100 protein-coding genes, 4 tRNA genes and 1 other RNA gene are annotated in these 115,343 nt (G+C 50.0%); 74 read left to right on the top strand and 31 right to left on the bottom strand.

From position 1 onward, the window contains the following. The first annotated feature begins 135 nt into the window (after nt 1-135). The 7 genes from ilvD (at nt 136) to IZU26_RS08475 (ending at nt 11,754) form a co-directional block, all read left to right on the top strand. The gene (gene ilvD / locus IZU26_RS08505; RefSeq protein ID WP_433278601.1) at nt 136-1,815 is read left to right on the top strand and encodes a dihydroxy-acid dehydratase; all 1,680 of its coding nucleotides are present in this window, start codon (nt 136-138) and stop codon (nt 1,813-1,815) included. Between the two features lie 15 nt (nt 1,816-1,830). After that, on the top strand, nt 1,831-3,540 hold the full coding sequence (gene ilvB, locus IZU26_RS08500) for a biosynthetic-type acetolactate synthase large subunit (RefSeq protein ID WP_433278287.1): 1,710 nt from the start codon (nt 1,831-1,833) through the stop codon (nt 3,538-3,540). A 113-nt stretch (nt 3,541-3,653) separates the two neighbouring features. Then, complete coding sequence (locus IZU26_RS08495; protein ID WP_310823411.1) at nt 3,654-4,034, top strand: metal-dependent transcriptional regulator; 381 nt, start codon at nt 3,654-3,656, stop codon at nt 4,032-4,034. Nucleotides 4,035-4,460: 426 nt separating this feature from the next. After that, nucleotides 4,461-5,960 (top strand): carbon starvation CstA family protein, encoded by a 1,500-nt coding sequence (locus IZU26_RS08490; RefSeq protein ID WP_021330099.1) that lies wholly within the window; start codon nt 4,461-4,463, stop codon nt 5,958-5,960. Between the two features lie 261 nt (nt 5,961-6,221). Further along, entirely contained in the window at nt 6,222-8,336 is a 2,115-nt protein-coding gene (gene glgX, locus IZU26_RS08485; RefSeq protein ID WP_433278285.1) for a glycogen debranching protein GlgX, read from the top strand. A 62-nt stretch (nt 8,337-8,398) separates the two neighbouring features. Continuing rightward, nucleotides 8,399-10,855 (top strand): glycogen/starch/alpha-glucan phosphorylase, encoded by a 2,457-nt coding sequence (locus IZU26_RS08480; protein WP_433278283.1) that lies wholly within the window; start codon nt 8,399-8,401, stop codon nt 10,853-10,855. Further along, nucleotides 10,852-11,754: a DMT family transporter gene (locus tag IZU26_RS08475; protein ID WP_433278281.1), complete on the top strand. Its 903-nt coding sequence runs from the start codon at nt 10,852-10,854 to the stop codon at nt 11,752-11,754. Before IZU26_RS08480 ends, IZU26_RS08475 begins: the two co-directional genes overlap by 4 nt. Nucleotides 11,755-11,994: 240 nt before the next feature. On the opposite strand, the gene IZU26_RS08470 is transcribed toward IZU26_RS08475, so the two are convergent. Further along, nucleotides 11,995-12,861, bottom strand: a complete 867-nt coding sequence (locus tag IZU26_RS08470; protein ID WP_433278279.1) for an Rpn family recombination-promoting nuclease/putative transposase — start codon at nt 12,859-12,861, stop codon at nt 11,995-11,997. Nucleotides 12,862-13,326: 465 nt separating this feature from the next. Here IZU26_RS08470 and IZU26_RS08465 point away from each other — a divergent pair, with 465 nt between their 5' ends. The 6 genes from IZU26_RS08465 to IZU26_RS08440 all read left to right on the top strand — a co-directional run bounded on the left by IZU26_RS08465 (nt 13,327) and on the right by IZU26_RS08440 (nt 20,115). Beyond that, on the top strand, nt 13,327-14,193 hold the full coding sequence (locus tag IZU26_RS08465) for an Rpn family recombination-promoting nuclease/putative transposase (RefSeq protein ID WP_433278277.1): 867 nt from the start codon (nt 13,327-13,329) through the stop codon (nt 14,191-14,193). 312 nt (nt 14,194-14,505) lie between these two features. Next, nucleotides 14,506-16,806 carry an InlB B-repeat-containing protein gene (locus IZU26_RS08460; protein ID WP_433278275.1) on the top strand — a complete coding sequence of 767 codons (2,301 nt, stop codon included), beginning with the start codon at nt 14,506-14,508 and terminating at the stop codon, nt 16,804-16,806. 343 nt (nt 16,807-17,149) lie between these two features. Continuing rightward, nucleotides 17,150-17,596: a PTS sugar transporter subunit IIA gene (locus tag IZU26_RS08455; protein ID WP_021329093.1), complete on the top strand. Its 447-nt coding sequence runs from the start codon at nt 17,150-17,152 to the stop codon at nt 17,594-17,596. Nucleotides 17,597-17,676: 80 nt separating this feature from the next. Next, entirely contained in the window at nt 17,677-18,216 is a 540-nt protein-coding gene (locus IZU26_RS08450; protein WP_433278273.1) for a hypothetical protein, read from the top strand. 75 nt (nt 18,217-18,291) lie between these two features. Further along, nucleotides 18,292-19,056, top strand: a complete 765-nt coding sequence (locus IZU26_RS08445) for a transglycosylase SLT domain-containing protein (RefSeq protein WP_433278271.1) — start codon at nt 18,292-18,294, stop codon at nt 19,054-19,056. A gap of 393 nt (nt 19,057-19,449) precedes the next feature. Further along, the gene (locus IZU26_RS08440; RefSeq protein ID WP_433278269.1) at nt 19,450-20,115 is read left to right on the top strand and encodes a DUF2715 domain-containing protein; all 666 of its coding nucleotides are present in this window, start codon (nt 19,450-19,452) and stop codon (nt 20,113-20,115) included. 95 nt (nt 20,116-20,210) lie between these two features. Here IZU26_RS08440 and mnmE read toward each other — a convergent pair whose 3' ends face one another. Next, a complete protein-coding gene (gene mnmE / locus IZU26_RS08435; protein WP_433278267.1) occupies nt 20,211-21,596 on the bottom strand; it encodes a tRNA uridine-5-carboxymethylaminomethyl(34) synthesis GTPase MnmE in 1,386 nt (461 codons plus the stop codon). A 9-nt stretch (nt 21,597-21,605) separates the two neighbouring features. Further along, entirely contained in the window at nt 21,606-23,933 is a 2,328-nt protein-coding gene (locus tag IZU26_RS08430) for a putative glycoside hydrolase (protein ID WP_433278265.1), read from the bottom strand. A gap of 191 nt (nt 23,934-24,124) precedes the next feature. Here IZU26_RS08430 and IZU26_RS08425 point away from each other — a divergent pair, with 191 nt between their 5' ends. Together IZU26_RS08425 and IZU26_RS08420 are read left to right on the top strand one after the other, a co-directional pair. After that, a complete protein-coding gene (locus IZU26_RS08425) occupies nt 24,125-25,600 on the top strand; it encodes a M16 family metallopeptidase (RefSeq protein ID WP_433278263.1) in 1,476 nt (491 codons plus the stop codon). Next, nucleotides 25,597-27,144 (top strand): M16 family metallopeptidase, encoded by a 1,548-nt coding sequence (locus tag IZU26_RS08420; RefSeq protein WP_433278261.1) that lies wholly within the window; start codon nt 25,597-25,599, stop codon nt 27,142-27,144. The genes IZU26_RS08425 and IZU26_RS08420 overlap by 4 nt, the downstream gene beginning before the upstream one ends. Here IZU26_RS08420 and nudC read toward each other — a convergent pair. Beyond that, the gene (gene nudC, locus IZU26_RS08415) at nt 27,141-27,887 is read right to left on the bottom strand and encodes an NAD(+) diphosphatase (protein WP_433278259.1); all 747 of its coding nucleotides are present in this window, start codon (nt 27,885-27,887) and stop codon (nt 27,141-27,143) included. The genes IZU26_RS08420 and nudC overlap by 4 nt on opposite strands. A 99-nt stretch (nt 27,888-27,986) precedes the next feature. Then, nucleotides 27,987-29,513 carry a leucine-rich repeat domain-containing protein gene (locus IZU26_RS08410; RefSeq protein WP_433278257.1) on the bottom strand — a complete coding sequence of 509 codons (1,527 nt, stop codon included), beginning with the start codon at nt 29,511-29,513 and terminating at the stop codon, nt 27,987-27,989. A 432-nt stretch (nt 29,514-29,945) separates the two neighbouring features. Here IZU26_RS08410 and IZU26_RS08405 point away from each other — a divergent pair, with 432 nt between their 5' ends. Then, nucleotides 29,946-31,001, top strand: coding sequence for an NAD(P)H-dependent glycerol-3-phosphate dehydrogenase (locus IZU26_RS08405; RefSeq protein WP_433278255.1), 1,056 nt, complete (start codon nt 29,946-29,948; stop codon nt 30,999-31,001). Nucleotides 31,002-31,120: 119 nt separating this feature from the next. Further along, nucleotides 31,121-32,491: a signal recognition particle protein gene (gene ffh, locus IZU26_RS08400; protein ID WP_433278253.1), complete on the top strand. Its 1,371-nt coding sequence runs from the start codon at nt 31,121-31,123 to the stop codon at nt 32,489-32,491. 15 nt (nt 32,492-32,506) lie between these two features. Here the strand turns inward: ffh and IZU26_RS08395 are convergent, their stop codons facing one another. After that, on the bottom strand, nt 32,507-33,217 hold the full coding sequence (locus IZU26_RS08395) for an isoamylase (RefSeq protein WP_433278251.1): 711 nt from the start codon (nt 33,215-33,217) through the stop codon (nt 32,507-32,509). Between the two features lie 178 nt (nt 33,218-33,395). On the opposite strand from IZU26_RS08395, the gene flcA reads away from it, so the two are divergent. Further along, nucleotides 33,396-37,280 (top strand): periplasmic flagellar collar protein FlcA, encoded by a 3,885-nt coding sequence (flcA, locus tag IZU26_RS08390; protein WP_433278250.1) that lies wholly within the window; start codon nt 33,396-33,398, stop codon nt 37,278-37,280. After that, nucleotides 37,277-37,897: a diacylglycerol/polyprenol kinase family protein gene (locus IZU26_RS08385; RefSeq protein ID WP_021329153.1), complete on the top strand. Its 621-nt coding sequence runs from the start codon at nt 37,277-37,279 to the stop codon at nt 37,895-37,897. The genes flcA and IZU26_RS08385 overlap by 4 nt, the downstream gene beginning before the upstream one ends. A 2-nt stretch (nt 37,898-37,899) precedes the next feature. On the opposite strand, the gene IZU26_RS08380 is transcribed toward IZU26_RS08385, so the two are convergent. Then, the gene (locus tag IZU26_RS08380; RefSeq protein WP_310823432.1) at nt 37,900-38,715 is read right to left on the bottom strand and encodes a hypothetical protein; all 816 of its coding nucleotides are present in this window, start codon (nt 38,713-38,715) and stop codon (nt 37,900-37,902) included. Between the two features lie 83 nt (nt 38,716-38,798). Between IZU26_RS08380 and IZU26_RS08375 the strand changes: the two genes are divergently transcribed. Further along, nucleotides 38,799-39,506 carry a DUF2259 domain-containing protein gene (locus IZU26_RS08375; RefSeq protein WP_433278247.1) on the top strand — a complete coding sequence of 236 codons (708 nt, stop codon included), beginning with the start codon at nt 38,799-38,801 and terminating at the stop codon, nt 39,504-39,506. A gap of 107 nt (nt 39,507-39,613) precedes the next feature. Here IZU26_RS08375 and IZU26_RS08370 read toward each other — a convergent pair whose 3' ends face one another. Beyond that, nucleotides 39,614-41,125: an IMP dehydrogenase gene (locus IZU26_RS08370; RefSeq protein ID WP_433278245.1), complete on the bottom strand. Its 1,512-nt coding sequence runs from the start codon at nt 41,123-41,125 to the stop codon at nt 39,614-39,616. A 121-nt stretch (nt 41,126-41,246) separates the two neighbouring features. Here IZU26_RS08370 and IZU26_RS08365 point away from each other — a divergent pair, with 121 nt between their 5' ends. The 4 genes from IZU26_RS08365 to IZU26_RS08350 all read left to right on the top strand — a co-directional run bounded on the left by IZU26_RS08365 (nt 41,247) and on the right by IZU26_RS08350 (nt 43,072). Then, the gene (locus tag IZU26_RS08365) at nt 41,247-41,480 is read left to right on the top strand and encodes a hypothetical protein (protein WP_433278243.1); all 234 of its coding nucleotides are present in this window, start codon (nt 41,247-41,249) and stop codon (nt 41,478-41,480) included. 144 nt (nt 41,481-41,624) lie between these two features. After that, complete coding sequence (gene rplM / locus IZU26_RS08360; protein WP_021329162.1) at nt 41,625-42,053, top strand: 50S ribosomal protein L13; 429 nt, start codon at nt 41,625-41,627, stop codon at nt 42,051-42,053. A gap of 14 nt (nt 42,054-42,067) precedes the next feature. Continuing rightward, nucleotides 42,068-42,460, top strand: a complete 393-nt coding sequence (gene rpsI, locus IZU26_RS08355) for a 30S ribosomal protein S9 (RefSeq protein ID WP_021329099.1) — start codon at nt 42,068-42,070, stop codon at nt 42,458-42,460. A gap of 27 nt (nt 42,461-42,487) precedes the next feature. Next, nucleotides 42,488-43,072, top strand: a complete 585-nt coding sequence (locus tag IZU26_RS08350) for a regulatory protein RecX (protein ID WP_433278241.1) — start codon at nt 42,488-42,490, stop codon at nt 43,070-43,072. Nucleotides 43,073-43,105: 33 nt separating this feature from the next. On the opposite strand, the gene IZU26_RS08345 is transcribed toward IZU26_RS08350, so the two are convergent. Continuing rightward, nucleotides 43,106-43,570 carry a hypothetical protein gene (locus tag IZU26_RS08345; RefSeq protein ID WP_433278239.1) on the bottom strand — a complete coding sequence of 155 codons (465 nt, stop codon included), beginning with the start codon at nt 43,568-43,570 and terminating at the stop codon, nt 43,106-43,108. 80 nt (nt 43,571-43,650) lie between these two features. Continuing rightward, a complete protein-coding gene (locus IZU26_RS08340) occupies nt 43,651-44,106 on the bottom strand; it encodes a hypothetical protein (protein WP_433278237.1) in 456 nt (151 codons plus the stop codon). A gap of 197 nt (nt 44,107-44,303) precedes the next feature. Between IZU26_RS08340 and IZU26_RS08335 the strand changes: the two genes are divergently transcribed. Continuing rightward, nucleotides 44,304-46,553 carry an FAD-dependent oxidoreductase gene (locus IZU26_RS08335; protein WP_433278234.1) on the top strand — a complete coding sequence of 750 codons (2,250 nt, stop codon included), beginning with the start codon at nt 44,304-44,306 and terminating at the stop codon, nt 46,551-46,553. A gap of 201 nt (nt 46,554-46,754) precedes the next feature. Here the strand turns inward: IZU26_RS08335 and sdaAA are convergent, their stop codons facing one another. After that, nucleotides 46,755-47,639 carry an L-serine ammonia-lyase, iron-sulfur-dependent, subunit alpha gene (gene sdaAA / locus IZU26_RS08330; protein WP_433278233.1) on the bottom strand — a complete coding sequence of 295 codons (885 nt, stop codon included), beginning with the start codon at nt 47,637-47,639 and terminating at the stop codon, nt 46,755-46,757. Between the two features lie 3 nt (nt 47,640-47,642). Then, a complete protein-coding gene (gene sdaAB / locus IZU26_RS08325) occupies nt 47,643-48,311 on the bottom strand; it encodes an L-serine ammonia-lyase, iron-sulfur-dependent subunit beta (protein WP_433278231.1) in 669 nt (222 codons plus the stop codon). Between the two features lie 131 nt (nt 48,312-48,442). Between sdaAB and galE the strand changes: the two genes are divergently transcribed. From galE to IZU26_RS08280, 9 genes are all read left to right on the top strand, one after another. Next, nucleotides 48,443-49,420, top strand: a complete 978-nt coding sequence (galE, locus tag IZU26_RS08320) for a UDP-glucose 4-epimerase GalE (RefSeq protein ID WP_433278229.1) — start codon at nt 48,443-48,445, stop codon at nt 49,418-49,420. A 23-nt stretch (nt 49,421-49,443) separates the two neighbouring features. After that, nucleotides 49,444-50,673 (top strand): M20 family metallo-hydrolase, encoded by a 1,230-nt coding sequence (locus tag IZU26_RS08315; RefSeq protein ID WP_021329202.1) that lies wholly within the window; start codon nt 49,444-49,446, stop codon nt 50,671-50,673. A 28-nt stretch (nt 50,674-50,701) separates the two neighbouring features. Further along, the gene (locus IZU26_RS08310; protein WP_433278227.1) at nt 50,702-52,459 is read left to right on the top strand and encodes a glycoside hydrolase family 13 protein; all 1,758 of its coding nucleotides are present in this window, start codon (nt 50,702-50,704) and stop codon (nt 52,457-52,459) included. A gap of 132 nt (nt 52,460-52,591) precedes the next feature. Further along, on the top strand, nt 52,592-54,727 hold the full coding sequence (locus IZU26_RS08305) for a glycogen-binding domain-containing protein (RefSeq protein WP_433278225.1): 2,136 nt from the start codon (nt 52,592-52,594) through the stop codon (nt 54,725-54,727). A 15-nt stretch (nt 54,728-54,742) separates the two neighbouring features. Further along, a complete protein-coding gene (locus IZU26_RS08300) occupies nt 54,743-55,201 on the top strand; it encodes a hypothetical protein (protein ID WP_433278222.1) in 459 nt (152 codons plus the stop codon). 91 nt (nt 55,202-55,292) lie between these two features. After that, nucleotides 55,293-56,480 carry a sugar ABC transporter substrate-binding protein gene (locus IZU26_RS08295; RefSeq protein ID WP_310823443.1) on the top strand — a complete coding sequence of 396 codons (1,188 nt, stop codon included), beginning with the start codon at nt 55,293-55,295 and terminating at the stop codon, nt 56,478-56,480. A 242-nt stretch (nt 56,481-56,722) separates the two neighbouring features. After that, nucleotides 56,723-58,666: a carbohydrate ABC transporter permease gene (locus IZU26_RS08290; protein ID WP_433278220.1), complete on the top strand. Its 1,944-nt coding sequence runs from the start codon at nt 56,723-56,725 to the stop codon at nt 58,664-58,666. After that, complete coding sequence (locus IZU26_RS08285; protein ID WP_021329134.1) at nt 58,663-59,550, top strand: sugar ABC transporter permease; 888 nt, start codon at nt 58,663-58,665, stop codon at nt 59,548-59,550. The genes IZU26_RS08290 and IZU26_RS08285 overlap by 4 nt, the downstream gene beginning before the upstream one ends. Nucleotides 59,551-59,554: 4 nt before the next feature. Further along, nucleotides 59,555-61,180 (top strand): alpha-amylase family glycosyl hydrolase, encoded by a 1,626-nt coding sequence (locus IZU26_RS08280; protein ID WP_433278218.1) that lies wholly within the window; start codon nt 59,555-59,557, stop codon nt 61,178-61,180. A 224-nt stretch (nt 61,181-61,404) separates the two neighbouring features. On the opposite strand, the gene IZU26_RS08275 is transcribed toward IZU26_RS08280, so the two are convergent. The 3 genes from IZU26_RS08275 to era form a co-directional block, all read right to left on the bottom strand. After that, a complete protein-coding gene (locus IZU26_RS08275) occupies nt 61,405-62,616 on the bottom strand; it encodes an OmpP1/FadL family transporter (protein WP_433278216.1) in 1,212 nt (403 codons plus the stop codon). A gap of 167 nt (nt 62,617-62,783) precedes the next feature. Continuing rightward, the gene (locus tag IZU26_RS08270) at nt 62,784-65,648 is read right to left on the bottom strand and encodes an insulinase family protein (RefSeq protein ID WP_433278213.1); all 2,865 of its coding nucleotides are present in this window, start codon (nt 65,646-65,648) and stop codon (nt 62,784-62,786) included. A gap of 125 nt (nt 65,649-65,773) precedes the next feature. After that, a complete protein-coding gene (era, locus tag IZU26_RS08265; RefSeq protein ID WP_433278211.1) occupies nt 65,774-66,691 on the bottom strand; it encodes a GTPase Era in 918 nt (305 codons plus the stop codon). A gap of 99 nt (nt 66,692-66,790) precedes the next feature. On the opposite strand from era, the gene IZU26_RS08260 reads away from it, so the two are divergent. The 12 genes from IZU26_RS08260 (at nt 66,791) to rsfS (ending at nt 76,553) form a co-directional block, all read left to right on the top strand. After that, on the top strand, nt 66,791-68,719 hold the full coding sequence (locus tag IZU26_RS08260) for an AMP-dependent synthetase/ligase (protein ID WP_021329195.1): 1,929 nt from the start codon (nt 66,791-66,793) through the stop codon (nt 68,717-68,719). A 32-nt stretch (nt 68,720-68,751) separates the two neighbouring features. Then, a complete protein-coding gene (locus tag IZU26_RS08255) occupies nt 68,752-70,011 on the top strand; it encodes an aminopeptidase (protein WP_433278209.1) in 1,260 nt (419 codons plus the stop codon). Nucleotides 70,012-70,222: 211 nt separating this feature from the next. Continuing rightward, nucleotides 70,223-70,294: transfer RNA gene (locus tag IZU26_RS08250), tRNA-Glu, on the top strand. Between the two features lie 4 nt (nt 70,295-70,298). Beyond that, nucleotides 70,299-70,883, top strand: coding sequence for an HAD family hydrolase (locus tag IZU26_RS08245; protein WP_433278207.1), 585 nt, complete (start codon nt 70,299-70,301; stop codon nt 70,881-70,883). A 190-nt stretch (nt 70,884-71,073) separates the two neighbouring features. Next, entirely contained in the window at nt 71,074-71,388 is a 315-nt protein-coding gene (gene rplU / locus IZU26_RS08240) for a 50S ribosomal protein L21 (protein ID WP_021329159.1), read from the top strand. Further along, nucleotides 71,388-71,726, top strand: coding sequence for a ribosomal-processing cysteine protease Prp (locus IZU26_RS08235; protein ID WP_021329152.1), 339 nt, complete (start codon nt 71,388-71,390; stop codon nt 71,724-71,726). The genes rplU and IZU26_RS08235 overlap by 1 nt, the downstream gene beginning before the upstream one ends. 12 nt (nt 71,727-71,738) lie before the next feature. Beyond that, nucleotides 71,739-71,996, top strand: a complete 258-nt coding sequence (gene rpmA, locus IZU26_RS08230; protein WP_180485238.1) for a 50S ribosomal protein L27 — start codon at nt 71,739-71,741, stop codon at nt 71,994-71,996. Between the two features lie 361 nt (nt 71,997-72,357). Continuing rightward, on the top strand, nt 72,358-73,488 hold the full coding sequence (gene obgE, locus IZU26_RS08225) for a GTPase ObgE (RefSeq protein WP_021329168.1): 1,131 nt from the start codon (nt 72,358-72,360) through the stop codon (nt 73,486-73,488). Beyond that, complete coding sequence (gene nadD, locus IZU26_RS08220; protein WP_433278204.1) at nt 73,485-74,147, top strand: nicotinate (nicotinamide) nucleotide adenylyltransferase; 663 nt, start codon at nt 73,485-73,487, stop codon at nt 74,145-74,147. The genes obgE and nadD overlap by 4 nt, the downstream gene beginning before the upstream one ends. Beyond that, entirely contained in the window at nt 74,128-74,718 is a 591-nt protein-coding gene (gene yqeK, locus IZU26_RS08215; RefSeq protein WP_433278202.1) for a bis(5'-nucleosyl)-tetraphosphatase (symmetrical) YqeK, read from the top strand. The genes nadD and yqeK overlap by 20 nt, the downstream gene beginning before the upstream one ends. Nucleotides 74,719-74,959: 241 nt before the next feature. Next, complete coding sequence (locus IZU26_RS08210; RefSeq protein WP_433278200.1) at nt 74,960-76,186, top strand: LCP family protein; 1,227 nt, start codon at nt 74,960-74,962, stop codon at nt 76,184-76,186. A gap of 13 nt (nt 76,187-76,199) precedes the next feature. Beyond that, a complete protein-coding gene (gene rsfS, locus IZU26_RS08205) occupies nt 76,200-76,553 on the top strand; it encodes a ribosome silencing factor (protein ID WP_433278198.1) in 354 nt (117 codons plus the stop codon). A 260-nt stretch (nt 76,554-76,813) separates the two neighbouring features. Here rsfS and IZU26_RS08200 read toward each other — a convergent pair whose 3' ends face one another. Further along, a complete protein-coding gene (locus tag IZU26_RS08200) occupies nt 76,814-77,089 on the bottom strand; it encodes a hypothetical protein (RefSeq protein ID WP_433278196.1) in 276 nt (91 codons plus the stop codon). Nucleotides 77,090-77,212: 123 nt separating this feature from the next. On the opposite strand from IZU26_RS08200, the gene ispE reads away from it, so the two are divergent. The 10 genes from ispE (at nt 77,213) to IZU26_RS08150 (ending at nt 87,062) form a co-directional block, all read left to right on the top strand. Further along, complete coding sequence (gene ispE / locus IZU26_RS08195; RefSeq protein ID WP_433278193.1) at nt 77,213-78,088, top strand: 4-(cytidine 5'-diphospho)-2-C-methyl-D-erythritol kinase; 876 nt, start codon at nt 77,213-77,215, stop codon at nt 78,086-78,088. Between the two features lie 26 nt (nt 78,089-78,114). Beyond that, a complete protein-coding gene (gene spoVG / locus IZU26_RS08190) occupies nt 78,115-78,426 on the top strand; it encodes a septation regulator SpoVG (RefSeq protein WP_021329177.1) in 312 nt (103 codons plus the stop codon). A gap of 13 nt (nt 78,427-78,439) precedes the next feature. Next, nucleotides 78,440-78,512 (top strand) — tRNA-Gln (locus tag IZU26_RS08185). 77 nt (nt 78,513-78,589) lie between these two features. Then, nucleotides 78,590-79,144 carry a 50S ribosomal protein L25 gene (locus tag IZU26_RS08180; RefSeq protein WP_021329190.1) on the top strand — a complete coding sequence of 185 codons (555 nt, stop codon included), beginning with the start codon at nt 78,590-78,592 and terminating at the stop codon, nt 79,142-79,144. Nucleotides 79,145-79,213: 69 nt separating this feature from the next. After that, nucleotides 79,214-80,734: a tRNA lysidine(34) synthetase TilS gene (gene tilS, locus IZU26_RS08175; protein WP_433278190.1), complete on the top strand. Its 1,521-nt coding sequence runs from the start codon at nt 79,214-79,216 to the stop codon at nt 80,732-80,734. A 3-nt stretch (nt 80,735-80,737) separates the two neighbouring features. Next, nucleotides 80,738-82,930 carry a tetratricopeptide repeat protein gene (locus IZU26_RS08170; RefSeq protein WP_433278188.1) on the top strand — a complete coding sequence of 731 codons (2,193 nt, stop codon included), beginning with the start codon at nt 80,738-80,740 and terminating at the stop codon, nt 82,928-82,930. Nucleotides 82,931-82,937: 7 nt separating this feature from the next. Continuing rightward, complete coding sequence (locus tag IZU26_RS08165; protein WP_433278186.1) at nt 82,938-84,572, top strand: S1C family serine protease; 1,635 nt, start codon at nt 82,938-82,940, stop codon at nt 84,570-84,572. A gap of 17 nt (nt 84,573-84,589) precedes the next feature. Further along, nucleotides 84,590-86,392 carry a translation elongation factor 4 gene (gene lepA, locus IZU26_RS08160; protein ID WP_021329170.1) on the top strand — a complete coding sequence of 601 codons (1,803 nt, stop codon included), beginning with the start codon at nt 84,590-84,592 and terminating at the stop codon, nt 86,390-86,392. 110 nt (nt 86,393-86,502) lie between these two features. Next, nucleotides 86,503-86,688: a type II toxin-antitoxin system HicA family toxin gene (locus tag IZU26_RS08155; RefSeq protein ID WP_433278183.1), complete on the top strand. Its 186-nt coding sequence runs from the start codon at nt 86,503-86,505 to the stop codon at nt 86,686-86,688. After that, entirely contained in the window at nt 86,685-87,062 is a 378-nt protein-coding gene (locus tag IZU26_RS08150) for a type II toxin-antitoxin system HicB family antitoxin (protein ID WP_433278181.1), read from the top strand. The genes IZU26_RS08155 and IZU26_RS08150 overlap by 4 nt, the downstream gene beginning before the upstream one ends. A 90-nt stretch (nt 87,063-87,152) precedes the next feature. Here the strand turns inward: IZU26_RS08150 and IZU26_RS08145 are convergent, their stop codons facing one another. Further along, nucleotides 87,153-88,901 (bottom strand): 6-hydroxymethylpterin diphosphokinase MptE-like protein, encoded by a 1,749-nt coding sequence (locus IZU26_RS08145; RefSeq protein WP_433278179.1) that lies wholly within the window; start codon nt 88,899-88,901, stop codon nt 87,153-87,155. 113 nt (nt 88,902-89,014) lie between these two features. Here IZU26_RS08145 and IZU26_RS08140 point away from each other — a divergent pair, with 113 nt between their 5' ends. Next, nucleotides 89,015-89,782, top strand: coding sequence for a DUF1295 domain-containing protein (locus IZU26_RS08140; protein WP_433278177.1), 768 nt, complete (start codon nt 89,015-89,017; stop codon nt 89,780-89,782). A gap of 60 nt (nt 89,783-89,842) precedes the next feature. Here the strand turns inward: IZU26_RS08140 and IZU26_RS08135 are convergent, their stop codons facing one another. The 3 genes from IZU26_RS08135 to IZU26_RS08125 form a co-directional block, all read right to left on the bottom strand. Then, complete coding sequence (locus IZU26_RS08135; RefSeq protein WP_433278175.1) at nt 89,843-91,402, bottom strand: NAD-dependent epimerase/dehydratase family protein; 1,560 nt, start codon at nt 91,400-91,402, stop codon at nt 89,843-89,845. A gap of 31 nt (nt 91,403-91,433) precedes the next feature. Continuing rightward, nucleotides 91,434-92,909: a SurA N-terminal domain-containing protein gene (locus IZU26_RS08130; protein ID WP_433278173.1), complete on the bottom strand. Its 1,476-nt coding sequence runs from the start codon at nt 92,907-92,909 to the stop codon at nt 91,434-91,436. A gap of 131 nt (nt 92,910-93,040) precedes the next feature. Next, on the bottom strand, nt 93,041-94,240 hold the full coding sequence (locus tag IZU26_RS08125; protein ID WP_433278171.1) for a GGDEF domain-containing protein: 1,200 nt from the start codon (nt 94,238-94,240) through the stop codon (nt 93,041-93,043). 136 nt (nt 94,241-94,376) lie between these two features. Here IZU26_RS08125 and IZU26_RS08120 point away from each other — a divergent pair, with 136 nt between their 5' ends. Continuing rightward, nucleotides 94,377-94,754: a hypothetical protein gene (locus IZU26_RS08120; RefSeq protein ID WP_433278169.1), complete on the top strand. Its 378-nt coding sequence runs from the start codon at nt 94,377-94,379 to the stop codon at nt 94,752-94,754. 113 nt (nt 94,755-94,867) lie between these two features. Here the strand turns inward: IZU26_RS08120 and IZU26_RS08115 are convergent, their stop codons facing one another. The 4 genes from IZU26_RS08115 to IZU26_RS08100 all read right to left on the bottom strand — a co-directional run bounded on the left by IZU26_RS08115 (nt 94,868) and on the right by IZU26_RS08100 (nt 99,045). Continuing rightward, nucleotides 94,868-97,003, bottom strand: a complete 2,136-nt coding sequence (locus IZU26_RS08115) for a methyl-accepting chemotaxis protein (RefSeq protein WP_021329155.1) — start codon at nt 97,001-97,003, stop codon at nt 94,868-94,870. Nucleotides 97,004-97,164: 161 nt separating this feature from the next. Further along, nucleotides 97,165-98,484, bottom strand: a complete 1,320-nt coding sequence (locus IZU26_RS08110; protein ID WP_433278167.1) for an ABC transporter substrate-binding protein — start codon at nt 98,482-98,484, stop codon at nt 97,165-97,167. A 240-nt stretch (nt 98,485-98,724) separates the two neighbouring features. Further along, nucleotides 98,725-98,797 (bottom strand) — tRNA-Pro (locus IZU26_RS08105). A gap of 174 nt (nt 98,798-98,971) precedes the next feature. After that, nucleotides 98,972-99,045: transfer RNA gene (locus IZU26_RS08100), tRNA-Asp, on the bottom strand. Nucleotides 99,046-99,308: 263 nt separating this feature from the next. On the opposite strand from IZU26_RS08100, the gene IZU26_RS08095 reads away from it, so the two are divergent. The 11 genes from IZU26_RS08095 to IZU26_RS08045 all read left to right on the top strand — a co-directional run bounded on the left by IZU26_RS08095 (nt 99,309) and on the right by IZU26_RS08045 (nt 109,226). Then, nucleotides 99,309-99,773 carry a MarR family transcriptional regulator gene (locus IZU26_RS08095; protein ID WP_433278165.1) on the top strand — a complete coding sequence of 155 codons (465 nt, stop codon included), beginning with the start codon at nt 99,309-99,311 and terminating at the stop codon, nt 99,771-99,773. Further along, complete coding sequence (locus IZU26_RS08090) at nt 99,770-100,663, top strand: 4Fe-4S dicluster domain-containing protein (RefSeq protein WP_433278163.1); 894 nt, start codon at nt 99,770-99,772, stop codon at nt 100,661-100,663. Before IZU26_RS08095 ends, IZU26_RS08090 begins: the two co-directional genes overlap by 4 nt. Nucleotides 100,664-100,675: 12 nt before the next feature. After that, nucleotides 100,676-101,134 carry a flavodoxin family protein gene (locus IZU26_RS08085; protein WP_433278161.1) on the top strand — a complete coding sequence of 153 codons (459 nt, stop codon included), beginning with the start codon at nt 100,676-100,678 and terminating at the stop codon, nt 101,132-101,134. Nucleotides 101,135-101,536: 402 nt separating this feature from the next. Then, a complete protein-coding gene (locus tag IZU26_RS08080; protein WP_021329098.1) occupies nt 101,537-102,313 on the top strand; it encodes a metallophosphoesterase family protein in 777 nt (258 codons plus the stop codon). Continuing rightward, the gene (locus tag IZU26_RS08075) at nt 102,310-102,999 is read left to right on the top strand and encodes a tyrosine-protein phosphatase (protein ID WP_433278158.1); all 690 of its coding nucleotides are present in this window, start codon (nt 102,310-102,312) and stop codon (nt 102,997-102,999) included. The genes IZU26_RS08080 and IZU26_RS08075 overlap by 4 nt, the downstream gene beginning before the upstream one ends. 107 nt (nt 103,000-103,106) lie before the next feature. Continuing rightward, on the top strand, nt 103,107-104,384 hold the full coding sequence (locus tag IZU26_RS08070; RefSeq protein ID WP_021329173.1) for a sugar ABC transporter substrate-binding protein: 1,278 nt from the start codon (nt 103,107-103,109) through the stop codon (nt 104,382-104,384). A gap of 72 nt (nt 104,385-104,456) precedes the next feature. After that, nucleotides 104,457-105,359, top strand: coding sequence for a carbohydrate ABC transporter permease (locus tag IZU26_RS08065; RefSeq protein ID WP_021329103.1), 903 nt, complete (start codon nt 104,457-104,459; stop codon nt 105,357-105,359). Between the two features lie 2 nt (nt 105,360-105,361). After that, on the top strand, nt 105,362-106,207 hold the full coding sequence (locus IZU26_RS08060) for a carbohydrate ABC transporter permease (protein WP_021329161.1): 846 nt from the start codon (nt 105,362-105,364) through the stop codon (nt 106,205-106,207). 7 nt (nt 106,208-106,214) lie between these two features. Beyond that, entirely contained in the window at nt 106,215-107,060 is an 846-nt protein-coding gene (locus IZU26_RS08055) for an MBL fold metallo-hydrolase (RefSeq protein ID WP_310823473.1), read from the top strand. A gap of 15 nt (nt 107,061-107,075) precedes the next feature. Continuing rightward, nucleotides 107,076-108,053, top strand: a complete 978-nt coding sequence (locus IZU26_RS08050; RefSeq protein ID WP_021329213.1) for a LacI family DNA-binding transcriptional regulator — start codon at nt 107,076-107,078, stop codon at nt 108,051-108,053. 66 nt (nt 108,054-108,119) lie between these two features. Further along, nucleotides 108,120-109,226: a tyrosine-protein phosphatase gene (locus IZU26_RS08045; RefSeq protein ID WP_433278155.1), complete on the top strand. Its 1,107-nt coding sequence runs from the start codon at nt 108,120-108,122 to the stop codon at nt 109,224-109,226. 360 nt (nt 109,227-109,586) lie between these two features. Here IZU26_RS08045 and IZU26_RS08040 read toward each other — a convergent pair whose 3' ends face one another. Both IZU26_RS08040 and IZU26_RS08035 read right to left on the bottom strand, forming a co-directional pair. Next, the gene (locus IZU26_RS08040; protein ID WP_433278153.1) at nt 109,587-110,045 is read right to left on the bottom strand and encodes a hypothetical protein; all 459 of its coding nucleotides are present in this window, start codon (nt 110,043-110,045) and stop codon (nt 109,587-109,589) included. Between the two features lie 58 nt (nt 110,046-110,103). Continuing rightward, complete coding sequence (locus tag IZU26_RS08035) at nt 110,104-110,610, bottom strand: hypothetical protein (RefSeq protein WP_433278151.1); 507 nt, start codon at nt 110,608-110,610, stop codon at nt 110,104-110,106. 187 nt (nt 110,611-110,797) lie between these two features. On the opposite strand from IZU26_RS08035, the gene IZU26_RS08030 reads away from it, so the two are divergent. The 5 genes from IZU26_RS08030 to IZU26_RS08010 all read left to right on the top strand — a co-directional run bounded on the left by IZU26_RS08030 (nt 110,798) and on the right by IZU26_RS08010 (nt 113,262). After that, nucleotides 110,798-111,091 (top strand): type II toxin-antitoxin system RelE/ParE family toxin, encoded by a 294-nt coding sequence (locus IZU26_RS08030; RefSeq protein WP_180487325.1) that lies wholly within the window; start codon nt 110,798-110,800, stop codon nt 111,089-111,091. A 1-nt stretch (nt 111,092) separates the two neighbouring features. Further along, entirely contained in the window at nt 111,093-111,386 is a 294-nt protein-coding gene (locus IZU26_RS08025) for an addiction module antidote protein (RefSeq protein WP_433278149.1), read from the top strand. A gap of 127 nt (nt 111,387-111,513) precedes the next feature. Then, nucleotides 111,514-111,852, top strand: a complete 339-nt coding sequence (locus IZU26_RS08020; protein ID WP_433278147.1) for a helix-turn-helix domain-containing protein — start codon at nt 111,514-111,516, stop codon at nt 111,850-111,852. Nucleotide 111,853: 1 nt separating this feature from the next. Then, the gene (locus IZU26_RS08015) at nt 111,854-112,528 is read left to right on the top strand and encodes an ImmA/IrrE family metallo-endopeptidase (protein WP_433278145.1); all 675 of its coding nucleotides are present in this window, start codon (nt 111,854-111,856) and stop codon (nt 112,526-112,528) included. Between the two features lie 599 nt (nt 112,529-113,127). After that, nucleotides 113,128-113,262, top strand: coding sequence for a hypothetical protein (locus IZU26_RS08010; protein ID WP_433278143.1), 135 nt, complete (start codon nt 113,128-113,130; stop codon nt 113,260-113,262). Here IZU26_RS08010 and IZU26_RS08005 read toward each other — a convergent pair. The 5 genes from IZU26_RS08005 to IZU26_RS07985 form a co-directional block, all read right to left on the bottom strand. Beyond that, nucleotides 113,259-113,432 (bottom strand): hypothetical protein, encoded by a 174-nt coding sequence (locus IZU26_RS08005; RefSeq protein ID WP_433278141.1) that lies wholly within the window; start codon nt 113,430-113,432, stop codon nt 113,259-113,261. The two genes, IZU26_RS08010 and IZU26_RS08005, sit on opposite strands and share 4 nt — an antisense overlap. 173 nt (nt 113,433-113,605) lie before the next feature. Then, nucleotides 113,606-113,985: a transfer-messenger RNA gene (ssrA, locus tag IZU26_RS08000) on the bottom strand. Nucleotides 113,986-114,104: 119 nt separating this feature from the next. Further along, a complete protein-coding gene (locus tag IZU26_RS07995; protein WP_021329995.1) occupies nt 114,105-114,653 on the bottom strand; it encodes an ATP-binding protein in 549 nt (182 codons plus the stop codon). Between the two features lie 136 nt (nt 114,654-114,789). Next, nucleotides 114,790-115,128, bottom strand: coding sequence for an anti-sigma factor antagonist (locus tag IZU26_RS07990; RefSeq protein WP_021330003.1), 339 nt, complete (start codon nt 115,126-115,128; stop codon nt 114,790-114,792). A 17-nt stretch (nt 115,129-115,145) separates the two neighbouring features. Further along, nucleotides 115,146-115,343, bottom strand: a 198-nt coding sequence (locus IZU26_RS07985; protein WP_433278139.1) for a SpoIIE family protein phosphatase, incomplete at its 5' end; no start/stop codon positions are given.

The raw sequence follows: 115,343 nt of genomic DNA, 5'->3' as shown, positions 1-115,343 counted from the left end.
TATGCTCTTTTTATCGTAAATTAATTATACTGCATATCTGAAATATTTATTCAGAAATCTCTTGACGGCATCGCCTCGATGGATTAGGATAGATCGGTATTTTATTCCGTCCGACGGAGGTATACAATGGCACAGATGAAAAGCGATAATGCAAAAAAGGGTATGGAACGTGCGCCGCATCGTTCGTTGTTTTATGCGATGGGGTATACGGACGAAGAGCTGCGCCTCCCGCTTGTCGGCGTATGCTGTGCGAAAAACGAAATCATTCCGGGGCACTTCGAACTCGACCGCATTGCCGAAGCGGCAAAAGCGGGCGTCCGCATGGCAGGCGGTACTCCGATAGAATTTCCGGCGATCGGCGTATGCGACGGCATCGCGATGGGGCACGAGGGGATGAAATACTCTCTCGTAACGCGCGAGCTTATCGCCGATTCGATCGAATGTGTTGCGAAAGCGCACCAGTTCGACGCGCTCGTGCTTATCCCGAATTGCGATAAAATCGTTCCCGGCATGCTTATGGCGGCTGCCCGCCTCAACCTTCCGACGGTCGTCGTTTCAGGCGGCCCGATGATGCCCGGCCACGTAACCGATTCTTCGAATCCGTACGCGGCAAAGGGTTTGAGTTTAAGCGATATGTTTGAAGCCGTCGGCGCCGTCGCTGCGGGAAAAATCGACGAGGCGCAGCTCAAAGAGCTCGAAGAGCGCGCGTGTCCCGGCTGCGGTGCGTGCTCGGGTATGTTTACGGCGAACAGCATGAACTGTCTCACCGAAGTGCTCGGTCTCGGTCTTCCCGGAAACGGGACGATTCCCGCGGTGACCGGGCGGCGCATAGCCCTGGCAAAGCGGGCGGGTATGCAGGTTATGGAAATGTTTGACAAGGGGATCACCGCGCGTTCCATGATGACACCCGATTCGTTCCGAAACGCGCTTACGGCGGATATGGCGCTCGGCTGTTCGAGCAATACGGTGCTTCATGTTCCGGCGATCGCGCACGAAGCGGGCGTCGCAATCGATCTGCACATGATAAACGATATCAGCGAAGTAACTCCGAACCTCTGTCACCTCGCTCCGGCCGGTCACACGTTTATGAACGAACTCGACGACGCCGGCGGCGTTGAAGCGGTGCTCGCCGAGCTTGCAAAAAAACAATTGATAAAAACCGATTTGATCACGGTTACCGGAAAGACGATCGCCGAAAATATTAAAAACGCCGTCAACGGAAATCCTTCGGTTATTCGGCCGATCGAAAATCCTTTTTCGTCCAACGGCGGTATCGCCGTTTTATTCGGCAACCTTGCGCCCGACGGTACGGTCGTAAAGCGGAGCGCCTGCGCAAAGGAATTGATGAAGCATACGGGGCCTGCTCGTGTATTCGACGATGAAAAAGACGCGATGGCGGCGGTGCAGAGGCGCGACATTAAACCCGGCGACGTCGTCGTCATCCGTTACGAAGGGCCGAAAGGCGGGCCGGGCATGCGCGAAATGCTTGCCGTTACCGCAGCTCTTGCAGGGCAGGATCTCGACAAAGACGTCGCGCTCATCACCGACGGGCGATTCAGCGGCGCAACGCGCGGCGCGTCACTCGGACACTGTTCTCCCGAAGCGGCCGTCGGCGGGCCGATAGCGCTCGTGCACGAAGGCGATAAAATCACGCTCGACATAAACGCATATACGATTACGCTCGAAGTGAGCGACGAAGAGCTTCAAAAGCGAAAGGCCGAATGGAAAGCTCCGCCTCCGAAAGCGACGGAGGGCTACCTCGTCCGCTACGCAAAGCTCGTGTCGTCTGCGGACAAAGGCGCGATTTTACAGTAACGCGGAGGATGCTCGATGAAATATACCGGTGCGCAAATCGTTATAGAATGTCTTATCGAACAGGGAGTCGATACCGTTTTCGGCTACCCCGGAGGGGCGATCCTCAATATCTACGACGAACTGTATAAAAACGAAAAACGTCTCCGCCACATCCTCACCGCACATGAACAGGGCGCTTCTCACGCAGCCGACGGCTATGCACGCTCAAGCGGCAAAGTCGGCGTCGTTATGGCGACAAGCGGGCCGGGTGCGACGAACCTCGTTACGGGAATTGCGACGGCGTACATGGACTCCGTTCCCATCGTTGCGATCACGTGCAACGTCATAGCGCCCCTGCTCGGCAAAGACAGCTTTCAGGAAATCGATATCACGGGGGTGACGATGCCGATCACGAAGCATAATTTTATCGTGCGCGATGTCGGAAAGCTTGCCGACACGATACGCGAAGCGTTTTTTATCGCAAAGACGGGGCGCCCGGGTCCCGTACTCATCGATATTCCGAAAGACGTCACTGCATCTTCGTGCGATTACGTTCCCGCACCGGCGCCGCTTGACTCGCGTTTTGTCGAATGTAAAGCGAGCCTGCACCGCATTATGAAAGTACGCGACATCCCCGACGAAAAAATTAATAAACTCGCCTCTCTCATCAATGCGTCGGAGCGTCCCTTTATCTACGCGGGAGGGGGAGTGATCATATCGGACGCGTGCGAAGAGCTCAAAGCGCTCGCCGAAAAAGCGCAGATTCCCGTTTCGATGAGTCTTATGGGAAAGTCGGCTTTTCCGAACACGCACGCGCTTTCGACCGGCATGATCGGTATGCACGGGACGAAGGCGTCGAATACGGCTGTCGATACATGCGATCTCCTGCTTGCGATAGGTACGCGTTTCAGCGACCGCGTCATAGGCGATCCCAAGAGGTTTGCGGGAAAGGCGAAGATCGTGCAGATCGACGTAGATCCCGCCGAAGTGAACAAAAATATCGCAGTCCACGATTCTCTCGTCGGCAATATAAAGGATGCCCTTTCGCGTCTTTTGCCCCTCGTCGAAAAAAGAAAAGCGTCCGAGTGGAACGCGAAGATAGACGAATGGAAAGCCGAAGTTCCGCCGAGCCGGAAACAAAACGGAAAGATTTCTCCGAAAGCCGTCTTCGAATACGTCAACGGCAAGGTTCCGTCCGATACGATCGTCACGACGGAAGTGGGACAGCATCAAATGTGGACGGCGCTCTTTTATCATTTTGAAAAACCGCGTACCTTTCTTACGTCGGGAGGATTGGGGACGATGGGCTTCGGCACGGGAGCCGCGATCGGCGCGCAATTTGCGAACCCCGATACAAGGGTCGTGCACTTTGCAGGCGACGGTTCGTTTCGCATGAACTGCAACGAACTTGCGACGATAAGCCACTACGGTCTTCCGATCATCATTATTATTTTCAATAACGGCGCACTCGGAAACGTTCGTCAGTGGCAGACGCTCTTTTACGAAAAGCGTTACAGCGCGACGACGCTCGATTTTGCACCCGATTTCGTAAAGCTCGCCGATGCCTACGACATTTCAGGCGTCCGCGTTACGAGCGAAGCGGAATTCAAAAAAGCTTTCGATGCTGCGCTCGCGTCCGGAAAGCCTGCGGTGATCGACGTTGCGATCGACAAAGACGAAATGGTACTTCCGATGATTCCGCCGGGAAAATCCGTCGACCGCATTATGATGGATATCGATCTGTAAAACGCCGTACCGTTCGGACGATGCTTTTTAAAATACGGCATTTCAAAGATGGCAATTAATCGATATATGCGGTATACTAAGTATGTCGTATAGTGACGGAAACGGAGGTATATATGTACGAGTCCGGCGAAGATTATCTTGAAGCGATTCTCAGGGTAAAAAATGTGAAGGGTACGGTTCACTCCGTCGACGTCGCAAAAAAACTCGGCGTTTCCAAACCGAGTGTGAGCAGAGCGGTCGGCATATTGAAGCGGGACGGCTATCTCGCAGATAACGAAAGTACCGAGCTCGAATTTACAAAAAAAGGTCTCGAAAAAGCGACAAATATATATTCCCGTCATCGCCTGCTCACCGATTTTTTTGTGAAGATCACCGGCGTTTCCAAAGAGCAGGCCGAAGAAAACGCGTGCCGCGTCGAACACGATATCGATGCCGACATCGTTGCGGGCATCGAAAAGTGGATGAAAAAAAAACAGATCAGCAAAAGTCTCTAAAAATTGAAATTTTTAGACACGCTCAAAAAGTAACGATGCCGCGAAATTCGGACAAGCGGCGTTTTTCACCTACGTGACGTTATTTTCATGTTTTTTCATATTTTATTTTACAAATTGCGGAAGAGGGTGTATAATATTCGAAATAAGTTGTATTTATTACACTTGTGGTTTGTATGGCGGCTGTGCGGACGATAGAGATCGATGCCGGAAACGGGCGTCGGCTTTATCTCGATTTTGCGCAAAGCGCATAGTGCGATCTGTGCGTAAAATCGTATGAATTATTTATTATTTAAAGTGTGCGCTCGCTCGAAGTGTCGGGATAGAGCTCTTCGTTGTGAAGTACGCGCACGGCTAAAAATTTTTCGGGATTTGCGCTTTGCTTAAAGCTTGGATGCAGGTTCCTATGAAGGTTTTTAGGGAGGATGTATGGTTTCTTTCTTTTTATGTATCGGTCTGCTTATAGCAGGGTATTTTGTGTACGGGACGCTTGTCGAAAAAGTGTTTCAGCCCGATGCGAATCGGATAACGCCCGCCATGGCAAATCCTGACGGTATCGACTACGTTCCGATTTCGACGCCGCGCGCCTTTCTCGTTCAGCTTTTGAATATCGCCGGTCTCGGGCCGATTTTCGGTGCGATTTCGGGTGCGCTGTGGGGACCGAGCGTCTACCTGTGGATCGTCGGCGGTACGATTTTCGCCGGTGCGGTGCACGATTATCTTTCGGGGATGCTGTCCGTGCGGAACGACGGCGCGAGCATTTCGGAAATTACGGGAAAATATTTAGGCCCCGTCATGATGACTGTCATGCGCGTATTCAGCGTGGTTTTGCTCGTCATGGTCGGCGTCGTCTTTATGGTAGGACCGGCGGGCTTGCTCGCTCTTTTGACGCCGGAATGGCTCAACGTAAAAGTGTGGACGGTGATAATCCTCGTCTACTATTTCCTTGCGACGCTGCTTCCGGTCGATAAAGTCATTGCGCGTTTTTATCCGATTTTCGGCATCTTCCTCATCCTCATGGCGCTCGGCGTTTCGATTGCTACGATGATAAATAACGGTGTCCGTCCGATGATGGAGTTGACGCTTGAAAACCTCTATCCCGCGGCAACGCAAAAACCGATTTGGCCGCTCATGTTTATCACCGTTGCGTGCGGCGCCATATCCGGCTTTCACGCAACGCAGTCGCCTATCGTTTCGCGTACGCTACGGAATGAAAAAGAAGGTCGCAGAGTATTTTACGGTGCGATGGTCGCGGAAGGCATTATCGCGATGATTTGGGCGTCCGCAGCGATCGCGTTTTTCTGGAATAAAGGCGGAGAAGGTACCGGACTCAAAGCGATGCTTGAAATGGGCGGCGGAAACCCGAAATCGGTATACGCGATCTGCACGGGTCTTCTCGGAAAAGTCGGAGGGGCGATTGCGCTTATCGGCGTTATCGCTTGTCCGATCACGTCCGGCGATACGGCGTTCCGCAGCGCGCGTATGGTTATCTTCGACTGGTTTAAGCTCAACGAAAAAGATCTCAAGATTCGCCTTTCGATTGCGACTCCGCTCCTGTTAATCGGTTATGGCATTTCGTGGATCAAATACGGCGTCGTCTGGCGGTATTTTTCGTGGTCGAACCAAACGCTTGCAATGATCGTATTGTGGTCGGGAGCGGCTTACCTTGCGACGAATTATCCGAACAGAAACCGCTGCTGGCTCGCCGCGATTCCCGCAACCTTTATGTCCGCCGTATCCATTACGTATCTGTGCTATGCGCCCGAGTGTTTCAACCTCGTGCGGCTCGGACAGACGGGTATTACGATTTCGTATGCGGTCGGCATTGTCTTTGCGGCGATTTTCCTCTGCACTTTTATAGTAAGAATTTATTTGAATCCGAAGCACAGCCTCGAACTGCAAAACAAAACGATCATCGGCCGCAAATAAATTACTCGCCGCATAACGTATTGAAAACCGCTCGGAACGTCGGCGACGGCGTCGGGCGGTTTTTTTATCTTTTCCGAAGCGATCGACGAAAACGAAATCTTTATACCGCCGATTATGTTTTGTCATAAGACATCCTATTCGTGCGTAAAAGCGCACAAGGGAAAATGTTAAATACGCGACCGGCACCGCATATACGTACAAATCGCAATGGGTAATCTGTAATGTTGCTTTTTATTATTGTCTTATGATAAAATACCGCTCATGGATGCTTTTCGTGTGCTTGCAGGCAGACCGATGCAATGCGGCGCCGTCGTCACGGACGGAGGCGTGAACTTTTCGCTGTTCAGTAAAAATGCGACGCGCGTCGTGCTCTATTTTTTCGATTCGCCTGATGCAAAGACGTTTTGCGATACATTCGAGTTCGATCCGAAAATCAATAAAACCGGCGACGTGTGGCACGTCTTTATCAAAGATTTGAAAGCGGGGGCGCTTTATCTGTATCGTCTGGACGGTCCGTACAACCCTCCTGCAGGCGATCGGTTCAATTTTAATAAATACGTTTTCGATCCGTGCGCAAAAGCGTTTACGGCCGGTTCCGTATTTCGCTCATACCGAAAACAGCGCGAGCATGGGCGGGCGGGCATTGAAAACGGCCTTCTTTCCGACTTGTCCGGTTTTCCGAAATGCGTCGTTGTCGACGACACCGATTTTGACTGGCAGGGCGACAAGCCGCTCGCGAGGGCGCTTTCCGAAACGATCATCTACGAAGCGCACGTCAAGGGCTTTACCCGTTCCCCGACGTCCGGCGTGCAAAACCCCGGCACGTACCGCGGTTTTATCGAAAAGATTCCGTACCTTACGTACCTCGGCGTTACGGCCGTCGAGCTCATGCCGATGTTCGAATTCGACGAAGCGGAAAACGAACGCGTAAACCCGCGCACGGGGCAATTATTGACAAATTACTGGGGCTACAATACGATCGGTTTTTTTGCGCCGAAAACGTCCTATGCTGCGGACACGTCTCCGGGAGGGGCGGTGCGGGAGTTCAAAGAGCTCGTGCGTGAATTGCACCGCGCGGGGATCGAAGTGATTCTCGACGTCGTCTACAATCATACGGCGGAAGGGAACGAAAACGGGCCGACCTTTTCGTTTCGCGGAATCGAAAACGGCGTGTACTATATGCTGCCGCAGGATCAAAAGCAATACTATGCCGATTATTCGGGCTGCGGCAATACGGTGAACGCGAACCATCCGACGGTGAGCGAATTCATCCTTGCGAGTTTGAGGCACTGGGTCGTCGATATGCACGTCGACGGATTCCGTTTCGACCTCGCGACGATATTGAACCGTTCCGAGCTCGGCCATCTCATTTCTTCGGGACAGCTGCCCTATGCGATAGCACAAGACCCGCTGCTCGCAAAAACGAAGATCATCGCCGAGCCGTGGGATGCCGGCGGCGGCTACCAGCTCGGCTCTTTTGCCGGCGGCAGGTGGTGCGAGTGGAACGGAAAATTCCGGGACGATATACGGCGCTTTATCCGCGGTGATGACCGTGCGGCGACGGAAGCTGCGACGAGGATGACCGGCAGTTCGGATTTGTATAAAGCGAACGGACGTTCTCCCGTCAATTCCGTCAATTACATCACATCGCACGACGGTTTTACGATGTACGATTTGGTGAGCTATAACGTAAAGCACAACGAAGAAAACGGAGAGGGAAACCGTGACGGCAGCGACGATAATTTCAGCTACAATAACGGTTTCGAAGGCGATTCGACGAATCCGAAGATCGTGTCGGTACGCCGCAGGAAAATAAAAAATTTCCTTACCTGTCTGTTTCTTTCGCAGGGAACGCCGATGCTCCTCTCGGGCGATGAGATGATGAGAACGCAGCGGGGCAACAACAACGCGTATTGTCAGGACAATGAAACGTCGTGGATCGATTGGCACTGCTGTGATAAAAACAGGGACATATTGCTGTATACGAAAATGCTGATCGAACTCCGCAAAGCGTATTCGCTGTTTCGGCGCAATACGTTTTTTGCGGATGCGTCGGAGATCACGTGGTACGACGCGAACGGGAAAAATCCCGATTGGGCGAAGCTCGACCGCTTCCTCGCATTCAAAGTCGACGAATCGGCTGACGGTATCGGCATCAATGAAATCTACTTTGCGATAAATACCGACATCTACGATTTGACGGTTACGCTGCCTTCTCCCGCGGGAGGGAACGCGTGGTACCGTATCGCCGACACGTCGATCGACGGAGAAGACGCGGTTCGGAAGCGGGGAGATGAAGAATTGTTAAACGAACAGCACCGCTACGTTTTGCCGTCCGACAGCCTCGTGCTGTTGATAAGTAAACGGAGTCTCTGAAAATCGAAGCGATTTTCAGATGTGTCGTCAATTTTTTAAGTAAGTGTAAGGGGGTAGGGCGTATGCAATTCAGCGCTGAAGAATTCAAACGTAATCTTGAAAAAAGGCTTCACGATCGATACGGAAAAAACATTTCACGGGCGACAAAATACGATCTGTTCGATGCGGTCGCGGCCTCCGTGCTCGATCCGATCGTCAAAAATTGGATGGCGACGAGGGAAGCCTACGAAGCGCATCCGGTACGGCAGCTTTATTATTTTTCCGCAGAGTTTTTGATGGGGCGTGCCCTCGGCAACAACCTCATCAACGCGGGAATCGAAAAGCAGGTAAAGGAAGTGCTCAAAGACATGAGCATCGATTACGATATGATCGAAGACAAAGAGCCCGACGCGGGACTCGGAAACGGAGGACTCGGCCGGCTCGCCGCGTGTTTTCTCGACAGCCTCGCAACCCTCGATTATCCCGGTCACGGTTACGGCATCCGCTACGAATACGGTATGTTCGAACAGCGGATCGAAAACGGCTGGCAAGTCGAATATCCCGACCGCTGGCTCAAGCACCGCGATCCGTGGGAAGTAAAGCGAAGCGATTTGGCGGTAACCGTCCGTTTCGGCGGTACGATCGTGTACGACAGAACGCCCGACGGCCGCATGCACTTTTCTTTGCAAAACGCGGAAGAAGTGACGGCTACTCCCTACGACACCCCGATCGTCGGCTACGACACGAACACGGTGAACACGCTGAGATTATGGGAAGCGACTTCTCCGAACGGTTTCGACCTCCAGCTGTTCAACGATATGCAGTACAACCGCGCGGTCGAAAAACAAAACAGCGCCGAAAACATCAGCCGCGTGCTCTATCCGAACGACAGCGGTCCGAGCGGAAAAGCGCTCCGGCTCAAACAGCAATACTTTTTTTCGTCGGCGAGTCTGCAGGATCTGGTTCGCGCCTACGTTTCGCGCTTCGGAACCGATTTCGGCAAATTCGCCGAACTGCACGTCATTCAGCTGAACGACACGCATCCGGTCGTAGCGATTCCCGAACTGATGCGCATCCTCATGGACGAATACAACGTCGGCTGGGACGATGCATGGAACATCGTAACGCACACGTTTGCGTATACGAATCACACGATCCTCGCCGAAGCGCTCGAAAAGTGGCCGATCGAAATCTTTCAAGGCCTGCTTCCGCGCGTGTATCAAATCGTCGAAGAAATCAACCGGCGGCTGCTCATTTCGCTGCGCGAAAAATATCCGAACGATTTCGAACGTCATCAAAAGCTGTCGATCATCAACAACGGACACGTCTTTATGGCGTGGCTCGCGATCCATTCGTGTTTCAGCGTAAACGGCGTTGCCGAACTCCACACGGAATTATTAAAAACGCGGGAACTGAAAGAGTGGTACGAACTCTATCCCGAAAAATTCAACAATAAGACGAACGGCATCACGCAGCGGCGCTGGCTTTTAAATGCGAATCCCTCTCTTGCGAAATTTATCACGGCGCGCATCGGAGGAGGCTGGGAAAAAGATTTGACGAAGCTCAAAGCCCTCGAGCGTTTTTCAAGCGATGAAGCTTCTCTTGCGGAGCTTACGGCGATCAAAAGATCGAACAAACAGCGCTTGGCCGAATATCTCAAGCATACGCAAAACGAATTCCTCGACCCCGACAGCATTTTCGACGTACAGGTAAAACGCCTGCACGAATACAAGCGCCAGCTTTTAAATGTTTTGCACATCATGTATCTGTATAACCGCATCATCGACGACGCGGATTTCAATCCGCCGCCGCAGACTTTTATCTTCGGTGCGAAAGCCGCGTCGGGCTACCGCAGGGCGAAAACGATCATCAAACTGATCAATACCGTCGCCGACCGCGTCAACAACGACCGGCGCGTGCACGGAAAAATCCGCGTCGTGTTCGTCGAAAACTACCGCGTCAGCGTTGCGGAAAAAATCTTTCCGGCAGCCGACGTTTCCGAGCAGATATCGACTGCGGGTTTTGAAGCGTCCGGTACGAGCAATATGAAGTTTATGGTAAACGGCGCGCTTACGCTCGGTACGATGGACGGTGCGAATATCGAAATTGTCAATGAGGCCGGAAAAGAAAACGCGTTCGTGTTCGGACTTTCCGCCGAAGAAATTATTAAAATGGAAACCGAACACAGCTACAACCCGCAGGAATACTTGGGACGGAACCCCGAGCTTTCCCGCGTCGTACAGCAGCTCGTCGACGGTACCTACGATCCGACGCATCAGGAATTCAAAGAGCTCTACGATTCGCTCGTTTACGGCGTCGAAGGCCAGCGCCCCGACGTGTTTTACGTGCTCGCGGATTTCGACGCGTACTGCAAAGCTCACGAAGAAGTCGAAGCATCTTATCAAAATACGAAAGAGTGGGCACGGAAAGCGCTTATCAACATTGCGAACAGCGGAAAATTTTCTTCCGACCGTACGATTGAAGACTACGTGCGCGATATTTGGCACCTTAAAAAAGTGACGCCGCTTGCCGACGTATGAGAGAAAAGAGCGTATCGTTTTTTGCGGGAGCAGGGCTGCTCGCCGCCGCGTGCATTTGGGGATTTGCGTTCGTCGTCGTAAAAGACAGCCTCGACTATATCGGCGCGATCTATATGCTCGCTTTCCGTTTTTCTATTGCGGCGGCGGCTCTCGCCCTTATCTTTGTGCGCTCTCTCAAATTGCTCAATGCTTCGTATTGGAAGCGCGGGGCGATACTCGGCGCTCTGTTGTTTTTTGCCTACGCGCTGCAAACGGTCGGCTGCGATTATACGACCGCCGGAAAAAATGCATTTCTCACGACGGTGTACGTAATGCTCGTGCCGCTTTTCGGCTGGCCGCTTTATAAAAAATTTCCGGGCGGACACGTCTTTGCCGCCGCCGCGATTTCGCTTTTGGGCATCGGTTTGCTCGCGCTTTCAAAAAGCGAATCATCGCTCCTTTCGATCAATTTCGGCGACGCCCTTACGCTCGGCTGCGGCGTTTTTTACGCGCTGCACATCCTCTATACGGCCAAATGCAATATCCGTTACGATCCGATCGTGCTTACCGTTTTGCAGTTCTTTTTTGCCGCCGTCTTTTCGTGGATCGGAGCCTTCCTTTTTGACGGCGCCTTTCCTGTCGCGGCCGTAAAAAATACGCGTGTTATCGTTTCGATGCTCTACCTCGGTCTTTTCAGCACGATGATTTCCTTTGCGCTGCAGAACGTCGGCTTAAAATACGTGCACTCGTCTTTTGCAGCTCTCCTCCTTTCGTTCGAGTCGGTGTTCGGCGTGCTGTTCAGTACCGTCCTTTTGCACGAGCGTTTGACTTCGCGCATGATCGCAGGCTGCACTCTCATCTTTTTTGCCGTCATCCTCGCCGAAACGAAATTCGATTTTCGGCCGAAAGAAAGGCGATAAAACGAATTATATATGATTACGGACGGCACCTATGTGCGATCCCGCCCTCCGCGGCTCACTCGCGCTCGGCCTCCTCGCTCGCCTGCGCTCGCTCCGGTGGCTGCCTGCGGCACCGCTCCGGCCGGGCGTAGGCTTTTATACTTCATCTTTTCGAATGCAACAAAAGGTATACAAGCCGACTGCGATTCCTTATGAGGACATAAAGCACGGCGTTTATGCACGCTTTGTGATAGGAGACACTCACAAATTTTCGATTTCCGCTTCCGAAAGACCGGTCATAAGGCAAATCTCAGAGAGCGGGTACTTGCGTTCGGCCATCAGCTTTGCCGTTTCCCGCTTTGCTTGATACGATCCCGCGGCAATACCGTCGCGTCGGCCTTGTAAGAGTCCGTCTCTCCTGCCTTTGCGTATTCCCCGCTCAAAACCGATCTTTTCACCCAGCTGTAAACCCTCTCTACGTAAGTCATCTTCCCGTATATTCAACGACATATACCAGCTCCTGAACTTTTCGTTCCGTTTCGCTTTTTCGACAAGCGCATCGATGTGCTGTGTAAAACCGCTCGTCGTCCGCCTCTCGCAAAGATACTCCAACAATGCACTCAATTCAGGCTCATCTTCTTTACCGTAGGCACTCACATTATAAAATACCTTAACGCTTTTGTCATCAAGAAAAAGCGTACCGTCGGCGGTACAGATATTACGAAACTCGTAGACGGGTAAGCCCTCTCCGAAGGGATCCTGCGTACAGATAAAGATGACGTAGCTCTCTTTCAGTTCGGCGTAGCTTTGTCCTCTCAAGAGGTTATCGACATCCATAAGGCTTTGATAATAACGCGTACGTTTGGGAAGAGAAGGCGGAAGTGACGTTTGTATTTCGATATCGAAGACACGCTCCGAGTCGGAAACATAGACGTCGAGGCGTATACCTTTGCTTTCGTAAAAGGGTGCTATCGTTTTTTGCAGGGAGGGATATTCGATTTTACCGACTTTGATGTGCAATAAGCGCTCCAATACGCCTTTACAAATTCCTTTGTTTTTCATAATCGTGCCGAACATAAAGTCGTCGGTAAAGGTGAGTTCTTCTACGGGTTTATGGGTATATTGCATGGGGATATCCTCAGTTGTTGAGATAGTGCGGACGAAAAATCGTTTCACCTATATATCGCCGATAAAGTGATAAATTACGCGGTTTTTATGAAAATAACCGTAACTGCCCCAAACGGCGGTTCCGTAGCTCCTTCTCTAAAATTGCTTCAAAAAACTCCGAAATCGCAACATCTCCGCGATATATATTTAGTGAAGTATTATCAGGATAACCGCACCGAAAATTGTATTCCTAAAAAATAGTGTATAACATAAAAAATCGGCTGCACTCCCGGCAGCAGCCCTGCCGTTCGCCGCGGCAGACCGTAATCGGAATCGGACTGCGCAATCTCTTTTTACAAAGAGATTGCTTGCCATCGGTCTGAGCGGCTCGGCGACAGTTCCGCTGCCTCGCGCTCCGCCTTTTTTATGTAAGTATGCGCTTCTTTTCTAAGTACCCATTTCCGGTGCGGTTATCCCGGAGGTTTTATGGCAAAATATAATCATCGGTACAAAGATTCGGTGTTCGTCGACTTCTTCGGCGAAGACAAAAACGCAAAGGCGAACTTCCTCGCTCTCTACAACGCGCTCCACGGCACTCACCTCGACGTATCTGTCGAGCTCGAGCCGCTCCGTCTCGAACAGGTGATGTATATGGCGTTCCGCAATGATGTCGCCTGCCTCGTCGACGGAAAGATCATCATATTGGTCGAACACCAATCGACTGTCAACGCGAACATGCCGTTGCGATTTTTGCAATACGCAGCCCGTCTCTACGAACGTATCCAAAACCCGCGCGACCGTTATCTCCGCAGGTTGAAAAAGATTCCGACGCCGGAGTTCTACGTGTTCTACAACGGGGAAGATGATTACCCTGAAACAGCGACATTACGCCTCTCCGACGCCTTTATGACGATGCCTGAAAAACCTGCTCTCGAAGTCGTTGTCAGCGTGACGAATATCAATTATAATAAGGGAAGTGAAATCTTACATACGTGCAAACCGTTAAAAGAGTACACGCTGTTCGTAGATGCCGTGAGAAGACACACGAAGCTCGATAGCGAAAACGGCTTTCGGAACGCGATCAAAGAGTGCATACAAAACGACATCTTGCGGGAGTATTTACAAAGAAAAAGTCGGGAGGTGATGAACATGTTAATTGCCGAATACGATTACGATGTCGACATTGCCGTGCAGCGGGAAGAAGAAAGAGAAATTGCACTGCAGGAAGGTATTTCCGAAGGCTCACATCAAAAAGCGCTTGAAACGGCACGCATATTAAAACAGCTCGGCGATTCTGTGCAAAAGATCGCCCAAGCGACCGGCCTCACCGAAGCGGAAATCGAACAGTTGTAAACAAAGCCGTCTCCCGCGGCAACAATTCGTCACATCTCCGATTCGGCGTGCCCGCTCTGAAAACAATAATTAATAAAATGAAAATATCACGTGTCCTCGATAAATAATCAATAAAAGTTGTTAAAATCAGCGGAATATGTTATAATAATCATAAGATAACGGAAGTGTTCGACATCGGAAGACGTGCATCCTGCAAAAGTTTTCAGAGGAGGTTTATGATGAGTGTAAACAAGATGAACCCTGTACATTTGTATAGGGGGGGGGCTCGGTAAGACCCTTTTAAAAAAAGTACCGATTGCAGCGGCGGGCGTTTTGCTTTTTGCCGCAGCGCTCGTTTTTACAAGCTGTTCGAACGGCAGCGATTCCGGCGGCGGAACACCCAAACACGCCGTAACCTTCGGCGTAGACGGCGGCAACGGCACGATCAAAGCGGAAGTTGACGGCCGCGAAATCCACACGGGCGATACGGTGGAGCAGGGCAAAATCGTCGAGTTTACCGCAACAGCGGAAAACTCTGCGACGCACGACGTTGACTTTTGGACGGTAAGCACCGGTACCTTTGAAGCGGGAACCGGAGGAAGCGGCAGTACGATTGCAAAGATAAAGGTTGTGCAGCCGGTAACCGTAACGGTCAAGTTTAAGCTTAAAAGCGCGCCGCCGACAAAGTACGCGGTAACCTTCGGCGTAGAAGGCGGAAACGGCACGCTTAAAGCAAAGGCGGACGGCATACCGGAAACAGTGGTAAGTCCCGTAAACGTCGAAAAGAACAAAACCGTAACCTTTACGGCAGCACCCGCTGCAAATCACAAAGTAAAAGAATGGAAGGTAGACGGCGCTGTTATAAGCAACACGACGACTACCCATACCCTCATCGTAACAAAGGCGGCAGATGTCAAAGTGAGCTTCGAAGCGCTTCCGGCAGGCCAAGCTTCGTATACGGTAGAGCACTATCGGGAAAAAACGGACGGCACTTATCCTGCAGAGCCGACGGAAAGCGAAGACAAAAGCGGCACGGCGGGAAATCCCGTCGTATACACGCCGAAAGCCTACGAAGGCTTTACCTACAAATCGAACCTCACCGAAATAAACGGCACCGTACAGGAAAACGGCACGATAGCCGCCGACGGCAGCACTGTTATAAAACTCTATTACGAGCGCAAAACGGTAAACGTAACTTTTAAACTTGCAGGCGGTAACATTGCAGGCAATACGGTCGATGTCGTAAAAACAGGCAAATACGGCACGGCATTGGAAGCTCCCGTCGATCCCGTACAAGCAGGTTTCGTTTTTAAAGGATGGACTCCCGCGCTGCCTGCACCGTTCGTCTTTCCCGCTTCAGATGCGGAATACACCGCAAACTGGGCGCAGCTTTATACTATCGATTTCGGCGTGGACGGCGGACACGGCACGCTTACAGCCGAAGTTGACGGCACCGAAATCCATTCGGGCGATACGGTCGAACAGGGTAAAACCGTCGACTTTACCGCGGAGGCTGATCTCGGCTACGCGGTGGAAAAATGGACGGACGGCGGCAGCGACATCGCGGGAGAAACAAGCACGACCTACAATCACACCGTAACGGCGGATGCAAACATTGCCGTGCACTTTAAAACCGTCCCCGTCGACGTGTACGTTACGGGAACAAGCGGCGGCAAAGGCTATGTGTGGAAAAACGACGCAGATACGGAACTCATACCGAACGAAACCGGTTCCAATATCACGGTATCTCCGTATGCAGTGCGTTCCCTTGGGAAAAACGTATACATTACAGGTGAGGAAAATGTCAGCGGTGCTACCGAGCCGCGCGTGTGGAAAAAAGACGGCAGCCTGCACTGGATAAGCGACCACCAATGGAGCTCTGCCTATGACATCGCCTTTTATAAGGGAAAAATCCTTGTTGCGGGCAGAACGAATAACGGTACCGATAGAGGCGCAAGCATTACCGACATCAGTGATCCTGCACATCCTGAGATAACCTTTTTGTGTAAAGAAACGCCCCCGATAAACTATGCGGAAGTCAGAGCCCTATGTGTCGGGAGCGGCAAGCTGTACGCGGCAGGCTATAAAGAGGATAATACCTACAAAACCACCGTCTTTTTATGGGCAGTGACTGATGCAGGCACGGTGAGCGAACTGGAATTGGGTCGTGACGGTCAGGGTGCTGGTACTTCTACCGGCAAGATGTACGGCGTGTGCACGGTAGGCTCTTCGGTCTATGTTGCCGCAGGAAACTTATGGAAAGTAGACGGTGCGATCGTTACCCCGATTAGCGTTTCCGGAGCCAAAGGGCTCTATGCCCTGTGCGTGCGCGAAGGCATCGTCTATGCCGCAGGATGGACGGACGCCTCCTTCCCCAGCAACCCCAAAGCCGCCGTATGGAAAATCGAAGGGACAAACGTATCGCTGTACAAAGAGCTTTCGACCGATTATAGCGGAGTGTATGCGCTGTGCGCCGGCCGCGATGACTTGTATGCCGCAGGTTTTTATTACGACACCGACAACAAGTACAAGCCTGTGTGGTGGCACATCGCAGCAGGCGGCACCCTTACCGAACACAAGCTCGGCATCGACGAAGGCGAAGCGCGCGGCATTTGCGTTGCACCGCAGGAGTAATGGATAATTCAAAAATTACCCATTGCAATGACTGACCGCTCTCAAGCAGGAAAAGGCTCCGGCTTGAGAGCGGTTTTTTTATGCGGGAGAGGACATACGGCAAAGGTGAATCGCTCGGTCTTACTGAAGGTTCCCGTCAAAAGCGCTTGAAACCGCACGCATAGCAAAACAGCCCGGCGATTCCGTACAAAAGATAATGCAGGCTGCCGGCCTCACCGAAGTCGAACAACTGTAACGCGAGCCGAAGTACACATCCGTTTTCTTTTAAGAATGCGATCAAAGAGTGCAGACAAACGGAATTTTTCTCCTTGACAAGAAATCAATCTCGTCATACACTGTTAGTATGGACTTAAGAACAGTTTTAACGACCGATACCGTAGATCTCCATCTCAAAGGAACAACAAAAGAAGCGATCATCGACGAAATGCTTGACTTGCTCGTAAAGGCCGGTAAAGTTGCGGATAAAGCGGCTGCTCGTGAATGCGTGCTCGACCGCGAACGTAAAATGTCTACCGGCATGAAGCACGGTATCGCGATCCCTCACGGAAAAACGGACACGGTGAGCGACCTCGTCGCATGCATCGGCATTTCCGACAATCCCGTCGATTTCGATTCTCTCGATCAAGAGCCGTGCCGTATCTTTATCATGACGCTTTCTCCGGTAAATAAAACCGGTCCGCATCTTCAATTCCTCGCAGAAGTAAGCCTCCTGTTCAAGAGCCCGGAAAAACGGCAGCTCATCCTCGAAACGCAGGACAAAGCGGAAGTCATCAGAATCCTCACCGAATAGCGTTTTCGTTTTTTAGGGAAAACGATTAAAGGCGGTCTTTATGTATTGCATGAAGGCCGTTTTTATTTTAAACTCACGGTATGAAACTCGATGCGCGCTTCGAATCGAAAAACGGAAAACTTTATGCGCTTAAAACGGGCGAGGAAGCCGATACGGGCGCTTTGATCTCGTTCGACTCGAGCGTCCTTGCAGACGCTTCGTCCGTAAGCGCGGAGGCGGAAGCGAAAAGGTTTTCGCAGGATAGGGGCAAAATCCTCGCGGTATACGTTCCGCTCCGTACCGCAGAAATTTCTGAAAATACGTACGATGAAATGTATCTTGCAGCCCTCCGCGTGTTTTTAAAGAGTATCGAGACGTATGGCGCGTATGCTGTCGTCGTGCCGATTTCGGACTGCGGGTGCGGCGCGGGGCGGTTGACGCAAGCGATGTGTCATACGGCAAGGAGGATTAAAGACTGCGCGTCCGTCATCGGTTTTGCGATTCTCGATACAATGACCGAAAGCGAAGCGGCGGCCTTTATCGACGCGATGAGCGAAAAGCACGCGCACTATGTCTATTTTTCAAACCGGCATGCGGGTTCGTCTTTCGTCACGTACGCCGTCGGAGGCGGGCGCGCCTAACCGTAAGCTTTTGTCGCGGGCGGGACGGACGTACAGACGACGCACGTGCGCGCGCCGATTATCGGTATAATAAAAATGAAATACAAACCGGACGGAAAAAATTTTGCAAAGACGCAGCGAAGCGTCCTCATCTTTATAAGTATATTGGGTGCATTGGCGCTGTCGATATTTTTTATATTTCCCGAACAAAAGGTCGCACCCTTCGACATTCCCGCAGCAAAAAACGAAAAGCCGAAAATACGGGCGGAATTCAATACGCCGCTGTCCGACAAACCCGCTGCCGTGCGGCACGGAGACGAGGGACTCACGCTGTACCGCCAGCCGTATTACCGGCTCGCCGTCGAAGATTTTTATATCAGCGAAACGAACAATCGCGACATTACGCTGGCCATCCTCGAGTTTGCCGACAAAAACGATATTCCGCTGTCGCTCGCATTTTCGCTCGCATATACGGAAAGCCGTTACAATATACGAGCGGTCAACTACAATACGAACAGCTCAATCGACCGCGGTCTCTTCCAGCTCAACGACCGCTCGTTTCCTCATCTCGGCGAAAAAGATTTTTTTAATCCCGCAGTCAGTGCGCGCTACGGTATGGCGCACTTGCGTTTTTGCCTCAATATCGCCGGAAACATCATTCCCGCGCTTGCGATGTACAACGCGGGCGCGAACCGCGTGCGCGCAAACAGTACGCCGCAGTCGACGCTCAACTATATCGGGAATATCATGACGCACAAGCAGATGATCGACAAACGCTTTGCCGAAGAAGTTATGGCATATATCGATTACAATAATCCGCTCGATGCGAACGTATCGGTCGCGATGGGCGGAAAACGCTGAACGCGCAAACGACAGAGCTGCCGCCGGAAATGCAGCCGATTTTTTACGATAACGGTTGTTTTTTGGAGAATATAGATTTTCATGTGTAAGCCCTTCTTGACAGGAAAATAAAAAATATTTATAGTAATTATTGAATTTGAAAAGTAGCTTTTATGCGCACTACACTCTTTAATACAATTATAAAAACCGATGCGCTCAATTTTGTTAAAAAATTGAGTCTCCTGTATCAAAACACCCGCCGGTTTATTTCGTATTGGGCACTGCAATCTTTTCTCATTACAAAATCGCATCCGTATTACGCAGGCGATCATCTTCCGCATTTAAAGGGCAGCAATGCTCATTAAAAAGATTCACAAATTTTACGGCAGTGCCTGTAAACAAAAGGAGTATAAAATGAAAAAACTGTTTTTGGTTTTTTTGGCAGCAGCAGCGGTTTCCGCGCATTCGTTTGCAGCGGAATTTATTCTCTCGCCCACGATAGGCTTTTCCAATACGAGCAGCATAGGGATCGCAGTAGCGCAAGAAGGATCGCATGCCGGCGACCGTGAAACCTGTAAGATGTATTTCAATCACATGCCCGTCGGTATAACGCTGGGGCTTATTACGAACAAAGGTTTTACTTTTATGGTAAACAACGATTTTTCTCCGATAGGCAAAGGTATAATGAAGCTTAAAGACGATTCGGGAAACTTAAAACTGGAGAAAAATACCCTCTTTCAACAGAGCGTTATTTTCGGCTATACATTCAAATTGGTCAACCAAAAGCTCTTTATCAACATCGGGTCCGGATTTATTTGGGGCGCCGGGAGACTAAAACCGTATAGCTTTGAAAGCCACGGATACTTGCCGGAGAATATGCCTCTCGTTACTTTCGGCATTCCGGTACAGGCCGGGGCGCAGTTCTTTTTTACAAAAAACATCGGCATCAATTTGATGGTGACGGATGCGCTCGGATTCGCAGTCGGAAACTTAGGTAAGAACAGCAACGATGACCGAGTGTATTCGATCGGGTTTTCCTACATGGGTACCGTAAAAGTCGGTCCGGTATTCAAATTTTAATAATTGACTGCCGCTAAAAACTCGGCCGTTTTTAGCGGTACCGTTTAATCGTCCGAACGCAATATGCGCCGACGGGAAAGCCCGCCTCTGCACGCTCACTTTCCGACGCAAAAATTGCCGAATACGCTTTCGAGTATGTCTTCCGGCGTCACTTCTCCGGTTACTTCGCCGAGAAAAGCGAGCGCGTCTTCCAAATCCTGAACGACGGCATCGAGCGCGTAGTCTTCGTCGGCGCTCTCAAGCGCATGGCGCACGCTTGAAAGCGCTTCTTCGACCGATTTTTTTTGTCTGGCCGATCCGAGCCCCGCCTGCTTCCGATCCGTATCCGTCCCCGAAACGAGAGAGCGCTTTACTTCTTCGACGAGCTTTCCGATTCCGTCGCCTTTTTTTGCACTCACGACCGCTTCCGCGCGCAGATCCGCGATCGTTTTTTTCTGTTCATCGGAAAGCCGCCTCTCACCTTCGATATCGCTTTTGTTCCATACGAACACGACGGGTTCGGAACACTCTCTCAAAAAAGCTTCGTCGTCGGATGTAAAACCCGCCGTACCGTCGGCGAGATAGAGTACGACGTCCGCATCCTTTGTAAGGGAACGAGCGGATTCGACGCCCTGCTTTTCGACGATGTCCGCCGTCGCGCGCAAGCCCGCCGTGTCGAAGAGGCGCACCGGTATGCCTTCGAAATCAGCCCAGCTTTCAAGCCAGTCGCGAGTCGTACCGGCGATGTCGGAAACGATTGCGCGTTCTTCTTTTAAAAGCGTATTGAATAAACTCGATTTGCCGGCGTTCGTCCTTCCGCACAAAACAACGCGCGCTCCGTCCTGATAAAGCTTTTCGCTTTTCCACGAATCGACGAGAGACTGCAAAAAAAATGCCGCCCGCTCGATGTCCGTGCGGTCGAAAGAATCCGCTATCGTCTCTTCGTCTTCGGGATATTCGACGGCGACTTCGATAGACGCGAGCGTATCGACGAGCAGCTTTTTTATCGAATCGATTTCGTCGAAGAGAGAACCCGAAAGCCTTCCGGCAGCCCGGCCCCTCGATGCGTCGGTGCGGCTTTCGATGATTTCCCTCACCGCTTCCGCTTTTGTCAAATCGGTTTTTCCGTTGACGTAAGCGCGGAACGTAAACTCTCCGCGCTCGGCTTCGCGAAATCCGTTTGCAAGCAGCAATTTATTAATCGCGTTTACGACCGCAGGCCCGCCGTGGCACGAGATTTCCGCCATATCTTCGCCGGTAAAACTTTTCGGCGCACGAAAAACCGACACGAGCACTTCGTCGATTTTTTTATCTCCGTCCCGAATCCAGCCGTACACGATCGTGTTGCCTGCGGCACGCAGCAATGCGTCGGGACGCGAAAACAGTTCGGCAATGAGTTCGATGCAGCCTTTTCCCGAAGTGCGCACGATGCCGAGCGCGCTCGGAGCGAGCGCCGTCGCTATAGCGGCTATAGGTTCATCCGGCGTATAGGTTCCCGACATGTACGCTCCTCAGCGCAAGCGCATAAACGGAATATAGAGAAACGGCGTATAGCCGGACGCTTCGGACTCTTTGCGCGTTTTTTCCTGATGGAGTACGCTGTCGAGTACGGAAACCGTTTCATCGGCAAAGGGCGGCTTTACCGCGCTTCCGAACGCGGGCTTTCTGAACTTTTCATCCGCTTCGGGTGCCGTACCGATATACTTCGATTCGGCCGTTACGTCGGGAAGGATATAATCGTAGGCGCCGAGATTGTTCCAATACAGATAACCGCGGTCGACGGAATCGCGCACGCCGAAAATTTCCTTTTGAATGTATTCGGTACCGTAATATTGCCGGTCGTAGCTCACGTTCAATCGGAACGCCTGCACCCACGGGCGGATAATCGTTCTGTTCCTTGTCATCACCGACGCGCGGAACGTTCCGTAATAGTAAATTCGATACGTCCTGTCCGCATAGGGAGCACGGTTCATAAACTCGTGTTCGAAGTGATTGGGATAAAACATCGGCGAAATGACATCGACGTATTCGCCGAGCATTTCCGCATCCTGCCCCGTGCGCGTACCGCTGCGGTACCATCCGTTGGCACCGTATATATCGATCCCGATCGGCGCATCGATGTTTTCGCGCGCATACGAAAGAAACGAAATGAGCGCACTCTCTTTCGTCATGCCCTTGCTTTGCCAGCGATACGACGCGCTCTTCAAATTCAAGCCGTCCGTCGGAAAGCGGATATAATCGAATTGGATTTCATCGAAGCCCCGCGCGATAAGCTCTTTTGCGACGGCGACGTTGTATTCCCATACTTCTTCGGAATACGGATCGACCCAATTTTCATCGTAATACGACGCCGTCTTTTTCCCGGCCGAATCGGATCCGTCATCATAGGACTTAATGCCGACCCACGGACTTTTCGACGCGGCATCCCACACGGCGTACTTGCCGCCCGAATACTTGGCGAGATTCCGGTCTTTAAACACGACGATGCGCGCAATGAGATATACCTTATCCTTTTTAAACTCGGAGACGAAGTGATCGACATCGACGGCGTACTGCGATACGCGCCCTTTTTCCGCGACGAACGGATCGCGCGGCTTGTAGCGCAAAAGACCGTAATCGTCTTTCATATCGATGACGAGCGCGTTCAAATTATTATTATTTATTAATTTTCGGAAATTATCGATTCCCGTCTGCTCGCTGCCGCGGTTCGGCGGCATGTATACGCCCTTTTTCAAGTTCGCTTTTTCCGCGTACGGCGTGTTTATCGTGCCGGGGTAGAGCATCCACAGCTCTCCGAGCAAAAGACCTTCGGCAAGACCGCTTTTACTTTTCGGCACCCACGCCGCGTTGACGATGCCAGGAACGCATGAAAAACTCCGCTTCCAGCTTTCAAAGTTTGCAGGGATGCCGGGACTTTGCAAAGACGCGGCATCGATCGAACCGAGCGATTCTATGCGCGTAAAGACGAGGACACCTCCGACGCTCGCAATGCTTTCTATGCTGTCGGCGGGTTCCGTTCCCTCATAGATGCACACGGATGTTTTTGAGTTCCAATCGAATCGATAGAGGTTCGGCAAATACGACTGCGCAAAATAGATTTCGGTATACTTCGTTCCGTCAGCTTTTGTCCTCACGAGCGGATAGATATCCGAAATCTCGTCGGGAGATGTGAGCGACGCCGGCATTTTTATACCCTTGGGAACATCCTGCCACACGGCGTTTTTCGCATACGGAAATATATACGAAAGTCCGAATATCGGGTGCGATTCGAATACGGCGAGCGCCCCTCCTTCCATCGTCGCAATCGCAACGGCTTTGATGCCCGGCGTTATCCTGCTCGTCGAGCCGATCGACTTCCATTCCCTTCCGCCGTCGCTCGTTATGTACACGTCGTTTTCGGTAGCCGTCGCCATGTTCAGCGGATTTAAGGGATCGAAAGCCAAATCTTTGAGAATCGGAACCTGCTCCGTAAGCGTCACGGTTTTTCCGTCGTATTTTTTAATAATGAGCGGAGCGATGCCCTTGTTGCGCAATTCGAAATCGGCAAGATTTTCGCTGTACACGATTCCCTTCGATGTGCGGAAATACCAGCGTTCGCCGAAATTTTCTCCCGCTTCAATGCGCACGATCTGCTCGACTTTTCCGTCCGTCCACAAAGGGATCGCGGTATTCGATGACGTAATCCTATATAAACCCTTATCCGAACCTGCAAGAAATGCCGCTTCCCGTCCTGAGTCTGCGGAAGACGGCAGCTCGTAGAGCGGCTTTGCATCCTGAGCAAAACCTTTTGCCGGAGCGATAAAAAAAAACGATGCGATAAAAAAAAGTAAGAGAGCCATATATCGATTATCGGCAAGCCCTTCGCAAATGTTTAAATCGAGCGGGAAACGCATCGTACATGCACAGCATCGTACACGATCTACGGGCGGAGAAGGCAATATTTTGCGCACATTACAATCGCGCACGTTGCAATAGTACGCGCTTTTTTCGCGGTATTCCCCAATGTACGGTTTTTCGGCATACTGCCGGTATGACTTTTTTAAAACGTACCGTGTTTACTCTCTTTTTTCTGTCGGCAGCCTTTTTCTCTTTTGCGGAAAAGACGCCGATCGAAAACGTGCACCGCTATAAGCTTGAAAACGGACTTGACGTATACGTCGTCGAAAATCATGCGGCACCTCTTGCGTATATCGAAATCGCGGTAAAGGCTGGCGGCATCGCGCAGACGAGCGAAAACGCGGGACTCTTTCACCTCTACGAGCACATGATGTTCAAAGGCAATGCGAAGTATCCGAATGCCGCGAGCGTGCAGCGCGCCATAAGCGATATGGGAGTGCCCGATTGGAACGGTACGACGGGCGCGGAGTGCGTCAATTATTATTTTACGGTGCCGTCGGCACTGCTCCGAGAGGGGATGGAGTTTTGGAGCTATGCGATCAGATCACCGCTTTTGGACGAAGCGGAATTCGAGCGCGAAAAAAAAGTCGTGCTTTCGGAAATCGAAGGAGGGCTTTCCGATCCGAACACGATTTACCGGTACGATATTCAAAAGGCGCTTTTTCCGAAATATCCGTGGAGATGCGATCCTGCGGGCTCTCCCGCCGTCGTGCGGAATGCGACGCTCGATCAGATCCGCGCGATTCAAAAAACCTACTACATACCGAACAACGCTTCTCTCTTTATTGCAGGCGACGTAAATCCTGAAGAAGTGCATGCGCTTGCAAAGGAATTGTACGGTTCGTGGGAACGCGGAAAAGATCCGTGGATTCCGCCGATCGAACAACAGCCTGTCAATCCGCTTCCGCACACGACCTTCCGCGTTATGCCTTACGACCGGATTTCGATCGATACGGCACAAGTGTCCGTCATCTGGCGAGGCCCCGATGCGGGCTATGACAGAAAGGCGACTTATGCCGCCGATATGCTCGGCTACTTTTTCGACGATCCCGACGGCATCTACGTTCGAACGATGATGCAAAACGAAGCGCTCGGCATTCCCGATCCCGATTACCTGTGGGAAGGCTATATGACGACCCGCGCGACGAGTACGCTGTCGTTCGGCGCTTTGCTTCTTTCGCCTGAAAACGATTTGCCGCAGCGCGCAGCTCTTTTTTATACGACGCTTATGGAAAATATCGTAGGGCGCATTAGGGGCGATGCGTCGATTTTTTCGACGCGGCAGTTTTCGCGCGTATATCAAAAGATAAAGGATACCTTTATCGACGACGCAGAAACGGCCGAGCGCGTAAAGACGAGTCTCCGTTTTTGGTGGATCACTGCGGACGCGGATTATTATTATCGCTATCTCGACAATATGATGAAAATCGATAAAGACGATATCGACCGATTTTTGACGGAATACGTTTCGGAGCGTAACGCGCTCGTTACGGTGCTCGTCAATCCCGCCGTGTATGAAAAGCAAAAAGAAGCGTTTGCCGCGGCGGGCTTTTCTGAAATCACCGCCGATACCGCATTTTGGTATAAAGATACGGAGGCGATAAAATGAAAGGATCTTATATGCGTTCGTTTTTTTATCGTTTCGATTTGCGTGCGTCCGCGAGGCGCGGCGGCGAGAGATACGCTTTCTTTCGGCACACGTGGTTCCCGCGCCGTGTTCCCGTGTCGATCCGCTCCGCGCGGTTTGCTTTCTTTCGGCGGATATCGATTCCGTTTTGTGCGCTCCTGTTTTCCGCTTTTATCCTTTCGTGCGCGTCGGTAAAAACCGATAACGCGAAAGCCGCCGAGGGATGCGTTTCCGTCAGAAAGGATGTGCGGGAATTCCGCCTTTCGAACGGCATCCCGCTCTACGTCCGAAAAAATACGGCGAACAGAAAACTCTCTCTTTCCGTCATCGTCAAAGGAGGAACTTCCTATCTCTCTCCCGAAACGTCCGGTTTGGAAAAGGCGCTCTTCGATATGATGACTCGCGGTTCGGAAAAGTACACATACGACGAACTCCGCGCTCTCGCGTACGAAACGGGATTTTCGATTCTGCCGCAGGTTTCGCGTGAAGGAGCCGTCCTTTCGATGAGCTGTATCGATTATTATTTCGACAAAGTGCTGCCGGTTTTTGCGGATGCGTTTTTGCATCCTTCGTATAATCCGCAGCAGTATAAAAATCTTATGACCGATTACGCGCAGGAAATGCAGCGCTTCGAAAGCGATCCGGAAAGCATGCTCGCCTATCGAATGACGCGGACGATTTTTAAAGATCATCCCTATGCGGCAAGCTCGTCGGTAAAACCCGAATCGATCGGCAATATTACGGTCGAAGCGATGCGCTTCCTCCATGAGCGCGATACGGACGCACGGCGCATTATGATCGTCGCGGTCGGAAATTACGATGAAAAAAAATTATTAAAAAAGCTCGACGCCGCTTTCGGTTCGATTCCCTCTCAATCGTACGATCTTCGCTCCCCCGACGTACCGCCGCTTACCGTATCGGGAAAACCGATCGTCATCGGAAGCAAAGCCGCTTCCGGCACGGGCTATCTTGAAAGAGCGATGAGCGGCCCCTCGCTCTTTGACGATGATATGCTTGCGGCATCTCTCGCCGCTTCCATGTATTCGCAAGTGCTTTTCAACGTCGTGCGGGAAAAATACGGCGCGTGCTATTCGCCGAGCGCATCCGTCACTCCGATGCGGGCGGGACTTGCGAACGTGTATATATTTAAGGCGAGCGATTTGGCAAACGTCGTGCGCTACGAAAAAGAAGCCCAATCGATTTTCGCAGCGGGCAAAGTGATCGACGGAAAAAACGATGACGGCACGTATATTTTTTCGTCCGTCGCCGACAGGCTTCGAGGCTATAAAAATCAATACGTCAATTCGTTTTACGCTTCGTCCGTGACGAACGCCGGCGTCGCTTCGCGCCTCACATACAGCCTCCTCATGTTCGGAGACCCGTATGCGTACGACGAAAAAATTGCCGAACTTTTTTCGGTGAGCGCCGACGATGTGCTCCGCGCATTCCGAAAATATTGGGCTGCAGGCGGCGGCAGGTGGTTTTGCGTCGTCGGCCCGGAAGATATCGATACTGTTAAATTTTAGCCGTATACGCCCGTAATGAGGCGCCAGCCCATGCTTCCCCGTTTCGGGAAAGGCGGAAGCGCGTCTTTCGTAAACCACTTCGCTTCGACGAGTTCCGATTCCTGCACGCGTATGTCGCCGCTTTTATATTCGGCGCGGAAGCCGAGCATAAGCTGGTCGGGAAAGGGCCAGCCCTGACTTCCGACATAGCGCAGGTCTTTTATTTCGATGCCGACTTCTTCGTGCACTTCGCGTACGACCGCCTGTTCCGCGCTTTCACCGATTTCGATAAAACCCGCAATACACGTATGGATGTTTTGATTGCGCCCTCGGTGTTTTGCGAGGAGGAGCTTATCGCCCTTTGTTACCAGCACGATGATGCACGGTTCGATGCGCGGAAAAAACTGCGCGCCGCAATTCGTACAGTTTCGCGCGGAAAGCTTTTCGTCATCGGCGAGATGCGCGCCGCAGGAAGGGCAAAAATTATACGAGCGGCGCCATGAGAGCATTCCCTTTGCGCGTGCGGCGCGGGCGCTTTCGCTTTCGTCGTGTTCGGCAAAATAGCTTCGGATAGGGATAAGTTCGTAATTTTCGTCAACTGCGCCGTCTTGAAGGAGGGCGGCTGTGTATGCGTACGGCGTTTCCGAAAACATATCGCGGACGGACTTCGATTCGCGCAAAGCGCGCCACGCTTTTTCGTCGGGCAGCGCATGCGAATCTTTACGTACGAGCAAGTCGTTGCTGCGGAAAATATAGTAGTCCATAGACAGGCTTACTATATCGAGCGGACAGTCTTTTGTAAACGCCGCATTTCGGGCATCGGCTGTCAATGCCCGAATGATTTTTAGATCGAATCGGCTGTTTTACTCGACCTCTTCTATTTGATTTTCGGCAACACCGCATGCTATAAGCATTGCTTTTATTGCGCTGCCCTTTTTTACCTTAAACGCAGCACCCGCTTTGCAGTAAGAAAACGCACTGCTGCCGATTGCGGTAAGGTCGGTACACTCTGAAAAATCAAATTCATCAACTGTGCTGCAGCCGTTAAAAGCAAGCATGCCGATTGTCTCAAGCTTTGCCGGCAAAACTATCGAACCTTCTATTCCTCGACAACCGTTAAAAGCAAAACCGTCGATAGTTTTAAGATTTGCAGGCAGCTTTAACTGCAGTAAGCCCGTACAACCGGAAAACGCATCGGTACCGATTATTTTAAGATCGGTACAGGAAGAAAGATCCGCTTCTGCTAATCTCGTACAGCCTGAAAAGGCGCCAATCGCTATTTCCGTAAGATTTGCAGAAAAGTTAACAGATTTTATCCTCCGCGCACTGCACAACAGCCTGCCGGGCTGTCTTTTATCGTAGATGATATTACCTTGAACCTTAAGAGATGTGTTTGCAGGATCTACCGTAATCGTTTCAAGTTTTGTACAGCCTTCAAAGGCGTTGCCTACAATCGTTTTAAGGCTTGCGGGCAAGTTCACGGTCTCTATTTTCGTACAGTTTGCAAACGCAAGACTAGGGATTTCAGCAAGATTGATAGACTGTGGAAAATCAAAGCCGTCAATTTTGTTGCACGAGTAAAACGCACCGATATCGATTGTCTTGAGGTTTTTCGGCAGACGCACCGTTCCGGTTATTCCCGTACATCTGAAAAACGCCTGAAAACCCAAGGTTTCAACACTGTCGGGTAAATTTAACGCTTTTAAATTCGTACAACTTTTAAAAGCAGCTTCCCCTATTTCTTTAAGATTTGGAGGAAAGTCAATCGATTCTATTTTCGGTACGCTGCAAAATATCTTTGTTTTGTCGCGGTTGTAAATGATACCGCCCTCTTCGATTAATTTCCCGTCGGCTTGTACCGTAAGCGTTTCAAGTTCCGTACAGCCTTCAAAGGCGTCGCCTATAATCGTTTCAAGACTTGCGGGTAAGTCCACCGCCTTTATTTTCGTACATTTTGCAAATGCCCAACTGCCGATTGAGGTAAGATACTTACACTGTGAAAAATCAAAGCCGTCGACGTTGCTGCACGAATAAAACGCACTGCCGCCGATTGTCTTGAGATTCGCCGGTAAAACAATCTCTCCGATTATTCCCGTGCATTCAAAAAACGCGCCACCGCCGATTTTTGTAAGTCGGGTACAGGAAGAAAAATCCACCCCTGTCAAACTCTTACATTCTGAAAAGGCGTTAGCCGCTATTTCCGTAACGTCCGCCGGTATGACGAGGGTACCCGAGGGTGTTCCTTTATAGCCTTTAAGTACGCCGCCATCGATCTTCAAATTCGGGTCGGGACCGCTCGGTTCTGCAGACTGCGGACAGCCCGTAATAAACAGCGCGCACAGCAGCACGAGTGCCGGCGCAATCGGCATACTCTTTTTCATAGTTTTCATCGGAACCTCCTAATAATAACTTTGAAAGAAGTATTACCTTAATAAAACAGTGTACACTGCGTACGGATACAAAACAAGTTTTACGGACGGTACATAAGATGAGGTTTGTAAGAGGTAATGGTCTGCGAATTTGCGCAAGCGTAAACGCCGCAAGACTAACACACCGCCATCCGGGGCGTTGCGGGGTGTCCCCGCCGGAAGGGGCAGCGCGCAACAAAGTGCGCGCGAGGGGAAGGCTTTCCCCTTTTGTTAAGCTCATACTTTTAAAACTCGACGTTTTGACTTTTATATAAAAATCGATTTTTGTGTCCGAGCAATGTATCGATTGCAAAAGAGCGTATGCGCGTGTATACTGTTACCGCGCCGGACATGGAGTTCAATACGGTATTCGGTACGGCACATATAAAATCAATTATTAATATAGGAATCGCTATGGAATCGAAATCTGTCGGCATACTCGGAAGCGGTGCATGGGGTACGGGTTTGGCACAAGCGCTCGCACGCGGCAATCATCGGATACGGATGTGGGCGCGCGAAGCGGACGTCGCCGAGTCGGTTAACAATGATCACGAAAACAAACGGTATCTGCCGGGCTACAGGCTGTCGGAGAACATCACCGTTTCAAACGATATCGCCGAAGTCGCTTCCGACAAAGAATTTTTAATAATCGCTTCTCCGTCGCTGTATATCGCCGACACGGTAAAAAAGATTACCGCTCTTCCCGGTATCGCAGACGGCAGTACCTGCATCGCCGTTCTTACGAAAGGCTTTGTGCCGGCCGCCGACGGGCCGAAGCTCGTGCTTTCGACGATCGAAAATCTTTTGCCCGGCATCTACAAGGGATGCACGGTTTACGTGTCAGGTCCGAGCCACGCGGAAGAAGTTGCAGTCGGGAAAATTACGGGACTCGTCGCCGCGTGCGAAAACCCTCGCAATTCGATCAGAGTGCGGGAGCTTTTGCGCGTGCCGGGGATTTTGCCCTATTCGTCGTTCGACGTCGTCGGCGTGCAGATCTGCGCCGCCGCGAAAAACGTCATCGCCGTCGTATACGGTGCGATGGATGCGCTTGCCGAAACGTCGGAAGAATTCGGCGACAATGCGGAATCCCTTTTGATGGCCGCAGGCTTAAACGAAATTCAAACGCTCGGATTTGCGATGGGCGCGACGCACGCGGAAACTTTTACGTCTATCGCAGGCGTGGGCGATTTGGACGTAACGTGCAAAAGCAAATACGGGCGAAACCGCCGCTTCGGGCAGGATTTGATTAAAAAAGATATCATGTCGCAGTTTTCGAATCTCGACGATTTGATCGAAAATATGACAAAGCTCGGCTATCTTTCCGAAGGAGCGATCGCGTGTAAATACGTGCACGAAATCGCGCAACGGAAAAATCTCAAACTGACGATCTGCGACGGATTATACCGCATATTGAATAAGGAGATTTCTCCGCACGATTTTATCGCACAGCTTTTGACGCAGGAAAAATAAGAGTGAGAGCGAACGTGCGGACATTCAGACCGTGTCCGCAGTACGGCGCACTCGTTCCGTGAGGTGCTTTGTTCGCGCGCTGCATTGCAAAAAAGAGGCTGTGCGGGTATAATCTGCCTATGCTTGAAAAATTAACAAATACTTTTTCATCGATTATCCAAACGGTGAGCGGAAAATCGACGATCACCGAAAAAAATATTGAAGATACGGTTGAGCGCATTAAGACGGCGCTCCTCGAAGCCGACGTCAATCTTCGCGTCGTGCGCCGCTTTGTCAATTCGACGATCGAAGAAGCGAAGGGCGAAAAAGTTCTTCGCGCCGTCGATCCCGGCGAACAATTCGTTAAAATCATTTACGACAAACTCGCCTCTATGCTCGGAGACGCGAAAACCGATCTGCATTTAAAAGGGCCGGACACGCAGTCTGTGATTTTGCTGCTCGGTTTGCAGGGGTCGGGTAAAACGACCGCAGCGCATAAACTCGCATACCGCTTGGCAAAAGAAGGACGGAAGCCGCTGCTGGCCGCGTGCGATTTGGTCCGCCCTGCCGCCGTCGAACAGCTTTCGCAGCTCGGCGAAAAGATCGGCGTGCCGGTATTTAAAGAAGAAGGCGTATCCGCCGTTCGCGTTGCAAAAGATGCGCTCGACTATGCGCGGAAAAATTCGCTCGATACGCTTATCGTCGATACCGCGGGGCGCTTGCAGATAGACGACGCGATGATGAGCGAACTCGTCGATATTAAAAAAGCGCTTTCTCCCGATGAAACGATCCTCGTTGCCGACGCGATGACCGGTCAAAACGCGGTAGACATCGCAAAAACTTTCGATGAGCGGCTTTCGCTTTCAGGCGTTATTTTAACAAAATTCGATTCCGATGCCAGAGGCGGTGCGGCGCTTTCGCTTAAAACGATGACCGGTAAACCCATTCTGTTTATCGGTACGGGCGAAAAAACCGAAGACCTCGAAGTCTTTCATCCCGACCGCATCGCAAGCCGCATCCTCGGCATGGGCGATATCGTTTCGCTCGTCGAAAAGGCGCAGGAAACGGTCGACCGCGAAGAAGCGGAAAAGCTGCAAAAAAAGATGGCGCGCAACGAGTTTACGCTCGACGATATGCTCACGCAGTTTCGGCAAGTGCGCAAGATGGGCAGTATGCAGCAGCTTATGGAGATGATGCCGGGTATCGCACAGCAGATGCAGGGACGCGATTTCGATACGGACGGTATGAAAAAGCAGGAAGCGATTATCCTGTCGATGACGAAAAAAGAGCGGGCGAACCATTTTATCATCGGACCCGCGCGCCGTAAACGCATTGCAAAAGGATCGGGGACTTCGGTCGCTGACGTCAACAAATTGATAAAGCAGTTTGAAAAGACGAAGCTCGCGATGAAAAAGCTGAGCAAAAACCGCGGCATGCAGGCGCAGTTTATGAATCAGCTCGGCGGAAACGCCGCCGATATGGAAGCCCTCGCAAGGAAATTCGGCAGATAGCGGTATCCGTATCGACTACGGTACCGTGATGACCGATGCGACGCGACCGTCTTTTGTGTACGCTTTGTTCGGATTCGTCGAGTCGGTGAGCGCGTCCATTCCCGAATAATAATTATAATAATGCGTGCCGGACGGCAAGGGCAGTGCGATTTCGTACAAGCCGCGCGACGTTTCTTTCATTTCGTAAATCCAAGGATCCCAATTCGTAAACGAGCCTGCAAGGTATATCTTTTGATGCGTATTTGCGCGGCAGATAAATCGTACGATGTTTTCCGATGCCGCGTTTGTTGCGGCGGGCGCTGTTTTTTGCGGCAGATCGGAAGCGAAAGTAAAGCGTGAAAGAGAGATGCCTGCTTTTTCGTCATAGTAGCTGTCGGGGTTCGCCGGGTCGGTCGTCCATAATCCGTCGATGACGAGGCGATACGAAACCGAACGGGCATTGCCGGGCCGTTTTAAAATAAAAAACAGTACCGAACCTTTTGCATTTCCGTCCATGTCGCGCATTGTGTGTATGTGGAACGGATGAATCGTTTTGTATCCTTCAAAATCGAATGCGATTCCGGTAAAGCGCGATTTTGCGTCGGCGGTAAAAACGACCGTACCGTCTTTTTCGTACGGGGCTGCGACGCCGCGGATTTCGAGAACGGTTTCATCGTTGTAATCCGCTGCGGCGACGCGGCAAAGGATTGCCTGAAGCGCGCACAGCAAAAAAAGAAAGCGTTTCATATTACGATTATCGGCAAAACAGTGTCGAAGATTTACCGAACCGGCAAAATAACATGGGCGCGTCACGCGAGACTTTTCTAATGTACGCGTGAAAATCTTCCGTTATTATAATAGAGAATACGTAGGGCAAATACTTGTAAAGACGGGCGTTTTAACGATACAATAAATCGGGTGGATTATGCCGGGGTTAAGCCAACTAAAGAAATTCAATTCAGATATTCTCGCACTCGGCAATGAGGTACACGAACGCGCGTCCCGCGGCGAAAGGCCGATCATAATTCCGCTTTCGAAAACAATACGGGATGTCGATGATTCCGAAGATTTTGTTCTCGGTATGCCGGAACGCCCCGAAGCGGCGGTTACGGCGGCAGCTTCGCCGGAAACGGAAGATTTTTCCGATATTACCGGGGCGGGAAAAAAGGAAGCGGCACCGAAGCAGAAAACCGAAACGTCTTCGGCCGGTGTTCCCGATCTTTCCGATTTGCTCAATCCCGTGCTCCCTTCCGCATCGAACGGAGACGCGGAAATGCCCGACCTTTCCCAATTTGCCGATGAACCGGAACAAAAAATCGAAGAGGCCGAGCCCGAAGCGGTATCGATCGCGGATATGAATCTCGACGATCTGCTCGGTGATATGAACGGTGTGGAAGCGGAAGCAAGCGATGTACTGCCGGAAGACGGCGCATCCGATATGCCGTCTGAAGTGAGCGCCGCGCCGTCCGATACATCGGCGTTGAATCGAAGCGGTGCTCCATCCCAAACGCGCGCCGCGCCGCCGGATGCGTTTTCTCTTCCGCCGCATGGGGAGTTTTCGTCGGCAGTGCCGGATATTCCCGTTCCGGACGATATTCCCGCTCATACCGTGCCCGATCTTCCCTCTCTTGATGCGTTTACGTTTTCCCCGGAAGATGATTTTGCCGTTCCTGCGCTCTCCGATCATAAAACGCCGTTCGAGCATAGCCTGCCCGCCGGCGATGCGGAACCTTTAAGTATACCCTCATTCGATGTACCTCCTTCGCCGAAAAAAGTCCCTGAGCAAAAGACGGACGAAGTCCCTCCTGCAGCGACCGAGTCTTCTGTTTCCGATTGGACGGATGATTTCGATACCGGCGGGCAGACGATCGATATGAATATCGAAATTCCCGGCGATATGCCGGAAGGCGAATCAGGCGTACAGTCCGCAGGTGAAATTGCGCTTCCGGAAAAAGACGTTGATCGCGCATCGGCGTTTGACGAAACGCCTGCGGATCAAAACCTTGTCCGAATGTCCGGCGAGAGCGAAGCATCCGAAAAAGGGAAATCGTCGCCCGACTCAAGTCCTGACCGAACGCAAGGCAGTGCACCTGATGTACGTGCGTCGTTTTCCCCGTCCGACGGTAACGTGAACCGAGAGCCGCTTGACGCAGCTTCGGACAATTCCGAACTTCCCGATTTCGATTTTTCATCCATGTTCGATGAGAACGGACTTTCGCCTACAGCCGGCGTTTCCGGGCAGGAAAAAACACCGGCTGCCGTTTCCGAATCTGCGACCGATACGGCTTCCGTTCCCGATGAAATTTCACTTGGCGGTGAAGAAGATGAAATCGATGCGGCAGTGCAAGCTCAGGGCACGCCGTCTGTTTCCGACGAAATTTCACTCGGAGGGGATGCAGCGGAAGAAAGCGAAGAGACACCTTCGGATATGCTTGCCGCCCGCTTGCCGCGGGAACCCTTCGATCCCGAAACCTTCGATTTCGATCTCGATATGGGAGACGGGGAAGAAGGGGCGGGCAACAAAGCCGAAACGCCTGGACGCGATGAAACTTCCGGTGACGTTCCGTCCGAAGCGGGAGACGAAGAAACCGTTCCGATAGAGCACTTCGATACGTCCGAAATGGAGGGGCTCGACTTTACCGTCAAAGAGCCGGAAAAATCCGAAGCGGACAAAACCGACTTTGAACTCGGCATGAACGGCGATCTTTCCGATTTTGAAATCCCCGGTTTTTCCGATACGGCGGAAGTAAAGACGGATAAAAGCGGCCGTATCAAACTCCCTACGCCCGATTTCCGCGGAGCGGCCGAAGGCGGAAAGCCTCCGAAAAATGTGCTTACCGACGCGCAGTACAAAAAATTCCTTGCGAACCTCGCGCTCTATCCGCTCAACGTGCGCCTCGCCGTCGAAAATCTGCTTGTCGCAAACGAATTTACCGACGATGCGCAGTTCGAAATCGTTGAAAAGATTCTCAATAAAGCGCCTGCTCGTCAAGTTGCGTCGAGCCTCGAAAAGATGCTCGACATCGCGATTCCCGTTCCGCGCGATTTTGAGCGGCGTACCGTAGCCGAATACAACGCATACAAAGCGTCTCTGCAGTATCAGCTGCGAAACCGGATCATTCCGGGCATCGTACTCGGTGTGCTCTCTGCCGCCGCAGTATTCGGTTTGATAATTTTTACGCGCAATTTTATTTGGCGTCCTTTGAAAGCGAACGGTCTGTATAAACAGGGGTACGCACTCATTCAAGCCGACGAATATCCTCAGTCGGAAACGCTCTTTAATCAAGCCGCCGGCGTGCAGCTGCAAAAAAAGTGGTTTTTCAAATATGCGCGCGCATACCGCGAACGAAAACAATACCTCAGGGCGGAACGGATGTACCGCAATATCCTCTATTATTTTAACTACGATAAGGAAGCGGGTATCGAATACGCGCGCATGGAATGCGACGATTTGGCAAATTATGAAAAGGCCGAAGAGATCGCTCGGCGGAGCGTACTCGATTATCACGTAAACGATGCCGATGGAATCCTTTTGCTCGGCGATATCTACCTCGAATGGGCGACCGAAAAAGATTCTGCAAAATTCGAAGAAGCGCGCAAACAATACGCATCCCTCGTGCAGCTTTACGGTCCCGTCGACCGCTATCTCGCGCGCATGATGCGCTATTTTGTGCGTACCGACAATCTCCGCGAAGTGCTGCAGCTGAAGGAGCAATTTTACCCCAAAGCGAAATCGCTCGATGCCGACGATTGGACGGAGATGAGCGGATACCTCCTCGACAAATTGTACGGGCCGCTTCCGCCCAAAGACGAATACCTTCGCACGAAGATCGAAGACGTGCGCGATATGCTCGACCGCGCGGTAAACGCCGATCCGACAAATCCCGTCGCCTTTTATAATCTTTCGCGCTACTTTGTACAGATGCACGATTCGGAGCGAGCGGTGCGGATGCTCGAACACACGGTTAAATTGTTCGAAAATCGCTCGCAAAATCTTCGCCGCCGCGATATCTACAAGCAAATCGATTCGTACCGTCTGCTCGGAGAGCAGTATGTTTTGGGAAAAGAGTATTTGACGGCCGAAGAAACATACACCGAAGGCATTTCGCTGTACGAGAGGGAAAAGGCGAACAGCGGTTTTCCCGGAAATGAAAACATCGGAAAACTCTATGCCGATTCCGGCGATATCGATTATTTTATCCGCGGCGATTACGACGGTGCATATAACGATTACCTTTCGGCGATCCGCACGCACTACGATACGGCGTCCCTGCATTACCGCGTCGGCTTTATTCAATATTCCAAAAACGATTTGGACGGAGCGGTCGGTTCGTTTATCAAAGCGGGAGCCGAAAAGCCGGACGACGATCACTTGCTGCTCGCGATGGGCAATACGCTTTCGCTTCGGGATGCGAACTATGCGGCCGAAGGTTACTACAAGCAGCTCGTAAGCAATCTCGATGCCGAGTTCGCAAAAAAAGGAGTCGCGTTTACGCAGACAAAAGCCGCCGAAGACGCGCTCACGGAACTTTACCTGAAGGCTGCGAATAATTTCGGCGTTACGCTTTTCCGTCTCGCCCGGCGCACGGGCAACAGCAGGATGAATGCCGATGCGATGGTACAGCTTTCCGTGTCGATGCGCGCGTGGGATGCGCTCACGCGCAATCAAACGACGATGGTGCGCCTTGCGGGCAGCAATCTCGCCGAACAGAATATGCGCTATATGAGTCATCCGATGCCTGATTATGAACCCGCAATCTACGCGGATATTCCGAAGATTCTCACCGGAGAAAAGGAATTGACGCAATGAGTGCCGACGAAAACAGAGCCGGCATCCTGCAGGCGCAATATAAAAACAGCATAAAAAAAGAACTCGTCCGAAAAAGCATTCACATCTGCAGCGCGCTTATCCCCACGCTTTTGACCTTTGCGTACTATCCGGTTATCGTCTGTCTTGCCGTCGTTCTCGCCTTTTACATCGCATCCGAAACGCTCAGAAAGTGCGGCATTTCCGTTCCCGTCGTATCTCATATAACCGAAGTCGCTTCGCGAAAGCGCGACGAAAATAAATTCGTGCTCGGCCCCGTAACGCTCGTGCTCGGTATCATCGCTACCGTGCTTGTGTGGCAGCCCGAAGCCGCCCGTATCGGCATCTATGCGCTCGCCTTCGGCGACGGGCTTGCGAGCCTCGGCGGAAAACTCTTCGGCCGTACGGTCATTCCGTTTACGCACGGAAAAACGATCGCGGGAAGCCTCACGTGCTTTTTTGCGGTGCTCTGCTCATCCTTTGCCGTGTGCAAAAACGGATTCGTATCGCTTGTTTTGGCGCTTTCCGCAATGGCAATCGAACTCATGCCGCTCGGCGACTTTGATAACCTTCTCATTCCCGTTGCGATCGGCGGACTATCAACATTATTAATGCGCTGATTTTATTGCCACAGGTATTTTCGATGCAGGCTTTTGAGGTATACCGCCGTTCCCCCGAAAAGCAATATGCCGCCTGCGGAAGCCGCCGCGTATGACGTCGCATAACACGAGATTTCGTATCCGAATGCCAAAGCTGCAAAACCGAAGGGAGATGCATCTTTCGTTCCGAGAGAGCGGGCATTGACGAAGAGCGAAAGGATTGCCGCGGCGAGGATGAGCGCACGAATTGCGATGAACGCTTCTCCGTTTCCCCATTTTATGCAAAAGTTCGGGAGCACGACGGCCGTGTTGAGCGGCATCAGCATTGAAATCATGACGGAAAGCACGACGAGTATGACGAGATTCCGCTCGACGTGCTGGCGCGCTTCCGTCCCGCTGAAAACCGCGCCGAACAACAGTGTTGTCGGAGCGAGCGTTCGGCCGAACAGGACGATCCGACCGGTACAAAGCAGAAAAGCCGAAAGCTCGTGCCACAGATTGAACAGCGGTGTGCACAGCCGCGCCGTTTCCGAAAAACAGCCGACGAGAAACAGCGCGAAAAAGATCACTTCCGTTGACTGCGTTTTTTCGAATTCGACGGAGAGATAGATGACGGCAAGCAGCGCATACAGTGCGAAGATAAAAAGAGAGGCGATCGTCGCGATAAACGAATAACCCCTCGTATAAAAACCCGCAATGCGTTCGGCCGGAAAAACGTCGGGACGGGTGAGCGTGTCGGTGTAGATCGAATATCCGAGCATCGCGGAAGAGGCTAAAAGTAATCCTGAAAATGCAATAACCAAAGCAAGAAAAAAATAGTTCCGCGTTTTGATAGTCATAGAAACGATGATACCCGCAACGGAAATAATAGTAAAGGACTTATCCCGAAATTCCGACAATGTAAAAGACGGGAGGATACCGTATGAAAAAAATTATTGCAGGCGGAGTGATTTTTGCGCTTTGCCTCTCTTTTGCGCTTGCCGGCGACGCTGCGGTTTTTGTCGACGGCGGATTTTCATCCGACGGATCGGTGTATCTCTTCGGTCAGTACGGCAAAACCGACAAATCGTTTCGGGGCTGGGCCGAAATTTATACGGTCGATGTCGCGAAAAACGATTTTGTTAAAGGCGGCACATATAAAATACAACCGTCTGCCGTTACGGCGGGAAAATCGGGACGCGAAGTATACGATTCGCTCGCTGCAAAAAGCTATTTCGATACGAAAAAATATAATTTCGTACCCGCATCTCCCGATCAAATCCTCTATATCTGCGGCGATGAAAGCAAAGACGGAAGCGATGAAATCGTATTTAAAGATTTTTCCGGAAAACTCGGCGGCAAATCGACATACCGCATACGGCTCATCCCGACGGTGGGCGGTGCGGGCGAAAACGCGAGATCGTCGTTTTACATTTTGATGGAACGACTTAATGAAAACGGCTCTGTCGTAAGCCGGCAAAAGATCGGCTCCCCCGATGTCGTTCGAAAAGGCGTAACGTCGTACAAGATAGAAAAAATACTGTGCAATAAACGGGGCGACGGCATCGTCTTTATCGTCGCGAAAACAATGGAAAATAAAACGGGCGTGCTTATCCGCTACATGGCCGAAACGGCGAAACTCTTCGATTGAATGTGCCGGACGCCGCAGAATAAAGCGACGGACGCCGTATCGCGCAGGCGCAAATGCGGCGCTTTTCGTTCAGCAGAGCCTTATCGTTCAGCCGGAACGTTTGCCGCTTAATCGGCGCGGATGCTCGTGTTTTTGACAATGACGTCGTGTGCCGAACCTTCTCGGATCGACGCTTGGCTTACGAGCGTGATCTTCGCTTTTTGCTGCAGTTCGGGAATCGTGAGGGCGCCGCAGTTGCACATCGTGTGGATGACTTTGCTCGTCGTCGTCTGCACGTTGTCGTGGAGGCTTCCGGCGTACGGAACGTAGCTGTCGACGCCTTCTTCGAAGGCCATCTTTTTCGCCCCGCCCAAATCGTAGCGCTGCCAGTTGCGTGCTCTGTTCGATCCTTCACCCCAATATTCTTTAACGTAATTGCCGTTGACGATGAGCTTATGCGTCGGGCTTTCGTCGAATCTTGCAAAGTATCGGCCGAGCATGACGAAGTCCGCGCCCATCGCGAGCGCGAGCGTTATGTGATAGTCGTGTACGATGCCGCCGTCCGAGCATATCGGAATATAGATGCCGGTTTTTTCGTACCACTCGTCGCGCGCTTTCGCCACTTCGATCGTCGCAGTCGCTTGTCCTCTTCCGATTCCTTTTTGTTCCCGAGTGATACAGATGGAACCGCCTCCGATCCCGACCTTAACAAAATCGGCACCCGACTCGGCGAGAAAGTTGAAACCGTCTTTGTCGACGACGTTGCCGGCACCGACTTTGACGCCCTCTCCCCATTTTTTGTGGATGTCTTTGAGCGCTCGGCGCTGCCATTCGGTAAATCCTTCGGAAGAATCGAGACAGAGCACGTCGGCGCCCGCGTCCAAAAGAAGGGGCACGCGTTCCATATAATCGCGAGTATTGATGCCGGCTCCGACCGTGTAGCGTTTTTGCGAGTCGTGAATTTCGAGCGGGTGCTCTTCGCGGTTTTCGATGTCTTTGCGGAACACGAGCGACTGCAGGTTGCCGTTTTTATCGACGATCGGAAGCTGATTGATTTTGTGATCCCAAATCAAATCGTTTGCGTCGTCGAGCGAAATGCCCGCTTCCGCTTTTATTAATTTTTCAAGCGGTGTCATGTAGTCGCACACTTTTGCACCGCTTTCACAGCGGTTGATGCGGAAATCGCGCTCGGTGATGATGCCGGCGAGCTTTCCGTTCGGGCTTCCGTCTTCGGTGACGGCGACCGTCGAGTGTCCCGTTTTTGCGATGATTGCGGTGAGCTCTTCGAGCGTTTGATCCGGGCGGATGTTTGAATCCGACGGTACGAATCCCGCTTTGTACGACTTGACGCGCGCGATCATCGCCGCCTGATCGGACGGCGTCTGCGAACCGTAGATAAAGCTGATGCCGCCTTCCTGCGCGAGCGCGATCGCAAGCGTGTCGTTTGAAACCGACTGCATGACGGCGGACACCATCGGTATGTTCATCGTGAGAGGACAGGCGTCTCCGGCTTTTTTATTGTATTTGACGACGGGCGTGCGCAGCGATACGTTTGCGGGGATACACGTTTCGGACGTGTATCCGGGGATCAATAGGTATTCGTCGAATGTGTGCGAGGGTTCGTCAAAAAAATATGCCATGGAAGCGCTCCTTGGAACGTCAGTATATGTCATATCGTTTGAACCGTCAACATTTATACGAGTCGGGATTTACAAAACCCCTTATTCGGGCTATTATGATTTTGTAAAAGGAGTTTTACGTATGATATCGTTGATTGCAGGAATCATTTTAATCGCGTTTACCGTTTTTGCGCTGCTTCCGTCATTTCCGCTCAACTGGAGCGCCGACGTACTTGCATTTCTCAGAGGCTGTCTGCCCGTCCTTGCCGCCCTCATCGGTCTTATCTGCCTGTTTATCGGCGTAGCCGATATTAAAGACAAAAGAGAAGCCGCGCGCGAAGAGCGGGAAGCCCGCGAACGGGAAGAAAAAAAATAAGCGTCGTATTGACTAAGCGATAAAAAATAAGATACAATGAGCTTCCCCGTATTGTAAAACGGCGGCTGCTCACCGTCGTTTTGTGTTCGACGGCGCGATGCATCGTTATCGAACACGCATACTTTTATTTTGCAGGATTTTATTATGGATACGATTTTTGTAAAAGCGCAGGATATAAAACGTACATGGTACGTGATCGATGCTGCGGGTAAGCCGCTCGGCCGCGTTGCCGCAAAAGCCGCCTCTGTCGCGCGCGGCAAGCACAAGGCGTCGTATGCGCCGCACCAAAACACGGGCGATTATGTCGTCATCATCAACGCGGACAAAATTGCCGTTTCCGGCGGGAAAGAGCAAAAGAAAATGTACTACAATTATACCGGTTTTGTCGGCAACCTCAAACACTATACGTTTGAAAAATTGCTTGCCCGCCATCCGTCCGAACCGCTCGAACGTGCCATCAAAGGTATGCTTCCGCACAACCGGCTCGGCCGCGTGCTTTTCGAAAATGTAAAAGTGTATGCAGGCGCGGAACATCCGCATAAAGCGCAGAATCCTCAGCCGCTTGAAGTTTGATTAGGAGTTTCAGTATGGTAAAAAATTTGGCAATCGGTACGGGAAGAAGAAAGACTGCGGTTGCGCGCGTTTTTGTGCGCGACGGCTCGGGTAAAATCGTTGTCAACGGAAAAGAGCCGAAAGATTATTTTGTTACCGACGAACAGGTGCAGATCGTCCGCCAGCCGCTGCTCGTCACGTCGAACGATAACAAATACGATATCCTCATCACCGTTCAGGGCGGCGGTATGAACGGACAGGCTGCGGCTTGCCTTCACGGCATTTCGCGCGCCCTCGTTCAAATCGATCAGGATTCCCGCACGGCGCTTAAAGCGAACGGGTACCTGACGCGCGATTCCCGCATGCCGGAACGCAAAAAATACGGTCAGCGCGGTGCACGCAGAAGATTCCAGTTCAGCAAGCGTTAAGCGGTGGTCGTTTCAGAAACGAAGCAGGTGTCCTCCGGTTGTATAAAAATTACGACCGAAGAAGGGCCTGCTTTTTTTATACGCGAAGCGTATTTGATGCGAGTCGATTCCGAAGCGATTTTAGGCGGCGGCGTTTTCTCAGGGGAAGATGAAGAAGACATTATAGACGCGGGATTTTGTTATGCGGCGGAATCGAAAGCGCTTTCGTATTTGGCGAGGGCGGAACAGTCGCGTTTTAATTTGGCGCGGAAACTCGGTGCAAAAGGCATCGAAAGGCGCCACATCGAAAAGGTGCTCGATTACCTCGAACGCGAAGGCTTTCTTTCCGATGCGCGCTTTGCACGCGCATGGCTGGATGTGCGCAAAATCAATCACTTGGAGGGAAGGGCGAGACTCTCTTCCGAACTCGCTTTTCGCGGCATAGCGCGGGAAGTCGCCGATGCTGCGCTCGACGAATTCTTTTCGGAAAATTCTGAAGAAGCGATCTGCAAAAAAGCGCTCGAAAAATGCAATCGGCGCCGCATGCGGGAAGATAAAATTATCAATTATTTGCGGCAGCACGGCTTTTCGCAAAAAACGATACGGAGCGCTGCGGGTAAAAGCGAGCTTTGACGGGACGCCGCGCGGTGCGTCCCGTATTCGTTTTTAAATGCCGAGTTCTTCGAAGCGGTAGGATTCGCTTTCAGTGTCAAATGTGTAATTGTATGACTTTCCCGTTTGTGCGGTGATTTCCTGTTTGCTCGGCCGATAGGTCGTTGTAACGCTTCGGTAGAAAAATCCGGGTCGCGTTTTTGAAAACGACGATTCGACGACATGCGTTCCCGGCGCGACAAAAAATCCGTTTACCGTTTTTTCCGTAAAGAAAATCGGCTTTTCACCGTCGACGGATATAACCTGTATTTTGTGCATCAGTTTTTTTAGAATTGAATTGTTTTTCCCAATGTATACTTTTGCCGCATTCGGATGTGCTGTGAGCCAATCCTGCTTTCTCCGGCGGTCGCCTTTGAGCCTGAAAAACATATACGCCGCATAGGCGATGATCCCGATCGGGATAATGATAAAATAATATACGTGACCGATATTATTTGCATTGGAAAGAGCGCTGTCCATCATATTCTCCTTGATGTTAGTAATTGAAAATTTCGATTTTTTAAACTCGAAACATTCCTGCCGTCCCGTATTCGGAGCGGTTATTTGTTTTGACTTTCCGTGATAGTGGTCAGTTTGGTGACGGGATCGCCGTCGATACCCAAATCGCTTAACAATTTTTCGAACTGCGCGATACCGATAAGTTCGCAGTTTACGGTCGTTTCGTTTTCTCCCTGCCGCGTCAGGTAGAGCGTACATTCCGTTTCGCCGTTCGAAGTAACCGTTTTTGCTCTGACTGATGTGGTGTCCAGTGAATACGTATCGATTTTTTTACCTTGTTTTACGGACAGAGTTGAGCCGTCCGTTTCTATAACGATCATATTACCTATGATGACCGTCCGAATGTAGAGCGCCAAAACCGCTGCAAAAATCAAAACGAACCATAGCGCGCTTTTAAGCCATATCGATGCGATAAACGCGACAAACAATGCCGCCGCCGTTCCGAAGACGAGGTTTAAAAGTACACGATAGAGTTTTGTTTTGTACGTATTTTTCACCGTATCCGCCTCAAAAAATTATGTAGGGGTGATAATATGATTAGTTTTATCCTTTTGTCAATCGCTTTTTCAATATGTATCGGTTTGAGATTGTAAATTATCTTCTGGACAAAAATATGCGGAAAACATATAATATTTGCGCATAAAAATGCGTTTCGGCGTATGATTTTGGCAGAGGTATTATTTAGGAGGCATATATGAAAGTATCGGACAATCGCGTTTTGTCGAAAATTGCGATTTTATCTGTGTGTGCGGCTATGATGCTCGCTGTGGGCTGCGGCAGCGGCACGAAAGTCAAATGGGACTACCAAGCGGACGTCGTCATCATCGGAGCCGGCGGCGCGGGTTTGCCCGCGGGACTCAAAGCGATCGAAGACGGCGCATCCGTTTTGTTCGTTGAAACGAACTGGGATGTCGGCGGACACGCGGCGGTCAGCGAAGGTCAGCTGCACTCGGGCGGCAGCACGGTTTCGCAAAAAGAATGGGGTATCGAAGATTCGGCCGATTTGTACTACTACGATCATACCAGAGGCCAAGCGGTCGATTCGCGCTTTAACGAAGTTTCACAAGTGCGTTCCGTTGCGAACAGCATGGCAAAAGCGTACGACTTTATCTTAAAGAACGGCGTAAAGGTATTGGAAATCGAACCGATGGTTCGCAACTACTATCGCGACGGCGGTTCGGATCCGGACAGCGTCGGACGCATGACGTATTCCGACAGCGGCGAATGGAAAAACGAATACACCGGCACGACGGCTGCAGGCGTTGCGGTTACCCGTCCGCTCGAAAAATCGGTTCGCGAAAAGGGTGCAAAATTCCTTCTCAACTATCACATGGACAAAATCTACCGCGAAAACGGTCAGTCGGGAAAAGTGCTCGGCGTGCAGGCTCACTATACGCCGCACGTTCTTCCGGGCGAAAGCAAACCGCTTACGAGCCTTATGTCAGACGGCAATATCGACAGCACGAAAGAAACGCTGAACATCAAAGCGAACAAAGCCGTTATCATCGCGACCGGCGGTTCGACCGGCAACGTGCAATTCCGCACGATGTTCGATCCGCGCCTCGGTCCTGAATACGACGGACTGGGCGGTATGCCCTTCTCCGATCAGGATGCATCGGGTGAAATCGCCGCAATGGAAATAGGGGCTGCTCTTATGTCGCTGTCGTCGTACCAAATGTCCGAAGGCGGCGCGCAGATGAAAGCTCCGAACCGCATCGGCTGCCAGTACGGCTACGGCCGCGGCTTTATGAAAGACAGCAAAATCTGGGCGCTTTCGAGAGCAACCGGTATCGAAATGGATCTCAACAGCATGATCGTCGTCAATATGCTCGGACAGCGCTTTGCCAACGAAGACGATTACCGCGGAGTATTCCCCGGCCCCGAATATCAGCGCTTTTTTAACAGCGCCGCAACGAGCGTATTTATCGACGCGGACGGCGACGGAAACGCCGAATGCTACGGCGGCCCGGTATGGGCTATCGTCGACGACGCAGCCGCAAAACGCAACGACTGGGTTATGGAACAGGGCGTTCTCGATTTCGAAGGCGGCTATGCGTTCAAAGCCGATACGCTTGAAGAGCTTGCACAAAAGGTCGTCAACAAATACTACGAAAACATCAAGATGGATCCCAAAACCCTCGTCGACACGGTCAACCGCTACAATTCCTTTGTCGCGGCCGGAAAAGACGGCGATTGGGGAAAAACCACGCTGCAAAACCAAATCAAAACCGGCCCCTTCTACGCGTTGTGGGCGGTGTCGAACATTCACGATACGCTTGCCGGCTTGCGCGTCGACGACAAAATGCAGGTTGTCGACTTGCACGGAAAACTGATTCCGAACCTCTTTTGCGCAGGCGAATCCGCCGGCGGTATGAGAGTACACGGACTCGGCCGCGTCATCACGGCAGGTTATATCGCAGGCCGTTCGGCCGCTTCCGTCGATAAAGACGGATTTGCGACGGCGAGCACGGCTCTCGATCCCGCATTCGCCGGTCCCGAAACGAACTACAAGACGAAGACCGACAAAGCTTCGTACTTTTCGCTTCGCGGTTCTACGCGCGCAACGAAAACGCATTCCGAAAAAGAAGCCGAATTAAAGGCGATTGCAGCCGGTCAAAAAACGACTGCAGCATCCGGTTCCATCTTCAACTATACGAGCATGTCGGGAGCTGCGAACAACACCTTTACGGGCGCGTCCGACAAGGGTATGGGCGGAACGGTTCGCGTACAGATTACCGTTAAAGACGGCAAGATGACCGACATCAAAGTGATCAAACACTCCGAAACGCCCGGCATCGGCCCCGAAGCGATCGCAAAACTTACCGAGCAGGCGCTGCAAAAACAGAGCGCAGAGCTCGACACGGTTTCAGGTGCCACGATGACGTCTACCGCGTTTAAAGAAGCGCTTGCGACGGCTATGAAAAAGGCGAATTTAATAAAATAAGAAAACAGGCTGTAAAAAGCTGTCTTTTGCTTTGCTCCGCTTTCGGCGGCGCAAAGCGGTATACGGCGGTTTCGATTTGCTCGAACCGCCGTATTTTTTTATGCGAATATCGATTATTGTTAAAAACCGGAGTTTTCGGACAGCCCTATTTCCCCGGATGCATTAGGGTACTCGGAAACTTCGGTTTTTAGAAGCGCATAGTCAATTTTTTCCGAATACTTTCTCTTTTAATTTTTGCGCGGTGGGAGTCGCCGCAAGTCCTCCGAGCGATGTCTCGCGCAGAGAGGACGGCAGCGCTTCTCCGACTTGGCGCATCGCAAAAATGCATTCGTCCGCGGGGATTTCCGATGAGATGCCGGCGAGGGCCATATCGGCGGCTGAAAAAGCGATCATAAGAGCTGCCGCATTGCGCTTGATACACGGAATTTCGACAAGACCGGCTACCGGATCGCACACGAGACCGAGCTGATTGGAAATGGCAATGCCGCACGCGTCGGCGCATTGTGAAGGTGTGCCGCGCTGCAACTCGACAAGGGCTGCGGCAGCGATCGCGGCGGCGCTTCCGCATTCCGCTTGACAGCCGCCTTCGGCGCCGGCGATGTTCGCTTCGTTCGCTATGACCATGCCGAAAGCGCCTGCGGTAAAAAGCGACATGACCGCCGCTCTGCGCTCGATTTTTTTATCTTCATACATGGAAATCAAACAGCCCGGAAGGATGCCGCAGCTGCCGGCAGTGGGAGCCGCGACGATTTTACCCATAGAGGCGTTGCAGTCTGAAACCGCCAAAGCCCGGCTCAGCGCGCGCGTTATAAACGAACCGCACAGCCCGCCGCCTGAAACTTCGGCATAGTGCAGCATTTTATAGCCTTCGCCGCCGGTCAAGCCCGACATCGATTTTTGATTTTTTTTCTGTCCGTATTGTACGGCTTCGATCATCACTTGAAAGCTTCGATCCATTTTTTCGTACAATGCTTCGGGAGTGCTTTCCATGTCCGCAGCCTGATCGGCGATGACGATTTCGCTTATCGTTTTGTTTTGCGCCTGTGCGGCTTCCGTCAATTCTGCAATCGATGTATATGCCAACATAGTTTAAATCGCCTTTATCAATAAAATGTGTATCACATTCGGAATGTGTTTGATATCTTCCGTAAGACCGTCCGGAATCTGTCCGTCGACTTCGATCGTCATGAGAGCAGGCCCGCCTTTAAAAGACCGCGACAGTTTAAAGTTTCCGATGTTCATCGTTTTGTATTCTTCGAACATGAGATTCGTAACGGCGGCGACCAGTCCCGGCTTGTCGTAGTGCAAAACCAAAAGCGTATTGTTTTCGCCTGAAAAATCGACTTTCATATCGTTTATCCGCGTTATGCGGATATTACCGCCGCCGATACTCGACCCCTGCACGATAATTTTTTTTCCGTCTTTTGCGGTTATGGAAATGCGTGCCGTATTCGGATGCGTGTCGGGTATGTCGATAGGAACGATTTCGTAGCGGATGTGTTTCCGCTCGGCGATCGCAAACGCGTCTCTGATTTCGGGGGAATCGCTGTCAAAGCCCATGATTCCCGCAAGCAGCGCTCTGTCCGTGCCGTGCCCCGCATAAGTTTTCGCAAAGGAGCCGGAAAGTTCTACGGTGATTTTTGCCGGTTCGGCACCTTCGAGAATTTTATGTGCGACGCGCCCGATGCGTACCGCTCCCGCCGTATGCGAACTTGACGGTCCGATCATGACGGGTCCGATGATATGAAAGACGTTCATAGATATACCGAATCGAAATACTAGCATTACGGAACGGTAAAATCAATTACAGGGACATCGATGTTGATTAATTGCAACTATGGCAGAGACGGTGAAAATGCGCTATACTGACCGCCGTAGCGGAGGCATACATGAACGTATTGGTAATCGGCGGCGCCGGGTATATCGGCAGTCACGTCGTTAAAGAATTGATGAAGCAAAATCACCGCGTAACCGTTTTCGACAATCTTTCGAGCGGATTGCGCCAAAATCTTTTTAAAGAAAACGAATTCATATACGGAACGATTTTGATCCCGGGTGATTTGGACGCGGCCTTTGCAAAAGGCTTTGACGCCTTTATACACTTGGCGGCTTTTAAAGCGGCCGGCGAATCGATGGTGAGTCCTGAAAAATATTCTATTAATAATATCAACGGTACGCTCAATATCTTAAACGCAGCCGCCTCTCACGGCTGCAAGCGCATGGTGTTTTCGTCGTCCGCGGCCGTATTCGGAGAGCCGCAGTATCTTCCGATAGATGAAAGCCATCCGAAGCATCCCGAAAATTATTACGGCTATACGAAGCTTTCGATCGAAGAGTTTATGGCGTGGTACGAAAAACTGCGAGGTTTGCGCTTTGCAGCTCTCCGCTATTTTAACGCGGCAGGCTACGACGTCGACGGAGAACTCTCGGGTCTCGAACAAAATCCCGCAAACCTTTTGCCGGTGATCATGGAAGTCGCCTGCGGTATGCGCGAAAAGCTCAAAATATTCGGCAGCGACTACGATACGCGCGACGGAACCTGTATCCGCGACTACGTGCACGTAAGCGATTTGGCCGCCGCCCACGTAAAAGCGCTCGAATACATCGCAGAACACGACGAAAGCATTTCGGTAAATCTCGGAAGCGAAAAAGGCACGACGGTGACGGAAATGGTCGAAGCCGCGCGGCGTATCACAGGCCGTCCGATTCCCGCCGACTATGTCGCGCGCCGTGCAGGAGATCCCGCATCTCTCGTTGCGACGAGCAAATATGCGTACGAAAAGCTCGGCTGGAAAGCGGAGTATTCCGATACGGATACGCTCGTCCGCACGACGTGGAACGCATATCAAAAATACAATGCACAATAGTATTGCGCTGTGAGGTGAAAAAAATGGATAAAGATACGAAACAAAAACTCTTCGATTATATCGCATCTTCGAAACGCGATATCGTCGCGCTCGAAACGCTTTTGACGAGCCATCCCGCCCTCGCTCCGGAAAACGGCGGGCAGGGTGAAATCGAAAAATGCGAAGCGCTTATCGCGTGGCTCCGCGAACAGGGTTTTACGAATATCGAACGCTACGACGCGCCCGATCCGCGCGTTGCAAGCGGCATACGTCCGAACGCCGTCGTGACCCTTCCCGGCAAATCGGACGATTTTTCGGTGTGGGTTATGGCGCACTTGGATGTCGTACCCGTCGGTGAAAAATCGCTGTGGCATTCCGATCCGTGGAAAGTCGTCGAAAAAGACGGCAAGCTCTACGGGCGCGGCGTCGAAGACAATCAGCAGGGGCTCACGTCCGGCGTCTTTGCCGCCCTCGCGTATATGAAGTGCGGCATCGTCCCCGAACACACGGTCAAACTTTTATTTATGGCCGACGAAGAAGTGGGCAGCGAATACGGCATAAAATATTTATTAAAAGCGCACAAGCTTTTCCGCAAAGAAGACATCATCGTCATTCCCGACGGCGGAGACGCAAAGGGAGAAACGATCGAAGTCGCCGAAAAAAATATTTTATGGCTCCGCTTCCGTGTAACGGGCAAACAGACGCACGGCTCGCGTCCCGACACCGGATGCAATGCCTGTCTTGCCTCCGATGCCCTTGCGCTTTCGCTCCACGATATGAAAGACGTGTTCGACAAGCGCGATCCGCTTTTTACGCCCGACTGTTCGACTTTTGAGCCGACGATGCGAATGCAAAACGTAGCCGGCATCAATATCATTCCGGGAGAAGACGTGTTCTGCATGGACTGCAGGATCATCCCGTGCTATACGCTCAAAGAAGTGTACGCTGAAGTCGATAAGCGCTGCAAAGCGATAGAAAAAAAATACGGCGTAAAAATCGAATATACGATGCCGCAGGCAGGCGAATCGCCGGCAACTCCCGTCGACGCTCCCGTCGTGCAAAAGCTTTCCGAAGCGCTCAAAGCGGTGCACGGAAAAACCGCTCGGACGATCGGCATCGGAGGCGGTACCGTCGCAGCTCCGCTTCGGGAGCTCGGCTACAACGCCGCCGTATGGAGCACGCTAGACGACATGGCGCATCAGCCCGACGAATACTGCATCCTCGACAATATCGTTTCCGACGCACAGACGCTCGCATTTTTGTTCGGCGCCTGAACGGCACGCAATTTTTACAGGGGCGATCATGAACTTTGCCGCAGTTGAACATCGTTCGTTTGACAATTACTGTTATCCGCTTGATAAAGATACGCTTTCGATACACATACGCACCGGAAAAGATATTCGGCGCGTAACGCTTGTTTGGGGCGATCCGTTTGACCGCGGCCTCATGGGAGGTGCGTGGAATTGGATCGGAAAACGCACGGAAATGACGGACGTGCGTGAGCTGCCCGATCACCTGTGGTGGTCTCTCGCGGTAAAGCCAGAATTCAAACGATGTCAATATTATTTTGAACTCGACGACGGCGAGCAAACGCTGTGCTTTGTCGAAAACGGTTTTTTTACGCAAGCGGATTTGAAAAAGCAAACCTTTCCTTTCGTGTTTATATTTCCGTGGATGAACGAAGCCGATATCTGTACGCCTCCCGTATGGCCGGAAAATACGGTGTGGTACCAAATTTTTCCGTCGCGCTTTTGCAGGGGCGGTAAAGCCGATACAAATGCGTATCGCAAATGGGCGCCTCCCGACAAAACGGTAACGAATGAAGAGCGATACGGCGGTAATCTGCAGGGTATTACCGACAAGCTCGATTACCTTGCGCGGCTCGGCATAACCGGTTTGTATCTCAATCCCGTCAACCGCTCTCCGTCGCAGCATAAATACGATACGACCGATTACCTGCGGATAGACGAATCGTTCGGTACGAATGACGATATGAAGCGCCTCGTATCGGAAGCGCACAAACGCGGCATCCGCGTTATGCTCGACGGCGTTTTCAATCATACGGGCACGGATTTTTTTGCATGGCAAGACGTGCTTAAAAACCGCGACAAATCGAAATACGCATCGTGGTATATCGTCAATAATTTTGATTTCGCCGGCAGCGGCAAAGCGCGGCACGGCGATTATTATACGTTTGCATTTGCGGACGGCATGCCCAAGCTTAATACGAACAATCCCGAAGTACGGGAATATTTGCTGAATGTGTGCGAAACGTGGGTGAAGGAATACGACATCGATGCGCTTCGCATGGATGTTGCAAACGAACTGTCGCACGTTTTCTGCCGCGAGCTGCATGAGCGTATGCGTAAACTGAAAAGCGATTTTTATATCGTCGGGGAAATATGGCATAATTCGATGCCGTGGCTGCGCGGCGACGAATTCGATGCGGTTATGAATTATCCGCTTTCGAATGCCGTTTTCGATTTCGCCTCTTCGCCTGAAACGGATACGCGGACGCTTGAGAGGAATATCAATTATTGTTTTACGATGTATTACAACCAGACGACTCGCGTACAATTCAATTTATTGGACAGCCACGATACCGTAAGGCTCGTTACAAAGACGAAAAACCGCGATAAAACGCTGCAGCAGCTTGTGTTTTTGTTTGCGATGCCCGGCAGCGTATGTCTGTATTACGGCACCGAAGTGCTTCTCGAAGGCGCCCACGATCCCGACAATAGACGGTGTATGCCGTGGAAAGAAATCGAAAGCGGCACGTACGACGAGCAAATCGATTTTACGAAAAAGTTGATCGCGCTCCGCCGCACGCACCGCGCGCTTCGAAGCACCGACGTGCGCTTTATATATGAAGGAGCGGCAAAAGCCGATTCCCGCCTTGTGCATATACGCAAATTTGCCGATGGGGAAACGGCGGATATCGTATTTAATTTCGGAAACGAAGACGTCCGTATCGCCGATACCGGCGGAAAACCGGTGATGAGCGGCGCGTACGAATCCGGTATATTGCATGCCGGCGGATTTGTCGTAATGCTCACATAGCTTTCCCGACCGCCGCTTTATTAGCAGCTGCGAAAAAAAACTTAAAAAATACTTAAAAATTTTGTTGACAGATTTAAAATATCGCAGGATAATTATTGAAAGTACAAAAAAGGCTTTATGAAGGAGGCTTTAATGAAAAAGTTTTGTGTTTTCATCTCTGTTTTACTGATTCTCGCCGTTCATGTATCGGCGGACGTATCGGTAAAAAAACTCGGCGACGGAAATATAGAAGTAACGTTCTTCTATGGAAATCCGCGTGCACAAGAGGTTGTCATCGCAGGAGACTTTACCGATTGGCAAAACGGCGCTCTGCCGATGACAAAAGGTGAAAAGGGATGGACATATGTCCGTATCGTTCCGCCGGGAACCGTTATGAAATATAAATTTATTTCAGACGGAAACTGGACGGAAGACTTACGCGAGCCGGACAAAGTGGACGACGGCTTCGGCGGACACAACGGTCTTGTCGATGTCGACGTTTTGGTTGCGGCGCAAAGCAAATCGGAAAATGCCGCTGCAGGTGCGAAACGCGCCGGTAATCTGAAATTTTCAACATGGAGTATGCTCGGTTATCAGATGAAGTGGGGCGACGGTACGAAAGACGCTAAAAGCGACTTCGACAGCGCCGGTTTGAATCTCTATTCGTATCTTAAAATAAGCGGCGAAGCGCTTCCGCGTCTGCCTATGTACATCGAAGTGGCGGTCGCCGAACAAAAAGGTTTTGACAATCTGTATAAACGCGGTAAGACGGATTGGGCCGACGGTTGGAAAAATCTTTTAGTCGACACGATTTTCGATCCGATTTATTATTACGGAGGACAGGATAAGGCGAAATCCTATCTCGGGCACCTCAAAATGGGATTGGATACGCCGTACGTAAACTGGACGACCGGCTATAAATATGCGAAGCTTTCTCCGCACCAAAACGTAAACTGGAACACGGTCGATAAAGAATGGGAAGCGGGCTACAATGAAGTCGGCGGTTTCAATCAATTCGATTTTGCACCGCTGTTTGCAAAAGTGCTCGCAGATACCGGCGTGGAAGCCGATGTCGTCATCGCTCCGAACCGCTCTGCAGACCGTGCAGGTTCGCAGTACGGTATGTACACCTACGGATGGGCGCGCTTTAACATTGCCGATTTCCCGCAGTATATCGATCTCCAATATAACGGCGCATACGGCAAAACCTATGATAGAATTTTCAAAGAAGTGATGGAACACGACATCATCTTGGGCTATCAGGGTATTTACGGACCCGTCACCGTAAAAGCGAACGCTCTTTGGAACCGTTACGGTTCGTACGACAACGGCGACGGAACGAAGACGCTGTACGCTCCGGCGTCATCCGATGTCGGTTTGGTTGACGACAACGATAACAACTTCGGCAATAATTCCGCTTCCAACGTGAACGTTTCATTCGGCTCGGATACGGTCAAAGCGACGGTCGGGTATCGGCACCGCGGTATTCAGGCCAATATGATGTATGTCGAACAAGGAGCGGACGATCATAACAATATCACCGATCAGCTCGGTTTCCGCAATACTCAAGTGATCTTCGGCGGCGCCGATGTCATGCTGCTCGATAACGCGCTTACCGTCGGCTTGGATGCGCAGTTTACGACCGTACTCAACAAAGACAAGGATTATTACTACGACGAAACGACGAAATTCAACAACAAAGATACGGCTCTCATTAAAATAAAACCGCACGCAGCGTACGACTTCAATCCGTACTTTGATTTCCCTGCAAAAGTCGACGGCTATATCAGATTCGATGCGGTTACGAAAAGCGACGACGAGTTTAAGCGCAAAGACAAGAGCGCCTTTATCGTCGCGGAAGCGGGTGTGCGTTATAATCAAACCTTTGATACGGCAGTCGTAAAAGGTCTGACCGCAACGTACGCGTTCGACAATCTCGGAGGCGAATACGTATTCAATACGCTTTCGGCGGATGTTTCGATGTTGCGCGACATCGTGGCAAGCTGCGGTATCGGAGTGCGAACGGAAGGTGCGAAAGACTTCGACGATATTATAAACCCGTTTGCGTTCTTTATCGGCGCACGGAAAAAGCTCAACGTTGCGGCCATTTACAAGCCGACCGCGTATTGCTACGTATTGGCGGGTATGGATCCGTTCAAAGAATTCAACGACGGGCCGACGGCGTATCGATACAATACCGACAGCTATACGTGGTATCGCCATACGGACAGCCGAGGCGACTATGACGGCGAAACGGCAATTCGCATAGGTCTCGTGTGGGATCTCTAATCGGGAGGAAAAATGATGAAAAAAATGACAATGGCGGCACTTATCGCCGCAGCGATAGCGGCGCTTGTTTTTACGGGATGCACGACCGGTGATCCCGATTTACCGGTAGCGCTTACGCCTGCATATATCATCGGAGGCGCGACGGCAGGAGATGCGGCGGGCACGGATATGTGGGGCACAATGCGCGTGCCGATTACATTTGCAGCGGGAAAAGCGACATACGAGTTTACGCATTCGGCGGAAAAAGAGGGCGCATGGGGCGACCATGCCGGTAAAACGTCGTTTAAGCTTTTGCTCGACGAAGGGGGAGCTACGAACTGGGCGACGAACGGCGGGCCGATCACAGCCGGCACGGAGATCGTTACGGATGTCGGAGGCGCAAACAATATCGTGCTTAGCGGATTGACGATCGGCACGAAGTATAAGATCACGATTACCGCCAGCGGATCGACTATAAAAGTCAAATTCGAATAAAAAGTGTCGTATACGGACTGTCCGAAAACTGAGGTTTTCGGACAGTTTCTTTTATTTACTATGCATTTATAAAAAATAAGTGAGGAACAGTATGAAACATAGGGGATTTTTATGCGCGCTCGCGGCGGCGGCACTGTGCACGGCTGCGGCGTCTGCGGCGCCCGCAAAGCGCATTTCGCTTAAAGTATGGGAATCGGCCGGCCCGGAACAGGAGTTCATCGTTTGGGCTATAAAGGAATTTAAAAAAACGCATAATCGAACGACGATCACGTACGAACCCGTCGGATCGACGGACACGCGCGCAAAGATCGAATTGGACGGACCCGCGGGCGTGGGTGCCGACGTTTTCGTCGCCCCTCACGATCATATCGGGGCTCTTGTAAACGGCGGACACGTCGTTGCGAATACGACGGCAGGCTATCTCGATCCGTTTATTCCGGCGGCGAAAACGGCCGCGACGTATAAAGGCAAAGTGTACGGATATCCGCTCGGCATTGAAACCTACGGTCTTTTTTATAATAAAAAAATCATTAAAACGCCCCCGAAAACGTGGGAAGATGTCATCGCCTTTGCAAAGACGTACAACAATAAATCGCAAAACAAATATGCGCTCGTGTGGCCTGTCGGCGACGGCTATTACGAATATATGTTTATGAGCGCATTCGGCGCGCAGCTTTTCGGACCGAACGGCAGCGACAGACGGCAGCACAATATCAACAGCCCGGCTGCGATAAAAGGTTTAACCTATCTGCAAAATCTGCGCAAACAGATTCTCGACGTTCCGTCCGCCGATATGACGGGAGATTTTTGCAATTCTTCGTTTATCGAAGGAAAAGCGGCTATGATCATCACCGGACCGTGGAAGATCTCGGATTTTACGAAATCCGGTGTCGATTTCGGCATCACGACGCTTCCGGAATTTCCGGGACAAAATAAACCGGCGACTTCGTTTTCCGGCGTACGTCTCGCATTTGTCAGCTCGTATTCCGAAAATGCGGAAGAAGCGGCCGCATTCGCCGCGTTTATTACGAGCAAAGAAGCGCTTATGAAACGTTTCGAAATCACCAAGCAGATTCCGCCGAGAACGGACATCACGACGAACGATCCGGTTTCGAACGGAATTTTGGCGCAGACAAAGTACGCTATTCCCATGCCGACGATTCCTCAAATGGGTACGTATTGGTCGGCGATGAATGCAGCCTATGCCGGCATTTGGGACGGCGATAACGTTGAAAAAGATCTCAACGCCGCCGCCGCCGCAATGGACGCCGCTCGCTGATCGGTTATCGATAAAAGGGAGCGCATCGGCAGTCCGGCGAATGCAAAGTACGCTTGTCCGTACGCTGCTTTGCATTCGTTCCGCCGTTTTTCTGCGCAGCTTTGTTTTTCCCGCTTTAGACTTCACGGCATATTTTCGCCGGTACGCTCTCCGTTTTATTTAAAACCGTAATTTTTTTTCAGTACGATTTTGCGATACAATTCCAAATGTACGTTTCTCTATTTTAAAAGGGGATATAAAAAATGAACAATAGGGTAAACCCTGACAAAGTGAGGAAGGCTCCCGTCGCTTCGTGTTTTTTTATGGGGCTCGGACAAATTCTTTACTTAAAACAATACTTACGCGGCATCATCCTTGCGCTCTTTGAAGTCGTCATACTTTGCTGCGTTATCTTCGGTACAAAAAGAATCATACCGAAAGATCAGAGCGCCTACGAATATATGCAGGGCGCTCCCGATACCGTCGAGATGATCGATTATCTCGAAGCGAACGACTGGCCGAACCTTGCAGAGATCGTGCTTGCACGCAAAGAAAAAATCCGCACCTATGTGCAAAACAGTGCGCAATCGTGGATCGCTTCCGTTACGCGCTATTACAAAAAGAAAGACGCCGCACTCGGCACTGCGGTGCAAAATCATTTCGACGATTTTGTTCCCGGCTTTTTCGCTTCGGTCGATTGGGATGATCCCTATGCCGTCGAAGATGCCGTTTTCAATTTTGTCGATGAAGTCAATACCGCAGTCGATGATTTTCAATCTCAGCTTGCGGACAAAGCGGACGATGCCTATGCCGATGAAATCGACCGTGCCGGAGAAAAATTCATAGACCGTTACGCTGCGGCAGCCGCAAAATACGATCGTAAACTTTCCAAAGCGACGGCAAAAACGGCGCTCGCAAAAGGTGAAATGGAATTGTTCGACGAAAATTACGACGGATGCGCCGTTTGCAAACATGCCGCCGCCGCCGGACGCAGAACACAGGGACATCGCGCGTTTTTCCGAGGTCCCATCGTTACCGCAATAGCAGGTTTGATTACGCTCGGTTCTCCGCAGGCGACGACGGTAACGAAATACGCCGACCATTCCATCTTTATGATGATAAACGGTCTGCTTTGTCTCATCGTCCTTGCGATTTTTTTCATCACGTATGCGTACAATATAAAATCGGCAAAAGAAGATGCCGAAAAAATAATAAAATTCAATAAATTTCCGACGCTTCGCGAAACGCGCAACGATATTTCGCAGCGTTCGTTTGCGGTGATCGGAATTACGCCGTGCATTATCCTCATAGCGTTTTTTACGGTTATACCGCTTTTGTTTTCGGCGTTCGTCGCATTTACGAATTATTCTTCGCCGGATCATATTCCTCCGAACAACCTCGTCGATTGGGTCGGTTTCAGAAATTTCGTAACGATGTTCAGTTCGCACGGAAGCAGCGGCGGGCAGTGGGCGAACACTTTTTCACGCGTTGCGCTGTGGACGCTCGTTTGGGCGGTTCTTTCGACGACTACCTGCTTTTTTACGGGATTCTTTTTTGCCGTCATCCTGCAGGATAAGCGCATAAAGATTCCGGAACTGTACCGAACGGTGTTTATCCTTCCGTATGCGATTCCTCAAATGCTTTCGCTTTTTATCTGGGCGAATTTACTGAACGGAACTTTCGGCCCGATAAACCGCACGCTTATCTTTTTCAAAATCATTTCACAAGGCATACCCTGGCTTTCCGATCCGATGATGGCAAAGCTGACGCTTATACTCGTCAATATTTGGATCGGATTTCCGTACAGCATGATCCTCATTACCAGCAGCATGACGGCCATTTCAAATTCGATGTACGAAGCGGCCGTCATCGACGGCGCGAATAAGTGGGAACAGTTTCGAAGTATTACTTTCCCGCTCGTGATGTACCAGCTGAAACCGATTCTTATCATGCAGTTCGCAGGGAATATCAACAACTTCGGCGCCGTATTTTTCCTGACCGCCGGAGGGCCGAATCTGCCCGATACGATTTCGACGCAGGCGGGATCTACGGATATCCTCATATCGTGGATATTTAAATTGACGATGAATACGCCGAATATGTACAACATCGCATCGGTGCTCTCTATTTTGGTCTTTATCGTACTCGTGCCGTTTGCACTGTACAATTTTATGCGGACGAAATCGTTCAAGGAAAGCGAAATATGAAACAAGATAGAACAAACAGCCGTTCTCCGGTAACCGTTTTTTTGACAATCATATTGGTAATTCAGCTCGTCGTCGTGCTGTATCCCATTGCGTTTACGATCAGCGCGGCGTTTACAAGATCGAATTCGCTTGCATCGACGTCGATCGTACCCTTTCCCCGCGATCCGTCGCTGTTCCAGTTTCAGCGCCTGCTGACACCCGCCAATCAATTCGTTAAAGGCACGACGGACGTGCTCGGTACCAATTACGTGCACTGGTATCTGAATACGCTGCAAATCGCATGTATGAATACCGTGCTTACGGTTCTCCTGTGCAGTACGGTCGGATATATTTTTTCGCGCTTTACGTTTCCGTTCCGCAAAACGGTTATGGCGTCGATGATCATTCTTCAGATGTTTCCGAGTTTTATCGGAATGATTGCGACCTATGTCATTCTGTGGAAAATCAACGGCCTCAATACTTTGTGGGGACTCGTGCTCGTCTATGCCGCGGGAAGCCTGCCGTTCAATTCATGGCTTATGAAGGGCTATTTCGATACGGTTCCGAAAGAGCTCGCGGAAGCGGCATATATAGACGGCGCTGCTCCGTTTACGGCTTTTGTCCGTGTCGTTTTGCCGGCCGCAAAACCGCAGCTCGTATTCCTTGCGCTTACGAGTTTTACCGGGCCGTGGATGGACTTTATCTTCCCGCGCCTCGTGCTCAGAAGCGACGACAAAAAAACGCTTGCGGTCGGTCTCTATGAAATGATAAGCGGCCGTGCTGCCGATAACTTTACGATGTTCGCTGCAGGAGCGCTTCTCGTCGCGGTGCCGTTTACCGTTTTATTTATGCTCGGACAAAAAGCGCTCATTCAATCGCTCGCCGGAACGGGCGGGAAGGAATAATCTCATGAAACGCGTATTCCTGTTGCCGCTTGCGCTCTGCGGTATGCTGCCGTTTTTTTCGTGCAGCTCTTCTCCGAAAAGCGCCGCCCGTCCGCGGCACGCTTCCGAAAAATCCTCACCTATCGTACGCTTGGCGGATAAGCCGTCGGAAGGCGTGTACTACAGTCTTTTCGTGCGCTCCTTTGCCGATTCGAACGGCGACGGAATCGGCGACTTCGCCGGCATTATCAAAAAACTCGATTACTTGAATGACGGTGACGACGCAACGACGGACGACCTCGGTATCACGGGTATTTGGCTTTTGCCGATTTATCCGTCGCAGTCGTATCACGGTTACGACGTCGACGATTATTACAACGTCAACCCCGATTACGGCACGATGGGGGACTTTGAAAAATTGCTCGCCGAATGCAAAAAGCGCGGTATTTCGGTGATACTCGATATGACGTGCAATCATTCGTCCGTTTACAATCAGTGGTTTATCGATTCGCGCAATCCCGCAGACAGTCACCGCACGTGGTATCGATGGATTTCACCCGACGACAGCCGCTATAATATGCGTCAGCAGATTTGGGGACACAACGTATGGAATTATTCCGACGGCTATTATTATTCGGGGATTTTTTCTCCGAATATGCCGGATTACAATCTCGACGACGGCGCCCTTCGAGCGGAATTTAAAAAAGTGATGAAGTTTTGGCTCGACAAGGGCGTTGACGGTTTCCGTTACGATGCCGCAAGTCATGTGTATAACAGCGCGAAAACGCTTCCCGGTACGAATTCGGTTGCAAAAGGTGTCGCGTGGTGGAAAGAAATCGTCGGTTACGACAAGAGCGTAAAGCTCGATGCGTACATAGTGGGCGAAGTATGGGAGGCGACTTCGACGCGCGCCGAATATATGGCGGGTTTGGGATCGACGTTTCATTTCGATATGGGAACGAAGATTATCGATGAAGTGAGAAGCGGGAGCGCTGCGAATAATAATTTCGCAAATGCGCTGCAGAGCGAATACGAACGGTATGCCGAATCGAATCCGAATTATATCGATGCGCCGTTTTTAACAAATCACGATCAAAATCGCATTGCAGGATATTTGCGCGGAAACACGGCGCAGCTGAAACTCGCCGCGGCGATGTATATATTTGCGGAAGGCGTACCGTTTATATACTACGGAGAAGAGATCGGTATGATGGGAGCAAAGCCCGACGAACAGATCCGAACGCCGATGCTGTGGAATAAGGCGGGCAAAGACAAGCTGCAGACGACGTGGGAAACGTCGCGTTACAATAAAAATACGCTCAGCGTTGCGGAACAGAAAAAAGATCCCGATTCGCTGCTCGAGTTTTACAAACGCATTATCAGGGTAAAGACGGCGCATCCGGCTTTATTCGCAGGCCGCTTTAGCGCCGTCAATACGGGAAACGAATTCGTTTCTTCGTGGGCTATGAAAAGCGAAACGGAAACGGCGTTCGTACTGCACAATCTTTCACCGGAAACGGTCGTCGTTCTCCTTCCGCGCGAATACCTTATGCCTGTCGTATTTTCGACATATCCCGGCACCGTGTGCGACGACGGGGGGAACCTTACGATTCCTCCGCTGTGTACGGTCGTCCTTGCAAAAAACAGGTGACGGGAAAATGCCGCATTCGTGCGCGAGCCCCGCAACGAGCGCGTAAGCGCGAAGTTTCGAGAGGTGCACAGACGCCCGCATTTTTATTCGGTGCATAAACGCCGCGAAGATGCGATATCGCGAAAGTGTTATATACGAAAAAAAATTAAGAGGCTGTCCTTTGTGAAGTTTTCAATTACTTCCGGGACAGCCTCTTTTTCAACGGTTTTATCGGTTGATACCGCTTATATGGGGAGCCGGTAGGTCGCGCCGATACTCGTCATAAAGATCTGCTTGTTGAGTTCACTGGCTCCATAATCCTGCTTAAAATACTTTATGTACAAGAGGCCGAGCGTGAGTGTGAGGTTTTCGATAGGGCGGTATTCGACGCCGGTACCGATCGCAAGACTGTCCAAAATGGGGCTGAATGCGTTGTTTACCGTGTCCTTTGTCCCCTGGTTGCCGTAGGACAATCCCAAACTCGCCGTCACTTTATCGTTGATGTCGTAATCCGCTCCCGCCGCCAACTCCCACGAATCGCTGTAGTCGGATTTGCCGAGTACCGAATTGAGCTGGGCGAACGAGTTGAAGTAGTAGTTAAAGCTTGCGGATACGTACAGCGGCTTCAGCACTTGGTAGCCCGCACCCATGTTCAGCACCGCAGGTAAATCGGTGTGGAACGTTTTACCGTCCGCGATACCGAGTCCGGCTCCGATATTTCCCTTGGCGTTCTTTACTTCATATTTCATATCGGAATGGAGCTGAAACTGCGTCGAGAGCGTGAGTGCGGGGAAGGGGCGCACGTCGATGCCGAACACGCCGCCGACGCCGAACGCGCTTGCATCGTAGCCGATTTTGTTTCCGCCGTTAGCACCGACAAAAACCGCATCATTGCTCTTTAACTCCATCGATTGCGTCGCTTGGAGCAGGCGCAGCGCGCCGGAAAAAGAGATAAAATTTTTCAGGCAGTACGTAAATCCGACCTGCTCTCCGTAGGTCATGGACGAAAGCTCTACCGAATGATTTTGTGCGGCGGTGGGAATAGCTGCTAATGCGCCGGCTGTTACGGTCGTGCCGTCTTTGTATAAAAGTTTTCCGCCGCCGGCATAGATGCCGAAATTTCCGAATACGGCAAAGGGGCCGCGCTTGTATACGATGTCGGCGTTCGGGTAGAGCCATACGGCCGACGAATCGCTGAAATCTTTTCCGTTTGGAAACGAGTTCGTGTATTTTTTAAATACGAATTGATTGCCCGCATCGAAGTACAAGCCGTCTTTCAAAAAGCCCGTACCCGCGATATTGTAAAAGGCCGCTTCGGGGCGCTTCGTTTCCGCATTGCGGCTCGGATTTCGTAAGTATCCGGGGCTCATATTCGTTTTGTTTTCAACGCCGTTGGCAAAAGCCGCGGCTCCGACAACTGCAGCGACGAGCGCTGCGATGATGATCGATTTCTTCATGTTAACTCCTTGTTGTGTGAAGAATGTGACGATGGGAAAAGCATAATCGTGACGATAGCGCGATGAGATTTTTCGTTGTTCTGTCGTACGATATCCATAGCAGATAACATTGATAATTTACTGTATTCCAAATCGAATGCCGTGTCAATCACGCGCGAACATCGGATTTACCGCTTCGAATCTTTCGAATAGAGCCTAAGCGGTGCGATCGCGGAAAAACAGGCTTGGAAAACGCTACAGGCTTCTTCCCTCGAAAGATCGTCGACGATTTCGTAGGAGGCGAGATAGGCTTGCGCATCGGCGAGTGCGTCTCCGCTTTCCGCCGCTTCGAGCCCTTCGTGTATGAGGAGTGCCGTGCCGCGGTTTGTCTGCGTAGGCGAAAGCTGTTCCAGTACCCAGCAGTTTTGTATCTCCGCTTTGATTCGGGTAAACGCCGCTTCGTCTTCCAGTTCCTTGTCAAACGCTGCGATCGTTTGGGCGTAAAGCGTATCGATTGCATCGGTACGGCCGGCATGGGTAAAGGTGATGACAGCCGCCTGCATCGCATACGTCGCATCGTCCGTATGCACGGCGATATCCGCTGAGAGAGAGGCGGCATTTTTTCGAAGACGATTTCGAAGCGCTGAAAGGAGCGCATTGAATACGGTGCGCGCTCTTGCATCGGCCGGAGCCGGAAGCCAATACTGCACGGGATCGGAAAAATCCTTTGTCGGAACGAGCGTTTCGGGGCGGGGGCCCGCATCTTTTGCCGGCGTATCGGTAAAAAAAAGATGGCGGAGCGCTACCGAAATCCGCTTGCTCTTTTCGTCGCTCGGAAAGACGGGGGTATCGACTGCAGTCTTCGCTTTTTCGCGCAGCGTCTGCGGGGCGAGCATACCGAGCGAAGATGAGAGCGCATCGCGTATGATAAGGGGATCGAAACAGCCTGTGACGATGAGCGTATAACGGCTCGCGTCGAGGAGCGACGGGTAGGATGCGAGTACGTCGGCGTACTGCGTGCGTTCGAGGATGTCGCTGCCGCTGTCGAACACTGCGGCGTACGGTGTACCGGGAAAGAGTTCCGTGACGGCACGGCTGTATAATTGATGTGCGGTATTTCCGTCGCGCAGGCGCTTTTGCGACCGCGCGTTGTACACCAATCCGTCCGCTTGAGCCGGCCGTATGTCGCCGTAGATGAGCGCGCGCGATATGCACGGCATGATGACGCTCATATCGTCGGCAAAGCTTTCGATCGAAATCGTTCCGCTCGTCAAATCGATTTCCGCGCGGACGGAAGGCGTACCGTCGATCGTGCCGAGTTCTTTTTGCGCATCGATTTCTTTTTGGATATTGTCGGCGAGCGCATAGACGAGGAGTGAAAAAAAGCCGGGCTTTGACGCGGAACCGAGCTCTCCTCCGCTTATGGAAAGCATGACGAGGGCGGACGGGGAAGAAGCGTTTTGTTTGCATACGACGGGGATGCCGTTTGCGAGCGTAAACGACGAAAAAGCCGCGCGGTTTTGCGCCCGGTAAAATGCCGCGGCCGAAACGTCGGCGGAGGGCTCTTTCGCTTTTTCTTCGGCGAGATTTTCGTCCGTTATGTTTTTGTACAATTCCTGCGTGTACCACGATCCGTTTTTTTGCGTTACCGATTCATAGCCTGCATGCGCAAAGGCTTTTGCGAAGCGCTTGTAGACGTTGCTGTTGACGAGCACGAACACAAAAGGCTCTTCGCTCGCATAGGCGGCTTCGAATGCCACGGCGTCGAAATTGATGATATCGTCGGAGGCGTCGAAAATTTGCGAAACGAGCGGTTCCGTTTTTTGCCTCGTACGATCGGATGCCCACTGTTCGGAAAGCGCGTCCATAAGGAATGCCGCGTCTCCGAAGCGCATTCGATATTCGGCTGCGAGATTTTGCCGTGCGCGTATGAGTTCCGCGCTCGATAAAGAACGAGGTGCGGCTTTTATGCACGCGATAAAGGCGGCAGCCTGTTTGTCGGGAGAAGTTTTCGATTTTTCGAAGAGCGATTGAAAGACGAGGCGTACTTCTCCGTTTTTATGCGTTGAGGCCGCATCGATATACTCGGATGAGCGGATGCCGAGTTCTTTGCGCGACAGTACGGCCGATTTGAACGACGATGAGCGAAAGTTGAACGCTTCCGCCGCCGTATCCGCTTGAGCCGCCGAAAGGGACGTATACTGTACGACGATCTGCGTCAAGTCGGATGAAAAGAGCGGGTCGCTGATGACGAATTTCCGCTGCCGTATTTTATGTGCGGCGGTTTCGGGTGCGGTTTTTGTCTGCGCGGGAACGTCGGCGCCCGCAGGCCATGCGCCGAATGTCTTTTCCGCGGCTTTGAGCGCCGCTTCTTTTTGTATGCCGCCGCTTATAAAAAGCGCGCTGTTTTGCGGCACATAGTAGCATCGGGCGATATTCATGAGGATCGTACGGACGCCTGCGAGCGGCGTTTTCGTAAAGAGCGCAGGATAAACGCCCGAATCCCGCTTCCACGGGGCTGCGGCATAGATGCGCGCGTCTATGCTCGCGTTGATAAATCCCGCAGTGCTGAGCGAATAATTCATCACTTCGCTTTTAAGTGCGGTAAACTGCGCCGCTATGTTCGCATCGCTGAACGACGGGGAAAACGCACAGTACGCAAGTTGGGAAAACGCTTTTTCGATTTCCTCCGGCGCGATCGTCACAACGCAGCGCGCCGCATCCGTATCGCAGGAAATTTTTGCCGATGAAGGCAGCCAGTCGTCAATCTGCTCGGGATACGAAGCTTTGCCCGCTTCCGCAAAGAGCCGCGTATAGAGCGGAAAAAATCCCGCCGTTTTCGGCGTCTGCTCTCTTGTGCCCGCCTTTACCGCGTATTCGATTCTGATCGGGGCGGCTGCGAAGTCTTCGAGCACGAACACGTGCATACCGTTTTGGAGCGTGTATTCTGCAAAGCCATGAGGAATGTCGGCTTCATCGCTTGCAGCCGAAAAAACGCAAACGGCAAAGAGGAAAACAAAAAAGTGTGTGCGCAATATTCGTCGAAACATCATAAAATCAGTATACCATAATACTATGCGGTTTCAAAAGCTCGGTTCACGGACGCGTATAGGCATATAAAACGCATACGAATCTTTCCTGCAACGGTAAGAGCATCGGATACCGTCATAACGTGTAGCTATTTTATTAATTTTTTCAGCACAGCGTCTTTTTGCCGCCAATTTTTATCGACTTTTACCTGCAAGTCGAGATCGACCGCGTAATCGAAGATGGTACGGAATCTGTTGATCGATGCCGTACGGATCGCTTTTATCATCGCGCCGCCCTTACCGATGACGATGCCTTTTTGGCTTTCGCGTTCAACGCAAATACTCGCGCGCACCCAGAGGCGTTTGCCTCCGTCTTTCATTTCCGTATCCATGATGTCGACATAGAGACAGTGCGGCACTTCTTCTTCGAGCCGATTGATCGCTTCTCCGCGTATGATTTCCGCGATGCGAAAGCCGACATCCTGGTCGGTGTAGTATTCCCTCGGGTACAATTCGGGAGCGACGGGTACGAGCTTGTACAGCGCTTTTAACACATCGTCGATGTTTTCATCGTTTTTTGCCGATACGACGATGACGCGCTCTTCGGGGATTTCCGGCAGCGCGTTTTTAATAAATTCGATCGTGTCGGGCATTTTTGCGTTCGGCGCGTCGCGCTTGTTGACGGCGACGACGGTTCTGTCGGCAAAGGGCTTAACGAGTTCTGCGACGAGCGCTTCTTCTTCTCCCGCAGCTCTCGTACTGTCGATGATGTAGAGCAGTGCATCGGCGGTTTTCAGCTGTTCGGCTGCGAGAGAGCGTAGTTTGAGGTTGAGTTTTTTTTCACTCGCGTGGTAGCCGGGCGTGTCGATGCACACGAGTTGTCCGAGCGACGTATTGATAATGCCGCGAATCGCATCGCGTGTCGTCTGTGGTATTTTCGATACGATGGATACGAGTTCTCCGCACGCCGTGTTGAGGAAAGTCGATTTGCCGGCCGAAGGCCGCCCGATGATTGCTACGATGCCCGCTTTTCGGGCATCGCTTTGTACCGTGTGTTCCGTATTCATGTATGTACCACAGTATAGCGATATGACGTATGCGCGGCTACGTACCGTACGCAGCGTTCAGATTGACGCTTTTCGTTTTTTACCGTTATACTTCCCATTATGGAACAAACGCTCCCGAAAATGCTGAAAAAAACCGCCGCCGACTTTCCCGAAATCGCGGCGCAGTATTCGAAAAACGCCGAAGGCGTATTCGAGCCGGTGTCGTACCGAGAGCTGTATGAAACCTCTCTCGATTTTGCCGCCGCCTTAAAAGAGATCGGCGTCGTGCGCGGCGAAGCGATCGGTCTCATCTCCGACAACCGCAAAGAGTGGGAACAGGCCGACATGGGGATCATGGCGCTCGGCGCCGTCGACGTTCCGCGCGGATGCGATGCGACGCTTATCGACTTGCAGCAGATTTTGTCGTTTACGGAATGCGCCGTCGTCATTGCGGAAAACGCCGCGCAGATTAAAAAGATCGTATCCGTAAAGAGCGAACTGCCGCATCTGAAAACGCTCATTTCGTTTGAAGATGTCGGCGACGATATAAAAGCCGACGTAAAAAAAGCGAAAATCGATTTATTGTTTTTTAATAATTTATTGAACGAAGGGAAAAAATACAATATCGAACACAGGGCGGAGATCGAAGCCGAACTCGAAAAGGGAGAGTGGAACGATACGGCGTGCATCATCTTTACGTCGGGTACGACGGGTATGCCCAAGGGTGTCGAACTTTCGCACGGCAATTTTTTGACGCAGCTCGACGAACTGCAGGAACGCATCTATTTGAATCCCGGCGACCGCGCGCTGTGCGTGCTGCCGGTATGGCACGTGTTTCAGCGCCTGTGCGAATACGTCATCATGATTCAAGGAGCTGCACTCTGCTATTCGAAGCCGGTCGGAAGCATCCTCCTCGCCGATTTTCAAAAGGTCAATCCGCACCTCATGCCCGCCGTTCCCCGCGTGTACGAAGCGATCTACGACGGCATCAACCGCAAGATGCGCAAAACGGGCGGTTTCGTTTATATGCTGTTCCATTTTTTTGTCGGCGTCGCGATTTTGCATTCTCGGATCGACAGACTCCTCTTCCGCAAAAACGTGCGCTTCGGGCCGGACTATATCGGTGCGCTGTGGGCACTCCTCGTCATCCCGTGGCTTTTGCTCTATCCGCCCAAATTGCTCGGAAATGCGCTCGTGTTTCGAAAAATCAAATCGATGCTCGGAAAAAACTTCCGTGCGGGCGTTTCGGGCGGCGGCGCTTATCCGCACAACATCGACGAGTTCTTTTGGGCGATCGGCGTAAAGGTCGTCGAAGGCTACGGTCTTACTGAAACCGCTCCCGTCATCTCCGTGCGGCCGATAGCCGATCCCGTATTCGGCAACGTCGGCTCTCCCATCCGCGGCGTTAAAGTGCGCATCGTCGATCAGGACGGCTACGTGCTCGGACGCTGCAAACAGGGCATCGTACAGGTGAAAGGCGGTACGGTGATGAAAGGCTACTACAAGCGTCCCGATTTGACGGCAAAAGTGATGACCGTCGACGGCTGGTTCGATACGGGCGATATCGGTATTCTTTCCATTCACGACGAAATCGTTTTAAAAGGCCGCATGAAAGATACGATCGTGCTCCGCGGCGGCGAAAATATCGAACCGCTTCCGATCGAACAAAAACTGCAGGAATCGCGCTTTATCAAAGCGGCCGTCGTCGTCGGGCAGGACGAACGTTACCTCGGCGCGCTTATTCTGGTCGATGAGGACGAAGTAAAAGGCTACGCCGCGGAAAACGGCATCCAATACGATACGTACGAAAATCTACTTGCATCCGAATACGTTCAAACGCTGTACGCGGGAGAAATCAACGGGCTTATCAATTCGAAAAACGGATTTAAGATGTTCGAGCGGATCAATAAATTCGTTCTTATCACAAAGCCCTTTGAAGTCGGCGTCGAACTTTCGGCAAAGCAGGAAATCATGCGTTTCAGAATCGGCGAAATCTACGCTAAAGAAATCACTTCGCTGTTCGCTCAGGATCCGAAAACGGATATGTGACGGACACGATATATTTACAGAGGAAATTGAATATGAAAGACGTACTGCCGGCGGAGATCATCGTACGCGATGTGTGCCGCGTAAAAAAAAGCGAGCGTGTGCTCATCGTTGCAAATCCCGAAACGAATGTGATTGCACAGGATTTATTCGAGTCGGTAAAAAAAGCAGGCGGCGAGCCGGTGCTTGTATTTCAAAGCGCAAAAAAATCCTTCGATAACGCATCTCCTGAAGTGCTCGCCTCTATCGCGACGAATCCCGACTTGTGTTTTTCCGTGTCATCGTCGAAGCTCGGAAAAGATCCTGGAGCTGCGGCGCATCCCTATATCGACAAAACGGGTACGAAATTCATGCACATCTTCGACTTTTTGCTGAGCGGGAAAAAATCGATGCGCGCCGTGTGGATGCCGGGCATCACGCAGGAGATGTACGAGCGCGCGGTGCAGATCGATTACAAAGAGCTCGCCTCTCGCTGTGCGGCGTTGAAAAAAGCGTATGAAAAAGCCGTCTCCGTTCACGTTACTTCTCCCGGCGGAACGGATGTCGTCGTTCCGGTTGCGGGGCGAAAAGCGATGGAAGATGACGGAGATTTTTCGAAAGCGGGTACGGGCGGAAACATCCCCGCGGGAGAAGTGTTTATCAGCCCCGTCGTCGGTACGGGAGGCGTGCAGGACGAGGGAAACATCCTCGATAAAATCAAGCAAAAGATCGGCGCTCAGGGCGATGCCGAAGATGCGGGAACCGCCGGCGAGCAGGGCGGAGCGGAAGGGAAGGGCGCACAAGAGGCCGGCGAGCGGGCTGAAGAAAAAAGCGCGCAGACTGCATCCGGCACGAACGGGAAAATCGTATTCGACGGTTCTATGTCGTTCGGTGACGGGGACGCGCTCCTTGAAACACCGATCGTTGTGCAGGTTTCCGACGGTTTTGTGACCGACATAGACGGCGGAGACGAAGCCGCGCGTCTGAAAAAAACGATCGCCGATGCGGAAGCGAAATCGCTCGCGATGGAAAAGGAAGGAAAGCTGCCCGAAGGACAAGGAAGCGTGTACCGCAGAAATGCACGCAATATCGGAGAGCTCGGCATCGGCTTAAATCCCGCCGCCGTCATTACGGGAAATATGCTCGAAGACGAAAAAGCGTTCCACACGTGTCACTTTGCGATCGGCGAAAATTACGACAACGACGCTCCGGCGCTGATCCATCTTGACGGCATTGTACGTGAGCCGACGATCGAAATAGCGTATGAAGACGGCTCCGTGCGGACGATTTTGCAAAACGGCGATTTGACGCTGTGAGCCGTATCATCGGTACGGGAATCGAAAGCGTGATATCGACCGAGCCGTATTCGGAGTAACCGGCGTATCCGTTGTTTTGCGGCAACATACGGTGGCCTATACGGATATGTTTTTTATACTGCACGTTTTTGCCGTAGGCGAAAATGCGGATGTGTATATTGACACGTTGTGTGCAGGTATGCTATAGTTATTGAACAGCCCTATGCTGTATGTCTCCTTCGTCTAGTGGTTAGGACATCGGGTTTTCATCCCGACAACAGCAGTTCAATTCTGCTAGGAGATGATTCATGGATATAATCGTTTTCGATCTCGGCGGCGTTTGTATTTTCAATTTCCAAACGATCGGAAAAATCGCTTTACACTATCACCTCAAAGAAGACGACGTATATGCCGAATATATGCGTTCGGATATTCCGCTCATGGAAGGCAGTATAACGACAAAGGACTGGTGGAAAACCGTATCCGGAAAATTCGGCGTTGACTCGGATGCCGACCCCCTCGTCGATCTCTTTACGCCTTATCCGAATTCTCCGGTTCTTGCGCTCGTCGACGAACTTCGCTCGCGCGGAAAACGGGTCGTGTGCGGTTCCAATACGTGTGAGGGGCATTGGCAAAAGATGAACGCGTGCGCTTCACTTGAGTCGCATTTCGATCACTGCTATCTTTCCCAGCGCATGGGACTTGCAAAACCCGACGTGCGTTTTTTCGATTATATTTTGCGCGCCGAAGGCGTCGAAGCTTTTCGTGCGCTTTTTATCGACGATACGAAAGCGAATATCGAAGGCGCCGAAAAAGCGGGTATGCGCGGCTTTTGGTTTCGCGACGAATTTTCATGGGCGGCCGTCGATAAACTTCGGAGCATCGTACTGTAATGTGAAAAACGGCATAATTGGGTACCGCTAAAAACTCGGTTAGATTTAACGTGATGCAATGCGCGTCTTGACTAATTCCCGTATTTTCCGATACAATAATCGATACGCATAGTCTAAAACGGTTTTGCATAATCCCCGTTTCGTGTGCCGCCGTTTTATGCGCATTATTTTAATAATCAGGAGTGTTGCCATGTACGCACTTATCGAATATAAGGGCAAACAGTATAAAGCGGAAAAGGGCGCTGTCTTAACGGTCGATAAATTGAGCGAAGAAAAAGGCGCAACCGTCGAACTCGATTCCGTTTTGCTCGTAAGCGACGGCGATAAAATCAGCGTCGGTGCTCCCTATGTTGCGGGCGCGAAAGTGAAAATCGAAGTCGGGGAAACGTTCCGTGACAAAAAAGTGCTTGTGTTCAAATACAAAGCGAAAAAGGATTACCACAGGCTCATCGGGCACAGACAAGCCTATACGAAAGTTACCGTAACGGAGATTACCGTCGCGTAATGATCTCCGTTCAGCTCGCGCGCGCAAAGGACGGCTCTCTTGCATCGTGCAGAGCACTGGGCCACGCGCGTTTTGCCGAAAAGGGAAACGATATCGTCTGCAGTGCCGTTACGGTTTTGCTGCGCACGACGATGCAGGCGCTTTCCGAAACGGAGGGCGTCTTTGTCAGGCTTGACGCTCCGGATCGGGGGGCATTGGATTTTGATGTAAGCGCGGAAAGCGCGCCTCCGGAATCTCGATGCGCGCTCGTATATGCCGGGCGATTTTTGGAAGCGGGACTCGCTTCTCTTGCGCGGGAATATCCGCACAACGTAGAATTGAAGATACAAACTGATTAAACGAGGTATACTATGGGAAGATCGAGAGGCGGCAGCGGCGCCAAAAACGGACGCGATTCCAATCCTAAAAATTTAGGCGTAAAGCGATACGGCGGAGAAGCGGTTACGGCCGGTTCCATACTTGTCAAACAGCGCGGAACGAAATTTTTTCCGGGCAGCAATGTAAAACGCGCGGGCGACGACAGCCTGTATGCGACGGCGGACGGTAAAGTCGTCTACCACGAACGGATGAACAGAAAATATATTTCCGTTGCTCCGGCAAACGCGTAAAAATTTTGTTTGACACTATGACGATACCCGGTTCAGCACAGCCTGCGCCGGGTATTTTCGCTTAGGGTAATTTTAAATGAAAATAGCAGGGCAACTGCACTGGAAATGTATACACAGAAAAGAAGCGTATACTTACATAAGAAAAGGCGGAACGCGAGGCAGCGGAACTGCCGCCGAGCCGCTCAGACCGATGGCAAGCAAACTTTTTGCAAAAAAAGTTTGTGCAGTCCGATTCCGATTACGGTCTGCCGCGGCGAACGCAGGGCTGCTGCCGGGAGTGCCGCCGATTTTTTACGTTACACGCTATTTTTAGATATATAGTTTTCCAGTGCGATTGCCCGGATATAAACAAGAGAACAGTATGGCACAGTTTGCAGATGAAGCGGTGATCGAAGTCCGCTCGGGAAAAGGCGGAAACGGCTGCATCGCGTTTCGCAGAGAAAAATACATTCCGCGAGGGGGGCCGAACGGAGGAGACGGCGGCAAGGGGGGCGACGTTGTGTTTTGCGTCAAGCGCAATATGCGTACGCTTGCAAAACTCCGCAATCAAGTCGTCTTTAAAGCGAAAAACGGCGGCGACGGTTCGGGCTGGAACAAATACGGCAAAGACGGAGAAGATGTCGTCATCGCCGTTCCGCCCGGCACGACGATACGGGATGCCGAAACGGACGAACTCATCCACGATTTTACCGACGAAGACGAAAACGAGCGCTTCGTTTTTTTGAGCGGCGGTAAGGGCGGCTGGGGCAATGTCCATTTTAAGTCGTCGACCAATCAGGCGCCGCGTTACGCGCATCCGGGTACTCCCGGAGAAGTGAGGAAGCTCCGCCTCGAGCTTTCGATCATAGCCGACGCGGGGCTCGTCGGTTTTCCGAACGCCGGCAAGTCGTCGCTCTTAAACGCGTTTACGAACGCGCGTCCGAAAATCGCGCCCTATCCGTTTACGACGAAAATCCCCAATTTGGGAGTGCTCCGCGTCGACGGAGAGCGCGATATCATCATTGCCGATATACCGGGAATCATCGAAGGCGCGTCCGAAGGCGCGGGGCTCGGATTTAAATTTTTAAAACATATTTCGCGCACGGCCTGCCTCATCTATATGATCGACTGTTCCGACGAAAGCTGCATGACCGCTTACGCTGCGCTGAAAAAAGAACTCGCTTCGTATTCGCCCGAGCTCGCTGCAAAGCCGAAGATGGTGCTGTGCAATAAAATCGACGTGGAAGGAGCTGCGGAAAACGCGCAAAAAATTATTAAATCGATTCGCGAAGCGGAAAAGGAAACTCCCGTTATCGCGATTTCGGTTACCGCGAATATGAATATGCGGAGCGCAAAGATCGGGATCATCGATATGGTCGATGCCGCTTCGGGCGTAGGGACTGAGGGGCAGGACGGAGAGATTTCTCGCGGAAATGAAGCGTCGTCGTTTCTTTCGACGCGGTCGGTCGATGAAAGTATGGAAACGCAGTATCCGGGGACGGAGCGTTCATGAAAATCGCTTTGCTCGGCGGCGCGTTCAATCCTCTGCACATCGGACACGCCATGCTTGCCGAAATCGCAGCGGGCGAGCTCGGCTTCGACAAAGTGCTCCTCGTTCCGACGTTTATCCCGCCGCACAAACGTTTTACGGATGCGGCTTCTGCGAAAGACAGGCTCGGTATGGTGCGCTCGTTTTGCAAAGATTCTCCGCACTTTGCCGCCGAAGCGTGCGAAATCGAGCGAGGCGGGGTTTCGTACACTTTCGATACGCTTGAGTATATTATTAAAAAATTCGGCGATTCGATCGAAGGAAAGCCCGCGCTCATCATCGGAGAAGAAAACGCGCGCGAGTTCGAAAAGTGGTACCGCGCATCAGACGTCGCTTCCATGTCCGATATCGTCATCGCGCGGAGACGCGACGGAGAAAAGGGGGAATCGCTCAAAGCGTTTCAAAATACGCCCTCGGGAAATTATACCGGCGGATTTGACGGAGTAGGGGAGTCCGTGTCTTTTCCGTTTCCGCACAGGCTTCTCGACAATCCTCCGCTTACGCTTTCTTCAACCGAAATCCGCTCCCGCATCGGTTCGGGAAAAAGCTGGCGTTACCTTGTTCCCGAAAGCGTTTTTCGATATATTATACGGAAACGGCTCTATGGATACGGAAGATTCTGATTGCAGCTCCGCGCTCACCGAACGCGTCAAAAACTATGCGAAAGCGGTTTTAACAAAAGAGCGTTACGAACATTCGGTGCGCGTCGCCGAAACCGCTTCCCGGCTTTGCAAAAAATACGGATTGGATGCTTCGCGGGGCTATCTTGCGGGCATCGCGCACGATATGTGCAAAGACATGAGCGACGAAAAGATCGCGGCACTCGCCCGTGAGGACGGAAAAGCGATTACGGAGCTTGAAGCGCAAAAGCCTTCGCTGCTGCACGGACGCGCGGCAGCTCTCATGCTCCGCCGCGATTTCGGTGTAACCGATAAAGACATACTGCAGGCGGTCGCCGTGCACACGTTCGGAGAAGCAGGTATGTGCTCTCTTTCGAAAGTCGTTTACGCTGCGGATAAAATCGAGCCCGGCCGTCCGCAGGCGACAAAAGCGTATACGGATTTTCTCGATCGTCTTTCGCTCGACGAACTCGTAGAAAAAGTGCTCGTCGACGGGATCGCGTATTTGAAAAAAAAGGGATGTGTCGTCGCGCCCGAATCGGAAAAACTTTTGCGGTCGTTGAATCGCTGTTAGATTGTTAAGGAGTTACGATAAAAAGCGCCGTCTGAAATATCGCCGCCGCTTTTTATCTCGAGTTTGCATGGCTGTTTGCGGAAGCTATGTATACGTATCGTTTTGATGAAAATTGAAAGACTACGATACAGTATAGTTTCGCAAACTCGATTATTGAACATGTGCGCTTTTGCGCACGACTAAAAACTTTTTCGGAAGTTGCAACTTCCTGCAAAAGTTTTTATGGGAGTTGTTACGATACATGCATATCCGTGACGAACAAAAAGGCATACTGTTTTTGATCCTCATATTTGCCATCATCGCGGGCGTTTCCGTTTTTATCGCGATGTCGCTCCGTACCGACACTGTCGGTAAAAGCCTTGAAAACGATCAAGTGATCCGTACGCTCTATGTGCTCGACGACGGTGACGGAAATGCGCTTATGACGGAAGTCGTCATCTATTATCCGGTTTCGAAAAAAGCGGCCGTCGTCAATATTCCGTACAATGTCGGCGGCATCTACCGCGTACTCGAAGGCGTCGAAGGCACGCAGGGGCGTACCGACGGCATCGCGGTCATCTATCGCGAAAAGGGGATCGCCGCTTATCTCCGGCAAATCGAAAACCTGCTCGGAACGTCGATACCTTTTTATTCGATCGTAAAGCTCGACGATTTTATCACGCTGACCGATATGATGGGCGGCCTGCGCGTTTTTATTTCCGCCCCGGTCGACTCTCTTTCCGCCGACGGTGAGCGCTGGCTTTTGCCGTCCGGAGCGGTAACGCTTGACGGCGATAAAGTTTCGACGTACATTCGCTACCGTTTGAACGAAGAAACGGATGCCGACGTATACGAGCGCTATCAAAACATCATGATCGCTTATTTTACGCAGCTCGGCGAAAACAAAGCTGTGATACTGGCCAAAAAAAATATTAATAAATTTTTGCCGCTCTTTTCGTCGAATCTCGATGCGAAAGATTTTACGACACACATGTCGCTGCTTGCGGAGATGAATACGGAATACATCATCAAGCAAAACGTAACGGGAAGAGTGAGTACCGTCGACGGTAAGCAGCTCCTTTTTCCGCTCAACGGCGGCGAGTTTATCAAACAGGCGGTCGCACAGTCGACTAATATGCTCATTTCGACCGGCAATACGATGACGAGCCGCATCTACGTACTCGAAATTCAAAACGGTACGACGGTGCAGGGGCTTGCGCACAATACGGCGATTTTGTTTCAAAACGCGAGCTACGATATTTTAAGTACGCTGAATGCCGACAGAAACGATTACGAAAAGACGGTGATCATCGATCACATCGGCAATAGGGAAATCGCGAAAATGGTCGGCGATTTTATCCGCTGCACGAATATTCAAGAAGAAGAAGTGGGGAATGACGGCGCGAACGAATCGGTTGCGAGCGTCGACTTTACGATTATTTTGGGAAAAGATTTCGACGGCCGCTATGTGCGCCCGTCCGCGAATTGATGTAAGGTTTGATATGAAAACGACGGAAGAAAAAGCGAAAGAACTCGCGCGGCTTATGGAAGACGGCAAAGGAAAAGATGTCGCGCTTATCGATGTTTCGGATCTGAACAGCTGGACGGATTATTTTGTCATCGTTACGGTTACGAGTTCTGCGCACAAAGAAGGTTTATATAAACAGGCATGTGACTACGCGAAAGAAAACGAACTCGAACTCTACCGCACGCGCAGAAAGCAGAGCGACGGCGATGACTGGCAGCTGACGGATTTCGGAGACATCGTCGTACACTTGATGTCGAGCGAGGCGAGGGGATTTTACGATTTGGAAAAGCTGTGGCACTCAGGGCGCCGTGTAGAGTTTAACGATTAACGCACGGTAGTGCTGCGAGTTTCGGAGGAAATGCAGAGCAGAAAAAGGCTTTGCGTGCGGCAGGGATTGGAGAGGCGGCGGAGCCGTTCCGAAGGAATGGAGCCGGACGGCGGAACCTCGGAAAGCCCGGTTTTTGCGGTTTGCCGCAAAAAGTCGCCCTGAAATAAAAAATAATAATTAATAAAATCGGAATTGAAAGCCGAGTCTGTCGGAAATTTTTAAAAAATGAAAGCGTGCCGATCGGTTTTTAAAAGGCGATATCAATAAGTGTCGTCGTCGATATCGTCGAAGTCGTCTTCATCGGACAGATCTTCATCGTCGTCGCGTACGGCACCGTACCCGTCTTCTTCTTCGTAATCGTCGTAAGGTTCGTCTATGTCATCGTCTTCTTCAAGGGGATCGTCTTCGAAAAAATCGGCGTCTTCGTCGAATTCGTCGAGCTCTTCGTCTCCGTCGTCGCTGCCGAAATCGTCCTCGGCATCAAAATCGTCGTCATCGTATTCGTCGTCATACGAAAAGAATTCTTCGGCGGACATACTAACTCCTGTGAGGCTTGTATTGCTGACTGCTCTCAAACCTCACTCACTGTAAATGACCTGCGCGATCGTGTCAATAGAGTTTGACATACCGGATTAAAATCTGTATAATTGATTGAATATATGAGAACGGAAATCTGTGTAATCGCTCCGGCAAAGATCAACATCGGTTTGCATGTTTTGCCGGGATGCGTAAACGGATTTCATAGGATCGAAAGCATTTTTCAAACGGTAACGCTCTTCGACACTTTGGTCGTGCGCGCATCGGAAAAAAACGGCTGTGTCGTCGATTGTGAAGGTATGGAACTTCCGAGCGACAATACGATTTCGTTGTCATATACTGCGTTCCGTTCTGTTACCGGAATCGATAATTTCGGTGTACGTGTTGAGCTGAAAAAACGAATCCCGTCCGGCGGCGGATTGGGAGGCGGCTCATCCGATGCGGCTGCTTGCATACGGGCATTCGAAGCGTTAAACGACATAACGCTTTCCGTTCGGCAGCTCGAAGCGATCGCTTCAAGCATCGGCAGCGATGTGTTCTTTTTTTTATTGTGCGGTGCGGAGGGATGTGCGGTTGTAACGGGTCGCGGCGAAATCGTAAAACCGATTCGCGCCAGAAGCGATCTGTGTATACTGCTTGTTTTTCCCGGTGTGCACAGCTCTACAAAGGAAGCCTACGCGCTTCTCGACGAGAGCTTTGCGGCGGGAAAGATAGCGCCATGCCCGGCTTATGCGGATTTAGAGACTGTGTACACGACTCCGGTTTCAGGCTGGAGTTTTGTAAACAGTTTTACTCCGTCATTAGTAAGTCGGTTTCCGGAAATCGGCTTTGCGCTGGACGACCTTCGTCGGGCCGGCGCTTCGTATGCCGAAATGTCCGGATCCGGTTCTACGGTTTACGGGATTTTTCCTTCCGAAGAGGAAGCGGAAAATGCCCGCTCTGTGCTGGCTTCAAGCTGGAAAGGATGTATTGCAGTGCGTCCTTTTCAGAGCACATAAGCTCGTTTGAATGAGCGGAGGAACGTATGCAGATTACGGAATTGCGCATTCGGAAAGTGGAAGGCGAGGGTAAATTACGCGCCTATGTAACGGTCACTTTTGATAACTGCTTTGTTGTGCATAATGTGAAGATCATCGAAGGGAAAAACGGCTTGTTTATCGCCATGCCGAGCAGGAAAACTGCAAGCGGCGAATATAAAGACGTTGCGCATCCCATCAGTCCCGATTTCAGGGCTGAGCTCCAGAAAAAGATTCTGGACGAATACAATGCCGGCCACGTTGAAGAAGCGGGCTCCGGCGACGACGCTCCGTTCTCTTCCGTAGACGGCAGCGTGTAACACGGTTTTTAATTGGGACGTCGGCAAGCGGTAAGCCCCCGGCTTTTGGTGCCGGTATTCCACAGGTTCGAATCCTGTCGTCCCAGCGAATACAGCGAATATCGGAAAAGCAGCGGATTCCGAAAAGCTTCTGCTGTTTTTTTAATGTAAGGAGTCCTAGGATATGGATCAGTTGGTTATCAATGCGAAAGTTCGCACGACGACGGGGAAAACCGCGGCGAAAAAATTGCGTGCTCAAGGCCGCCTTCCTGCGGTCATGTACGATGCGAAAGGCAAGTCGACGATGCTCGAAATCGATGAAGTTGAGTTTAATAAAGTGTGGCGTTCGATTACGCCGACGACGCTCATCTCGTTGAAAATAGACGGACAGGAAGCGCACGACGCTTTTATCAAAGATACGGAATACGCCATCCTCAAGGATAGAGTGCTTCATGCCGATTTTTTTGAACCCGATGCGGATGAAAAGCTTATCGCAAAATTCAAGCTTTCGTATACGGGAACTCCCGCGGGCGTTTTGAAGGGCGGCTATATGCTCAAGCATTTGCCGGAAATCACCGTACAGGCGGTGCCGCACAAAATGCCGCAGACGGTTACGGCCGACGTATCTTCTCTGAACATCGGCGACACGTTCCGTGTAAAAGATTTGAAATTGAACGAAGGCGTGACCGTCCTGACGGACGAAAACGCGTCTCTCGTGAGCATCACTCCCGCCCGCTAAGCGCGCGGCAAAAAAGGTATGCGGCTGTCTCTTGCGAGGCGGCCGTTTTTGTTTTAAAATACGAAGCGCATGAAAAGCGATATTGCTTCGGACGATGATTTTATCGACGATTTTATAGAGCGGGTGCGCGTCTCTTTGTGCTCGTGTACGGGCTGTGCGTTCGACGGCGCATCGCCTGAAGCTCAGGCGGTTTTGCATGAAGCAGGCACGTCGAGGGCAGAGGGCGTATTCGATGCCGCATCATCTCAAAGCGCTCCGATTTCGCTCGGAGCTGCGGTATCGGGCGGTGCGGATTCGGTCGCTATGTTCGTTTCTCTTGCCCGCATCGCGCGTAAAAAAAATATTGCGCTTCACGTCATTACGGTAAATCACAATATCAGAGACGAAAAAGAAAGCGAAGGGGACGCGCTCTACGTACAGTCGCTGTGCGCCGATTTTTTGAAAGAAGGCTTTCCCGTCGACTGTACGTGCAAAACTTTTTTGCCGGGCGAAGTGTTCGGTGAAGCGGAAAGGCGCGGGAAGGGTTTGGAAGAAGCTGCGCGTCATCTTCGCTATAAAGCGTTCGAAGAATTCGCTCGAGAAAAAAAAACCGCCTTTATCGCGCTTGCGCACACCGAAGACGATCAGCTTGAAACCCTCCTCATGCGTTTTTTCGAAGGGGGAGGCGCGGACGGAGCGGGCGGCATAAAAAAAACGCGCGGTATGTTTATCCGCCCCCTGCTCGGCATTTCGCGGCGGGAGATCGAACGGTTTTTGACACTTGAGCGTATTCCGTGGCGTGTCGACGGCACGAACGGCGATACGTCGTATTTCAGAAATAAAATCAGATGTCGTCTCGTTCCCGTTCTCGACGCCCTTATTCCCGGATGGAAAAGCGCCGTTTTAACCGGAGCGAAAAAAGCGCGAGACGACGACGAAGCGCTCACGGTTCTCGCCGATTCTTTTCCGTGGAGCGAAAGTAGGGACGGAATGCGTATGCCGCTTTCGGTTTTTTCTTCCGCGCCCCGTGCGATTCAAAGGCGGCTTTTATACCGCGCTTTTAATAAAATCGGAATTGAAGTGCGCGTGCCCTACCGTTTTGTCGAACGCATCTGTAACGCAGCCGCCTCTTCCGGCGTTTTTTCGGAAGAGGCGTCGGGTCTTTTCGTTGAAATAGAGCGCGAATCGATTTCCGTAAAAAAAGCGCAAAAGGGCGCGACCGATACGGGATTTTCTGCTATAATACGGAAAACGGGCACGTATGAAATGCCTTTCGGTTTGCTCTGCGTCGTCCAAAAAGGCGATGCACGAGGTCGATGTGCCCGAAAAAGCGCATCCGTTTTTTGCAAGGGGCAAGCGGGAAAATCCTCCGTGCTGTGCGTTTCGCTTCCGTTTTGCATACGGAGCAGACAGGCAGGCGACGCTGTTGCAACGGCTTCAGGCGGTGAAAAATCCGTATCCGATATCCTCTCGGATTGGAAAGTTTTTCCTTGCGACAGAGAGCGCATCCCGATCGTGCAGGAACTTGCAAGGGCCGAACAAAAGATCGTGTGTATATGGGGAAGCGTATTTGGTATGCGCGATTGGATCGTAAACGATATCGAGGTTTGAACTATGAAAAAGACGGCGCTTGCCGCAGTGTTTGCATCGATTGTTTTTATTAATTTTACAGCATCTCTTTTTGCCGAAGATAAGGCGCTTGCCGCGGCGAACAGAAAAACCGCCGTCAGATTTTTAAAACTCGCCGAAGATTGTTTTGCCGACTCCGCGTGGGATGCCGCTCTTGCTCAAGCGAAGATGGGGCTTGCATACGATGACAGTGTCGCCGACCTGTATTATATCGAAGCGGCCGTTCTTGCCAAGCTCGGACATCCTCGCGCGGAAATCCTCCCGCTTGCAGAAAGGGCGCTTACGGGAGGCGTGTGGACGGGCTATAACCGCGACGGAGCTCGGCTTTTGTACGCGGATTTATTGTGCGATACGGGCTCATACGAAAAAGCCGTCAGCGTGCTCGACAAGCCTTCATTTATCTATTCCGCGGACGCCGAGTATGTGCGCCTAAAAGCGTATTATCGCATGAGAAGTGCGGATACGATCGATAAAGCGCGGAGCATAGTGAACGGTGCGCGTAAAATCTATCCGAACGATACGCGTTTTCCGCTTTTGTTTTTCCGCTGCGAATACGCGATGCGGAGCGACGATGTTCCGCTCATCGTTCAGTCGATAGCCGATTCGCTCATCGCCCGCATGGGGCGTCGGAACCGTACCGATGCGGAGCTTGAAATCTATGCGTGCCTCTTTGCATCGGGCGACGCACAAAAGCGTATGCTCCAAGCCTTCGCGGCGGCAGGCATGAGACATCCGCTCTACACCCGCGCGGCTTTATCTGCGGGTCTTATATCGCAGGAGGAAGCCGTTTCGTATTTTTTTAATTTCGCCGATAAAACGATTTCTTTCCGCGCACTTTCAGACTTTGCAAGTGCCATCACCGAAGAAAACGCAAAGCGCATCTTCGTCGAACACATCGCATCTTACGGCGGCGTACTCACAGTCGACACGGACGGCGATTTGGAAGCGAACCTTACCGTCCGCTATGAGCGCGGGAGACCCGCATCGATCTCATACGACAAAAACACCGACGGCGTCGACGAATGGAGCGCCCTGTGCGATTTCGGCGCTCCCGTGTCGCTTTCGATGCGGAACTGCAAAATCGAATACGGAAATTATCCGTCCGTTTTAAAAGCCGAGTTTACCGAGCAGGATTCGCAAAATCATACATCGTCATTCGATTTTGCCGACGGCGCTCTTTTGTGGTCGCCCTTTTCGATGGATGTTCTTCGCGAGTTCAAAGACGATTTCGGACTCGATTTTTTTGTTCCCGTCGTAAAAAACGATGTTCCGCTGTCCGACAGCTCATCGCTTTTGCTCGCCGCGTCGAAGTATGACGTGCCGTCGACCGAGCGGGAAGGGGCGACTATCTCATTCAGCGTGCTCGACGGAAAAATGCAGACGGCCGATTATTATGCGGGCGGCAAAGCGTATGCGAGAGCTGTCTTCGAAAACGGTTTTCCGAAAACGCGTTCCGTCGACAACGACGGCGACGGTGTTTTCGAAACCGTCGAAGTTTTCGGAAGAGATATCGAAAATGCGATGCACCTTTCTTCTGAAGAGCGTCTTCGCGTTTCGAAAAACATACTCGGCTCTCCGAAAGACGAAGACGTCTATATCAAAGCGATCCGAATCGACAGAGACGGAGACGCTTCCGCGGATTTTATCGAAGAATACGCAGCCGACGGTGCGAAAACCGTTTCGTGGGATACCGACGGCGACGGTTTATGGGACGTGCGCTACGAGCGTATGGCGCAAAAGGCCGGAAAAGCGACGGTTGAAAAGGCTTCGTTTTATCTCTTTCCCGAAAGACGTCTCGTCTTTGTCGGAAGCGAAAACGGTGTGCCGGTAAAAGTCGTTTCGGGCGGTATCGATTATAATGTCCGAAAAGGAAAGCGCGCTTCTTTGTATTGGATAGGAGAAGCCGGAACGGTCGAAGACGAAGCGCGTGCCGTCTCCGCGCTTGCATCCGTTTCCGAAGAGGGAAAAGTGACACCCGTTCAAGGTGCTTCGCGCCTTATGCTTGCAGTCCGTATCGGAGGCGTGACCTATGCCGCCCTCGTGCCGGATGTTCCGAAAGAGACTTCCTCCGAAACGGCGGGAGACCTTCCGAAAGCGGCTCTGACTTCTCAAACGGCGGACGAAACGGGAAATGCGGGAGCCGTAAGCGAAGTGCAAAACGGAGTGCGGGGTAATTGAGGTTTTCATGCGTGTAATAAAATTAATAAAATATATTTCAGTTGTCGTCGTTTTATCGTTTGCGGTTTTGTCGTGTAAATCGCTCGGCGAGCCGAAATCGGTGTATGAGCGCTTAAACTACACGGAAAAAGACGTGTACGAAAACGAAAAAAAACGCATCGCCGATCTTGTTAAAACGGAGCCGGTAAACGCGCTCTGGCATGCCGAGCTTCTCGGAGATGCCAATACGATTTCTCTGTGCCGGACGGCGGTCGCTCAAAAATACGACGAAGCGATAGGGACAAAAGATTACCTATCCGCTTTGAAATATTACCGCTCGCTTTCCGCAGTCGGTGCGGTATCCGTTTTGCGCGGCAGCATGAGCGAAAATGAATTGAGCGCATTGTGTGCATCCGGCGTTCCAGGTCTTTCGGTCGATGAGCGCTGTCTTCCGAAAACGATCGCCGACTGCATCGATGCGACGGTGACGGTGTGGATCGACCGCGGTATATCGATCAAAGACGGAGCGGGGTACGCCGACCGCGTTATCGGTTCGGGTTTTTTTATCTCCAAAAACGGCTATATCGTGACGAACCATCACGTCATCGAAGATACGGTAAATCCGAAAAACGAAAAGTATTCGCGCCTTTACATCAAGCTCGCTTCCGATCCCGACACGCGCATTCCCGCAAAAGTCGTCGGCTACGATGCGGTGCTCGACCTGGCGCTGCTGAAAGCGGAAGTGGATGCGCCCTTCGTTTTTGCCCTCGGTTCAAGCGCGGAATTGGGAATCGGCGACAGAGTGTCCGCGATCGGTACTCCGCTCGGACTCGGCGGCACGCTTACGCAGGGCATCGTGTCGAACATCGAGCGAAAGCTCTTTACGACGGGAAGCGTTTTTCAAATAGACGCCGCGGTGAACTCCGGGAATTCCGGCGGCCCCCTCATAGACTCTCAAATGCGCGTGCAGGCGATCGTGTTCGCGGGCATCGTACAGTACCAGGGCTTGAACTTTGCGATTCCCGTCGAATATCTGCGGCAGGATTTGCCGATGCTTTTCCGCGGCGGAAAACGCGAACATCCGTGGATGTGCGCGTACGGGCACACGAAAAAGACGAACGACGGAAAACAGAATATCGGGCTTGAAGTGCAATACCTTATGCCCGGCGGCAGCATGTACCGTGCGGAATTCGCTGCAGGGGACGTCGTCACGTCTGCCGGCGGAAAAACGGTCGATTCGATCGAAGCGATGCAGGATATCCTCCGCTCGCATATCCCCGATACGATCGTAAAATGCACGTACGTGCGCGGAGATGCTTCGGGCGAAAAATACGTCTATCTTGCGCCCCGTCCCGACAACCCGGGCTACGAAATATACAAAAGCGATTTGATTTCTGGTTCGTTCGTTCCGATTTTCGGCATGAAGCTCGCTTCTTCTTCGACCGTAAATCACCGCTCGTATACCGTCGTCGACGTACTCAAAGGCGGCATCGCCGACGAATCGGGTTTTTCGGAAAACGATCCGGTGAGCGTTTCGCGTGTCGTATTTGCGGACGATAACGATGCCGTGCACGTTTCGTTGTATACGCGCAGAAGGAAAAAAGGTTTTCTCGACATCGCGATGGGATTGACGGCTCCTCTCGACAGTCCTTATTATTTTTAACAATTTCGGATACGGCTATGGATTTAAACTACAAACGCAATTTTTGCATTACGGCTCATATCGACCACGGAAAGTCGACACTTTCCGACCGCCTCATTCAAAAGGGAAAAATCATCGACGAGCGGAAGATGAAAGACCAGCTCCTCGATACGATGGATATCGAACGGGAGAGAGGCATTACGATAAAAAGTCAAGCGGTGACGATTCCGTATACGGCAAAAGACGGAGTCGATTACGAACTCAATTTCGTCGATACGCCCGGCCACGTCGATTTTTCCTATGAAGTGTCCCGCGCCATCGCTTCGTGCGAAGGCGCCCTGCTGTTGATCGATGCGACGCAGGGTGTCGAATCGCAGACGGTGAGCAATATGTATATGGCGGTCGAACACGATCTCGTGATCATTCCGGTCATCAATAAAATCGATTTGGCGTCGGCCGACGTCGAAGGAACGAAAGCGCAGATCACCAAAGAGCTCGGTCTCGACGGAGATGAAGCCGTCCTCGTGTCGGCAAAGACCGGCGTCGGAGTCGACGAACTTATGGAAGCGATTGTCGCCCGCCTTCCGCCGCCCAAGGGATCGCCCGACGGAAAACTCTGTGCGCTCATTTTCGACTGCAATTACAACGAATACCGCGGCGTCGTCGTCCACGTGCGCATCATCGACGGAAGGGTAAAAAAGGACGATGTGATCCGCATGATGGCGGGTTCCGCCGATTACAAAGTCGAACAGGTCGGCATATTTAAAATCGATTTTGAAGAAACCGATTGCCTCGAAGCGGGCGACGTCGGCTATATCATCGCGGGGATAAAAACCGTAAGCGACGTGCGCGTCGGAGACACGATTACGAATGCGGCCGATCCCGTCGAAAAAGCGATGCCCGGTTTTAAAGACGTAAAGCCCGTCGTCTACTCTTCCATCTATCCGATGGATTCGAACGAATACGAAGAGTTGAAAAACGCGCTCGAAAAATTAAAGCTCAACGATGCGAGTTTGATTTACGAAAAGGATAATTCGCTCGCGCTCGGAAACGGTTTCCGTTGCGGCTTTTTGGGGCTGCTGCATCTCGAAGTCGTACAGGAGCGGCTCGAGCGCGATTACGATCAGTCGGTTATCTTTACCGCCCCTTCGGTGCGCTACAAACTCGTTTTGACCGACGGCAAAGAAACGTACATCGATAATCCGTCGGAGTATCCTTCAGGCCGCATCAGAGAAGCCGAAGAGCCGTACATCAAAGCGTCGATCATCACGCCTTCTCAGTACCTCGGCTCTCTCATGGAACTGTGCAAACAAAAACGGGGCGAGCAGACGAATATGATGTATCTCGATGAAAAGAGAGTCGAGCTCGTTTACGAAATGCCGCTTGCCGAAGTGCTCTTCGATTTTTACGACAAACTCAAAAGCTACAGTCGCGGCTACGCTTCTTTCGATTACGAACTCATCGGCTACCGGCCGACGAAACTTGCCAAAGTCGATTTTTTGGTAAACGGCAAACCAGTCGATGCGCTTTCCCAGCTGACCTTTGAAGGAAATGCGACCGAGCGTGCGCGGAGCGTATGCGAACGGCTCAAAGGCGAGATAAGCCGCGAACAGTTTAAGATCGCGATCCAAGGCGCCATCGGCGGACAGATCATCGCGCGGGAAACGGTGAGCCCCGTCCGCAAAGACGTGCTTGCAAAGTGTTACGGCGGCGACATCACGCGGAAGCGTAAGCTCCTCGAAAAACAAAAAGAAGGAAAAAAGCGCATGAAGATGGTCGGAAACGTCGCGATCCCGCAGTCGGCCTTTCTCGCCGTTCTCAAAGAAGGTGAAGAAAAATAATAGGGTGAATGGCGATTTGAGAAGAAGCCAAACGCCGCTTCATCTTCAGACTTTGATAAAACGTATACAATTTATTGACAATACGTATTACACGTATTATAATTATAAACGTGAAAGACAAAGACCTTTTAAAATTATTATTAAAAGACGGCTGGGAATTAGTGTCGGTGAAAGGCAGCCATCATAAAATCACGAAAAACGGAAAAATCGAAATAATTCCCGTACACGGCAAAGATATGAAAACCGGCCTTTTAGCGGCTATTCTGAAACGAACCGAACTGGAGGTAAAAAAATGAAAGTTATATATCCTGCAATTTTTCATAGTGAAGACGGCGGTTTCTGGGTTGAGTTTCCCGATTTGCCCGGATGTTCTACGCAGGGCGATACGGAAGCCGAAACGTATGCAAACGCGGTTGAAGCGATGGAGCTTTTTTTACAAGACGATTATACGGTCGATACCTTGCCTAAGGCGTCGTCCGCAAATAAAATTAAAACGGATAAAAAAAGTTTTATGTCTTTTGTATGCGGCGAATTTAAAGTAAATGAAAAGGCAATAAAAAAGACATTGACAATTCCGGCATGGCTTAATATTCAGGCGGAAAAAGCGGGAGTCAATTTTAGTAAAACATTACAAGACGCATTGTGTGAAAAATTAAATCTTGTAATATAGAGTAGCTTTCTACATCGCCTGATGTAGGACGACGATAACGCGCGCTTTTCGGTTTCGGATATTGCCGGAAACGCAGTTACCCGCGCTCTTTTAATTTTTTTCCAAAATCGATTTTCCGACTGCAATGTCTTTAATAAAAAAATCGATTTCCGTTCTGACGCGCTTTAAAAACGACAGGTCGAGAGAAGCTTTTAAGCCGTCGGGAAAATGCAGGTACAGGTATTCACGGGAGGCGAGCAGCTTTTCGATTTCGGCGCTGCGCTCATTTTCGCTCATATTTTGCCCCGACGATAGAATGTTTTTTAAGCGCTCGAGCGCGCGCTCTTCTTTTTCGTAAAAATTTCGGACGGAGAGCGCTTTTCGTTCTGAGAACGCTGTCCGTTCGGCAATGGTTTTTTCCGCATGTGCCGCTTTCCCGTCCGCATCCTTTCGAACGATATCCGTTTCCGTACCGGCCGTATTACCGCTTTCCCGAATCAATTCGTCCGCATCCTTTTTCGGGATTCCCAAGTCGATGCCCGTCGTTCCCGCATCGAAGAGATTCGGCGATTCGGAAAAATAAGCGCGGAAGGTTTGGGCGTACGAGAAGAGGGCTGGGGAAGTAAAAAACGGGGTACCGTCTTTTCCGATAATTTTTTGCATGAAGGAAGCGAATGCCGCATCGTAATTTGCCGCAGGCGCGGTTTTGAAACTCGCTGCAAGGCGCGACGTATGAGCTTCCGCTCCGCGCGCGTGCGTCGTACCTGCGCGGTATGAAAAATCGAGTCCCGTAACGAAGACGGGAACGCGATCGGTTTTTCGAAGCATAAGCGCTATCTTTGTCGCGGTGAGTCCCACCGAACCGAGAGGCGGCATAACGGGAGGGATAATGTTCCTTGCGGCAAGAGAATCGAAAAAGACCGTGTCGTCATAGTGCGGCGAAAAATAGCAGATATCGGCGCCGCACAGGTCGAAAAGTTTCGGCCACGACGTAATGCCTGCAAATACGCGAAAGCGCTTTCCGTTTGCGCCTAAAAAAAACGGTGCGATGACGGACTGCGATTCTTCGCACACAACTGCGTCCGGCTCCATGCCGAGACGAAGGAGCGGGGCAAGGGCTGCATCGGCTGCGATGATGTAAAATGCGCTTTGCACGTTTCGAATGCTTCGTGCGGTTTTTTCCATGCTTTCGCCCGCACCGAAAACGATGATCGGTTTTTCGATCGACTGTGCAAGGCTTTCGATCGGGACGGAGCGGCTTAAATGTGCGAGATTACGGAAAAGATTTCTCGAAAAGCGGCGTCCGAATTTGATGAGCGTGATACGGTTTTTCCAAAAACGCATCACGGCATTTTCCGCCGCTTCCGTAAGCGCCGCATAGTGCTGCGGAAAAAACTGCGTCCCTGCCGAAAAGTCCGCGCGCAAAACGCGGCGGAAAGTTCCTGCAGGGGGAAGAAGCGTTCCGCTTTTTGTTTCGGCGCGGCGCTTTGTGAGCATAAACGGGAGATTCGGCAATTCGTTCGGCGAAAGCATCGCAAAACGGGCAAGCCCGAGCGGGATGTGTTTTATCGAAAAATCGTACAACGCCGCGTCGAATTCGCAGCCGAGTACAAAACAATTTTCGGGAAGCGAGGCGCACAATTCGGCAAGGCATAAACACAGAACGGGGGAACAGGCGAGCACGAGGGTGCCCGGTGCAACGGATTTCGACAGAACTGCGCTTCTGACCGCTTTTTCAGGCGCGTATTTTGAATAGAGGTATCTGCCCTTATACAAAACGGAAAGGCCGCCTTCCGTCCGCACCGGTCGGGGATTTCCGTCATCGTTTTCGATCACCGCTTCTCCGTTTTTAATCAACATACCCCCTCGGATTTTATATATCGGATTGTATGACATTTTTTATTTTAGAACAAGACATCGTATTTATGTAAATGCGGCTTGATTAAAATAAAAAAAACGCCGATACTGCGCGTATGTCGTATTCCTTGTATTGTGCCGTCGAAATAATTATGTTTGTCACAGGATTGATTTGTTTTTTCGCTTTGTATTTTATTCCCGCAGGATACGGAAAGCTCATCGATAAAAAATGGGGATTCGCTTTTAACAATAAAATCGCATGGATACTTATGGAGTGTCCGACACTCATCGTTATGATCTATTTGCTTTGCGCGCTCAACTATGAACACAGGCCGGTACGCGTACTGCTGGCGTTTTTTTTTATCGCTCACTATATACAGCGTACCTTTGTTTTTCCGTTTTTATTAAAAGGTAAAAGCAAAATGCCGCTTACAATCGTGCTTATGGGCATGATCTTCAACACCATAAACGCACTTTTAATCGGCTTGTGGATTTTTTATTTTTCTCCTGCCGAAATGTACGAGCGCAGCTGGCTTTTCGATCCGCGTTTTATTGTCGGGACGATTTTATTTTTTGCAGGCATGCTTATCAATATACGCTCCGACGCCTATATCCGCTCTCTGCGTCCGGCCGGCGACAGTAAGCATTATTATCCGTCCCGTGGAATGTACCGCTATATTACGAGCGCAAACTATTTCGGCGAACTCGTAGAATGGCTCGGCTTTGCCGTTTTGACGTGGTCGCTTCCGGGCTTTTTATTTGTGTTTTGGACTGCGTGCAATTTGGTGCCGAGAGCCGATGCGATTTATAAAAAATATGCCGAAATCTTTCCTGACGAAACGGCGCGATATAAGCCCAAGCGCATAATTCCGTTTTTATATTGATTTACAGCAGGGAATACGACTCACCCTTTGTCGACGACGGCGATTGTTTTGGGTATGCTTTTACTTTTCGTAGGCCAATATGTCGCGGCCGTCTTCGGCCGAATAGGATTCGGTTTCATTCTCACCGTGATCGTCATACCGAAGCTGTGCATAAAACGGAATGTGCTTTGCAAGTTCGCCAAAATTCCACGGCGGAGCGCTGCAGCATTCGGGGCACCAATGTCCCGTTTTTAGAACCAAGTACGGGCTTGCCGTAAAGCGGTGGCCGTTATGGCACTGCCATTGCAAATGGCTGTACATATCGCCCTTCGTCATCGTTTTGCTTACGCACTTTCCGCCGCGGAAAGATGCCGCCTGTTTTACGTCTTCAATACCGAGTTCTTCGATCTTTTTCGTTTCATCGTAGCCGTGATTTAAAAGCAAACCGTTTTGTTCGATTAAAGATTCATCCTGTAATTTTTCGTAATCCAAAAAAGCGCCCGTTTCCTGATTTTGATTTTTACACAATAAAGGAAATTTTTCCCAGCTGCGCGGAAGCGCGCGGTACGCTTCGAGCGAACCGAAAAAAGCGTTGATCCGTTTTGTAAGATTGTGCGAAACCCAAAAGGCAGGCGCATTGTTCGTGCGCAAAAGCGGCATTATCGCAAAACGTCGTACGAAACGCGGAAAGGGTTTTCCCAATTTAAAATACCATAATTTTTTTTCGAGTCGTGAAAAGAATTCTTCAAAACTTTCGTGCTGAAAATCGAGGTATTCGTTCAATACGTGCGAATCGGAAAACCACATACAGTGAAAGTTGCGCGTTGCGTTCCATTCGGGCTTGAAGATTTCGGTGCAGCTTCGTCCCATCATCTTAAAGCCGCGGTCGAGTGTTTCAAAACCCGTAACGCGGGAAGCCTTTCCGTTTCCGATGTTGTATACTTTTTTCCAAAAATCGGCGCCGAGCGTTCCATCCGAATCTTTTTCGACAAGATTTTTCAAAAGCAAGCCGGAAGTTTTTGCTGTTGCCCATTCGATCGGCGTATTCCAGCACGTATGGAACATCAGCCCGTCGTGCATATTATTAAAAAGCACGCGGTCGTATAAAATGCCGCTTTGCCGCAGTGACACCCAGCACAAAGGAGAATCGATAACCGCGCGTTCGGCTTTTATCTTGCTTGCAGCGTACACGTCGAATGCGCTCGGCATGAGCGGGTCTCCGACACGTCCCCACGGGTGTTTGAACGTTCTGTTTCCGTATTCGGCAACCGTGCCGATGTAAACGAATTTTGTCTTTTGGATTTGGCCGTTCGCAGCTACGGCTTCGAGCAGATTTTCGGTGCCGAGAAGGTTGGTGCGGAACGTTTCGTCGGGGTTGTGATCGGCAGCAGGCGGAATGATCGCCGCACAGTGAAGCACATAGTCGGCGCCTTTTACGGCGGTAAGACAATCGTCGTAATTTTGTATGTCGCCGAATATGACTTCAATGAGTTTGTCTTTTTGAAGCTTTTTTGCCAAGCGTATATTCGCTTTTTTTGGACGTAAAAGAACGCGGCACAGGAATTTTCCCGTCCGCGCGATTTGCGTCAAAGCTTCCGCCCCCATCGTTCCGGATGCTCCGGTAATGAAGACCGTTTTCATTTTTCGTAAAATAAAATTGCGAACATCGCTGTCAGTTGTTCGACGCATTCATAAAATAATTGAAGTATACCGTAAAGAGATCGTTTTTCAGTTTCGGACTCGCCATGAGGTGCGAAGAAGCCGACGATTCGTCGCTGCTCGCAATCTGTCCCGCAAGCGAAGCCGCGTTTTCCGACGGCTCGTCTTTTACTTCGTTCGTATACTGCAGCACGAGCACGTTTTTCCCGTTGACGATAGGCGATGAGATTTCATTGGACTTTAAGGAAAATGCCGTCTGCAAAAAGTTTTTGTTCGTGTCGGCTCCCGAAAGCCCTTGAATGCTCGTATCTACGGAATTGGCAAACGAAACGCTTCCGTAGTTGAGCGGGAAAGGAGCGATCGCCGTGTTCGCTGCGTCGATTTTTTTTGCCGCTTCCTCGAATCCGCTGCTTGCGGCTTCCGCTGCAAAATTCTTTGCTATATCCGTATAATAATCTTCGATGTGCCCCGCTTCATTCGAGCGCAGATAGCTCCACACATCTTTTACGGTCTGTTCATTTGTAAAATCGGGATCGGAAGCGCTGCCGTCCGCGTGAAACACGGAAAAGCCGATATTCGTTTCGATGACAGCACTCGTCGCATCTTTTGCAAGGGAAACGACTTTTTCGACGTCGTCGGAATTTTTTATGATGCGTTCGATTTCATATCGATATGAATTTGTTAATTTTCCGTTCGCATCGCTGTAATTTTTCGTCGAATATTCGTTTACCGCGTCCGCAAATGTGATTTCGTTGTTTTTAAGGCGCTTCGCTACGGTTTCCGCTTTCGATTTTTCGCCGCACGTGATGATCGACATATCGTATTTAATAAATTTCTGCGCGTTTGCACGCCCGTATGCTTCTTTTTCGTTGTCGGGATAATCGTCGGTGCTGAAGGATACCATATCGAATCCCCGTTTTTCGGTGCCGAAATTTTCAAAAAAAGCGATTTCGTTTTCAGACGATTTTAATCCGTACAGCGCCATACCCGCAAACTGTTCGGAAGAACCGAATACGTCGTCGGTGTAGCGGCGCATCGTAAGTTCTTCGCGGATTTCCTTTTGTCTCCGTTCGATTTCGGATGCGGAGGTTTCTCTGTATTTTCGCTGAGAGTATTTGCCGTTTTCATCCGAAAAATACGGAAGCATTGCGCGGTTGACGGCGCTTTGCGGCACGGCATAGCCGCTCTCTGCTACCGCCTGCGTATATGCCATTTTTTGAACGACCGCGTTGAACGCATAATTGAAAATATAATAATTAGACTGCGGGTCGAGCTGTCTGCCCTGTCTTTGAAAAAGATCCGCATATTTCGAAACGTAGTCGGCAAAATCGGAACCCTGTTCGTATTTTATTTTTTTGCCGTCGTAGGATCCGAACGGCGGGAGCGTGTCCCGATTGCCTCGTCCGACCATGGCGGGAGCGAGGATAAACGCAAAAGCCGATACGGCCAAAACGATAATCAAGCCGGCGGTGTAAAAGCCCTTTTTCATGATAAAATCCTTATACCAATTCGTGTAAAATAGAAAATTATACAATTTTATCACGATATGGACGGAGTGTCAATTTATGCGCCGATTGTTATGCGCCGAGTGTCCGAAAGTATCGCCGAATGTGTCAAATATTATCGTCGGATGTCGGATATGCCGTCGGTTTTTGTTCGGCGTCTGGATTGCTTTCGCGTACGGTAATACGTATTTTTATCTCGATACAACATATCGTCGGCTCTGCCTATGAGAGATGCCGGATGCTCGTCGGCTGTCGTACACTTTGTATATCCGATGCTGAGCGTCAGCGCGTAGGGAAGAGCTCTTTCTTGCGATTTTTCCGCGATCATATTTCGGATGGTTTGCATGAACGATTCCGGATCCGGAATGTGCTGCGCTTCGGCGATTATGATAAATTCGTCGCCTCCCCAGCGCGCGATAAAACTGTGATACAGCCGTCCGATGTCCTGAAATGTTTCGGCGACGGTTTTGATTGCGTTATCGCCTTCCAAATGTCCGTACGTATCGTTGATGTGTTTGAAACTGTTTATATCGGTTATGAAAAAGTAAAGCGGGCGAAGCGCGGAAACCGACGGAAGCCTATTCAAAAGCCACTCGTCGGCGAGCCGCCTGTTGTTTAATCCGGTGAGCGCATCGCTGTAAATCTGCGATTCTTGGAGGTTTGCAAAGACGATAAAGATCGCAAACAGCATCGCCATTTCCAAAATAGGCAAGTCCGGGATTATAGCATCGATGACGCCGGCGATGAACGGACAAAACAAAAACGCGATGAGCATAAAGTATTCTTTTTTCTTTGCAGCGTTTTTTATCCGCTTCGAAGCGACGGCGGCATGAACGGATGCGAATCCAAGATAGAAAATATCGAGCACCAGCTGAATGTCGTAGAGCGGGCCGTGGACATAATTGCCTGCGGCACTGTAGTAAAAGAGCCATCCCGTAAACGGAGACGAAAGAGAGAGTAGGACGATGATGCACATCGGCACGGGGTACAGGCAGCGGAATACTTTCGACTGCCATAGGGGGGAGTGCAATTTCAATTCCGCGTATTGAAACCAAAAGAATGCGCACAAACTCAGTGCGATTATATTCATGCTGCTGAGCGGATAACCCCATACAGCGGGAAGGTAGCCGTAATTGCACCATACCCAAACGCCGTTCGTTATTAAAAAAATAGCGTATCCCGAGATGACGCCTTTAAAGGCGCGCATTTCCGATTCGCTTCCGACATCGCGAGTAAGTTTTGTTCCGATAACTACGGCAATGGCAAAGCAGATGACGGTGACGGAAAAATAAGCGACGACATACGTGAATATCACAGGAATTCTCTCCCCCTGTCATAAATCTTAGTGATACACAAGGAGTCTGTTCAAGTATAATATAAAACAAAAAAATGTACTATCTTTTTTTTACGATTTTCGATACAGTATCGGTATAGGATTTTCGAGGACGCATATGAGCGATTTTATAAAGACGGCATATCCGTATATACCCGGAATTCAAAAAGCGGCGATTTTGTTCGGAGAGTTGGGAATCGATGCGGGCGAAGCCGTTTTTCGGCATTTGCATCTGTCCGACCAAGAGCGGCGCTCGCTTACTTCCGCGATTCGAATGCTCGGCCGGTATAATCCCCGTGACGAACGGCAGGTGTTGCGCGAGCTTTCCGTTTTGCAGGAAGCGATCGACTACGGTACGGCAAAGGGAATCTTTGTTGTACCGAAAAAGCCTAAGGGGCAGGGAGATTCCGTCCGTAGTCCGGCCGATATTGCGCGTATGGCAAAAACGGAACCCGATACCGTCGCCCGCGTGTTGAAAAGCTGGCTTGAAACATAAATCCGGCGTGCGGCCCGCATTGTGCGTCGAACTTGCGCGACAGTTCATCTGCGGGTAGCGCATCGTTCAAAACAGTTTCAATCATTCGATAAAAAATCGAATGACCGAAACGCTTAAATGTCCGTCGTCTGGGTTTTGAATTTACCGACTTCGGTGACGAGCCCGTCAATGGACTCTTTGTTTTTTCCCGCGATTTCCAGCGATTCCTGTGTTGCGGAATTGATAAGATCGACTTGCGACTCGATCGAATCCATCGTCTTCCGTAAAACGCGGGTGAGTTCGTCAAGCTGCGTCGCCTGCGTCAAAATATTTTCGCTGCTCGCGAGCATTTCTGCGGAATTGTATTTTACGCCGCTTGTCGTCGTACCGATATTTTTTATCATATCGCGGATATTCGTGCTGTTTTCTTCCTGCTTGTCCATCACTTTGACGACGCTTTCGATCGCGTTGTGCACTTCGTTCGAATAGTTTGAAATATAATTGAATTTTTCGACCGCACCCGATGCGGACGATGCGAGCAGTTCGATTTCATCGATGATGTTTTTGAGCGTCGTTGTGATTTTTTTACCTTGCGCACTCGAGCTTTCCGCGAGCTTTCTGATTTCCGAAGCGACGACGGCGAAGCCCTTTCCCGCTTTGCCTGCGTGCGCCGCTTCGATGGCGGCGTTCATCGCCAAAAGATTTGTCTGGTTTGCGATGTTTTGAATGACGGCGCTCGCTTCGATCAAACTGCCCGACGCTTCGGAGATTCGCTGTGATATGTTGTTCGCCTGCGTCAGCGTTTCGCGCCCGGAGTCCGTCGCCGAAGCGAGGTTTTGCATGGTGTCCTGTGCATCCTTTATGTTTTCTTCGACGGAGCTTACGAACTTCGTTATACCGTCGAGCGACGACGTCGAGTTTTGAACAACGCTCAGCTGCCGGTCGATGTCTTCGTGCAATGCGCGGATCGCTTTGATAACTTCTTCGATTGCGGATGCGGTTTCCGAAACGCTTTTTTCCTGTTCCGTAAAATGCCCCCGCAGTTCGTCGATACTGTCCGTAATCGCTTTTACGAATTCGCTTACGGATACCATATTGCTTTCGAGATCGGATCCGACGGTTTTCATTTCGAATGAACCGGTACTGACGTTTTTGATCGCATTCCGCAGTTTTGAGATCGTTTCGTTAAAGTAAGTCGACAGAATACCCGTTTCGTCTTTGCCGACGACCGGCAGTTTGATGGTGAGATCGCCTTCGCCTTGCGAAATATTGTGCAGCGCGTCGATCATCAAATTGAGCGGTTTGACGATACGGCGCGCGATAAAAAATCCGATGATAATTGCGACGACGAGCTGCAATGCGGCGATGAGGATAAATGTTCGGATAAGCGTCGTTATATTTTCTGCGACGAATTCCGAAACGGGCGCCATGAGCAGCAGCGTCCAACCGGAGTAGCGCATGGAAGATGTTGCCGCAATATACCGCGTATTATTTATTTTTGAAATACTCACTTTCGATTTTCCCGAACTCAACGCGTTCCGCAGAAAACCTTGAAATTCTTTGCTTTCGCTTTCGAATACTTCGGTAAAGATATTTTTATACAGTATTTCCGGCTGACGGGTTCCGAGTACGATGCCGTCGGGACTGATCAGATATGCGGCTCCCGTTTTTCCCACGGTCATATCGCTTACGAGATTCGACAGCGAACCGCCCAAAAGCGTTGCGCTGATAACACCGGTAATCTTACCCTGAAGATCGCGCAAGGGAATCGCGATCGTGGACACGTACATCCGTTCCGTAGCGGAAAAAACCGGCTCCGTGATGGCGTACTTACCCGTCATCGCTCGTTGAAACCAGTCTTCCCGCGAAACGTTTTCGGTTTTATTGTCGGTGCGGTAGAGAATGCCGTTTTTTCCGCCGATACCGAAATTGAGCCAGCCGCGCTGACGCTGCAGTTGAATTTCATTTTTTAATAATTCTATTTTGGCCCGGTACGACAGTGTATCCTCTTGGATATCGGGGATATTCGAAAACGCTTCCAATTTTTCGAACATCGCCTTTGAGCGTTCGTCGAGCGCTTTTGAAGAGCTGAATACCAGTTCGTTGAGAAAGTATCGCGTATTGCGTACGAGGGAAAAAGAGGCGAGCGTTATCGATACGATACACGAAATGAGCACGATCGAAAGAGAAAAAAACGCAAACGCCGTTATCATTTTATTTTTTATCGAAAATATTTTATGCTTTTTTCCGTCTGAAAAAACGTATTTCATACCCCTTCCTTGAAATGCTGCATTGCAGAAAATATCAATTTTCGAAAATGCCGCAGCCGTGCGCGTTCGCGCACATATAATATATGAGCGAGTTTTCGAAAGAAAACTCGAAGTTAAAAGAGCCGCACAATTTAAGCGGTTCTTTTATATCTTCCTCGGATTTATTTAGCGAGCGACTCGTCGGAATTTTTAACAAAATTATTCAGCACGCCCTGTATATTCTTTCCGGATGCGGCATTTTTCAGCGCCGTATTCCAATAGCCGCGCATATCCGCAAAGCCTGTGATATTGTTATAGTACTGACCGAAGAATTTCTGCAGCACCGAATTATACAAGATTTCGGGATCATCGGTTTCGATGTCGATTTTCGACGTCACGGGAAAACCGCCGGTTGCATCTACGAGCTTGGGCGCCCATACTTCATCCGTCGCCATAAAGTGCAAAAATTTTTTTGCAGCCTGTATTTTATTTTGTTTTTTGTTATTGAAAATACAGGCGCCGCCGACGATGAATTCGAGGGACGGAGCGCCCGAATCGTTGGGGAAAGGCATATAAATCGGTGTAAAATCTCTGCCGCGATATTTGCGCTTTCCGTCATACATTTTGTTCAGCTGCGGTGAATAGAGGATCGTGTGGGCAGCGTCGGATGCCGCGAACATGCCGATAGCGTCGTTCGACGTGAGATTCGCGCCGTCAAGCAGCAAGCCTTCTTTTATCGCATTCATCGTCCACGCTACATTCCTTACCGCTTGCGGTGTGTTGAACGTATAGCGCGAATAATCGTTGTTCAAAAGCGATACGTTACCGAAGAGATTAACTAAAAATGCACGAGTGCCCTGATCACCGCCCTGCGTTTTATAGTAGAATACGCCGGGTGTTTTGCCTTTCGGCAGTTTCGCTTTGAGCGCACGCAAAAGATTTTCATACTCTGCGACAGTCCACTGGCGGTCGCGCCGCGTGTACGGCAAAAGCGAAAGAAGCCCCAAGTCGTTGAGCATCTCTTTGTTGAACGCCATCGCAAAAGGACCCGCATGCATCGGATACATATAGGTGCGCAAATCTTTACCTGCGGAAACCGCAAGCATACCCGTCATGATATACGGTTTTTCCGTTGCGAGTACGTCATCGAGCGGTTCGAGCAAACCTTTGTCCGCCCATGCGATGATGCGGCCGGGTGCGTCGTATACGATATCGGGAGCTTTGCCGGAAGAGATCGCCTGTTCGATTTTATCCGCACCGTCGGCATAACTGAGCGATGTAAAGCGCACGTTGATCGATGGATTTTCTTTTTCGAAAGCCGCAATAAGCTCTTTTTCAAAATCGCCTTGAACTCCCGTTTCCGAAGTAAAGTTGGGAAACGACCAAAAGTCGATATCCGCCGAAACGGAATCGGTTTTTTGATTCATACAGCCCGCTAAAAGCGATACGCATATAACGGCTGCAATATTTTTCAGCAGAAGTCCCCACCGGCTATTGTTCATAAACCCTCCCTTAAAAACTTTTGTACGTATACAAGTCTTTTGCAAACATCCGCGCAAACTCGAGATAAAGAATGACGGCGATATTTCAGACACCGCTTTTTATCATATCTCCTGATTCGCGCAATATTTTTTGCTTATAGTATTTGCGTATGAATATCGATAATAGTACCGACTAAAGAAGCTCGTGTCAATCTTTTATATCGGCAGGTTATCATAGTCGTAAAAATAAGGAATTAGCAGTCGGGCAAGGCGGATTTGAACCGCCGACCTCTTGGTCCCGAACCAAGCGCGCTACCAACTGCGCTATTGCCCGTTCGTCGGTTATTCCGGCGTGAAAAAAATAGGGCTGTTCAAAAACTTCAGTTTCTGAACAGCTTCCTTGATTTTAGGTGCGATGTTTAAAATTAAGTCATTACAATACACAGACTTAATTTTAAACTTGATAGGCTGTCGAAAAAGTAATCGACTTTTGAAACAGCCCTTGTTACGGGAGCGACGGGGCTCGAACCCGTGGTCTCCGGCGTGACAGGCCAGCGCGATAACCAGCTTCGCTACGCCCCCGTGATTTTTATACTATAGCATAATTTTATTTTTTATGTCAAGTGTCGTAAAAACATATAACCGATTTAAAAAACCTTGTAAAAGAAATCGTAGTAACGTAAATCTCTGAACGGTCTCTAAAACGGGAGAATCTTTAAAAAGATATTTCAAATCGGCGTATTTGTTTTAGTTGCTAAACTATATTGACAAAAGGCTGCGGCGGGTGTATATTTATTTTAGCGGCTAAAATATACTGACGGAAGGTCATAAAAACGGACGGCACGATGCACGACATACAAAGCTTTATGAAGCTTACGGCGAAGATTCAATACCGGATCAATGCCAACGATAAAAAACCGAAGCGCTTCGGCACCGCTCACCTGCTTTATCAGAGCGAAATACATTTTATAGAGGCGATAGGTTTATCGGACGGATACAGCGCATCCGAGCTTTCGGAAAAACTCGGCATTACAAACGGTGCGGTAACACAGGTTTCCGATAAATTGCTGAAAAAAAAATTGATACGAAAATATAAAAAAGAGGGGAATAAAAAAGCCGTCTATATTACATTGACAAAAGAAGGAGTGCGTGCGTATAAAAACCACGAAAAATTCCACGACGGTTTTAATAAAAAAATTACGGCGTATTTAAGTTCGCTTTCGAAAAAAGAATTTTCGGCGATAGCACGCTTAGCGGAATTGGTAAACGAAAACATACCCGATTTCGATACAACGGAGGATATCGTATGAAAGCCGTCGTAATCGTATTCAGTCCTGCGGGACATACGCTCGCCGCCGCACGGATGATTGAAAAAAGTATTGAAGCGAGGGGAGGCGAAACCGACATCGTCAACTTGACAAAAGACGATACTCTGTTGTTCTCTCCGGTCGGAAGCGAAAATCTCGCGGCGAAAATGGGCGAGTTCGACGCTCTTTTTGTCGGCGCTCCGGTATATGCCGGTCACGCGGAACACACGGTATTGCGTACGATCGCGATGCTCCCGCCTCCGGACGAAAGAAGATCAAAGATTGCCGTGCCGTTTATAAGCTACGGAGGAGCGCATTCGTTTGTCGCGTTGGAAGAGATGGGACGCGCATTGAAACGAAAAAAATACGTGCCGGTTTTGGGCATAAAAATCGCTTCGTTTCATACACTGAGCAGAAGTTTTCGCACAAAGATATTGGAAGACCGGCCGGGCGAGACGGAGCGTTGTGTAATAGACGACGCCGTAAGCAAAGTCGTCGATCTGTGTGCCGACCCGAAATCGATACGGGACGGCAGCGTGTCTTTTGCATATACTAAAATGCCCATGCGTTTTATATTAAAAATACTTTCACAGGAAAGAATTCATGCGAAATTCAAAACCGTGTCGATCGTATACGAAAAGTGCCGCGTATGTAAAAGATGTATAGAGGTGTGTCCCGTCAATAATTTTGTTTTTACGGACGGTATCGTGTCGGTGAAAAATCAAAAAAATTGTATTCTGTGCGGGGAGTGTTTTTACAACTGCGCAAGCGATGCGATCGTTTTCGACTACCGTAAACTTGCAAAAAAGCGATTGGGTGACGGCGAGGTCGTTTTGGAAAGTCCGCTCTCGGCCGTATATCCTGACGAATACGGTTATATACGGGAAAAATAGGAGGTTTGAATTATGAATGAAATTTGCATTGTGTACGATTCTCCGCACAAGGGAAATACGGAAAAGCTGCTTTTGAAAATCAAAGAAAAATATGCGGATACGGCTCTTGTTAAAGCGGCCGATTGCACTCCGGAATTTTTTTCCCGCTATGACGTACTGGGATTTGCATCGGGAATTTATTACGGAAAGTTTTCTCCGTCCGTTTCGGCCGTGTTCGAACAGGCGATTAAAAGCGATGTAAAAAAATTGTTTTTTATCTATACGTCGGGAGCGGGCAGGTCAGGGTATGAAAATGCACTTCGGGCTAAAACGGAGAAAAGCGGCAAAATCTGCTTGGGTATATTTTCCTGCAAAGGTTTCGATACCTACGGTCCTTTTAAGCTTATCGGCGGATTGAATAAGGGCAGGCCGAACGAAGACGATTTCAGAGACGCGATTGCATTTTTCGAAAACGATATTTTAGCGATTTAAATTATTAAAATATCAAGTTTTTCCGAAATTTATTGAAGCAGGGAAGTCGTTTTTCTGATTTTGAGTGTGCCGCCGATTTTAATTTTCGAATAACTCTTAAATCGGTTAAAAATTATTTGAGCTCTTCACATTCGACGGCGGTAAACCTTTTGTGGGCTTTAGAGCGTATGAATACGGTTTGTGTTGAGCATAAAAGCGAGCCGATAAAGGATATACAGGAAGCGCTTTTGAGCGACGATGATCAACAGTCTGTCACGTGCTCCGGAGCGGCGAAAACACGTGTCGAATTCCGCGTCCCTTGAGCGCGCGTACCGTGAGGGCGGCGATTGCCGAACGACGTGGTGATTTTAATATGTTAAACGATTGACATATACGGGTTTTGTGCTATACTCGTTTATACGTATGCGCGTACTTTTGATTTCCGACGTTCACAGCAATTTCGAAGCCCTTTCGGCCGTTTTATCTGCAGAAGCGGGTTTTGATTGGGTTTGGTGCGCAGGAGATTTTGTCGACTACGGCATTTCACCGAAGCCCGTTATCGATTGGTTTCGTAATCATAGAGCGGAGAGCCGCCTTGTCAAAGGCAATCATGATGAGCATTTGGTAAATGTATGGAAATCGGGAGTATCGAAAACTATTGCTCCGATGCAGTTTAAATGGGTTCATCAAAATTGTCTGCAGCTTGATGCCGCCCGTGTGTCTTTTTTAGATTCGCTCCCTGAGATTATTTCGTTTGAACAAGATGGTCGGTATTATCTTATGGCGCATCGTTTCGATAAAACCGTTCCGTATCGCGATATAAACAGTATCGAAGAGTTCGATGCATTTTGGAATGCAAATACACCGGAGTCTTATCATAATGCGTTTGAACGCCGCATTATTGTCGGGCATACGCATCGTCAATGCGCCCATTACCTGTACGGAAACAGGATGTGGATAAATCCGGGAAGCATATCCTATCGCCGTCCCGACGAACACGATAAAAGTGCGCAGTATGCCGTTATAGAAGACGGTACGATTATTTTCAAAAGAATACCCTATGATCGCAGCATACAGTTTGCTGCTGCTGAACAATACGGGAAAAATAAATCGATGATGGAAACGGAAGTGCAGGATTTTTATTTCTTTTTCGGAGATGCAAAAACGACGCGGGATCCGCTTCCGACAGGAGCTGTATGAAATCCTACAGACGGCTGCATTTTGACGGTATTGAAAATTTTCGTGATCTCGGCGGCTGGGAATGCAGCGGCGGCGGGATGACAAAGTACGGGGTATTTTACCGTTCGACGGAACTCGCAAAAGCAACGAAAGCCGACTTGAAGCGTATTGAAGATTTGGGAATACGGACAATCCTTGACTTGCGGCACCCGGCGGAAACGTCGGCACGACCCGATTGCCGACCGAGATCCTGTGTTTATAAAAACATATCGGTGCAGGGGTCAATTCGGCCGCATGAGCTCAATGTACACGGAGATGTGTATATGACGCATACGCTGCACCGTATGTATCGACAGCTTCTCACGGTGAGCGGTGATGAATTCCGCAAAGTGCTGTTTTTTTTGGCGGATGCCGAAGGGCCGGTGGTGTTTCATTGCGTTGCGGGAAAGGATCGCACGGGACTTACCGCGATGTTTTTATATACGATTGCAGGAGTCGATGAAAAGGATATCGTCGCGGACTACGAAGTGAGCCACACGTATATCAAAGGCTTTATGACCGACGTTTCCGGTTCTCACTATATGAATATGGAAAAGCTGCTCGCTTTTTTGCATAAAGCTTACGGCGGTGCCTCGCAGTACCTCGATGCGATCGGCGTAACTGAGGAAGTGCGCCGAAAAATTTACAAAAAATTTGTTATGAATTAATTGTAATGCGATTCGGTTTATATGCCGGATCGAACAGATAAATCTGTTTTTATAGAGGGAGCCGTAGGTTCTCATTTCTTAATAAAGATTTTTTGGAGGACAGCTTTATGAAAAGATGGATAGCGGTTTTGCTTGCCGGCAGTGTGGCGGTATCCGCCGTTTCGGCACTGGGACAAACCGACGGTGCGCAACGCAAGCAGGACTTTGTCAAAGTATGGGTAAGCAGCGGTGCCGAAGACGGTGTGTATCGAAAGCTTTTTGATACTATCAGAACGACTTCGGGCATTACGATTAAAGACGAATATTACCCGAAAGACGAACTTGACGGAAAGCTGCAAGTAGCTCCTGTTGTCGGAGACGCCCCGGATATGATTATCGTCGATTATTTGCAAATGCCCGCGTATTATGAAGCGGGACTCATAGAAGCGCTCGATACATATATGCCCGCATCTTTAAAAAGCGATTTGATTCCATCCGTCGTTGCCGAGTCTTCGTATCGCGGCAAGCTTATTTCGACGGCACAATTCGACGCCGGTATGGGGCTGTGGGCAAATAAAGCGATGCTCCAAAAGGCGGGGGTACGCATTCCGGTAAGTTATAAAGAGGCATGGTCGAAAGCGGAATTTGAAGATGTACTCAAAAAACTCAAATTGAGCGGGGTTCCGTATCCGATTTATATACGCCAAAATAAACCGTCGACGCTCTATTTTACGTATATGCCCATCCTTGCAAGTTTCGGCGGCGATTATATCGACAGGAAAACGTTTCATGCAAAAGGAGTGCTCGACGGCGCGAATACGGTAGCCGCTTACGATTATCTCTCGTGGCTTTTAAAGCAGGGATATCTCAACGGCCGATGTGATTACGAAGATGCATTTTACGGTAAAAAAGAGAGCGCGCTTGCACTCATCGGTCATTGGAAATATACCGATCATGTAAAAAATCTCGGAGACGATGCGATAATCATTCCGACGCCGAATTTCGGAAAAGGCGTGTTTACGTGTTCCGGTTCAACCGTATGGGCTATGACGACCGCCGCAAAACAAAACGGAATTGCGGATGAAGTATGGCGGATTTTGCAGATGAGTCTTGAACCGGCGAATATCAGAATCGTTACCGATTTTAACGGAGCCATTCCGTCGCGAAAATCGGTTATGGATCAAGTTGCAGCTTTGCAAAAAGGCGGACGGTTGTATTTGTACCGTGAACAACTTGAAGCCGGTATTTCCGTTCTTCGGCCTCTTACTCCGGCACACATGACGATCTATACGGCCATGCAGGCGGCGACGGGAGACATCATTCACGGTGCCGATGCCAAAACAACGCTTAGTGCCGCAGCGAAAGAAATCGATGCCGTCATCAAAGAAAACGGCTGGGACAAGTAGGATGAAGGCTGTCCTAAAACTGAAGTTTTTGGACAGCCCCTTGCTTGCAGCTATTTTATGGAGGAAGGCGGTATGAAGTCTTATTCCAAAAAATTAAGCGGATTGCAGAAAAGTCAAGCCCGTACCGCGCGGATATACTGCATTCCCGCATTTTTGTGTATTTTTATTTTTTATTTTTTTCCCTTTGTTCTCGCGGTCTTTTATTCGTTTACGAATAAAATGCTCGTACCGAGGATGGGTAAGCCGACCGATTTCGTCGGCTTGCAAAATTATCTGCGCCTGTTTACGAATGAAACGGCGGCGATTGCATTTCGTAATACAGCTTTATATGCACTCATGGTTGTTCCCGCCGTTCTCTTACTTGGAACGATCCTCGCCGTCTTTGTGAATAAGCAGCTTACCGGCGTAAAAGTATTTCGAGCCGTATATTTCAGTCCGCAAGTCGTAACGATGACCGTCGTTGCCGTAGTATGGTCGTATATTTTTTCTCCGGGGCAAGCCGGCCTTTTAAATTCGTTTTTAGGCGTATTCGGCATTCCGCCGCAGACATGGCTGCAAAACGGGAATCAAGCGCTGCCGTGTCTTGCATTTATGTATATATGGCAAACTCTCGGTCTTGAAATGGTTATTATACTCGGAGGGCTTCAGTATATTCCGCATGAATTGTATGAAGCGAGCTATCTCGACGGATGTTCCGTAGCGCAGAGATTTTTTTATATCACAATTCCAATGCTGCGCAATACGCTCGTGTACGTGCTTATATCGGTAACGATCGGGTCTTTGAAACTTTTTACGCAAGTGTACGTGCTGACGAACGGCGGACCGAAAAATGCTACGGTATCGGTTATCTATCTTCTCTATAAAGCGGGATTTATCAACAATCAAGTCGGATATTCTTCGGCGATCGCCGTCGTATTCTTTTTGATCGTTTTTGCCGTTTCGCTTATGCAAAATCATTTGACGAAGGAGAAGTGATTGTGACATCGATTGTAAAAAGAACGACGGCAAAAGTCGTATATTATATTTTATACATCCTCATTGCATTGATTTTTATATTGCCGGTTTTTTATATGTTTATTTCATCGGTAAAAGACGATATGCGGATTGTGGCGGATATGTCCACGATCAAAGCATTTATTCCGACGTTGCATCCTTCATGGGAAAATTATGCGGAGATTGTCGGCAAAGTAAAATTTTTTACGTTTTTTAAAAATTCCGTCGTCGTTGCCGTTATCAATGTCGCCCTCGTAACGATTATCAATGCGATGGCCGGTTATGTTTTGGGTATGCTTGCGTTTAAGGAAAAGAATTTTTTGCTGGCGCTCGTCATCGCCCTTGCCATCATCCCGACCGAATCCGTCATCATCAACAGATTTATGATTGTTAATAAAATGCATTTGCTTAACAGTTATATCGGACTTGCGCTTCCGACGGCCGGTTATCCGATGCACATATTTTTGTATTACAATCATTTTAAAGGTATGCCGCAGGAACTTATCGATGCGGCTATCGTCGACGGAGAATCCTATAACGGAATCTTTTGGAAAATAATGCTGCCGCTGTCAAAGCCTATTATGGCGACGGTCGCGATTATGAGTTTTGTACGATCGTGGGGCGATCTGCTTTGGCCGACACTTGTAACGCGAGATGAGACGTATCGTACGCTGCCGCTCGCACTTCGTGCACTTTCTACCGACGTCCATATTTTCTGGGGACAGATATTCGCGTTCGCCGCTCTCATGACGCTGCCCGTGCTTATTGTCTTTATCGTATTTCAAAAGCAGTTTATCGAATCGCTTACGATGACCGGTATTAAGGGGTAGGTGCGTTATGATTCGAATCCGTTATCTTGGAACGGGTGCGGCAGAAGGATTCCCCGCTCCGTTTTGCGAATGCGCTGCCTGCGAAAAAGTGCGACGACTCGGCGGTAAAAACAGAAAAACGCGCAGCTGTGCGCTTGTAAATGAACATATACTCATAGATCTGTCACCCGATATTTTTATGCAGAGCTGGGAAAACCGCCTGCACCTTTCCGCCGTAGATACGATTGTCTTTACGCATTCGCATGACGATCATCTCGATCTTATGTCGCTGATGCTCAGATGCAAGAGTGGCGCAACCGTGTTGCTTCACATCGATGAAAACGATAATTATATCTCGGTATGGGGAAACGATACCGTTCGGGAAAAAATTAATAAAAAATTTTTTGAAGAAGTTCATGCCGATCCGTCTAAGCTGCGTTTTTCGAAGATATCGTACGGAGTGCCGTTTTCCGTCGGAGACGTCGAATTTACCGCATTTGAAGCGAATCATATACAAGGTGAAGATTGTTGCATTTTTGCTCTTTCCGACGGAACGCATTCGTTTCTCTACGGTAACGATACGGGGTTTCCGCGTGAAAGGACATTCGATGCATTGAATCGGTTCGGAAAAACATTTTCCGCCGTAAGTCTTGATTGCGCACGCGGTACGCTGCCCGGAGATGCGCACATGGGATTGGCCGAAGACAAAAGGTTTTGCGAACGACTGCGAGCATGTGGTCTTATTGACGCGTCGACGGAAATATACCTCAATCATTTTTCGCATATGTGCGGTTTATCTCCCGATGAATTCGCTTCTCTTGCCGAAAAAGACAATATGCATTTAACCTATGATGGTATGGTCATCACCGTATAAGAGCGGAGTTATGTTTTGGCTACGATAAAAGACGTTGCGGAAAAAGCCGGAATAACGGTGACAACGGTGTCGCGCGTTCTCAATAACAGAGGCTATATCAGTACGCGGACACGAGAAAAAGTATATAACGTTATGCGCGAACTCGATTACCGTCCGAATGAAATAGCGCGTGCGCTTGCGCAAAAGCAGACGAAATTTATCGGAGCGATCGTACCGTCATTGCTGCATCCGTTTTTTTCTGCATGCATCAATTATCTCGAAAAATACGCATTTCGAAACGGATTTAAATTGCTCGTGTGTAATTCACAGCAAAACAGTAAAAAAGAAAGCGACTATATCGATATGTTAAAATCGAACAAAGTGTCGGGTATCATTCTCTGTACGAGAAGCGGTAAAATTGCAAGCCGTCTCGATCAATTTCCCGTCGTTACGATAGAGCGCTCGATTTCCGATTCGATTCCGGCCGTTTTATGCGATAATTATCGAGGAGGTGTCTATGCCGCCGAATTGCTGCTGGCGCAGGGCTGCAAGCGTCCCGCAATTTTCAGCGGCATTCCGCGCATAAAGCTTCCGGCCGATGATCGGGCAAAAGCGTTTGAAGATACCTGCCGAAAAGCGGGCGTCGCGCCGGTCGTCATTGCGACAAGCGAAGAGCAGTTTAAAGATTTCGATTATCGCAAAGCGATAGATGATATGTTTAACGGAAACAGACGATTTGACGGAATCTTTGCAACGAGCGATATCATCGCAGCGCAATTGCTTCAAGCGTGTGCGGCAAGAAATATATCGGTTCCGGAAAAATTGAAGATAATCGGTTTCGACGACACCGATATCGCCTCTCTCACGAGTCCTCCTCTTACAACGATTCACCAACCGGTCGAAGATATGTGCCGCTGTGCGCTTGAAATTATTATTAAAAAAATGAAGGGTGAAACGATTCCTGCCCAAACGATTTTTCCCGTCACACTGATACCGCGCGGTTCAACGTTTTAGATATTTTTTCTCCCGTGTTCGAACTCGGCTTTTTGTGATATAGTCGGTAATCATGGAGGAATAACGATGAAAAAACAAGTACGCGTGATGCCGATTGCATTGCTCTTTATCGCCTCGCTTTTTGCGGCAAGCTGCGCGACGACAAAAAAAGTTTCCGCGGAGTCTCCCCGCGCAGGCGTTCAAACGACGGTTTCGTCGATCGACAAATACGGAAACTGCGCGCTCAGCATTACGCAGGATGAATTTACCGCGGCGGGTTTCGAGCCGGGCGACATCGTGTCGGTAAAAGCGGGCGCTTTCGCGTTCGATGCTCCCGTGTGTACGAATTACAGCGACGTCGATAACGGAAAATACCTCATCCGTTTGAGCAAGGGAGGCGTTTCGTTCGCAATCAATATGGGCAATTTTGTCAAAACGAGCGGAGTTGCAGCCGGCACTCCTGTCGCCGTCGCGATGAAAGGGAAGGGCGCATACCTTGCCGACTATAAAATCCGTCAGCTTAAAAAAAGCGAAAACCGAAGCGACTATGCATCGGACGAAATTTTTGCCAATTTTCGCGAAGTAAAAGCGGGAGGCATTGCGTCCGGCCGCTTGTACCGATCGTGCAATCCCGTCTACGGTGATGCGCGCGCCCCTTATGCCGAAAAGCTCATACAGGCGAACGGCATAAAAGCTGCGGTAAACCTTGCCGACAGCCGCGAAAGCGCTTGGAAACACATCGATGAAGCGCCGTATTACAAATCGCTTGCGGAAAGAGGCGATGTCGTTTTTCTCAACATGGGCGTTTCGTTTGCCGACGAAGATTTTATTAAAAAACTGCACGACGCTCTCGTCTTTATCGGCGAAAAGAAAAGCGCGTCTTACCTCGTTCACTGCAATGAAGGAAAAGATCGAGCGGGCTATGTGTGCGCTTTGCTCGAAGCGCTGTGCGGCGCGACGCTCGATGAAATCAAAGCCGATTATATGACGAGCTTTGAAAATTATTTCGGCGTCAAAAAAGGCACGGAGCAGTACGATATGATCGGAGGCGTCATCATCGGTACGCTCGTATCGATCAACGGAGGACGAAGCGTTACCGATCGGAACGTCGGAAAAGTCGTCGAAAATTATCTTCGCACAAAGGCCGGCCTTACGAGAGAAGAGATCGACGTCGTGCGTGCGGCGCTGCAGTAGGAAAGTGCGGCGCCGGAAGTTTTACGCAGCGCGGGTGTGCAAATGCATGCCCGCTGCAAATCGTATGTTAAACGAATCGTGCCGTTTCGGTATTTCGTTTTGCACTTGCAGTTTCGTCATACGATTTGCTTGCGGATGATAACAATGACGGCGTTTACGAAATAAACGGAGTTACCGCACGGAATTATGAAAAAAATGACAGCAGAATCAAAGCGTACGGAAGATGAGATTGCGTATTAAAAAAATGTTTATCGAGATGAAAACAATTTTACTGTGATCGGAATTCCATATCTATCAAAGATACAGTAATTTTAATTAATTAAAAAAATTAATTAAATAGATGCAAGAGATATTTAAGAATTAAAATTTCTGAATGACAATATCACCATCAATTTTATTATTATGCCACACATTATTGCGTTTGTGTTGCCATTCATAATAATTGCTCATTGTTTCGTTGTTATCGGTTATAAAATCGACGTGAAATAAATTTGAGATTTCTGTTTTAGATTTATAAATCTTAACCATTACTATATTTTTAGTGATGGTATTTGTATAAACAGTGCCATTTAGTTTCGCTGTTTCCGTACGCTTATAAGTACCGGTTATGGTATATGTTCCTTCTGAATAAAAACGGATAAAGCAGTTATATAATTCCAGTGCCGTTGTATCTTTCGGGAAAGAATACTCCGTTGCTTTAACGAATTTATCAGTTGCCACTTGCGTGAAAGAATTTCTGTCATCGCCATCATTAAGTATACAAGCAGAAAATACAAGAGATGACATTAACAATATGGCTGAAAATAACAGCTTTTTCATAACTTTAATATACCGTTAATTTCGTAAAATGACAATCGTTATGCGAAAATATTGTAGTTTAATAAATCTTCAAGTAATATTTTTTATCGCTTTTATCAAAATAATTCTCATAACGATAACCGCCGACATCGCAAGTGAAATCAAATCGTATGTCGTTAGGATTAAGTCGAGTATGAACAACTCCCGTTGCAGCCGGCGGAATTGTTATCGATTGCGGCGAAGCAAATCTATCGTTCTGTACTTTTACTATTATTTGGTGTGTGAACGTATTAACTACATTTAATTCATACGTGGGCATATCTTCAATAGTGGCGTTTTCCGCATATGTTTTAAATACAATCGGCTTGTCGGAAATAATTTTTCCCGCCGGAAAACTCGGCAGTTTCAGCGTCATACGCTCCGCCGGTTGAAGCGTAAAAACTGTATTACCGTGAGATATAAGTGTAAATTGTGCAGTATGTGAAGAATTATTAATAATATCTCTATCACGTACCGTAGAGATAAGCGAATCACACGAGGTGAAAATAAAAGCGGATATAAAAAACAATGCAAGCGATTTTTTCATAGGTCAAGTATATAGTAATTATATAAAAAAACAAGGTCTTATATCGATAGGATGGTAATGCAGACAGAGGATTATAATATGCAACGTTATGTAATACAATAAATTATCCGTTTTTACTGCACAACAATAAACGCGGCGTTACATATAACCTATTGACGAAGTGTGAACTACAGTTTACAATACAAGTATGAACTATGAAGTAAGGCAGACAGAAGAATTTTCAAAATGGCTTAAAAAACTGAAAGATGCCGTTGCAAAAGTAGCGATAGCAAGGCGGATTGACAGAATGAAAGAGGGCAATTTCGGAGACTCAAAGTCGGTCGGCGGCGAAGTGTTTGAACTAAGGATTGATGTGGGCAAGGGCTACCGTGTTTACTTTACAAACAAAAATAACAAGATCGTGATACTTCTTGTAGGCGGTGATAAATCTACACAGGATGAGGATATAAAGATCGCCAAGAAAATGGTTAAGGAGATTTAAGATGTTGAAAACTACGGAATTTGATATTGCTGAATATCTCGACACGGAAGAATTAAGAGAAGGCTACCTTGAACTTGTTGCAAAGGACGGCACACAAGAGGAATTGCTCCGTGCAATAAACGCAGTGGCAAGGGCAAGGGGGATGACAGAGACCGCAAAGGAAGCGGGGATTACACGGGAGGGCTTGTATAAGGCACTTTCCCCGAATGGAAATCCTACATTCTCAACCGTTTGGAACGTTCTCCACGCTATTGGCTACACACTCACACCGACACCGATAGTAAAAACGATGTAATGCGTGTACGGATTTATACAGGAACATTTATGTTTTTGGGTATCTTTTTTTTGTAAGCTAAAAAATAGATGATTATATGTTGACATATTTTATAAAATGATATACAGTAGAGGCGGAGGAATGGAATATGTCTAAATTCGGTACAAAGATTTATGATCTGCGGGTAAACGGGAAAAACGAAACACTTCGCACCGTCGCTTTTGCACTTGGTATTTCTGCTATGTACCTTTCAGAATTGGAGACAGGCGTAAAAATGCCGGTACGTAGTAAAGTAATACCGAAGCTCGCTGAATACTACAATCAGGACGTTGAGGAGTTGAAACGCCTTTTACAAGATGACATTAAGAATGCCGCGATTGAGACGGCAAAGAACGGTACATACGCACAGGCGTTTGCTGCTGCACGAAAAAGTCCTGCGGCCGTAAGCGCGCTGGAAAATTTTTTAAGACAGGAGAGAGAAAAATAATATGTTACTGGAAACGCATCCTATGCCGCCGTTAAGTGCGGCGGCTATTGAAGCTTATGTCGAACAATATCTTGCGAAGTATATACCGCAGCATTTAATAGCACCAAATAGGCTTACAATGCAAGATATACAAAAAGCAATCTGGAATTCACATGGATACAAGATTGTCCTTGTCGAGGAATATCCTCTCGAATCAATAGAGGCACAGACGAATTTCCCCGCAAACAGAATCGAAGTAACAGAAAAATTCATGATCGATTTCGAAAACGAATACCCTCGCAACCGATATACACTTGCACACGAAGTAGGTCATGTTATTTTGCATAGCGGGATTGTCATGCAACTTGCGCCGTTGGCGGCACGGAGAAATACGCAACGCCCGATTAAAACCTATGAAAATGCAGAGTGGCAAGCGGAACATGCCGCCGGCGCATTACTCATGCCTCTCGTTACGTTACTTCCTTTTTTGTGTAGCTTATACGAGGATCACCATTCAGATAGAGAGATTGTAAAGGAGATACAAGCCGTTTATGGCGTCTCGTGTAGTGCCGCAACAGCAAGAATTCGTGCGGTCTTAAAACCGAACATGGAGAAAAAACGTAATGAAGTTATAAAAAATAAAGCCTTGAATGTTAGCAGCATTCAAGGCCTTATAGGGCTGTTTCAATCGCTCTGACGAATCTAAAGAACGGTTGAAACAAGTAATACAAGTGACAAGTCCGGTAGACGAGTAACTCGAGTTTATATAGTTTACTTTGTCTTCCGTGACTTGTCAAGGAGACATAAAGTATGAATAATACTTCGCCTACTGTTGTAATCTTTACAAAATGGATTACCAGGAACGGCAAAAGAATCTATGCTTCACAGTATGGATTAAAAGCGTTCAAACTTGTAATTCCACAAAGTAAATACAAGGCTCGATAGCCTTAGCTGTCTATAAAGGGTGTGCAAAATTGATGATTCTAGATTTTGCGCACCCTTTTTTTATGTCTTTACACCGCCTGATGCAGCACCACGATAACCCGCCCGTTTACGGTGTTTCAATTCACGCTCCCTGTCGGCTATCCGCAATATGCCATTGACAACGGAAAAACAATCAGGCTTTCAACTATCGAAGAAACAATAGACATCATGAAAACAGATATACCGAGTACCGACGATTAAAATACCCGCTTAGCGCTGCGAGGATTGTTGGAGTGCGGTTTTATAACAATACTTGAGAAAATAATAGCCCTGCGTAATTGCGGGCTTACGGGAACGAAGCTTAACGAAATTATGAGCTACCGTTGCTCAAAGCCCGGCAAAGATAAAACTATGGCGAAGCTGAAACGTATTTGGGCGCTGCCCGTAAAGGAAAGCGCGGAAAACAGAAAGGCACGCGAGCGGTTTAATAAATTGCTTGAGCGTTAATTCTTTCGAAACAATAGTCCGAGCGCGACGAGTAAATCGATTTTTTCGGGAGCGACGGACGGGAGTTTATCGTCGAGGCGTTTATGAACGGCTTTAACGAGAAGCCATACGAGGTAGTAAAAGCCTAAAACGGCGCCGATTATCACGGCAAGAATTATTAAAGCGATCATAGCATGTCTCGTTTTTTAAGCGAGCGCTTTATAAAAGGAGAAAGTAAAATTGAAATAATTTTACCGATAAAACCGCCGATACATGCGCCTATAATACCGGCAACGAGAGATACAAGATGGTAAGAAACAAAACCATATTATCACCCTCGTCTATAGTATCAGTATAAAATGCGTTTTGGAGATGGGGGGAATTGAACCCCCGTCCGGGTACGTAAAACAGGTACATCTACAGGTGTAGCTGTGCGAGGTGATTGTCGGGAGCGTTTAACGGCACAGCAGGTGTCCGCTCCGTATTCCGATAGATGTCCTGCGTACATATCGGACACTGTACGCAGCAAGCTCCGGTTTACGACGGAAATCCCGCCAGCTCAGAGCGGCGCGGACGGGTTTCCGGCTCTTTAAGTCGCCGCTTACGCAGCAAGAGCTAACTGTTCGTCTTCAGACACGAAGTCTTCTTCACGTTTGGCAGTTATGTTTTTTTGCGTTTTCAAAGGAAACGCGGCCTTACCTGCAGTACAAGCTTTCCCGTATCCGTCGAAACCGGTGCACCCCCGATTTTACGGCATACATTTCAAACTTGTCGTTCATTAAAAAAATACTCACGCAGCTGATTTTTGTCAAGAGCACATTTGCAAAAAAAGCCGTTTCCAAAAGCCGTGTTGCCTGCGAGTCTCAGTGTATGACGTGATGCTTTTGCTTAAACTTTTTCAGCATCGCGACCGCATTGCGTTTGCCGTTGAAGACAAATCCGCCGTTCCAATATTCGACGGCTGCAAAGAGCGCATTTCCGCCGTCGTGCTCGTCACTCGCTGCCGTTCGGAACGAAACGTAGTTTGCGAGGTCTTCGAAATTTTGCGTGCGCAGGCATTCGATTCTTTTGCGGTTGAATTCGTTCCACTCTTCAAGATTTTTAAAACCTTCGCCTTCGTCCTGTACGATGAGATGGGCGTGAGCGGGGCTGAACGAATACCAGACGGTTACTTTTTTATTCATGTCGCAGCGGTTGCCGTGTTTGACGGCGTTTTTGATCACTTCGCTTATCTGCTGTTCGAGCAGGTTCAGCTCTCTGATTTCCGTCGGCGCCGACTGGACGATCAAAAGCGTAAAATATCTGATCTGTCTGAAATCCGACGGAAAGGTTTTTACGAGCATGTTTTCCGTATTGAACAGGGGATCGTTATCGTCCGAGTGCAGTTCTTTTATCTCTTCTTCGCGTGCCATAGGACAAACTCCTTTTTAAATGTTCGTTTTGCAATAAAGCTCTGTAATAATTAAAGATTTATAAAAAACGAAAGAAGCGCCGATTTATGCGCTTATCGCTTTCATCGGTGCTTCTTAGATAAAAGCAAAGAGCATCTTATTCTTTGACCATCTGCAGCGCTTCTTCGATGCTGTTTGCGATCGGAAAATATCCGGTCAGCTTTGTCAATTCGATAACTTTTTTTACCGAACCGTGAATATTTGCAATGGAAAGACGCAGATTCATCTTTTTGATTGTCGAACAGATATAGATGAGTGCGCCGATTCCCGACGAATCGATATAATCGACCTGTTCCAAATTGATGACAAAGAATTTGACGTTTTTTTCCAGCATCTTCATAACGAGCTCTTTGAGCTTGTATGAATTATACAGATCCATCTCTCCGTTTACATCGATGATGTAGATGTCGCCGTTTTTCCGGATTTTCAGTTCCATAGATATCCCTTCCTGTTTTACCGAATTTTTATAATCAAAAGGCTTTGATCGTCGTATTGCTGTGCGGTACCCGAATGGAGTTGTACGTCCGCTTTTACACGTTCGGCAATTTCCGCTCCGGACAATTCGCGATTCGTTTTGATAACTTGCATGAGGCGTGCTGTTGAATATTGTACACCGGATTCGCTCAGAGATTCAAGTAAGCCGTCCGTACA

It is taken from the genome of Treponema sp. SP13 (assembly GCF_050938355.1).
Classification (GTDB): Bacteria; Spirochaetota; Spirochaetia; order Treponematales; family Treponemataceae; genus Treponema_D; species Treponema_D socranskii.
Note: the sequence above shows the minus strand (reverse complement) of the source record. Positions and strands in the feature narration are given on the sequence as shown.

Bases quoted from the DNA above. Each gene is read 5' to 3' on its own strand.
- ilvD (WP_433278601.1), top strand. From the start codon at position 136: ATGAAAAGCGATAATGCAAAAAAGGGTATGGAACGTGCGCCGCATCGT.
- ilvB (WP_433278287.1), top strand. From the start codon at position 1,831: ATGAAATATACCGGTGCGCAAATCGTTATAGAATGTCTTATCGAACAG.
- IZU26_RS08495 (WP_310823411.1), top strand. From the start codon at position 3,654: ATGTACGAGTCCGGCGAAGATTATCTTGAAGCGATTCTCAGGGTAAAA.
- IZU26_RS08490 (WP_021330099.1), top strand. From the start codon at position 4,461: ATGGTTTCTTTCTTTTTATGTATCGGTCTGCTTATAGCAGGGTATTTT.
- glgX (WP_433278285.1), top strand. From the start codon at position 6,222: ATGGATGCTTTTCGTGTGCTTGCAGGCAGACCGATGCAATGCGGCGCC.
- IZU26_RS08480 (WP_433278283.1), top strand. From the start codon at position 8,399: ATGCAATTCAGCGCTGAAGAATTCAAACGTAATCTTGAAAAAAGGCTT.
- IZU26_RS08475 (WP_433278281.1), top strand. From the start codon at position 10,852: ATGAGAGAAAAGAGCGTATCGTTTTTTGCGGGAGCAGGGCTGCTCGCC.
- IZU26_RS08470 (WP_433278279.1), bottom strand. From the start codon at position 12,861: ATGCAATATACCCATAAACCCGTAGAAGAACTCACCTTTACCGACGAC.
- IZU26_RS08465 (WP_433278277.1), top strand. From the start codon at position 13,327: ATGGCAAAATATAATCATCGGTACAAAGATTCGGTGTTCGTCGACTTC.
- IZU26_RS08455 (WP_021329093.1), top strand. From the start codon at position 17,150: ATGGACTTAAGAACAGTTTTAACGACCGATACCGTAGATCTCCATCTC.
- IZU26_RS08450 (WP_433278273.1), top strand. From the start codon at position 17,677: ATGAAACTCGATGCGCGCTTCGAATCGAAAAACGGAAAACTTTATGCG.
- IZU26_RS08445 (WP_433278271.1), top strand. From the start codon at position 18,292: ATGAAATACAAACCGGACGGAAAAAATTTTGCAAAGACGCAGCGAAGC.
- IZU26_RS08440 (WP_433278269.1), top strand. From the start codon at position 19,450: ATGAAAAAACTGTTTTTGGTTTTTTTGGCAGCAGCAGCGGTTTCCGCG.
- mnmE (WP_433278267.1), bottom strand. From the start codon at position 21,596: ATGTCGGGAACCTATACGCCGGATGAACCTATAGCCGCTATAGCGACG.
- IZU26_RS08430 (WP_433278265.1), bottom strand. From the start codon at position 23,933: ATGGCTCTCTTACTTTTTTTTATCGCATCGTTTTTTTTTATCGCTCCG.
- IZU26_RS08425 (WP_433278263.1), top strand. From the start codon at position 24,125: ATGACTTTTTTAAAACGTACCGTGTTTACTCTCTTTTTTCTGTCGGCA.
- IZU26_RS08420 (WP_433278261.1), top strand. From the start codon at position 25,597: ATGAAAGGATCTTATATGCGTTCGTTTTTTTATCGTTTCGATTTGCGT.
- nudC (WP_433278259.1), bottom strand. From the start codon at position 27,887: ATGGACTACTATATTTTCCGCAGCAACGACTTGCTCGTACGTAAAGAT.
- IZU26_RS08410 (WP_433278257.1), bottom strand. From the start codon at position 29,513: ATGAAAACTATGAAAAAGAGTATGCCGATTGCGCCGGCACTCGTGCTG.
- IZU26_RS08405 (WP_433278255.1), top strand. From the start codon at position 29,946: ATGGAATCGAAATCTGTCGGCATACTCGGAAGCGGTGCATGGGGTACG.
- ffh (WP_433278253.1), top strand. From the start codon at position 31,121: ATGCTTGAAAAATTAACAAATACTTTTTCATCGATTATCCAAACGGTG.
- IZU26_RS08395 (WP_433278251.1), bottom strand. From the start codon at position 33,217: ATGAAACGCTTTCTTTTTTTGCTGTGCGCGCTTCAGGCAATCCTTTGC.
- flcA (WP_433278250.1), top strand. From the start codon at position 33,396: ATGCCGGGGTTAAGCCAACTAAAGAAATTCAATTCAGATATTCTCGCA.
- IZU26_RS08385 (WP_021329153.1), top strand. From the start codon at position 37,277: ATGAGTGCCGACGAAAACAGAGCCGGCATCCTGCAGGCGCAATATAAA.
- IZU26_RS08380 (WP_310823432.1), bottom strand. From the start codon at position 38,715: ATGACTATCAAAACGCGGAACTATTTTTTTCTTGCTTTGGTTATTGCA.
- IZU26_RS08375 (WP_433278247.1), top strand. From the start codon at position 38,799: ATGAAAAAAATTATTGCAGGCGGAGTGATTTTTGCGCTTTGCCTCTCT.
- IZU26_RS08370 (WP_433278245.1), bottom strand. From the start codon at position 41,125: ATGGCATATTTTTTTGACGAACCCTCGCACACATTCGACGAATACCTA.
- IZU26_RS08365 (WP_433278243.1), top strand. From the start codon at position 41,247: ATGATATCGTTGATTGCAGGAATCATTTTAATCGCGTTTACCGTTTTT.
- rplM (WP_021329162.1), top strand. From the start codon at position 41,625: ATGGATACGATTTTTGTAAAAGCGCAGGATATAAAACGTACATGGTAC.
- rpsI (WP_021329099.1), top strand. From the start codon at position 42,068: ATGGTAAAAAATTTGGCAATCGGTACGGGAAGAAGAAAGACTGCGGTT.
- IZU26_RS08345 (WP_433278239.1), bottom strand. From the start codon at position 43,570: ATGGACAGCGCTCTTTCCAATGCAAATAATATCGGTCACGTATATTAT.
- IZU26_RS08335 (WP_433278234.1), top strand. From the start codon at position 44,304: ATGAAAGTATCGGACAATCGCGTTTTGTCGAAAATTGCGATTTTATCT.
- sdaAA (WP_433278233.1), bottom strand. From the start codon at position 47,639: ATGTTGGCATATACATCGATTGCAGAATTGACGGAAGCCGCACAGGCG.
- sdaAB (WP_433278231.1), bottom strand. From the start codon at position 48,311: ATGAACGTCTTTCATATCATCGGACCCGTCATGATCGGACCGTCAAGT.
- galE (WP_433278229.1), top strand. From the start codon at position 48,443: ATGAACGTATTGGTAATCGGCGGCGCCGGGTATATCGGCAGTCACGTC.
- IZU26_RS08315 (WP_021329202.1), top strand. From the start codon at position 49,444: ATGGATAAAGATACGAAACAAAAACTCTTCGATTATATCGCATCTTCG.
- IZU26_RS08310 (WP_433278227.1), top strand. From the start codon at position 50,702: ATGAACTTTGCCGCAGTTGAACATCGTTCGTTTGACAATTACTGTTAT.
- IZU26_RS08305 (WP_433278225.1), top strand. From the start codon at position 52,592: ATGAAAAAGTTTTGTGTTTTCATCTCTGTTTTACTGATTCTCGCCGTT.
- IZU26_RS08300 (WP_433278222.1), top strand. From the start codon at position 54,743: ATGAAAAAAATGACAATGGCGGCACTTATCGCCGCAGCGATAGCGGCG.
- IZU26_RS08295 (WP_310823443.1), top strand. From the start codon at position 55,293: ATGAAACATAGGGGATTTTTATGCGCGCTCGCGGCGGCGGCACTGTGC.
- IZU26_RS08290 (WP_433278220.1), top strand. From the start codon at position 56,723: ATGAACAATAGGGTAAACCCTGACAAAGTGAGGAAGGCTCCCGTCGCT.
- IZU26_RS08285 (WP_021329134.1), top strand. From the start codon at position 58,663: ATGAAACAAGATAGAACAAACAGCCGTTCTCCGGTAACCGTTTTTTTG.
- IZU26_RS08280 (WP_433278218.1), top strand. From the start codon at position 59,555: ATGAAACGCGTATTCCTGTTGCCGCTTGCGCTCTGCGGTATGCTGCCG.
- IZU26_RS08275 (WP_433278216.1), bottom strand. From the start codon at position 62,616: ATGAAGAAATCGATCATCATCGCAGCGCTCGTCGCTGCAGTTGTCGGA.
- IZU26_RS08270 (WP_433278213.1), bottom strand. From the start codon at position 65,648: ATGATGTTTCGACGAATATTGCGCACACACTTTTTTGTTTTCCTCTTT.
- era (WP_433278211.1), bottom strand. From the start codon at position 66,691: ATGAATACGGAACACACGGTACAAAGCGATGCCCGAAAAGCGGGCATC.
- IZU26_RS08260 (WP_021329195.1), top strand. From the start codon at position 66,791: ATGGAACAAACGCTCCCGAAAATGCTGAAAAAAACCGCCGCCGACTTT.
- IZU26_RS08255 (WP_433278209.1), top strand. From the start codon at position 68,752: ATGAAAGACGTACTGCCGGCGGAGATCATCGTACGCGATGTGTGCCGC.
- IZU26_RS08245 (WP_433278207.1), top strand. From the start codon at position 70,299: ATGGATATAATCGTTTTCGATCTCGGCGGCGTTTGTATTTTCAATTTC.
- rplU (WP_021329159.1), top strand. From the start codon at position 71,074: ATGTACGCACTTATCGAATATAAGGGCAAACAGTATAAAGCGGAAAAG.
- IZU26_RS08235 (WP_021329152.1), top strand. From the start codon at position 71,388: ATGATCTCCGTTCAGCTCGCGCGCGCAAAGGACGGCTCTCTTGCATCG.
- rpmA (WP_180485238.1), top strand. From the start codon at position 71,739: ATGGGAAGATCGAGAGGCGGCAGCGGCGCCAAAAACGGACGCGATTCC.
- obgE (WP_021329168.1), top strand. From the start codon at position 72,358: ATGGCACAGTTTGCAGATGAAGCGGTGATCGAAGTCCGCTCGGGAAAA.
- nadD (WP_433278204.1), top strand. From the start codon at position 73,485: ATGAAAATCGCTTTGCTCGGCGGCGCGTTCAATCCTCTGCACATCGGA.
- yqeK (WP_433278202.1), top strand. From the start codon at position 74,128: ATGGATACGGAAGATTCTGATTGCAGCTCCGCGCTCACCGAACGCGTC.
- IZU26_RS08210 (WP_433278200.1), top strand. From the start codon at position 74,960: ATGCATATCCGTGACGAACAAAAAGGCATACTGTTTTTGATCCTCATA.
- rsfS (WP_433278198.1), top strand. From the start codon at position 76,200: ATGAAAACGACGGAAGAAAAAGCGAAAGAACTCGCGCGGCTTATGGAA.
- IZU26_RS08200 (WP_433278196.1), bottom strand. From the start codon at position 77,089: ATGTCCGCCGAAGAATTCTTTTCGTATGACGACGAATACGATGACGAC.
- ispE (WP_433278193.1), top strand. From the start codon at position 77,213: ATGAGAACGGAAATCTGTGTAATCGCTCCGGCAAAGATCAACATCGGT.
- spoVG (WP_021329177.1), top strand. From the start codon at position 78,115: ATGCAGATTACGGAATTGCGCATTCGGAAAGTGGAAGGCGAGGGTAAA.
- IZU26_RS08180 (WP_021329190.1), top strand. From the start codon at position 78,590: ATGGATCAGTTGGTTATCAATGCGAAAGTTCGCACGACGACGGGGAAA.
- tilS (WP_433278190.1), top strand. From the start codon at position 79,214: ATGAAAAGCGATATTGCTTCGGACGATGATTTTATCGACGATTTTATA.
- IZU26_RS08170 (WP_433278188.1), top strand. From the start codon at position 80,738: ATGAAAAAGACGGCGCTTGCCGCAGTGTTTGCATCGATTGTTTTTATT.
- IZU26_RS08165 (WP_433278186.1), top strand. From the start codon at position 82,938: ATGCGTGTAATAAAATTAATAAAATATATTTCAGTTGTCGTCGTTTTA.
- lepA (WP_021329170.1), top strand. From the start codon at position 84,590: ATGGATTTAAACTACAAACGCAATTTTTGCATTACGGCTCATATCGAC.
- IZU26_RS08150 (WP_433278181.1), top strand. From the start codon at position 86,685: ATGAAAGTTATATATCCTGCAATTTTTCATAGTGAAGACGGCGGTTTC.
- IZU26_RS08145 (WP_433278179.1), bottom strand. From the start codon at position 88,901: ATGTTGATTAAAAACGGAGAAGCGGTGATCGAAAACGATGACGGAAAT.
- IZU26_RS08140 (WP_433278177.1), top strand. From the start codon at position 89,015: ATGTCGTATTCCTTGTATTGTGCCGTCGAAATAATTATGTTTGTCACA.
- IZU26_RS08135 (WP_433278175.1), bottom strand. From the start codon at position 91,402: ATGAAAACGGTCTTCATTACCGGAGCATCCGGAACGATGGGGGCGGAA.
- IZU26_RS08130 (WP_433278173.1), bottom strand. From the start codon at position 92,909: ATGAAAAAGGGCTTTTACACCGCCGGCTTGATTATCGTTTTGGCCGTA.
- IZU26_RS08120 (WP_433278169.1), top strand. From the start codon at position 94,377: ATGAGCGATTTTATAAAGACGGCATATCCGTATATACCCGGAATTCAA.
- IZU26_RS08115 (WP_021329155.1), bottom strand. From the start codon at position 97,003: ATGAAATACGTTTTTTCAGACGGAAAAAAGCATAAAATATTTTCGATA.
- IZU26_RS08110 (WP_433278167.1), bottom strand. From the start codon at position 98,484: ATGAACAATAGCCGGTGGGGACTTCTGCTGAAAAATATTGCAGCCGTT.
- IZU26_RS08095 (WP_433278165.1), top strand. From the start codon at position 99,309: ATGCACGACATACAAAGCTTTATGAAGCTTACGGCGAAGATTCAATAC.
- IZU26_RS08090 (WP_433278163.1), top strand. From the start codon at position 99,770: ATGAAAGCCGTCGTAATCGTATTCAGTCCTGCGGGACATACGCTCGCC.
- IZU26_RS08085 (WP_433278161.1), top strand. From the start codon at position 100,676: ATGAATGAAATTTGCATTGTGTACGATTCTCCGCACAAGGGAAATACG.
- IZU26_RS08080 (WP_021329098.1), top strand. From the start codon at position 101,537: ATGCGCGTACTTTTGATTTCCGACGTTCACAGCAATTTCGAAGCCCTT.
- IZU26_RS08075 (WP_433278158.1), top strand. From the start codon at position 102,310: ATGAAATCCTACAGACGGCTGCATTTTGACGGTATTGAAAATTTTCGT.
- IZU26_RS08070 (WP_021329173.1), top strand. From the start codon at position 103,107: ATGAAAAGATGGATAGCGGTTTTGCTTGCCGGCAGTGTGGCGGTATCC.
- IZU26_RS08065 (WP_021329103.1), top strand. From the start codon at position 104,457: ATGAAGTCTTATTCCAAAAAATTAAGCGGATTGCAGAAAAGTCAAGCC.
- IZU26_RS08055 (WP_310823473.1), top strand. From the start codon at position 106,215: ATGATTCGAATCCGTTATCTTGGAACGGGTGCGGCAGAAGGATTCCCC.
- IZU26_RS08045 (WP_433278155.1), top strand. From the start codon at position 108,120: ATGAAAAAACAAGTACGCGTGATGCCGATTGCATTGCTCTTTATCGCC.
- IZU26_RS08040 (WP_433278153.1), bottom strand. From the start codon at position 110,045: ATGAAAAAGCTGTTATTTTCAGCCATATTGTTAATGTCATCTCTTGTA.
- IZU26_RS08035 (WP_433278151.1), bottom strand. From the start codon at position 110,610: ATGAAAAAATCGCTTGCATTGTTTTTTATATCCGCTTTTATTTTCACC.
- IZU26_RS08030 (WP_180487325.1), top strand. From the start codon at position 110,798: ATGAACTATGAAGTAAGGCAGACAGAAGAATTTTCAAAATGGCTTAAA.
- IZU26_RS08025 (WP_433278149.1), top strand. From the start codon at position 111,093: ATGTTGAAAACTACGGAATTTGATATTGCTGAATATCTCGACACGGAA.
- IZU26_RS08020 (WP_433278147.1), top strand. From the start codon at position 111,514: ATGTCTAAATTCGGTACAAAGATTTATGATCTGCGGGTAAACGGGAAA.
- IZU26_RS08015 (WP_433278145.1), top strand. From the start codon at position 111,854: ATGTTACTGGAAACGCATCCTATGCCGCCGTTAAGTGCGGCGGCTATT.
- IZU26_RS08010 (WP_433278143.1), top strand. From the start codon at position 113,128: ATGAGCTACCGTTGCTCAAAGCCCGGCAAAGATAAAACTATGGCGAAG.
- IZU26_RS08005 (WP_433278141.1), bottom strand. From the start codon at position 113,432: ATGATCGCTTTAATAATTCTTGCCGTGATAATCGGCGCCGTTTTAGGC.
- IZU26_RS07995 (WP_021329995.1), bottom strand. From the start codon at position 114,653: ATGGCACGCGAAGAAGAGATAAAAGAACTGCACTCGGACGATAACGAT.
- IZU26_RS07990 (WP_021330003.1), bottom strand. From the start codon at position 115,128: ATGGAACTGAAAATCCGGAAAAACGGCGACATCTACATCATCGATGTA.